The 92,278-nt window shown below is 46.1% G+C and carries 84 protein-coding genes and 1 pseudogene; 40 read left to right on the top strand and 45 right to left on the bottom strand.

Annotated elements, in window-relative coordinates; genetic code table 11:
- The first annotated feature begins 273 nt into the window (after window positions 1-273).
- The gene (locus QUA42_RS27820; protein WP_445301325.1) at window positions 274-537 is read left to right on the top strand and encodes a transposase; all 264 of its coding nucleotides are present in this window, start codon (window positions 274-276) and stop codon (window positions 535-537) included.
- Window positions 538-929: 392 nt separating this feature from the next.
- Here the strand turns inward: QUA42_RS27820 and QUA42_RS15795 are convergent, their stop codons facing one another.
- The 9 genes from QUA42_RS15795 to QUA42_RS15755 all read right to left on the bottom strand — a co-directional run bounded on the left by QUA42_RS15795 (window position 930) and on the right by QUA42_RS15755 (window position 8,401).
- Window positions 930-1,100 carry a hypothetical protein gene (locus QUA42_RS15795; protein WP_333138095.1) on the bottom strand — a complete coding sequence of 57 codons (171 nt, stop codon included), beginning with the start codon at window positions 1,098-1,100 and terminating at the stop codon, window positions 930-932.
- Window positions 1,101-1,127: 27 nt separating this feature from the next.
- A complete protein-coding gene (locus QUA42_RS15790) occupies window positions 1,128-1,538 on the bottom strand; it encodes a Uma2 family endonuclease (protein WP_333138094.1) in 411 nt (136 codons plus the stop codon).
- A 614-nt stretch (window positions 1,539-2,152) separates the two neighbouring features.
- Complete coding sequence (locus QUA42_RS15785; RefSeq protein WP_333138093.1) at window positions 2,153-2,314, bottom strand: hypothetical protein; 162 nt, start codon at window positions 2,312-2,314, stop codon at window positions 2,153-2,155.
- A 105-nt stretch (window positions 2,315-2,419) separates the two neighbouring features.
- Complete coding sequence (locus tag QUA42_RS15780; RefSeq protein ID WP_333138092.1) at window positions 2,420-2,854, bottom strand: hypothetical protein; 435 nt, start codon at window positions 2,852-2,854, stop codon at window positions 2,420-2,422.
- 130 nt (window positions 2,855-2,984) lie between these two features.
- Window positions 2,985-3,395, bottom strand: a complete 411-nt coding sequence (locus QUA42_RS15775; protein WP_333035692.1) for a hypothetical protein — start codon at window positions 3,393-3,395, stop codon at window positions 2,985-2,987.
- 384 nt (window positions 3,396-3,779) lie between these two features.
- Window positions 3,780-4,565 carry a PspA/IM30 family protein gene (locus QUA42_RS15770; RefSeq protein ID WP_006635936.1) on the bottom strand — a complete coding sequence of 262 codons (786 nt, stop codon included), beginning with the start codon at window positions 4,563-4,565 and terminating at the stop codon, window positions 3,780-3,782.
- A 199-nt stretch (window positions 4,566-4,764) separates the two neighbouring features.
- Window positions 4,765-5,961, bottom strand: coding sequence for an RNA-guided endonuclease TnpB family protein (locus QUA42_RS15765; protein ID WP_333138091.1), 1,197 nt, complete (start codon window positions 5,959-5,961; stop codon window positions 4,765-4,767).
- A 240-nt stretch (window positions 5,962-6,201) separates the two neighbouring features.
- Entirely contained in the window at window positions 6,202-6,906 is a 705-nt protein-coding gene (locus QUA42_RS15760; RefSeq protein WP_190663798.1) for a PspA/IM30 family protein, read from the bottom strand.
- 268 nt (window positions 6,907-7,174) lie between these two features.
- Window positions 7,175-8,401, bottom strand: a complete 1,227-nt coding sequence (locus tag QUA42_RS15755) for an SPOR domain-containing protein (protein WP_333138090.1) — start codon at window positions 8,399-8,401, stop codon at window positions 7,175-7,177.
- Window positions 8,402-8,886: 485 nt separating this feature from the next.
- On the opposite strand from QUA42_RS15755, the gene QUA42_RS15750 reads away from it, so the two are divergent.
- Entirely contained in the window at window positions 8,887-9,216 is a 330-nt protein-coding gene (locus tag QUA42_RS15750; protein ID WP_333138089.1) for a hypothetical protein, read from the top strand.
- Window positions 9,217-9,428: 212 nt separating this feature from the next.
- Here QUA42_RS15750 and menB read toward each other — a convergent pair whose 3' ends face one another.
- Both menB and QUA42_RS15740 read right to left on the bottom strand, forming a co-directional pair.
- A complete protein-coding gene (gene menB / locus QUA42_RS15745; protein ID WP_006635932.1) occupies window positions 9,429-10,262 on the bottom strand; it encodes a 1,4-dihydroxy-2-naphthoyl-CoA synthase in 834 nt (277 codons plus the stop codon).
- A 306-nt stretch (window positions 10,263-10,568) separates the two neighbouring features.
- Window positions 10,569-11,165, bottom strand: coding sequence for a TerB family tellurite resistance protein (locus tag QUA42_RS15740; protein ID WP_333138088.1), 597 nt, complete (start codon window positions 11,163-11,165; stop codon window positions 10,569-10,571).
- A 78-nt stretch (window positions 11,166-11,243) separates the two neighbouring features.
- Here QUA42_RS15740 and tadA point away from each other — a divergent pair, with 78 nt between their 5' ends.
- The 3 genes from tadA to QUA42_RS15725 all read left to right on the top strand — a co-directional run bounded on the left by tadA (window position 11,244) and on the right by QUA42_RS15725 (window position 13,307).
- Window positions 11,244-11,744 carry a tRNA adenosine(34) deaminase TadA gene (gene tadA, locus QUA42_RS15735; RefSeq protein ID WP_333138087.1) on the top strand — a complete coding sequence of 167 codons (501 nt, stop codon included), beginning with the start codon at window positions 11,244-11,246 and terminating at the stop codon, window positions 11,742-11,744.
- 283 nt (window positions 11,745-12,027) lie between these two features.
- Window positions 12,028-12,756 carry a lysophospholipid acyltransferase family protein gene (locus tag QUA42_RS15730; RefSeq protein ID WP_333138086.1) on the top strand — a complete coding sequence of 243 codons (729 nt, stop codon included), beginning with the start codon at window positions 12,028-12,030 and terminating at the stop codon, window positions 12,754-12,756.
- A gap of 182 nt (window positions 12,757-12,938) precedes the next feature.
- On the top strand, window positions 12,939-13,307 hold the full coding sequence (locus QUA42_RS15725; protein WP_333138085.1) for a hypothetical protein: 369 nt from the start codon (window positions 12,939-12,941) through the stop codon (window positions 13,305-13,307).
- A gap of 181 nt (window positions 13,308-13,488) precedes the next feature.
- Here the strand turns inward: QUA42_RS15725 and QUA42_RS15720 are convergent, their stop codons facing one another.
- Together QUA42_RS15720 and QUA42_RS15715 are read right to left on the bottom strand one after the other, a co-directional pair.
- Complete coding sequence (locus tag QUA42_RS15720) at window positions 13,489-14,253, bottom strand: ABC transporter ATP-binding protein (RefSeq protein WP_333138084.1); 765 nt, start codon at window positions 14,251-14,253, stop codon at window positions 13,489-13,491.
- 387 nt (window positions 14,254-14,640) lie between these two features.
- Entirely contained in the window at window positions 14,641-17,949 is a 3,309-nt protein-coding gene (locus tag QUA42_RS15715; protein ID WP_333138083.1) for a HEAT repeat domain-containing protein, read from the bottom strand.
- A 523-nt stretch (window positions 17,950-18,472) separates the two neighbouring features.
- Here QUA42_RS15715 and gor point away from each other — a divergent pair.
- From gor to QUA42_RS15660, 11 genes are all read left to right on the top strand, one after another.
- Window positions 18,473-19,816, top strand: coding sequence for a glutathione-disulfide reductase (gene gor / locus QUA42_RS15710; RefSeq protein ID WP_333138082.1), 1,344 nt, complete (start codon window positions 18,473-18,475; stop codon window positions 19,814-19,816).
- A gap of 184 nt (window positions 19,817-20,000) precedes the next feature.
- The gene (locus QUA42_RS15705; RefSeq protein WP_333138081.1) at window positions 20,001-20,537 is read left to right on the top strand and encodes an opioid growth factor receptor-related protein; all 537 of its coding nucleotides are present in this window, start codon (window positions 20,001-20,003) and stop codon (window positions 20,535-20,537) included.
- Between the two features lie 59 nt (window positions 20,538-20,596).
- On the top strand, window positions 20,597-21,559 hold the full coding sequence (locus tag QUA42_RS15700) for a MoxR family ATPase (RefSeq protein WP_333138080.1): 963 nt from the start codon (window positions 20,597-20,599) through the stop codon (window positions 21,557-21,559).
- Window positions 21,560-21,562: 3 nt separating this feature from the next.
- Window positions 21,563-22,915, top strand: a complete 1,353-nt coding sequence (locus QUA42_RS15695; protein ID WP_333138079.1) for a DUF58 domain-containing protein — start codon at window positions 21,563-21,565, stop codon at window positions 22,913-22,915.
- Window positions 22,912-24,966: a transglutaminase-like domain-containing protein gene (locus tag QUA42_RS15690; protein ID WP_333138078.1), complete on the top strand. Its 2,055-nt coding sequence runs from the start codon at window positions 22,912-22,914 to the stop codon at window positions 24,964-24,966. The genes QUA42_RS15695 and QUA42_RS15690 overlap by 4 nt, the downstream gene beginning before the upstream one ends.
- 740 nt (window positions 24,967-25,706) lie before the next feature.
- The gene (locus QUA42_RS15685; protein ID WP_333138099.1) at window positions 25,707-26,297 is read left to right on the top strand and encodes a sigma-70 family RNA polymerase sigma factor; all 591 of its coding nucleotides are present in this window, start codon (window positions 25,707-25,709) and stop codon (window positions 26,295-26,297) included.
- Window positions 26,294-26,740 carry a hypothetical protein gene (locus QUA42_RS15680; RefSeq protein WP_333138077.1) on the top strand — a complete coding sequence of 149 codons (447 nt, stop codon included), beginning with the start codon at window positions 26,294-26,296 and terminating at the stop codon, window positions 26,738-26,740. The genes QUA42_RS15685 and QUA42_RS15680 overlap by 4 nt, the downstream gene beginning before the upstream one ends.
- 19 nt (window positions 26,741-26,759) lie before the next feature.
- Window positions 26,760-27,245, top strand: a complete 486-nt coding sequence (locus tag QUA42_RS15675) for a Spy/CpxP family protein refolding chaperone (RefSeq protein ID WP_333138076.1) — start codon at window positions 26,760-26,762, stop codon at window positions 27,243-27,245.
- A gap of 505 nt (window positions 27,246-27,750) precedes the next feature.
- Window positions 27,751-29,409, top strand: coding sequence for an ABC transporter substrate-binding protein (locus QUA42_RS15670; RefSeq protein ID WP_333138075.1), 1,659 nt, complete (start codon window positions 27,751-27,753; stop codon window positions 29,407-29,409).
- A gap of 65 nt (window positions 29,410-29,474) precedes the next feature.
- Window positions 29,475-30,026 (top strand): AAA family ATPase, encoded by a 552-nt coding sequence (locus QUA42_RS15665; RefSeq protein WP_333138074.1) that lies wholly within the window; start codon window positions 29,475-29,477, stop codon window positions 30,024-30,026.
- 9 nt (window positions 30,027-30,035) lie between these two features.
- A complete protein-coding gene (locus QUA42_RS15660; RefSeq protein WP_333138073.1) occupies window positions 30,036-31,046 on the top strand; it encodes an ABC transporter permease in 1,011 nt (336 codons plus the stop codon).
- Window positions 31,047-31,057: 11 nt separating this feature from the next.
- Here the strand turns inward: QUA42_RS15660 and QUA42_RS15655 are convergent, their stop codons facing one another.
- On the bottom strand, window positions 31,058-31,468 hold the full coding sequence (locus tag QUA42_RS15655; protein ID WP_333138072.1) for a hypothetical protein: 411 nt from the start codon (window positions 31,466-31,468) through the stop codon (window positions 31,058-31,060).
- Window positions 31,469-31,989: 521 nt separating this feature from the next.
- On the opposite strand from QUA42_RS15655, the gene QUA42_RS15650 reads away from it, so the two are divergent.
- The 4 genes from QUA42_RS15650 (at window position 31,990) to QUA42_RS15635 (ending at window position 38,707) form a co-directional block, all read left to right on the top strand.
- On the top strand, window positions 31,990-33,858 hold the full coding sequence (locus QUA42_RS15650; protein WP_333138071.1) for an efflux RND transporter periplasmic adaptor subunit: 1,869 nt from the start codon (window positions 31,990-31,992) through the stop codon (window positions 33,856-33,858).
- 244 nt (window positions 33,859-34,102) lie between these two features.
- Window positions 34,103-35,320: an ABC transporter permease gene (locus tag QUA42_RS15645; protein ID WP_333138070.1), complete on the top strand. Its 1,218-nt coding sequence runs from the start codon at window positions 34,103-34,105 to the stop codon at window positions 35,318-35,320.
- Window positions 35,321-35,437: 117 nt separating this feature from the next.
- On the top strand, window positions 35,438-36,658 hold the full coding sequence (locus QUA42_RS15640; protein WP_333138069.1) for an ABC transporter permease: 1,221 nt from the start codon (window positions 35,438-35,440) through the stop codon (window positions 36,656-36,658).
- A gap of 321 nt (window positions 36,659-36,979) precedes the next feature.
- Window positions 36,980-38,707, top strand: a complete 1,728-nt coding sequence (locus QUA42_RS15635) for a phosphatase PAP2 family protein (RefSeq protein ID WP_333138068.1) — start codon at window positions 36,980-36,982, stop codon at window positions 38,705-38,707.
- Between the two features lie 106 nt (window positions 38,708-38,813).
- On the opposite strand, the gene QUA42_RS15630 is transcribed toward QUA42_RS15635, so the two are convergent.
- A complete protein-coding gene (locus tag QUA42_RS15630) occupies window positions 38,814-41,762 on the bottom strand; it encodes a glycerol-3-phosphate acyltransferase (protein ID WP_333138067.1) in 2,949 nt (982 codons plus the stop codon).
- A gap of 211 nt (window positions 41,763-41,973) precedes the next feature.
- Here QUA42_RS15630 and psb35 point away from each other — a divergent pair, with 211 nt between their 5' ends.
- Window positions 41,974-42,186, top strand: coding sequence for a photosystem II assembly protein Psb35 (gene psb35, locus QUA42_RS15625; RefSeq protein ID WP_333138098.1), 213 nt, complete (start codon window positions 41,974-41,976; stop codon window positions 42,184-42,186).
- A 402-nt stretch (window positions 42,187-42,588) separates the two neighbouring features.
- On the opposite strand, the gene QUA42_RS15620 is transcribed toward psb35, so the two are convergent.
- From QUA42_RS15620 to QUA42_RS27810, 3 genes are read right to left on the bottom strand one after another with little or no spacing between them, the layout of a single operon-like run.
- On the bottom strand, window positions 42,589-44,241 hold the full coding sequence (locus QUA42_RS15620; RefSeq protein WP_333138066.1) for a PP2C family protein-serine/threonine phosphatase: 1,653 nt from the start codon (window positions 44,239-44,241) through the stop codon (window positions 42,589-42,591).
- Window positions 44,225-44,482 (bottom strand): MHYT domain-containing protein, encoded by a 258-nt coding sequence (locus tag QUA42_RS27815; protein WP_445301323.1) that lies wholly within the window; start codon window positions 44,480-44,482, stop codon window positions 44,225-44,227. Before QUA42_RS27815 ends, QUA42_RS15620 begins: the two co-directional genes overlap by 17 nt.
- Complete coding sequence (locus QUA42_RS27810; RefSeq protein WP_445301324.1) at window positions 44,476-44,619, bottom strand: hypothetical protein; 144 nt, start codon at window positions 44,617-44,619, stop codon at window positions 44,476-44,478. The genes QUA42_RS27815 and QUA42_RS27810 overlap by 7 nt, the downstream gene beginning before the upstream one ends.
- Before the next feature lie 7 nt (window positions 44,620-44,626).
- Here QUA42_RS27810 and QUA42_RS15615 point away from each other — a divergent pair, with 7 nt between their 5' ends.
- A complete protein-coding gene (locus QUA42_RS15615; protein ID WP_333138065.1) occupies window positions 44,627-44,785 on the top strand; it encodes a hypothetical protein in 159 nt (52 codons plus the stop codon).
- Between the two features lie 238 nt (window positions 44,786-45,023).
- Here the strand turns inward: QUA42_RS15615 and QUA42_RS15610 are convergent, their stop codons facing one another.
- From QUA42_RS15610 to QUA42_RS15600, 3 genes are all read right to left on the bottom strand, one after another.
- Window positions 45,024-45,320: a PP2C family protein-serine/threonine phosphatase gene (locus QUA42_RS15610; protein ID WP_333138097.1), complete on the bottom strand. Its 297-nt coding sequence runs from the start codon at window positions 45,318-45,320 to the stop codon at window positions 45,024-45,026.
- A gap of 627 nt (window positions 45,321-45,947) precedes the next feature.
- Entirely contained in the window at window positions 45,948-46,520 is a 573-nt protein-coding gene (locus QUA42_RS15605) for a DUF6658 family protein (protein ID WP_333138064.1), read from the bottom strand.
- 233 nt (window positions 46,521-46,753) lie between these two features.
- Window positions 46,754-47,491: a DUF2993 domain-containing protein gene (locus tag QUA42_RS15600; RefSeq protein ID WP_333138063.1), complete on the bottom strand. Its 738-nt coding sequence runs from the start codon at window positions 47,489-47,491 to the stop codon at window positions 46,754-46,756.
- Between the two features lie 276 nt (window positions 47,492-47,767).
- Here QUA42_RS15600 and QUA42_RS15595 point away from each other — a divergent pair, with 276 nt between their 5' ends.
- From QUA42_RS15595 to QUA42_RS15575, 5 genes are all read left to right on the top strand, one after another.
- Window positions 47,768-49,180 (top strand): HD domain-containing phosphohydrolase, encoded by a 1,413-nt coding sequence (locus QUA42_RS15595; protein WP_333138062.1) that lies wholly within the window; start codon window positions 47,768-47,770, stop codon window positions 49,178-49,180.
- Between the two features lie 241 nt (window positions 49,181-49,421).
- The gene (locus QUA42_RS15590; protein WP_333138061.1) at window positions 49,422-50,015 is read left to right on the top strand and encodes a pentapeptide repeat-containing protein; all 594 of its coding nucleotides are present in this window, start codon (window positions 49,422-49,424) and stop codon (window positions 50,013-50,015) included.
- A gap of 127 nt (window positions 50,016-50,142) precedes the next feature.
- On the top strand, window positions 50,143-50,898 hold the full coding sequence (locus QUA42_RS15585; protein WP_333138060.1) for a DUF2993 domain-containing protein: 756 nt from the start codon (window positions 50,143-50,145) through the stop codon (window positions 50,896-50,898).
- 234 nt (window positions 50,899-51,132) lie between these two features.
- On the top strand, window positions 51,133-51,423 hold the full coding sequence (locus QUA42_RS15580; RefSeq protein WP_333138059.1) for a DUF1816 domain-containing protein: 291 nt from the start codon (window positions 51,133-51,135) through the stop codon (window positions 51,421-51,423).
- 369 nt (window positions 51,424-51,792) lie between these two features.
- Complete coding sequence (locus tag QUA42_RS15575; protein WP_333035734.1) at window positions 51,793-52,068, top strand: DUF1816 domain-containing protein; 276 nt, start codon at window positions 51,793-51,795, stop codon at window positions 52,066-52,068.
- A 168-nt stretch (window positions 52,069-52,236) separates the two neighbouring features.
- On the opposite strand, the gene QUA42_RS15570 is transcribed toward QUA42_RS15575, so the two are convergent.
- The 3 genes from QUA42_RS15570 to QUA42_RS15560 form a co-directional block, all read right to left on the bottom strand.
- Window positions 52,237-53,247, bottom strand: coding sequence for a J domain-containing protein (locus QUA42_RS15570; protein ID WP_333138058.1), 1,011 nt, complete (start codon window positions 53,245-53,247; stop codon window positions 52,237-52,239).
- An 86-nt stretch (window positions 53,248-53,333) separates the two neighbouring features.
- Window positions 53,334-53,561, bottom strand: coding sequence for a hypothetical protein (locus QUA42_RS15565; RefSeq protein ID WP_190663825.1), 228 nt, complete (start codon window positions 53,559-53,561; stop codon window positions 53,334-53,336).
- A 985-nt stretch (window positions 53,562-54,546) separates the two neighbouring features.
- A complete protein-coding gene (locus QUA42_RS15560; protein ID WP_333035737.1) occupies window positions 54,547-55,836 on the bottom strand; it encodes a glucose-1-phosphate adenylyltransferase in 1,290 nt (429 codons plus the stop codon).
- Window positions 55,837-56,601: 765 nt separating this feature from the next.
- Between QUA42_RS15560 and QUA42_RS15555 the strand changes: the two genes are divergently transcribed.
- Window positions 56,602-58,068, top strand: a complete 1,467-nt coding sequence (locus QUA42_RS15555) for a glycoside hydrolase family 13 protein (protein WP_333138057.1) — start codon at window positions 56,602-56,604, stop codon at window positions 58,066-58,068.
- A gap of 189 nt (window positions 58,069-58,257) precedes the next feature.
- Here the strand turns inward: QUA42_RS15555 and QUA42_RS15550 are convergent, their stop codons facing one another.
- Together QUA42_RS15550 and QUA42_RS15545 are read right to left on the bottom strand one after the other, a co-directional pair.
- Entirely contained in the window at window positions 58,258-58,671 is a 414-nt protein-coding gene (locus QUA42_RS15550; RefSeq protein ID WP_333138056.1) for a fasciclin domain-containing protein, read from the bottom strand.
- A gap of 163 nt (window positions 58,672-58,834) precedes the next feature.
- The gene (locus tag QUA42_RS15545) at window positions 58,835-59,260 is read right to left on the bottom strand and encodes a DUF2358 domain-containing protein (protein WP_333138096.1); all 426 of its coding nucleotides are present in this window, start codon (window positions 59,258-59,260) and stop codon (window positions 58,835-58,837) included.
- Between the two features lie 58 nt (window positions 59,261-59,318).
- Between QUA42_RS15545 and QUA42_RS15540 the strand changes: the two genes are divergently transcribed.
- On the top strand, window positions 59,319-59,897 hold the full coding sequence (locus QUA42_RS15540; protein WP_333138055.1) for a hypothetical protein: 579 nt from the start codon (window positions 59,319-59,321) through the stop codon (window positions 59,895-59,897).
- 34 nt (window positions 59,898-59,931) lie between these two features.
- Here the strand turns inward: QUA42_RS15540 and QUA42_RS15535 are convergent, their stop codons facing one another.
- Window positions 59,932-60,327: a VOC family protein gene (locus QUA42_RS15535; protein ID WP_333138054.1), complete on the bottom strand. Its 396-nt coding sequence runs from the start codon at window positions 60,325-60,327 to the stop codon at window positions 59,932-59,934.
- A 53-nt stretch (window positions 60,328-60,380) separates the two neighbouring features.
- On the bottom strand, window positions 60,381-61,568 hold the full coding sequence (locus tag QUA42_RS15530) for a histidinol-phosphate transaminase (RefSeq protein ID WP_333138053.1): 1,188 nt from the start codon (window positions 61,566-61,568) through the stop codon (window positions 60,381-60,383).
- 292 nt (window positions 61,569-61,860) lie between these two features.
- On the opposite strand from QUA42_RS15530, the gene QUA42_RS15525 reads away from it, so the two are divergent.
- Complete coding sequence (locus QUA42_RS15525) at window positions 61,861-62,145, top strand: WGxxGxxG family protein (RefSeq protein WP_333138052.1); 285 nt, start codon at window positions 61,861-61,863, stop codon at window positions 62,143-62,145.
- A 163-nt stretch (window positions 62,146-62,308) separates the two neighbouring features.
- Here QUA42_RS15525 and QUA42_RS15520 read toward each other — a convergent pair whose 3' ends face one another.
- The 8 genes and pseudogenes from QUA42_RS15520 to QUA42_RS15495 all read right to left on the bottom strand — a co-directional run bounded on the left by QUA42_RS15520 (window position 62,309) and on the right by QUA42_RS15495 (window position 68,215).
- The gene (locus QUA42_RS15520; RefSeq protein ID WP_333138051.1) at window positions 62,309-63,016 is read right to left on the bottom strand and encodes an ROK family protein; all 708 of its coding nucleotides are present in this window, start codon (window positions 63,014-63,016) and stop codon (window positions 62,309-62,311) included.
- Between the two features lie 283 nt (window positions 63,017-63,299).
- Window positions 63,300-63,374 (bottom strand): annotated as a pseudogene (locus QUA42_RS15515) (hypothetical protein); the annotation flags it as partial.
- Between the two features lie 252 nt (window positions 63,375-63,626).
- On the bottom strand, window positions 63,627-63,809 hold the full coding sequence (locus QUA42_RS15510) for a group II intron maturase-specific domain-containing protein (protein ID WP_333138050.1): 183 nt from the start codon (window positions 63,807-63,809) through the stop codon (window positions 63,627-63,629).
- A gap of 273 nt (window positions 63,810-64,082) precedes the next feature.
- On the bottom strand, window positions 64,083-64,277 hold the full coding sequence (locus QUA42_RS15505) for a hypothetical protein (protein ID WP_333138049.1): 195 nt from the start codon (window positions 64,275-64,277) through the stop codon (window positions 64,083-64,085).
- 119 nt (window positions 64,278-64,396) lie between these two features.
- The gene (locus QUA42_RS15500; protein ID WP_333138048.1) at window positions 64,397-65,035 is read right to left on the bottom strand and encodes a reverse transcriptase N-terminal domain-containing protein; all 639 of its coding nucleotides are present in this window, start codon (window positions 65,033-65,035) and stop codon (window positions 64,397-64,399) included.
- Window positions 65,036-66,230: 1,195 nt separating this feature from the next.
- Window positions 66,231-66,338: a hypothetical protein gene (locus QUA42_RS27805; RefSeq protein ID WP_445301322.1), complete on the bottom strand. Its 108-nt coding sequence runs from the start codon at window positions 66,336-66,338 to the stop codon at window positions 66,231-66,233.
- Between the two features lie 137 nt (window positions 66,339-66,475).
- A complete protein-coding gene (locus tag QUA42_RS27800; protein WP_445301321.1) occupies window positions 66,476-66,727 on the bottom strand; it encodes a transposase family protein in 252 nt (83 codons plus the stop codon).
- Between the two features lie 873 nt (window positions 66,728-67,600).
- Complete coding sequence (locus tag QUA42_RS15495; protein WP_015176201.1) at window positions 67,601-68,215, bottom strand: hypothetical protein; 615 nt, start codon at window positions 68,213-68,215, stop codon at window positions 67,601-67,603.
- Between the two features lie 900 nt (window positions 68,216-69,115).
- Between QUA42_RS15495 and QUA42_RS15490 the strand changes: the two genes are divergently transcribed.
- The 7 genes from QUA42_RS15490 (at window position 69,116) to QUA42_RS15460 (ending at window position 76,380) form a co-directional block, all read left to right on the top strand.
- Window positions 69,116-70,687 (top strand): protein kinase domain-containing protein, encoded by a 1,572-nt coding sequence (locus QUA42_RS15490; protein ID WP_333138047.1) that lies wholly within the window; start codon window positions 69,116-69,118, stop codon window positions 70,685-70,687.
- A 519-nt stretch (window positions 70,688-71,206) separates the two neighbouring features.
- Window positions 71,207-71,539, top strand: a complete 333-nt coding sequence (locus QUA42_RS15485; RefSeq protein ID WP_190660406.1) for a DUF6825 family protein — start codon at window positions 71,207-71,209, stop codon at window positions 71,537-71,539.
- A 112-nt stretch (window positions 71,540-71,651) separates the two neighbouring features.
- The gene (locus tag QUA42_RS15480; protein WP_333138046.1) at window positions 71,652-73,418 is read left to right on the top strand and encodes an AarF/ABC1/UbiB kinase family protein; all 1,767 of its coding nucleotides are present in this window, start codon (window positions 71,652-71,654) and stop codon (window positions 73,416-73,418) included.
- A gap of 241 nt (window positions 73,419-73,659) precedes the next feature.
- Window positions 73,660-73,815, top strand: a complete 156-nt coding sequence (locus tag QUA42_RS15475; protein WP_333138045.1) for a hypothetical protein — start codon at window positions 73,660-73,662, stop codon at window positions 73,813-73,815.
- Window positions 73,816-73,832: 17 nt separating this feature from the next.
- Complete coding sequence (locus tag QUA42_RS15470) at window positions 73,833-74,564, top strand: PP2C family serine/threonine-protein phosphatase (protein WP_333085120.1); 732 nt, start codon at window positions 73,833-73,835, stop codon at window positions 74,562-74,564.
- Between the two features lie 83 nt (window positions 74,565-74,647).
- Complete coding sequence (locus QUA42_RS15465) at window positions 74,648-75,850, top strand: anhydro-N-acetylmuramic acid kinase (protein ID WP_333138044.1); 1,203 nt, start codon at window positions 74,648-74,650, stop codon at window positions 75,848-75,850.
- An 80-nt stretch (window positions 75,851-75,930) separates the two neighbouring features.
- The gene (locus QUA42_RS15460; RefSeq protein WP_242722026.1) at window positions 75,931-76,380 is read left to right on the top strand and encodes a hypothetical protein; all 450 of its coding nucleotides are present in this window, start codon (window positions 75,931-75,933) and stop codon (window positions 76,378-76,380) included.
- Window positions 76,381-76,814: 434 nt separating this feature from the next.
- Here the strand turns inward: QUA42_RS15460 and QUA42_RS15455 are convergent, their stop codons facing one another.
- From QUA42_RS15455 to grpE, 8 genes are all read right to left on the bottom strand, one after another.
- Window positions 76,815-77,012 carry an NblA/ycf18 family protein gene (locus tag QUA42_RS15455; protein WP_006635253.1) on the bottom strand — a complete coding sequence of 66 codons (198 nt, stop codon included), beginning with the start codon at window positions 77,010-77,012 and terminating at the stop codon, window positions 76,815-76,817.
- A 664-nt stretch (window positions 77,013-77,676) separates the two neighbouring features.
- The gene (locus QUA42_RS15450; RefSeq protein ID WP_333138043.1) at window positions 77,677-78,405 is read right to left on the bottom strand and encodes a biopolymer transporter ExbD; all 729 of its coding nucleotides are present in this window, start codon (window positions 78,403-78,405) and stop codon (window positions 77,677-77,679) included.
- A gap of 15 nt (window positions 78,406-78,420) precedes the next feature.
- Window positions 78,421-79,206, bottom strand: coding sequence for a MotA/TolQ/ExbB proton channel family protein (locus QUA42_RS15445; protein WP_333138042.1), 786 nt, complete (start codon window positions 79,204-79,206; stop codon window positions 78,421-78,423).
- A gap of 241 nt (window positions 79,207-79,447) precedes the next feature.
- Window positions 79,448-80,698 carry a ribosome small subunit-dependent GTPase A gene (gene rsgA, locus QUA42_RS15440; RefSeq protein WP_333138041.1) on the bottom strand — a complete coding sequence of 417 codons (1,251 nt, stop codon included), beginning with the start codon at window positions 80,696-80,698 and terminating at the stop codon, window positions 79,448-79,450.
- Window positions 80,695-80,985, bottom strand: coding sequence for a sulfurtransferase TusA family protein (locus QUA42_RS15435; protein ID WP_333138040.1), 291 nt, complete (start codon window positions 80,983-80,985; stop codon window positions 80,695-80,697). Before QUA42_RS15435 ends, rsgA begins: the two co-directional genes overlap by 4 nt.
- 288 nt (window positions 80,986-81,273) lie before the next feature.
- Complete coding sequence (gene dnaJ, locus QUA42_RS15430; protein WP_333069164.1) at window positions 81,274-82,401, bottom strand: molecular chaperone DnaJ; 1,128 nt, start codon at window positions 82,399-82,401, stop codon at window positions 81,274-81,276.
- 132 nt (window positions 82,402-82,533) lie between these two features.
- Window positions 82,534-84,687 (bottom strand): molecular chaperone DnaK, encoded by a 2,154-nt coding sequence (gene dnaK / locus QUA42_RS15425; RefSeq protein WP_333138039.1) that lies wholly within the window; start codon window positions 84,685-84,687, stop codon window positions 82,534-82,536.
- Window positions 84,688-84,980: 293 nt separating this feature from the next.
- Window positions 84,981-85,775 carry a nucleotide exchange factor GrpE gene (gene grpE / locus QUA42_RS15420; protein WP_333138038.1) on the bottom strand — a complete coding sequence of 265 codons (795 nt, stop codon included), beginning with the start codon at window positions 85,773-85,775 and terminating at the stop codon, window positions 84,981-84,983.
- 1,292 nt (window positions 85,776-87,067) lie between these two features.
- On the opposite strand from grpE, the gene QUA42_RS15415 reads away from it, so the two are divergent.
- From QUA42_RS15415 to QUA42_RS15405, 3 genes are all read left to right on the top strand, one after another.
- Window positions 87,068-89,074 (top strand): GspE/PulE family protein, encoded by a 2,007-nt coding sequence (locus QUA42_RS15415; protein WP_333138037.1) that lies wholly within the window; start codon window positions 87,068-87,070, stop codon window positions 89,072-89,074.
- A gap of 89 nt (window positions 89,075-89,163) precedes the next feature.
- Window positions 89,164-90,261: a type IV pilus twitching motility protein PilT gene (locus tag QUA42_RS15410; protein ID WP_333138036.1), complete on the top strand. Its 1,098-nt coding sequence runs from the start codon at window positions 89,164-89,166 to the stop codon at window positions 90,259-90,261.
- Window positions 90,262-90,355: 94 nt separating this feature from the next.
- Window positions 90,356-91,483 carry a type II secretion system F family protein gene (locus tag QUA42_RS15405; protein ID WP_333138035.1) on the top strand — a complete coding sequence of 376 codons (1,128 nt, stop codon included), beginning with the start codon at window positions 90,356-90,358 and terminating at the stop codon, window positions 91,481-91,483.
- A gap of 605 nt (window positions 91,484-92,088) precedes the next feature.
- Here QUA42_RS15405 and QUA42_RS15400 read toward each other — a convergent pair.
- Window positions 92,089-92,278 (bottom strand): hypothetical protein (locus QUA42_RS15400; protein ID WP_333138034.1); only part of this gene is annotated, 190 nt, incomplete at its 5' end.

Here is a 92,278-nt window from a genome sequence, read left to right as displayed (position 1 = left end):
TTAATAAATCCTCAACATCTAAAAAACTGGTTTACTAAATGCTGCTACTGTCATCTATAAACTTGCAATCTGCTGTAAATTACGGATTGAAACCGTAAATGTTTATTGTTGAGTAATCGAAGCAACCTTAATTTAGAACACATTCACAGGTGGAAAGTCACGTTAAAAAAATCCGAATGTTTAAGAATTGCTTAGGATATGGAAAAAGAGTTTCGAGAAATATACGAAACCCATATGACCGTCAAAATCTGGCCGGAAGACTCTAAAATTTAGCTGAATTATGCGTCGCTCTTTTTCAAAGAATCAGCTTCGACAATTGTCAATCTTTTTGAAGGAATTGGCAACTACTTTCTTAATCACACCACAAGTGGAGTTATGGAAAGGATAAATAATCGAATTAAGTTGATTATGCGACAAGGATATGGCTTTTCTAATTTTGCTCCCTTCCGAGCGTGTATTACCTTGCTTTTAGAATTAGATAAAGATATCACCGTAAGTTCCCGAGAACCAAATGAAGGAGAACTAATTATGAAATAGAATGGAAAAATAAAAAATAAAGGTAACTTAGTTAAGGGAATTTAGATGTTTGACAGGTTATACCCCTTTCTGTACTCTTTGAGCGGGAAGGGAGTAGCTAGAATTGCAATTGATCTAACATTTTTGAGTAAAAGCTCTTTACTTGTTTCTAAGATCGAGTCATTCAAACTAGCAAAATTTTCTCAAAAACTGGTATTTAAAATATTTCTCTAAGCCAAGGAATCTATTTGCTTTTGTTGAGAAGTTACAGCTTTACTAAAACCTCTTGCCATTGCTGAGACCCATAAACTACTACAAACTACATTGAGTTTTAGTCGGATGTAACTGTAGCATATTTTGGGTTCCAGTTGAGATGCGTTTACCCTGTCATTATAAGCGTCACCCGATCGCCCTTAAAAATTAATCCGGCGATAGACTTCAGACATCGGAAGGTCTATATTTAAACTGTGCAGGACGATCGCCCGATCGAGCCGATCGCAAACTTGCCATTGCCAGCGATCGCTACTTGGGCGATCGCCATTATAATATTGCTTAATGTAGGGTTCAGCTTGACTAACCAGCAAATATTCACAAAAACTAGCTATAGATCGCTATTTTCTGAACTTTTCACCTCGATCGTAGCCTTCAGTAGAGGGGGAAAGAACCTCGACAATCCGTAAAGGATTAAGAATTTCATCCGTGCGATCGCCATTGAATTCTGGTTCACCATTGATGACCATCAAATCAGCATAGGTTCCGCACCCATGTTCGGGAATCCAAACCCGCAAATCGTTGTTATACAATCGAAAATCGGTGTCTCTCAACAAAAAACCCAAGTAAATTAACAAGTTACAGGCGATCGTGCTGTGGACTTCTGAACATCCTGGCATAAGGATAATCTCTCCGTTACAATATTCGTGACGTTCTTCAGCAGTTTCCTCGATCGCCCGGTATTCCTCTGGAGTAAAGCGAGTCTTTGTCGCATCGCGAAGATTTGGTGGGTTGGTTTGAGTAATAACCACGATCGCACCTCCTAAATAATTAGACTTTAAATAATTATGGCTGACAGCTAGAGAGTTTTCCTAACCCAGAGGCGTGGTCCTGGATTCCATTTAAATTCCCTAAAAAACTCTCCATGCCTTTTTCCGCTTCTGCTTCACAACCGCTAAATTCTCGCTTTCCTTTTATTTTTAACACTCAATTGCTTAGTAAGCGATGTATAATAATGCAAAGCAAAAAGCAGATTAATTCCAAAAAAAACCAAAGTTAATACAAATGTAAAAAAAGACGTAAACGACAGCCTGGAAGTCATCGTAAACATCGCCAAAATGATTGAGCAAAGCCCAAAACCGGAAGCAAAAGAACTTAAAAGCAGCAACCGCACCTTAGACATAGTTTAATTTAAAGATTATCAGTAAAATGCACTCTTGGCAGCTACAGAGGAGTGCCAAATGATACTTATTACTATATAGCGGAATTGCTCAGTTCCGCCAAGGGCAAAACGACTGCTTTCCTAAAAAGGTTTGAATTATAGAGAAAAATACAGCCAGCGCTCTTGTAAACTCCTGTTGCTCGACTTAATATCAATCAAAGTAATTCCCCCGCCTCCGCGAGGATTCCACCTTTCGCCATAGAGTCACCGCAGCCGCAATCCCGCTGACAGCAAAGTATTCGCTTCCAAAACCGCGCTTTGCCTGGGATTCCAAACATTGCCAAAATCCACAAACGGCGTCACCTGCAAAACTCCTTGCTTGTCGCGGGTGCGCTGGCATCGGATACCGCAACTCGGCTGAATCAAAAATCCCGCTATCGGTCAGCAAAGCATCCTGACGTTAGCCCTGCAATGTGTCTGAGCCCCCTATACCGAATGGTTCGATCGGCAAAAGCTCTGCCCCAGCCAATTTCACATCCGATCGCACCACCTGCAGCCTCTGATATCAATTCCAGTTGGGCTGGAATGGCTGTTGACTGTTGACTCAATTTTATGAGTCCGATGCACCACCAGCAGCCTCTCAGGAGCCAGCAACCACACGTACTGCAATTGACCCCCCCAGGTCAAAAATCGACTGTCAGGGCTGCTGCTGCTCACCGTAGCGCCAAATGCTGCCACTGCCAGACAGAACTGCCATCGCGCCGCCAAGACATCTCTCTCTCCCCTCTGAGTAAAATCCTGAAACAGCCTCAGCGCCGCAACCCGAGTTCTACCCCGATTATCTGCTGCAGGCGACAGTGGAAAATCCTTTCCCAGCAAAGATGTGTCGCTTTCTCGCCTGCGGGTACTGATACCGATCGCGATTTCTATTCTCGGATTTTGCACGATCGGCTCGCGGTAAGTCAACTGCCAACTACTTCAAATCAAGCGACTTTTATCGTACCCGCAATCTTAGCAATTCTGCAGGCTGTGCCGGCGCGGGAATAGCAGGCGGCAAAAGTTGTGCGGCTGAAACCAAGGGCCGTGGTGGCGCGGGTTACGGGAGGCGAGCCGGATTTGACAGCCGCGGGTTGGGAATCGGAAATTCGTGTCTGTTTTCTCCTCGATTCGGCAATTGAGGGAGAGTTTCTGGGGCCTCGCTTTGGGTCAATTGATCGAACTCCGGGATGCTATTTTCTTGCTCTTTACTGCCTCTATCTAATTCTGAACCCGAGTATAAATCACGAAGCCGATCGTGATCGTCTGCTGTTTCTTTATTTAGTTTTAATTGAGACAGTAAATTATCCTGCAAAATTGGCGCTTGCACCCCTGAGTCGGTAGCAACCATCGACTCGCTAACACTTAGAGCTGATAGCAGTGCGGGGCAAATAGCTGCAATTGAGAAACCAAGTGCTAATGCCTTGAAAAACTTGATTTTACAAAAGCCTCTAGAAAATTGCACGGGCATGACAGATTAGCCATATTTGATAGTTATTTACACTTACGCTCGGGCGCGGCCGGCGCAATTGCAAGGAATAAAATTACTATATCACTTTAGAAAAAGTTTATTTATTAAGTCAATATAAAGATAGTTGACACCAGTCCTATTTTGTGCATAAAACTAACAACACTCCGACCTCCCAAGCTAGCCGTCTTGCAAGGAATAAAATTACTCTATCACTTTTTAAACACTTAATTCCTTAAGTCAATATAAAGATGGTTGACAATAACCATGTTTTGTGTATTAAAAAATGACTAAAAAAACTCCGACCTCCCAAGCTAGCCCTGTAGGTCGGCGGAGCATTCTATCAAACCTGCGATCTGAGAAATAGGTAAATTTTGATACAGATTACTACATTTTATTGAGCTGCGATCGCAATTCTTCCAACTCAGCGTCAATCACCGGGCTCGACTCCGAGCTACTAGCTGCTGCCGTTTTACCCGCTGCCGGCAATTGACCTTGAGACACAGAACCCCCGGTAAGTTGAGCTTTCATCTGAGCCAACTCGTCGTCAACATCACCGCCGCTTTCGAGCAAGCGGAACTGTTCCTCTAAATTGCTGCCGCCGGCGGCCAATTCTGCCGAAGCTCCCGCGCGAGCTTCAATCTGCAAAACTTTTTCTTCCATGCGATCAAAAGCTGCCATGGAGCTGCCAGTATTCAATGTGCCAATGGTATTGTTGAGCTGTTCCTGAGCTTTAGCAGCGGATATCCTCGCCTTGAGCATATCCTTCTTAGTCTTAGCTTCGGAAATTTTGCTCTCCAAACCGATCAAGTTGCGCTTGAGACTTTCCACCTGAGCCGATTGCTGATCCAGACTGGCTTTCAGCGTAGCCGCCGTTTCAGCGTGAGACTTTTTGCGAACCAGCGCTTCCCGGGCCAAAGTCTCGTCTCCTTTTTGCAGGGCTAGCTGAGCGCGCTGCTGCCACTGGTTAGACTGAGATTCAGCTTGATTGTACTGAGTCTGGGTGCGTTTTTGAGTGGCGATCGCGCTGGCAACGGCCTGACGCAACTGCACCAAGTCTTCCTGCATATCCGTAACAGACTGTTCTAAAATCTTTTCCGGGTCTTCAGCTTTGTTGACCAGATCGTTAAGATTGGCTTTGACGACTCGGCTAATGCGGTCAAATAATCCCATAATGCTATTTTTCCTGGGTGAGGTGTACGAAGTAGGCGGAAAGCAGGCTTGATAGCCCTAGCCCGCAGTTGTGAAATTCACTCTTGTCAGATTTTTAGTGCGATTTAGTTTTTGGCAATTTTTGCAGACAGATAAATCCAGTTTAAAGCGATCGAGTAATGTGATGCAGGCAAGCTTATTCATGCACCTATCTAGTAAACTACCCGACACTCATGCTTTGCATAGAGTGCGGGCTTTCAGTAGCCCTCAAGACAACTTCGTGCAAAGAGCAGGACATTATCTCGGAACCTCCGGGCAGGTTTACGATCTGCCCCAAAGTAGCAATATTTCTTGCTCCATTCACATCGGCATCGCCAATCCATCCGCATCGCTCATTCAGGCACTCAAACCGCTTACCTTGGCGATTGCCAATCACCTTGCAACAGTGACAAGTTTTCGAGGTATAGCGCGGATCGACCAGTCTTACATCAACGCCAAATTTCACGCCTTTATAGGTTAGGAATTGGCGCAACTGGTAGAACGCCCAACTATTGCTGCGTCTCCGTTCTGTTTTAGACCGTGGCAGTTCATTGGTACGCTCTCTGATTCCGGTCAAGTCTTCCAGGGTAATAGCCTGATTTAATGTCTTGGCTTGCTGGATCAGTCGATAGCTGATGGTATGGTTCAGCCATGTCTGGAATCTCCGTTCTCGTCCACTCAACCGTTGCAAAATCTGTCTCGCCCTTCTACGAGCAGACCTTGTGCCTTTGGACGCTTTACGCTGTAACGAAGCCCGTACACGGCTATATCTGTCTCTGGCTTGTGTTACCTGTTTGCCACTGAATTTCTCTCCAGCAGATGTACAAGCAATGTCTGTGCGTCCCAAATCAACACCCAAGACATCATCAGTCTTTTGTTTCTCTGGTGGCTCAGACTCAAGCTGAATGTTCAGATAAAAGCTGCCATCGTTGCGCTTTACCAAAGTTGCCGTTTTGGGGTCTTGTCCTTGCAGCAAGTGTTTTTGGTAATTACCAATGTGCAGCTTAAACTTTTCTCTGCCCTTGAGCATGGTCAAGCTGACTAACCAATCCGATTCGCGGAAGGTGAAAGTTCTCGCGTCGTAAGTGGCAGAAGTGGAGGCAAACTTCTTAACGGGCTTAACCTTTTGCTTTGCCGTTTTGCGATTAGCGCAAACTCTACGAATTGCGTGAATCGTCATTTGAGCAGACAGCCCAGAATGCGATCGCGCTTCCTTGTAAATCAAGGACTGAACAGCAATCTGATTCGTCAGCTTTTCGGGTGTATGGGTGTTCACGTACTCACAGCATTTTGCAAAGGCAGTCAGTACGGCATTCAGCTTTTCAACCTGCTGCTGCGATACTTCCAATTTGCAAGAGACTGTAAGAACTTGGGACATTTTCAATAGGTGAAGTTTTGCTGTTGTTATTGTAGCGTATTGGCAGCTTTCGGGGTATCGAACCCCTCAATCTGCCCCGCATTCCTCCCGACACTCACCTTTGAGGTAGAGTGCGGGACTCCTGCTGTTCTAGTTGAGTTTAACTTCGATCCGGGAATTCCCCAACAGGCTTCGACCCATCTCTAGCTAGGCTGTTGAGAAGTTTTTGCTGGTCTCGACTCTTGTTATGTTGCCTGGGGTTCAGGATGCGGGCGGCTCGCTCGACGGCAATTTGGGTGTATTCTTGCCCGGAAGCATTTGTGCTTTCATCGCCGCCAACTCGGTATCCACATCGTCAGCACCTTCGAGAGAGAGAAACTTCTTTTCTAAATCATTAGTTCCGAGTTCTGCAATTGCTTCGGAGCGAGCTTCTAGCTGCATGACTTTCTCTTCCATCCGTTCAAAGGCGCTCAAAGCACTGCCGGTACTGAGATTGCCCATCATTTCTTGAAGCCTTTCCGACGATGCGGCCGATCGAGCTCGGGCAATGTACATATCTTTTTTAGATTTTGCCTCGGAAATTTTACTTTCGAGCGCCCGCATATTTTCTTTTAGTTTAGTCACAACAGCGTTCTGTTGTCCGAGACTGGCTTTCATCGCCGTTGCGGTTTCTTGATAAGATTTCTTGCGCGTCAGAGCTTCCCGCGCCAAATTTTCCTCGCCTTTTTGCAAAGCTAGCTGCGCCCGCTGATGCCATTCTGCTGCTGTAGACTCAGCTTGAGAGCACTGGCGTTCAGTGCGTTTTTGAGCTGCAATCGCTCCTGCCACAGCTTGTCTGAGCTGCACTAAATCTTCCTGCATATCCATTACAGCCTGTTCCAGAATTTTTTCGGGGTCTTCAGCAGCCCCGACCAAACTGTTAATATTGGCTCGAATCACTCGCCATAGGCGATCGAATAATCCCATTTTGCCAGTCTCCCGATTTTCAACTTTAGAATTAAGACAGAGAAATCAGAATTAAAAACTAAAAATGAAAACTCCTCAATCGTCTTTTTAATTTTTAATTTGGAAATTTTAATGCCCTCTAAGTTAGGTCATCATGATTATTTTTAAGATGGGTAGGGCGCGAGCATTACCCATCAAAACTGAGCAAATGTTGGGTGAAGCGAAACGGAGGGTTCGTACCTCGGCCCAACCTACTCCCCGATCATCAGTTTAATTGTCTTTGCCTAATTTATGGTTGATAGTATTGTGGCTTCACCCCTTTTTCTTGGAGTTCTTTCACCAAACGTTCTGCTGAGGCAGGATCGTTCAAAGCCCCCATTTGGATCTTGACACCCTTTGAGAAGTTCCGCACGTAGGCATCGGGAACTGCGGTTCTGGCTTGCTGCAGTGATTTTTCGTCGGTGTAATCGGTGACAACGTAATAGAAACCGTCTGCCGCCCGTGCAGGCCTTCCCAGCGGGGATGCGACGGCTGGGGATGCGGCGGCTGGGGATGCTGTCGCCGGGGATGTGGCAGCAGGCTGGGCTGGGGATGGTGTTGGAGGCAGTGTCGGCAGAGTCGGCACAGGCTGGGCAGCGCTAGGGCTGGGAGTGGGAAGCAAAGCCGTACTCAGATTGTTGAGTCCTTGTTCCCTGCCTCTGGGGGGGTTGCCGTCTTCTGTAGGAATCGGCACAACCCCGCTGGGACCCGGAGGCGCTGGAGGGGTTGGCGGGATTGATGCTTTTGGTGAGGGGAAAGGAATCGGGCTGACTGTAGGCTTAACATTGCTGAGAGTGCTCAAATCTAGCTCGACAAATTCCTTGGATACCAGATTTGGAGCTTTCGGCAGTTCCTTGGTGCTGGTATCTGAGATAGAAGTAGAGGCGGGACTGTCACTTGAAGAGGGTGCATTGCGATCGAGGAAACGGTTCAGGCCTGCCATCTTAACCAAATTTGACGGGTACATGACTGCGTAGCCCAAAGCTGTGCACGACAGCAAAAATAGCAGCATCGAACTCAGTCCCAAGGGAGTTAACAAACTTGCTGCTAAACTGCGTTCTACCGTAGGCTCAGCTTTTGACTCGTCCAAACTTTCGATCAGTTTTTCGCTTGATTCGAGATAATTGTTGGGTGCGAAAGCACTGCTAGATAATTTTGTGCCACCCCTGGTAGTTGCTAGCGGGGCATCGCCCTGAGTGCCGGCAAGGGATAGGGGCAGCGATAGCGGCTGCTGGGTTTCTTCCGCAGTCTCCGGCGCCAAATTTTGGGCTAGCTGTTGCTCGGTTGTGGCTGTTTGCTTGCCGGTACGAACTGAGGGCGACACCCACTGTTCGGCCCGCCGCCTGTGCCTTCTGTATGTTGTCAGTTCTGCTTCTAGGTTTACATCTAGACTCCCCAGGACTGCTTGCAAAGCAGGCTTGATTGGGGTTGAAGAGGATTGATGATTTGGGGATTCCACCGACGAACGCTTACTCATTAGCACAACTCCTACCGCCTCTGAATTAATTTGAATCTTTTGATTGTAGAGATAAACAAGAAGCTTGAAAACTTGCCTATTTTATGATTAGCTACTTTTGGCGTCAATGCAACAGGGGCTCGATCGCCTGCTGTCGATCGCCGACAGCTATTTTTCATTTTCATTTGAAAACTGAATTGTTCCTCTTTCCCAGAGGCTGCTTAGCGACACTCTCAGCAAATTTTTGTATTCTAAGCTACCGCTTATTTGTCACCTCTCATACTCGTTGGGCATTTGTACTTTGTCTTGATCCCTAACGGCTTTATAAACTTTTAACCTGTGTTTTTACCTATACAATGAGCAAGCACCAAGCTAATTGTTTCTATATATAACGAGATTATAAATAAATTATAAAATTTAATTATACTTCGGGGATCGCTACAACCCAGACAGCATAAAGGTTGGGAGGCTCTAAAACCTGCTAGCTCTACAAAGGAGAATTAGAGATGAAAATGATTTCCCTAAGAACTTTTATGCAAACCTCCTTAACTTCACCTTTAACTTCAGCTTGTGGTCACTGCCGTCACTATACCCCTGAAGGCAGACGCGGAGGTGTTTGCGCTTTACTAGGCGGCCCGGTTCAAAGTCACTGGAAAGCTTGTGCTTTAGCGGTTTCGCCTTTTAGGTCATCTTGGGAAAACATAGAAGAAATTGGAATGTGGCAAGAATCGACTCTGACGCGGCAGGATGCCACCGTCACTTTTTCCGATCGCCATGCCTGCCAGCTTACAGGCACAACGTTAACCGAAAAATCGGCAGCAGCAGTCTCGGTTTAGTTAGTCGGCTGCAGGATAGGTCATACCATTTTCGATTGGGGAATCACTGATCATTATCATGGTTTGGAGCTGACAAAGCAGTTTCATTCTTTTTGGGAACTGGTATCAATACTGACACTTTTGGACGATCGGGTGCATTTGGCTTTACTAACTCAGAAAAATCCGCAGCATCTTTAATATGAGCGCATAAAAAAACTGATTTTTCCATCCCGCTATGGCAGCCAAGGATATTGACTAAAATCAGGTTGCCGTTTTTCCAAAAAGGCTTGTTTGCCTTCGGCACCTTCTTGGGTCATATAGTACAGCAAAGTGGCATTTCCCGCCAGTTCTTGCAAACCGGCTTGACCGTCACAGTCGGCATTAAAAGCGGATTTCAAACAGCGAATCGCGATCGGACTTTTTTCGAGAATTTCCGCAGCCCACTGAATCCCTTCTAGTTCTAGTTGTTCGACGGGCACGACGCAGTTGACTAAACCCATTTCTAGGGCTTGCTGCGCGCTGTACTGGCGACACAAAAACCAAATTTCTCGGGCTTTTTTCTGGCCGACAACTCTGGCGAGATAGCTAGCTCCGAAACCACCGTCGAAACTGCCGACTTTGGGGCCGGTCTGTCCGAAAATAGCATTGTCAGCAGCGATCGTCAAGTCGCAAATTAAGTGGAGAACGTGACCCCCTCCAATTGCGTAGCCTGCAACTAAAGCAATTACTACTTTGGGCATAGAGCGAATCAACTTCTGCAAGTCGAGCACGTTCAAGCGGGGTATGCCACCTTCGTCTACATATCCCGCAGCACCCCGCACGCTTTGGTCGCCGCCGGCGCAAAAGGCGTATTTGCCGTCTGTATGAGGCCCCGCACCTGTGAAAAGGACAACGCCGATTTTTGTGTCTTCGCGGGCATCAGTAAAGGCATCGCACAGTTCCTGCACGGTTTTGGGACGGAAAGCGTTCCGTTTGTGAGGTCTATTGATGGTAATTTTGGCGGTGCCGCCGCTTTTGTGATAGAGAATGTCTTCGTAGGTTTTGGCGGTTTGCCATTCAATTTGCATAATCAATCAATTTGAGATTTGAGATTGAGCTGAGTCAATCAAGGCAGCGACAAGTCGCTTTTAGATTTTAGAGGCATTCGGTTCAATGGGATACAAGGGTCGATCGACTCTTGCAAAAAAAATAAAGCGGGAGTTAGGCCGAAACCAGGTTTTTTACGAACATACGCCGTGCAACGCTCTTGGTAGGGGTTAAACAACCCGGTTTTTGAGGGTAAGAGTGCCCAAGGCCCATCTCAAATGGACATAGCGTCAAATCCTTGAACTCCTCTCACTACTTTTACTGCCCCAAAATTTATATGCGCTGGATTATTTGCGGAGTAAAATACTCAGCAAGTGCTTTGCTGCTTTGCCAAATACCGGATCGCGGGACTCGAATTCGCTGGGATCGAGTAAAGCTTGAACTTCGGCAAAAGCTTGTGAGTCGAGGGTTCCTTCTTTAGTAAATAAAGTTTCTAGGACTGCAATGTGTCTGGAGTCGAGGCCGAGGCGATTTGCGATCGACTGTAAGTACATTTGCTCCCGCATATCGATGTGTCCGTCGGCCGCTGACATTTCGTAGCCGGAACCGATAAGCAACAGTTTTTCTGATTCTGAGAACAAAGCTGTCAGGGTTAGCAATTCCGTGGGGTTGAAGTAAACCTGCTGTTTGGATACTCCTTTGACAAGGCGCTGAATTAGTTCTACCCGATCGCGGTCGCCGCTGGCAAAGGCTTTGAGAGTCTTTTGCAGCCGTTCTTCTTCTTCAACTGCGATCGTCCTGTCAATAATCATCACTCCGCGCAGGATGGAAATCAGAGCAGTCACAAACACTACCAAAGGAGTGATATCTTGTTCGCGCAGCTTTTGCCGGCTAATGCGGCACAACAGCTCAACAATTTCAGTAGTTATCGTGGTGGTGTCCATAATTAAAAATGACTTTCTATTAAGCTGTAATGTAACTTTCTTTCTCGATCTTAAGTTTTTCTGTTACGTAGGTATGAGGTGAATTCTAAAACTGAGCCATTGTCTATTAGTGATACTACTTATTTTATTCACAAACGCTGGATGACTAGGGCTGTGGAACTGGCACAAGCAGCCGGTGATGCCGGTGAAGTACCCGTGGGTGCTGCAATTGTTGACGGTACTGGCAAATTGATTGCCGAAGCGCAAAATCGGCGAGAGCGAGACTGCGATCCGACTGCTCACGCTGAAATCTTGGCTTTGCGGGCGGCCGGCCAAGTTTTGCAAGACTGGCATCTTAACCAATGCACGCTCTACGTAACGCTGGAACCTTGCCCGATGTGCGCTGGTGCGATCGTCCAAGCTCGGATTGGCCTGCTGGTATACGGAGCAGATGACCCGAAAACTGGCACAATTCGGACTGCTGCTAATATTCCAGATAGCGCGCATTCGTGTCACCGCTTAGAGGTGCTCGGCGGTATTATGGAGTCTGTTTGCCGCGAGCAGTTGGTTTCTTGGTTTGAAGCGCGCCGGAAAATTTAACAGGTAAAATTTTTTACTTTCTTCGGGGCGAGGTTTAATCGAAATTGACCCTTTAGCTGAAATAATAGATCCGTAATTGCCTGATCGAGCTTTCCAGGCGGCCAACTACTTTGTATTAGTGCTGTCCGGTTGGCTGAGGTTTTACCTGTTAGAGATTATCTCTTGCGGGCGCGATCGCTCGATCGGTACAAGGCCAATAGCAAAACTGTCCCGACCCAAAAACTAAAGATTTGTCCAATCACTTACTTTAGACTTTAGATTTCGAGAAAGCAGCTTAATTGCTATGCCCCACACCGCCACGATCGCCGTTGAGTCCAGTAAATCATCTCTAGTGAAGCCAATGCCTGCCAAGGTAGCATCTAATACCTCTCGCGTTTCTCCTTGGTTAACCTCCTTGCTCTATCCGCTAGGTCACTATGTTGTCCTACCGTTTCATTTTGGCAAGATTGAGATAACCGGACAGGAGCACTTGCCGAAAGACGGGCCTGTCATTTTAGCCCCTACGCACAGATCCCGGTGGGATGCCCTGATGATGCCCTATTCAACGGGACAGAAGGTGACTGGACGCGATTTGCGGTTTATGGTAACTGCTGATGAGGTCAAAGGAGTGCAAGGTTGGTTCATCAGAAATTTGGGGGGGTTTGCTGTGGATCTCAAGCATCCGGCAATTGGCAGTCTCCGTTATGGGGTGGAACTACTTCTCGACAAGGAAATGTTGGTGATTTTTCCCGAAGGCGGCATTTTTCAGGATGGCGAAGTTCATCCGATTAAGCCGGGATTGGCGCGTTTGGCAATGCAAGCAGAGTTGAGCAAACCGGGTTTGGGGGTGAAAATTGTACCGATGAGTATCCGCTATCGCCCGCGCATTCCTCAATGGGGTGCTCAGGTAAAAATTGCGATCGGTTCTCCGATTTCGGTGGCAGATTATGCCAATGGTGGCGGTGGTAAAAAAGAAGCACGATTGTTGAGTGCCCAGCTCGAAATGGATCTTAAAAAGCTTGATGAATGTTGAGAGGAAGAAGGAAGAAGGAAGAAGGAAGAGGGAAGAGGGAAGAAGGAAGAAGGAAGAGGGAAGAGGGAAGAAGGAAGAGGGAAGAAGGAAGAAGAAATTATGATATAATGTTTAGTGGTGCTGTCGAGAGACGCAGCACTTATTTGGCTGCTTTGTTATGTCTGTATTAAGTGTGAGCATTAATGGATTGTGCTTTGAACTTTAAGCCTGGTCAAATTGTCAGTTTAGAATGTGGAGATGCGTGCCTGCATTCTGAGGTGATCCAAGTGGTTGAGGCACGTCAAGTTTGTTGGGTGCGCCCTTTAATGTTAGTTGTATCGGTGTCGGGGAAGGATTCAGCGACAGAATACACTTTATCCGATTTGCGAGATGGTGCTGATTTGCTTTGGCCGCTGAGCTTGTTTCGAGCGGCTTTAGATACTGAGGTAATTTCACTGTTGACTGAGTTGCACTCTCTGGATGCTGAAAAAAAGGATGGTGCGATCGCATCTCGGCAACTTAGAGATTTTGTCGATCGAGTTTGGGAAGCTTTTCCGAGTGCTTTTCATTAAGCAGATATCGGGTGTTTTGTCTATTAGTCCGCCAGGGGTTGAAAACCCCTGTCTAATAGCTAAAGTCCTCTTGCATAGGACTGATACCCTCTTAATTCTTCAGTCAGCGTAGGCGGACTTCGTTTGTCTAGAAGCGGTTTGAATCGCCCAATTTTCTTTTCGCTTTTCGCGGACTCTTAGACTAAAATACAGCGTGTGAAAGCTCTTCGGGGTTGAGATTATTGTGAATAACTTGACCGTCGCGGAACCAGACAACGCGACGAGTTTGGCGCGCCACTTCCGGTTCGTGCGTTACCATAACAACAGTCATGCCGCTTTCGTTGAATTCTGTAAAAATATCCATTACTTCTTGAGTAGTTTTTGTATCCAATGCACCTGTAGGTTCATCAGCCAGCAACAACACGGGACGGTTGACAATAGCCCTGGCGATGGCTACGCGCTGCTGCTGTCCTCCTGATAGTTGATTCGGTCTGTTTTGCAGCCGACTTTCCAGGCCTACTTTGGTTAAAGCCTCTACTCCCCGTTCGCGTCTTTCTGCTGCGGGAATGCCGGCATAAACCATCGGTAACATGACATTTTCTAATGCTGTCAATTGAGGCAACAGGTGAAATTGTTGGAAGACAAAACCTAATTTTAAATTGCGAATTCCGGCTAATTCTCCTTCCGGCATTTGGGCGACATCTACGCCGTCTAAGTAGTAACTGCCGGTCGTAGGTCGATCGAGACAGCCGATAATATTCATAGCTGTAGATTTGCCGGAACCCGATGCGCCCATAATCGAGCAATATTCTCCTTGTCTTACGGTCAAGCTGACGCCGTTTAAGGCGCGAACTTCCAGGTCGCCAATCCCGTAAACTTTTGTTACCTCTTCCAGACCGACAACAACGGGCTTTGAGAGGACTTGGGGGTCGAGGTCTTGGTATGTATCGGTTTGTAGTTCAGGCATTTTTTTTTCTGTGCGATCGACACAACTAACTACTAACTTAACACTTCTTATCGGTTTTGGCGGCTGGAAGGGCGATCGTTTGGACGCTAATTGACGAGATATAAAAAAACTAAATCTTTAAGGAGGTGTTTGTGAGTTCTTTGATGAGAGTCATCTGATGTTCTAGCACTAGATAGTTATCTATTTTGCTTTTTCCAGCGCGGGTCAAGCCTTGATTATTGTGGGCATAAATTAGGTCGAGGATATCCTCTTTTGCTGCCTCCGAGAGTGGAAAGTTTATAATGCTGTGGGAAGTGTGGCCGTCGCCAAAAATTCAACTATTTCTGCATAAGCTTTGGGTAGATTAGTGGCTACAGTTAGATTTTTTTTCTGCTTTTTGTGCTTCTCTCACAGCTTCTCTAATTGGGTCAACTTTTTCTGGGCAAACTGGCGGACTTGTTCATCTGGATCCTTGGCAAATCTATGGCGAAGTATTTCTAAAGTTTTTGGGCGATCGGAGTATTGCTTGACCATGATTTCAAGTGCTCTTCGTCTGGGATTATATTGGAAGTTGGACTTGCGTTCAAAAGGATGATTGATAGCAATATCGCCCAACCATTCAAATATACCTGGTTCATCTTTCCAGCCATGTGCTAATTCTTGGACTGCTGAAAATCGCACGTCTAAATTATCATCAGATTGAGCCCTTTGTTTGAGGATAGCTAAGGTTTCTGGGTCATCTTTCCAGCCATGTGCTAATTCTTGGACTGCTGCACCTCGCACATCGAAATTATCATCAAATTGAGCCCTTTGTTTGAGGATAGCGAATATTTCCGGGTCATCTTTCCACCCCCGTGCTAATTCTTGGACTGCTGCTTCTCGCACAAGAAAATTATCATCAAATTGAGCCATTTGCTTGAGGAGAGGTAAGGTCTCCGGGTCATCTTTCCACCCCCGTGCTAATTCTTGAACTGCTGTTAGTCGTACAAAAAAATTATCATCAGATTGAGCCCTTTGTTTGAGAATAGGTAAGGTGTCTGAGTCATCTTTCCACCCCCGTGCTAATTCTTGGACTGCTGCATATCGCACCACAAAATTATCATCAAATTGGGCTATTTCTGTGAGCCAAGGTAAGGTTTTTGAGTCATCTTTCCACCCCCGTGCTAATTCTTGGACTGCTGCTTTTCGTACATCCAGATTATCATCAGATTGAGCCAGTTGTTTGAGGATAGGTAAGGTTTCCGGGTCATCTTTCCACCCCCGTGCTAATTCTTGGGCTGCTGCATATCGCACAGCCCAATTATCATCAGATTGAGCCAGTTGTTTGACCCAAGGTAAGATTTCTGGATAATCTTTCCACCCCCGTGCTAATTCTTGGACTGCTGTGTGTCGCACATCCGAATCCTCATCAAATTCAGCCAGTTGTTTGAGCCAAGGTAAGGTTTTTGGGTCATCTTTCCAAGTAAAAGCGATCGCACTTACTGCTAGAACACGAATTTCAGCAACTAGCGTTTCCTCTTCTTCATAAGCCTCATAATAATAATTGAGGTCATACTTGGTTAACTCTTTTAAGCGTTCAAGCAATTGACTCTCAACCGCAGCAATCTCTTTTCTCTCCCTTACCTCATCCAAACACTTCGCCGCCAAAAACAGATTGCTGAAGTTTTGGACTGCCCCATCCTGTTCAATCAAAAACTCAATCAATTTCCCGGTAAATTTTCCCGCAATCAATCCCGCAATCAAGCACAAAACTTCCTGCCAAGATTCATCATCCCAGTGCTTGCCAAAAACCTCTGTTTTCAACTCATCTAAAGAAAGTTTTTGTGTCTTCTCAAATCTCTCCACCACCTCCGACGCACAGAAATATTCCAAAAAAGTTCGATGCACAAATCCGTAACTATCGGCACCCAAAAAGCATAAAATAAAGTTGCGAGTTCGCAGTTGATTAATTATCAACTTTGCCCGCTCTTTCGATCGATCAAAATCTTTATTCTTCAGATATGCTGTCAGGGTATTCTCCAAATCTTCCGCACTAATAATATTGCCAGCTAAGCCTTCAGGTGCTGCTTGCATTTTGTAAGCGACTCGCCGCAGCATTTCTTGCTTATCTTTAGCATCAATCGTTTTCGGATCGAGCCTGCTATCCTCTACTAAAGACCTTTCCACATCCCATTGATACAGCAATACCCGCGAAGCTTGATTGTAAAGTTCCGCCCTGTCTCTCGGCAATTCTTGACTGCGATTTAAAATCCCCATAATCGTCAACAATAACGGATTCCCCGCTAAATCTCGAATCGTTGATGAATACGCTAAGGCTCTTTCCATGCGATCGCGAATTCGCGCTTTTTCCCCAGCATCAGTAAAAGTTAATTCGTGCCAGCGGCGAACAAAATCCTGAATTTGTTCCGCATTCAAATCTTGGAGAATAAAGTGATGAAACTCTGCATCTTGCAACCGTTGAGGTTTGTAACCAATAATCCGAGACGTGACAATCACTCGCACGCGGGGATACTCATTGGTAAACCGATGAATCGCCGTAATTACATCTTCTCGCTTCCCACAATCGAAAATTTCATCTAACCCATCGAACATCACCACAGCGTCGCCTGCTTTAAGCTGTTCCTGCAATTGATGCTGATTCAAGTGACAAATTGAACCGGGACTTTGATGGAAAAATTCGAGGAAATTCTTGCAATGTCCTGATTCCCCGCTGCGAATGTAAGTCCGCAATTCTATTAGCAGCGGAATCGGCAGAGATGTCACGCTATTTAAGGGGGAACGCGCCCAGTTTAAAGCTAAATATTGTAAAAGAGTAGACTTGCCAGAACCCGGATCGCCTAAAATAACAATGTAGGGATACTTTTGCGTGTCATTGATAACATCTAACACCGATACGATCGGCTGAGAAAAATAACCGCGCCGATATTTCTCTAAATTTTCTAGTTCGATCGCGTCTAATTGATTGCTGTCTTGCAGCCGCCGTTGATGTTCTTTAGGAATTTCGTAAGCTTGGGGCAGAAATGATTCGTAAATCGATCGCACATCTTGGAAAATAAAGATTTGCCAAACTTTCAGTTTTTCCCGATAATCGTAGGTATTGGGATCGACGCTGCTTAAATTGAGATTGCTGTAACGCTCGCACAGAGCTTCTTGATATTGCCTCAAGTCAAAATCGGGGATAATCCCCGCCGTTTCTTGAGTATTTTTCTGAATGTTATCCAGATTTTGAGCCTCCAAAATATCTCGCAAGTCTTTTGAGTCAAAGAGAATTTCTTGAACTTCCACGAGATACTGGTCAGCGATGGTTTGCCACTTAAATTTTTGCGGCAAAGAAGTTAAATTTAGTTGACTCCAGGTTTGTTCGAGAATTGTTGCATCGAGAGATTCGCGATCGCTCTCAAAAGCCTTGCCCAAAATTTCCTTAACGGATTTGTTATTGATAAACTGTTTACCATCTTTAATATACAGCTTAATTTCCTCTGGGGGAAGTCGGCAAAATTTCAACTGCTGTTCCACCAAACCCAAAAACTTTTTGAGGGCTTTGCCCGCTGCGACTTGTCGGGGGTCTTTTTCGCCAAATAAGACGTTTTTCAGGGAATCTTTAAAAAAATCTTTAGCAAAATCCTTCGCGCCGTCTTTGACTAAATCTTCTAAGATGGGTTTGACGAGAATGCCCACTCCCTGCGCCACTCCCCAGATTACAAGCCACTCGCTCATAAAGCTAGCCCGAGAATTAATTTATCTTTATAATATAGCAATTATCAAGGATTGATAAAATTATCAAAAATTGTAGGGTAATCTCCCGTGATTGACCCGATAGGTTAGGGTAGTATCAGTTTTCTGTCGCTACGCTGCGATTAGCCCTGATCCCGCCTGATTGTTGCCCCCTACTCCCCTTAAAAATCCGGAATAGCATCAAAGTTTCGCTTTTTTACAGGGATTTAGGGCGAGCAAGACTTGCCTATAATGAGTGATCGACAATTAGCTCTTTTATTCTTGGCGGTGGCTCGAAAATAGTTAGATTTTTATATGTTTCTTGTCGATCGCTTGTGCTATAGTCTAATAATGGGAGTGTGAGCAATTTTAAAATATACGCCCAAATTCCTATTATTAAATAATACCGTGTCAAGCGCAAAAAGTAAAGTAGTTGACCCCAAAAAAAACACAAAATTTTTGAGATATCATTAAGAAAAGTAAAGGACAAAAATCGTAAAATTGAGATAGGACATTCGCGACAATTATGACATACGACTACGACTTGTTTGTGATAGGTGCGGGTTCCGGCGGATTGGCGAGTTCCAAGCGAGCAGCATCCTACGGCGCAAAAGTGGCGATCGCCGAAAATGACTTGGTAGGCGGAACCTGCGTAATTCGCGGCTGTGTCCCCAAAAAACTCATGGTGTACGCCTCAACATTTTCGCACCTTTATGAAGATGCGGTGGGCTACGGTTGGAGTCCCGTAGAAAGCAGCTTTGATTGGGAAAAACTCATCACCACCGTAGACGCAGAAGTGCGGCGGCTGAGCAAACTGCACATCAGCTTCCTCGAAAAAGCCGGAGTCGAATTAATCTCAGGATACGCCAAATTTATTGATCCCCACACCGTCGAAGTTGGTGACAAGAAATTTACCGCAGCCAAAATCTTAATAGCAGTGGGCGGAGAAGCGCAAAGAGTCCCAATTGTCGGCATCGAACACGCGATTACCTCTCGCGAAATATTCCTCCTAAAAGAGCAGCCAAAACGGTTAGCAATTTGGGGCGGGGGCTACATCGGGGTTGAATTTGCTTGCATTATGAACGGGTTGGGAAGCCAAGTAACTCAAATCATCCGCCGTGACTTAATTTTGAACGAATTTGACACAGAAATTCGCACCAACGTGCAAGAAGGAATGATTAAGCACGGCATAAACATTTTGACAGAAAGCTCGATCAACCACATTGAGAAAACCCCAGAAGGCTTAAAATTAACTCTGTCGGGAACATCCGAAGGAACGCTAATAGTAGACGCGCTGTTGTGCGCTACCGGGCGTCAGCCTAATTTAGAAAAATTGGGTTTAGAAAATGCGGGAGTAGAAACAGATAAAGGTGCGATCGCAGTTACCAAAGACAGCCGCACCAGTCAGCCGCACATTTTTGCAGTGGGAGATTGCACCAACCGCATCAATTTAACGCCAATTGCGATCGCCGAAGGACGCGCTTTTGCAGATACTGAATTTGGGAACAATCCGAGAGCAATCACTCACGAAAATGTCCCGTCAGCCGTATTTTCCCAGCCGGAAGCAGGTACAGTCGGCTTAAACGAAGTGCAGGCTAGAGCAAAGTTTCCCGATTCAATTAAGTGCTACACAGCCAAGTTTCGACCGATGTTTCACGCTTTGACAGGTGCAGACGAGAAAACTTTTGTCAAGTTAATCGTTGAGACTAATACTGACAGAGTTTTGGGCGTGCACATGGTTGGGAAAGACGCGGGCGAGATTATTCAAGGAATGGCGATCGCTGTTAATATGGGAGCTACGAAGAAAGACTTCGACGCGACTATTGGCATTCACCCATCGACTGCTGAAGAGTTTGTAACTCTGCGGTAAAGTGGGCGAAGCCGCTAGGGGTTTAAACCCCTGGCTAATAGCTAAAGTCGGTTAAAACGGACTCAAGAAAACTATTTTGAATAACAGGCAGGATGCCTGTTCCACACAAAAATTTAATTTTTTGGTTGTGGGGTGGGCGTCCCGCCCGCCCAAAAATACAATTTAGATACAAAACAGCTTATTAATGAGTAATTCAACCAAACAAAACAAAATTTTAGCATTCTACCTCGGTCAGCAGCGTGATTCACAAGGTCGGGCGATCGAGGATATATGGTCGTGGGATTACCAGAAGCTGGAATCCGTGCACAATTACATTCAATGGCTGTTTCCGCTGAGAGAAAAGAGCCGCTTTAATTCCAGTGCTCCTACTTTAAATGATGAGGTGATTCAAGCTTTTAGAACAAGTGAAGAGTTGAAAAATCGCTTACTCAAATCTCTAAAAGTCATGCTGGCATTTTACGGGTTGGAATGTCGCGAAGGGGAAAACGCAGAAATTGTAATTGCCAAATCGGCAGAATATTTGTCAAGAAAAAGAGAGTGGATTGAACCATTTAATCACAACTATCTGCGGCTGACTAGGATTCTCACAAGTTTGACAAATTTGGGATTGAAGAATTATGCTTTGGCTCTTTTCAGGTGTTTGGATGAGATATATAAGGAAAATAAAGAAAGTATTGGTTTAAAAACTTATACATATTGGAAAAATGCTGTTAATAGTTAAATCGCTCGCGACAAGTCAATCAGCGGGACAGTAACCGAACGCTACGAACACAATAAATAATGGATAAAGCAATTACAGAAAATCACTCTCAGTCGGGCCGAGAAATTTATCAAAGGATTTCCAACAACATTCAAAAAGTGGTGAAAGGGCAATCAGCAGCAATCAGGAAATTGCTGTCAGCCTTTGTGAGTGGCGGGCACGTCCTCCTAGAAGATTATCCCGGTACAGGTAAAACTACCCTAGCTAAAGCCCTAGCCTTATCTGTCGATGTCAGCTTTAAACGCATTCAATTTACACCTGACCTTTTGCCATCCGATATCTTGGGCATATCCATGCTCGACCCCAATCAACGCACGTTCCATTTCCACGAAGGCCCAATTTTTGCTAATATTATCTTAGCTGACGAAATCAATCGGTCATCACCGCGAACCCAATCCGCCCTCCTAGAAGCAATGGCAGAATTTCAAGTCAGCATTGACGGAAATTTGCACAAACTTAAAGACCCATTTTTTGTCATTGCTACTCAAAATCCAGTAGAATCTCGTGGCACTTATCCACTTCCTGAAGCCCAAATGGATCGCTTTGCAGTTCAATTTAGTCTAGGATACATCTCGCCAGAAGACGAAGTTAACCTGCTCGGAGACCAAATTCATCAACATCCTATTGATACACTTCAAACCTGCGTTAATTTAGAGGATTTAATTAGCTTAAAACAGCAGGTAAAGCAAGTTAGAATTAGTGAAGAATTGAAACGTTACCTCGTAGATATCGTGAATGCAACTCGCTCAGCAGAAGGCGTACAACTAGGGGCGAGTCCCAGAGCTTCCCTAGCTTTAATGAAAGTTGCTCAAGCATTAGCTTTCTTCGATGGCTATGAGTTTGTTACGCCAGAACATATTCAAGAACAAGCGGTATCAGTCATCGCTCATCGCCTAGTAATGGAACCTCAAGCGCGTTTTTCTGGTAGAATGGCCCCTGGTGTTGTTGAAGAAATTATTAAATCTATTCCTGTACCCGCGTAAAAAATGAAACGTGTTTTCTACGCTATTTTTCGCTTCGGTGCGCGTGTAAATCGATCGCGAAAAAAGCGATTGACCAACAATGGGTTAGCAGTGCTTAGCTGCACGCTTTTAGCGGGAATTTTAGGATTAGATACTAATCAGACTGTGACTTATCAAATCTTTACTTTCCTGTTGTCAATTATAGGAATAGCCATAATTTTTAGTAAATTTTTTCGCTTCCGCTTCAATGCAGTACGGTTCTTGCCAAAGTTTGCAACTGTTGGAGTCACTTTAAAATACCGTATTCTCATTCATAACAAAACTAGCCAGAGTCAAAATAACCTGAAATTGTGGGAAAATTTTGCCGACATATACCCAAGCTTTCAAGAATTTATAGAAACACCTGAACCCGGTGAAGAAAAGCGCACTTCATTGGATAAATACTTCGGCTATTATCGTTGGCTGTGGCTGATTTATAGAAAACAATGCGCCACAGCTAAATCCATAGAATTGCCTCCTCTTCCACCCAATAGCAAAACAGAAGTGGTAGGTGAAATTACGCCGTCCTGCAGAGGTGTTATCCGCCTCAGTGGTCTAACAGTTACTAGGTCTGATCCTTTTGGGATTTGGAATGCTTGTAAAACAATTTCCTTGCCCCAATCTATGTTAATTTTACCCAAACTATATCATTTACCAGCAATTCAGCTTCCTGGCTCAAGAAGATATCAATCAGGTGGCGTAACATTAGCTTCATCCGTAGGAGATTCAGAGGAATTTAGGTCTCTGCGGGATTATCGACCGGGAGATTCGCTACGCCAAATTCACTGGAAAAGTTGGGCAAAAGCAGGTAAGCCAATTGTCAAAGAAGAACAAGATGAATTTTTTGTGAGGCACGCCTTAATTTTGGATACATTTCAAAGTGTAAAATATAGTGAAATTTTAGAAGAGGCTATCTCAATTGCTGCTTCATTATCCTATGAAGTTCAGACTCAAGAATCCTTATTAGATTTGATGTTCGTCGTTCAAGAAGCTTATTGTTTTACCTTTGGCAGAGGGCTAAACTCTACTGAAAAAATGCTAGAAATTCTCGCCTCTGTCGGTGCCTGTCAGGATAAAGCTTTTGACTCGCTCACCTCAGTTTTGATGAAAAAAATCTCTCTGCTAAGCGGTTGTATTTGTATATTTTTGTGTTGGGATGAACCTAGAAAAAAATTAGTAAATTATCTGAGAAGTCGCGGTATCCATACATTAGTTTTAATTTTAACAGAGCGAGAAGCTCAATTAGAGAGCTTAAATTTAGAGTTGATTAAAGATGACTTAACAAGCTGCCATATTTTAAAGCTAGGTCAAATACAAGAGGAGTTAATGAAATTATGAAAATGCCACTGTTTCTTTTGGGTGTTAGTGTAATTTTTTGGGGCTGGCAGACGGGACTATTGTTTTTTGCTTTGCCAATTGCTCTGATTTTAGAGGCAGCGAACTGGTTGCCTTATCGGTGGGATTTTTCAGCTAGTGATTTTAGGCACCTTGCTAATTTCTGCCTGATTTTTTTGTGCTGTTTGCTGGTTTATCTCCTGGTCGCCAACCGTTCTCTTTACTTGATATATAATTTGTTGCAGTGGCTTCCTGCTGTATTTTTTCCACTGGTAGCTGCTCAGGTATATTCCGTCAAGGAAAGTCTGGATATACGCCTAATGTTTTTGTGGCTAAGCAAGGTCACAAAAAAAGCACCACTTAACCCCTTGATGGTGAATCTAAGTTATCCATATTTTATCTGTTGTCTGCTATCCGCTAGTGCGACGAACAGTAGAGAGATCTCTTTTTATGCTGGGATATTTGCCTTAACCGCTATTGCTTTGTGGTCTGTGAGACCGAAAAGATTTTCATCTATTCTCTGGCTGGGTCTGATGTTAATTGCTGGCAGTATAGGATTTATAGGACAGATGGGCCTGCACCAACTTCACCTAGCAGTAGAACAGCAAGCAATCTCATGGCTTAGTCAGGGGAATTCTCAAGAAACAGATTTTTTGAAAAAACAAACGAACATCGGGTCAGTGGGATTATTAAAACAGTCAAATGAAATTATTTTTAGAGTTGCTGCTGAAGCTAAACAGACTCCTCCCCGACTGCTAAGAGAAGCCACTTATAATCGCTACAACTCTTCACTTTGGCTCGCCTTAAATCCTAACTTTGTTCCCGTACAACCAAAGATTAATGGCACAAGTTGGGATTTAGGCGACCAACTACCCAATCCATCAACGATTACTATTTCGGCTACACTCCCAGGCAACCAAGGTTTATTAAAGCTGCCAGATGGAACTTTTAAAATTGACGCATTGCCTGTCAGTCAGATGGAAAAGAATAAATATGGCACAATAAAAGTGGTGGGAAAAGTTGATATGCTGGCTTATCGAAGCTACTTTAATAATAATTTTTCTGTAGATAGCCCACCTACAGAAGACGACCTGCAAATACCCAAATCAGAAATAGCTGCACTGAATAAAATCCTCAGTCAAGTGAATACTCAAGGAAAGTCGCCACCAGAAATATTAGATAAAATAGAGTGGTTTTTCCTAAAAAATTTCGTTTATTCACTGAAGCTGAGGGGCAAAGATAATGATGCTACGCCTCTATCAACATTTTTACTGGACACTCGCTCTGGACATTGTGAATATTTTGCTACCGCTGCGACACTTCTCCTAAGAAAACTCGGTATTCCAGCCCGTTATGCTGTTGGATATTCAGTTCACGAATTTAGTTCTTTGGAGAACCAATATATTGTAAGAAGTCGCCATGCTCATGCTTGGACTTTGGCTTATATCGCGGGAAAATGGCAAGCTTTTGATCCTACGCCTTCTGATTGGGAAAGCATGGAGGATGCTGCTGCTCCCCCAGGGGCATTTATCTCGGATTTATGGTCGCTATTGAGTTACAAAATTGTGCTGGGGGTGCGATATTTCTCAGGTAGCAATGGATTGAAGTATGGGGGACTCATCCTGCTGGCAGCATTAATATTTTTTCGGAGTCGTAATCCTAATTTCAAGAAAGCTGTACGCATTTTATCTAACAAACAAAGATGGCTAAAAGCTATTTATAACAAAGATTCGTTGACTCCGAAATCGGAATTTTATGTAATCGAACAGGCGTTAAATGAGTCTGGACTTATTCGCCCTCCTTCCGAGTCTTTAAAAAATTGGATCGAGAGGTTAAAAAAAGAAAAACCGGAATTATATTGTCTCGAAGACTTAGCAGTGCTGCTCGATATTCATTATTGCGATCGCTTCGATCCCAAAGGAATTCAAGACGCACAAAAAGCTGAATTTAAATTGGCAATTCAATCCTGGATCGAGCAATATCGCAGGCAGGCGATCGCCTCAAACTCTCAGGTTAATAAAAGCGGTAAGTCTACTCTAGCTTTTCTCAGGTAGATGATGTACAGATTTAGATTTTAAATTGGGGGATTGAATACTTTTTAATTGATTCGTAAATTCCCTAATTATTCAGTTATTCAATCTAAACTTGTACCTCCCTTAATTGAGAACCGCTATATATACCTTTTCTAAATCCCTTGTACAAGACCGTCGGTTATTAGACAAGTCACAATTGCTTTATGCCTACTTAAGAGAACTGCCTTATCAGGGTACTTATACAATTAATCTACCCTCCGACCAAGCCATTGGTCGAACAGCAAGAGTGGAAACTAGCTCATAATCGACTTTTGTGTACGCGGTAGCCTTAAAAAGGGGGACGAAAGAGAAGATTGTTGTCCCCCCGCAACGATTCGGGCAGCGCCGGGGCGATCGGGTTTTAATCGCTCGACAGAAGACTCGCACTACATTTGAGGTTAAGTTGATACCAATGGGCATTGTCATGTCCCTACCCGCTGAGCAAATTTTTACTGGTTTTAGTTGTGACTAGGCGCTTAGCCAAATTAACGCTTGTGGGGCGAGTCAGAGCGTCCATTTTCTCAACCAAGGCTCGGACTCTGGATTTGGGTTCCCAGGCTTTACACCTCGGAACCCTTTAATTACAGGAAAAATCAGGACACGGCAGTGCCGTTTCCCTACCTGCCGCCTCGTCAAAAAAAAATTTTAAATCCTTTGAACCTTTTTCGCGATCGCCCTGTCTAAACACTTCAGATAACGAACTGGTGGGGGAGACTTCACAGGTGTTAGGTGTGCCAGCCAATGTTTTAATCGATGACTGTTCCGACTCGGACTTAGTTGCTCAATGTTTAAAGGGCGATCGCACTTGCTTTCGCTACCTTTACCAACGCTACCAACACAAAGTCAGGTCAACCCTTTACCAACTCTGCGGCCCGTCACTTCTTGACGATTTAGCACAAGAAGTATTCCTGCGAGTGTGGAAAGGATTGCCCAAACTCAAGCACCAGGAAAACTTTTCTACTTGGCTTTATCGAATCACTTGGAATGTGGCTTCCGACCAAAGACAAGCATTTGCTAAACAGCATTCTTTTGACTCCCAACTCAAAAATCAAGAAACAATGGATCGGGTTATTCTCAAAGATAACACATCGGACTTGATGCAGTTGCACTATCAAGATTTAGTGCAGCGGGGACTGGAGCAATTGAGCTTTGAACACCGCAGCGTTTTGGTGCTGCACGACTTAGAAGACATCCCGCAAAAAGAAGTAGCCCAAATTTTGGGACTGCCAGCAGGAACCGTCAAATCTCGCGTGTTTTATGCCCGAAATGCTGTGCGGCAATTTTTGCAAAAAGAAGGTGTCAGCGAGCTATGAATAACCCAAGCAGCGACCAAGAGCTAGTTAATTTCTTGAAGCAACATCGCCCAAGTCTTCCTGAAGCTGCACCAGATTTAGAGCTAAAAATTTTAGCAGCAATAGAAAGTAATCAGGCGAGCCTTGTTAATGAAAACCACCGGGAAAAAACGCGAGTAACTGCGTCACCTAAGTCTAATGACAGGTTAAAAATATCATCTGTTTCTAAGTGGGCTGTGTCGTCTGCGATTGCTGCGGGTCTGCTAGTTCTTTGGTCTGGCTACCGTCCGTTTGAGACTGCACAATTGCCAGATAAGGAAACAGCTCAGTTAGAAGCATTTTTAGTTACTAACTGGGAGGGCGTACTGCATGATTCTCCCCAAGAAAATATGACCGATCGCTCACAAACAGACTGGTTGACTTTCAGCCCGGGTGCTGACAGTGAACCGCCCACAAATAAGTAATATCAAAGAGGCAATTTTCATGTCAATTCGTCGTATATCTGCCCTAGCGGTTTTAATGCTGACTCTCGGTAGCACAGCCGCAGCAATAGCAGTTCCTAATCCCCTAGAACCGGAAACAATTGCACAAAATCAGCGTCCCAATCGACCAGGTGGCAGGGAAGGTGGGATGTTCGAGAAACTTAATTTAAGCGCCGACCAAAAGCAGCAAATGCAGGCAGTGCGCGATCGGTACAAAGACCAAGTTTCCCAGCGGATGCAAGCAGTCCGCCAAGCCCGACAAGAATTGGAAACGATGATGTCCGGCACGGCAAATGCTAGCGAAATACGCGAAAAACACCGTCAAATAATCGGATTGAGACAGCAGTTGGAAGAGGTGCAATTTGAAAGTACACTTGCAATGCGAGAAGTGCTCACTGCCGAACAGCGCAGCCAATTAGCTCAACTAATGCAGCAGCGCCGACAAACTGCTAAAAACAGGATGCAAAACGGTCAAAAACCGCAGTAATTGACGAGTAGTTTTGAGTGAATCGCAGAGTGCGTAAGCACCCTGCGATTTATTAGTTCAAGCTCCCATATTGGAAGCATCTCAATGAAAGGAGCTAAGCTAGAATGTGGAGTTTTGAGGCAGGAGGCAGAAGGAAAGAGGAAGAAGAAAGGAGCCATAAGAAGTGTTTTTACAAATATGAGATGCTCCCCCCAGATTCATGGAGTAAATCTAAAATCTAAACTCTCACATCTCAAACCTAAAACCGAATGACCCCTCTAGCTGGGACGCCAACGTTAGCTTTCATGCTGGTTGCGTCGCCTAATGTAAAGGTGTGGGTTGAGATTTTCCCCTCCGGCATGATATCATCAGGCTGCTATATTTGGTTTGTTAGTTGAAATTAGCTTTTAATATAGAATTTACTAAATGAACTGCCGACAAGGCAGAAACTACAGAGGTGAGAGAAAGAGCCAATTAGAAATTTATTGATAGGAGTACAATTTTATATTAAACCGGAGCGATGGAAATGAGATTGTTAAAACCCTGGCGTTTAGTTTTATTAAGTCTAGTTTTTGGGATGGCTATAATTTTATCAAATTGCGGCACTCCTTCAAACACGGTTAGCAATAATTCTCCAACTGGACCAACTCCTGCTGCGGTTCCGGCTGGGGCTTTAGTTTACGGTGCGGGCGGGCCGCCGATCAATCTGGAACCGGGAAATATTACTGATGGCAATTCGGTGATTGTTATCGACCAAATTTACAATCGCTTGACTGATTTCAAACCGGGAACTGTGGAACTTGAGCCGAGTCTCGCTACTGAATGGTCAAGTTCTAAAGATGGTAAAACTTGGATTTTTAAGTTGCGTTCGGGGGTAAAGTTTCACGACGGCACGGATTTTGACGCGGAAGCTGTTAAGTTTAATGTGGAACGCTGGTGGGATGCCAAAAATCCTAACGGTTTTCGAGAAGCGGGCAAGAATTATCCGATTTGGAAAGATTTTTTTGGCGGATTTAAGGGAGAAAAAGATTCTTTAGTAAAAAATGTGGCAGTTGTTGATAAGTCTACAATTAAATTGGTTTTGAATCGACCTTTTGCTGCTTTTCCGTCGGCGATAGGTTCCGCTTATTTCGGGATGGCGAGTCCGACGGCGGTGAAAAAAGCGGGTGCTAAATACGGCACTCCGGGGTCGCTGGCGGTGGGTACTGGGCCTTTTATGTTTAAGGAATGGCGATCGGGCGATCGCATTGTTTTGGAGAAAAACCCGAATTATTGGAAAACTGGCACCCCAAAAGTCAATCAATTGGTAATTCGTTTTGTTGACGATCCGGCGGCGAGACTGGCTCAATTGCGAGCTGGACAACTTGATTTTACTGTGGATTTAACGCCGGATCAATTGAAAGAGGTTCAAGCAGATCCTAATTTAGAAGCTGTTGTGCGACCTTCTTTTAATGTCGGTTATTTAGGGTTAAATCCGAGTTACGAACCTTTATCAAAACCGGAAGTCAGGCGGGCGATCGCCCAAACAATTAACAAGCCAGCAATAGTCCAAGCTTTCTGGGGAGAACTGGGAAAACATGACTCGCAATTTATCCCGCCTTCGCTGAGTTGGGCGGCGTCTGATAAAGTTAAAGATTATGAATTTAACCCGCAGCAAGCTAAAGCAATGCTCGCGAAAGCTGGTTATCCGAACGGTTTTGATTTGGATTTGTGGTATATGCCCGTCAGCCGTCCCTATTTTCCCACACCGAAGCCGATTGCTGAGGCTTTTGCGGCTGATTTGAGCGCGATCGGGATTCGGGTAAAATTGTTGACAAAGGATTGGTCTGCTTATTTAGCCGATCGGGTAAAACCTCCCGGATTTCAAGCTTTTATGATGGGTTGGATTGGAGATTACGGCGATCCAGACAATTTTTATTATCCTCACTTCGGGCCTGGTTCCACGGGGGATTTGGGAAATTGGAAAAATCCGAAAGTTCTGGAACTTTTGGATCGGGGGAGGGCGAGTGGCGATAAAGCAGCTAGGGCGAAAATTTATGCGGAAGTTAGCCAGATTTTGCACGAGGAAGCTGTGCGTTTGCCGATCGTACATTCGCAGCCGCTTTTAGGAAAACGCAAGAATATTCAAGGTTGGATTCCGAGTCCTTTGGGGTCGGAGTCTTTTGAGGAAGTGGGCAAAAATTGAGAGTTTAGATCGAGACACCTCTCCTCGGTTCTCATACTTAACATGAATTTACCTTAACAAACACCATGGACAGCAATCGGCAACCTGCAAATCATCAGCCACAAATTATTTTGATTACCGGGAACATGGCGGCCGGAAAATCAAGTGTTGCCCAATCACTTGCCGAACGGTTGCCCAAAAGTGTCCACCTTCGCGGCGATATCTTTCGTCGCATGATTGTAAATGGACAGGCGGAAATGGCGTTAAATTTGTCAGCAGAGGCATATCAGCAGCTTCAACTGCGGTATCACCTAGCAGCAATGGCAGCGCGACACTATCTCCAGGCTGGTTTTACGGTGGTTTATCAAGACATCATCATTGGTTCGGCACTGGCTGAGGTACTTGCCACTTTCCACGATGTGCCGTTGTCCGCGATCGTTCTGTGTCCGAAGGCAGAAGTTTTAGCTGCACGGGATGCAGCAAGATCGAAGACCGGATATGCCAACGAAACAATGGTTGATGCCTTCGATCGCATTCTCCGTACCCAAACTCCTCGCCTTGGCTACTGGCTGGATTCAACCCATCTAACGGTAGAAGAAACGGTCGATCGGATTTTGGCAAATTTGCAAGGTGAATGAGATCAACTGATGTTTCAATATATTGTTAAACGTTTGCTGGGACTATTGCCAGTCCTTTTCGGAATCACTCTGCTAGTATTTATATTTTTGCATTTGATACCGGGAGACCCAGCTACAGTGCTTTTGGGAGAACGGGGAACTCCCGAACAGGTGGAAATTTTGAGAGCAAGGTTGGGTCTGAATCAGCCTTTGCCTTTGCAATATTTGGCGTTTTTATGGAGTTTGCTGCGCTTCGATTTGGGAAATAGCATTCTTAGCGGTATTCCGATAATTGATGAAATTAGAATTCGCTGGCCTGCTACTTTTGAACTGTCTGTGGTGGCGATGTTGGTGGCACTTGTTATCGGAATTCCGGCGGGGATTTTGGCTGCTGTTCGGAAAAATAGCTGGCTGGACAATCTCGCGATGAGTGGTTCGTTAATTGGCGTATCTTTGCCAGTGTATTGGTTGGGATTGATATTGATTTATTTGTTTGCTGTTTATCTGAAATGGCTGCCTCCTAGCGGGCGGATTAGTGTAGATTTGGGGTTTGGTTTTAAGTCGATTACGGGTGTTTATATTTTGGATTCTTTGCTGAGGTGGAATTTAGCGGCTTTGCGGGATGCGATCGCCCATTTAATCCTTCCAGCTTTGACTTTAGGAACTATTCCTCTGGCTATTATAGCTCGCATCACTCGTTCTGCGATGCTGGAAGTGCTTTCTCAAGATTACATCCGCACTGCGAGGGCTAAGGGATTGCCGGAATATTGGGTGATTTTGAAACACGCTTTGAAAAATGCGTTTTTACCGATCGTCACAACTATAGGTTTGCAGTTCGGCACTCTTTTAGGCGGCGCTATTCTGACGGAAACGATTTTCTCGTGGCCGGGAATTGGTTCTTGGATTTACACTGGTATTCTGACGCGGGATTACCCAATTGTCCAAGGAGGAGTAATTTTTGTGGCTGTGACTTTTGTACTGATTAATCTGGTAGTTGATATTTCCTATGCTTTTTTTGATCCCAGAATTCAATACCGTTAATTAAAAGGAAATCAGACACGAAATGCTTGTTTAACATCCGGCCGCAACAGGTAGTAAAGGCTAGCTACTGCAAAACCCAGAGTTAAAAAATTGACTGCTGTACCGCCGCTGCCCACCATTTTGGTAATTTGCGTGAGGGTGGCAAGGATATGGACAATTAACGTTCCCGCCCAAGCCCAATTTTTGAGTTGAAACAAGCCCCAAGTTAAGAGTAAGGAGAGGAGGCCTAAGATGAAACTAATCGCAGCAAAAATTCCAATAAAGCCGCCGATTACAGCGCCAACTTTTGCGCCGCCGAAAGCCGCACCGAGACCGCCAAAAATGCCTGCAAAAAGTAAGATGAACAAACCATCAAGGAGGCTGAATACGCCGCTAATTAGCTGCAAAATTGCCAAAACTGTAACGCTTTGAGGACGATTCATTGTTTTGATTTTCCATTTTTAACGGATTTGCAAAATATTTTAACCTGTTGTGGACACAGGGCGGATATGTATTCAGGACTTACGCACCGCTACCCGTGAAACCGGGTTTATGAGAATAAGTGTGTCCATACTGTGCCGTTGCGAGATTCGCACTGGCAGATCCCGCTGCGATGATCGCTAACAGGAGTCCGCAATGACCTAGTGACGGTCGATCGCCCGCTGCCCGATCGGCTTTTCTTGCTGGTGAGGAGCGCGCTTTTAGATCCCAAAAATCATATTTTTTGCTAAAATATATTTTTTTTTTGCAGCAACCGGAAGCGATTCTGTTTGATCCCACCTCTTTAGGCTGAAAAAACTTAACATTTTTTAATAACTTGCAAAGATTAGCTATAATTGTTTACAGGTGCTGGTTGGGGAACTTTTTATAAATCACCCGATCGGATGAGTCTGAAAGACGATGCCAAGCATCAGCAAAAATTTTACCTTTAAGGTAATCCTGAGATTAAATTAGGTGAGTCGGTATGATAGTTAGCCCTAAAAAGGAAACTGCTCAGGTCAAAGTGGAAGATTCTCAGACTCTAGACACCAAGGCCGCAGAGACCAAAATTGCAGATAATAAAACCGCCCAAAAGCAGTCTCCGAAGAAACCCGCGCGCAAACCGCAGCGGTGGGCGATTGGGTTGGTTGCAGCCGGGTTGCTAGCTGTACCGACCACTATATATGTAGCAAAAAGTCGATCGCAGCCCAAAGTAGATGCGATCGCCACTATGACAGTGCCGGTGGAAGCGCAAGACCTCACGGTGCGGATCACGTCCAGCGGCACCGTGCAGCCCGTACAGCGCGTGAATCTCAGTCCCAAAGGCTCCGGCAGGATCGCAGAATTATTTGTCGAACAGGGCGATAAAGTCGAAGCAGGACAAATCGTTGCTCGCATGGAAAGCCGCGATGTAGAAGCTCAACTAGCTCAAGCTAAAGCCCGCGAAGCCAGCGTGCGAGCCAAACTAGCCAAAATCGAAGCCGGGAATCGATCGGAAGACATCGCCAGCGCCCGAGCGCGCTTAGATCAAGCCGAGGCCAGTCTCGCGCAAGCCCAAGCCGGCAGCCGCGTTGAAGAAGTTGCAGGAGCCAGAGCCCGCTTGCAGCAAACTCAAGCTGGTTTGCAGCGACTGCGAGCCGGCAGCCGCGTTGAAGAAGTCAGCCAAGCGCGAGCTCGTTTAGCCCAAGCTCAAGCTCGTTTAGCAGACGCTCAAACCGGCAGTGTCAAACAAGAAATTGCCCAAGCACAAACGCAAATTGACTCGAGTAAAGCCCAAGCCGAACTAACTGCTCAACGGGTGGAACGCAATCGGCCGCTAGTGGAAGAAGGTGCTCTTGCTAAAGATAAACTGGATGAATTAATTAAAGAAAATCGTACAGCCCAAGCTAAATTAATAGAATCTCAAAGACGCCTGCAACAACTGCAAGAAAATCGGCTGTCGCAAATTCAGCAACTGCAAGCTGCTGTGCAAGTCGAGCAGCAAGCATTGAACCAATTGCAAAACGGCACGCGATCGGAAGAAATTACCCAAGCCGAAGCAGAAGTTGCCGAAGCTAAAAGCAAATTAGTGCAGCTAGAAAACGGCAACCGTCCAGAAGAAATCGCCAAAGCCGAAGCAGCAGTTGCTGAAGCAAAAAGCCAATTGGCCGCACAAGAAAACGGTTCTCGCCCGGAAGAAATAGCTCAAGCTCAAGCTGAATTAGCCGAAGCTCAAGCTCAAGTTCGCTTTCAAGAAGTGCAATTAGAGGATACGAAAGTTCGCGCTCCTTTTGCTGGAATTATTACCCAAAGATACGCCATTCAAGGAGCTTTTGTAACTCCCGCAACTTCGGCCTCGGAAGCTACTTCGGCAACTTCGACATCGATTGTCGCTTTAGCTAGAGATGTGGAGGTATTGGCGAAAGTCCCGGAGGCTGATATCAGTCAAATTAAACCGGGTCAAGAAGTTGAAATAGTCGCTGATGCTTATCCAGATAAAGTGTTTAAAGGCCGCGTTAAATTAATTGCGCCGGAAGCTGTTAAGGAACGGGATGTGACGCTATTTCAAGTGCGAGTTGCGATTGACACGGGCAAAGAGTCGCTGCAATCGGGGATGAATGTAGATTTGAGATTTGTCGGTCAAAAGCTGAGCAATGCTTTAGTTGTGCCTACGGTGGCAATTGTCACTAATAAAGGTCAAACGGGTGTGCTAGTTCCTGATGAGAAACAACAGCCGAAGTTTAAACCTGTTACCGTTGGCTCGACTATTGGCAACAAGATTCAGATTTTAGAGGGTGCAAAAGCGGGCGATCGCGTTTTTACCGAACTTCCTCAAGGTAAAAAGCTGGAGGATATTATCAAGAATCAGAAATAGGGCATAGGGCATGGGGGATTATTTATCTCGATCGCTCTAGGGTGTTTTCAAACCCCGATATCCCCCCTAAAAACCCTTAATAAGGGGGGGAGAAGAGTATTCAAAGTCCCCCTTATTAATGGGGCTTTAGGGGGGTCGAGACTCGACTATAAGCGAGATTTATTATGGGTTTAAATATTAAGTTGACACCAATAATCCCAATTCCCTAATCTAAAATCTAAAATCACAAATCTAAAATCGAATTATGGATATTGTTGAAAGCGTCAAAATGGCCGTCACAACTTTGATGGCAAACAAGCTTCGCAGCACCTTGACGATGTTAGGAATTATCATAGGCAATGCTTCTGTCATTTCGATGATCGGTATCGGGGAAGGAGCTCAAACATTTATCGAGGGACAAGTTAACTCTCTGGGTTCAAACTTGCTATTTATTATTCCCGGAAGTCCTGAAGCGCAAAGCCGCCCGGTGATTCCGCCACAGACTTTAGTAGTGGAAGATGCAGAGGCGATCGCATCTCAAGTTCCTTCTGTCCAAGAAGTCGCACCAACCCTAAATGACAGTCAACTCGTTACTTACCGCAATAAAAATGTCTCATCTTCCATTGTCGGAACTACCCCAGAATTTCTGACAGTCAGAAGCTTTGATGTTGGTCAAGGTCGATTTTTAAGCAAATTAGATTTAGAAAGACAAGAAAATGTTGTTGCTTTAGGATCGGAAGCAGCCGAACAATTGTTTGGCACTACACAGCCAGTTGGTCAATACATTCGCATCAAAAACTCGACTTTTCAAGTGATTGGTGTCATGCAAGCGAAAGGCTCAAGTTTTGGCGACAATCAAGATATGAATGTTTATTTGCCACTGACAACAATGGCAAATCGAATCGTGGGTCGCTCGTCTCCCTACGGGACAAAAGTAACATTTATTTCGGTTGCTATCAAGGATGAAACTATGATGCAAGCAGCCCAATTTCAAATAGAAAATTTGCTGAGATTGCGGCATAAAATTACTAAGGAAGATGATTTTACAGTCCGAAATCAGAAAGATTTGATGAATACTTTGGGTAGTATTACTGGTGCTTTGACGTTGATGTTGGCTTTCGTGGCGGCAATTTCGCTGTTTGTCGGCGGCATCGGGATTATGAATATCATGCTGGTTTCTGTTACGGAACGCACGAAGGAAATTGGATTGAGAAAGGCGATCGGAGCTTCTCAGCAAGATATCCTAATTCAGTTTATGATCGAGTCTGTGATTTTATCAGCGGCAGGCGGGGCGATCGGCACTGGATTTGGTATCGGCGGCGTGCTTTTAGTAGCTGCTTTTACTCCCCTGCAAGCTAGCGTTTCCCCAGTGGCGATCGCACTGGCAGTCGGTGTTTCCGGCAGTATCGGCTTATTTTTCGGCATCGTACCTGCAAAACAAGCTGCTAAATTAGACCCGATTGTGGCATTGAGAAGTGCTTAATTAGTTTGTTGACTGTTGACTGTTGACTGTTTGCTGTTCACGGTTGACTGTTGACTGTTGACTGTTATAAAAATAACTCATAACTCATAACTTATAACTAATAACTCATAACAAAGTATGAATTTTATTGAAAGCGTCAAAATGGCCGGTCAAACGCTACTAGCCAACAAAACTCGCAGCAGTTTAACAATGATTGGCATGATTGTCGGCAACGCCTCAGTAATTGCCATGATTGGAATTGGAGAAGGAGCTCAAAAATTTGTAGCAGGACAAGTTCAATCCCTGGGTACAAACGTATTAATCGTGAGGCCGGGAGTACCGAACGCTAGGCGAAGTACCATCTCAAGTGCGCCTCAAACTCTCGTACTGCCAGACGCAAAGGCGATCGCAACTCAAGTCCCATCCGTTCAAGGCGTGTCAGCAGAACTTAACAGTTCAGAGATTGTTCGCTACAGCAACAAAAATGTTTCGGCTCTAATTTTCGGCACGATTCCCGAATTTCTAGAAGTCAGAAGTTTTGAAATGGCAAAAGGGCGGTTTTTGACCGAACTTGATGTTAAGCAAAGTAACCAAGTTGTGGTTCTAGGTTCAGAATTAGCGGAGAAACTTTTTGGCAATACAAATCCCTTGGGCGAACAGGTGCGTATCCAAAATGTCAGCCTCAAAGTGATTGGAGTATTGGCGCCCAAAGGCACATCTTTTGGTACGAATTTTGATAATTCCGCCGCTGTGCCGATCGCCACAATGGCCAATCGCATAGTCGGGCGCAAATCTCCCTACGGTTTGGCTGTCACGTCGATATTTATTTCAATTAAAGATGAATCGCAAATGGACGCGGCGCAATTTCAGGTAGAAAACCTGCTGAGACTGCGGCACAAAATTACTACCGAAGATGACTTTACTGTCAGAAATCAGAAGGATTTAATGGCAAGAATGGGGGCAATTTCCGGCGCTTTGACTCTTATGTTAACTGCTGTTGCCAGCATTTCCCTATTAGTCGGCGGAATTGGGATTATGAACATTATGCTGGTTTCCGTCAGCGAACGCACTCAGGAAATTGGGCTCAGAAAGGCGATCGGCGCATCTCAACAAGATATCTTATTTCAATTTATTGTCGAAGCTGTGATTTTATCCGCTGCCGGAGGGATAGTCGGTACTTGCGTAGGTGTCGGTGGTATCTTGCTTGTAGGTAATTTCACGCCCTTGCAAGCTGGAATATCACCCGTGGCGATCGCCCTTGCTGTCAGCGTATCCGGTGCAGTAGGCCTCTTCTTCGGCGTCGTCCCCGCCCGCCAAGCGGCAAAACTAGACCCGATCGCAGCTTTGAGGAGTGCTTAATAAATATATACTTACTCCGTTACACAATCCGCGCCTTTTATGCTGGTAAAAAGTATCTTGCTCTAAATATAAAAAAAAACTGTTTTTTTGTGAAAAATTAGCAACCTTGCAGTATCTGAGTAAGTTTTAATGTCTGTATATTTACGTATATTCAAAGCGCAAAAATTCATAAAAAGCCCGTTAAATTTTAAATAAAGCTTGGTTGTGGCGTTTACGTCTCAACCAGAAAGTTTAATATTATTAAATAAGGGGTAAACATACCTAAGCATCTACAGATGGTACGAACCTTTGCGCTTTAATCAAAATATCCAATAAATAAACATGGCATCCCTCACCCCTAGTCCTAAATTTGACTATCTCGAAGGAACCATCCAACCAGACAGATTTAACGCCTTGGATGGCAACGACATAATTTATGCCAACAGCGGAGACGACTATCTCGAAGGCGATGTAGGTAAAGACAAAATCTGCGGCGACCAAGGCAACGATACGATTGTTGGTGGTGCAGACGACGACATTCTCTGGGGGGGCAAAGGCAGCGACCTAATTAGTGGCGATTCCGGCAAAGATCTCATCTATGCGGGCGCAGGTAGCGATACCGTGAGCGCCGGCACAGGCGATGATATCTTTGCCATTGCTAAAGGCAGCGGTGGCCCAACTGTAGCTACAGCCGACTACATCGCCGACTTCGGCAACGGCAATGACAAAATTCGATTGCTAGACGGCCTCAGCTTTGAAAATTTAAACATCCAGCCCGGCACCGGCACCAACAGCAACAGCACCGTAATTCAAGACAAACTCACGGGCGAGTATTTAGTAGTATTGGCGGGAGTCAACAGCAACACAATCAACCGCGACCAATTCACAAATCAGCTATCGGGAAACCCTGTCATTGAGTGGAATGGAGTCATGCTGAATGCAGTGCGAACAGCCAGTACCGCGCCTCCCCTCGCCTCCCGCAACATGGCAATGGTTCACGCAGCCATTTACGATGCTGTTAACTCGATCAGCAAAAAATACACCCCTTACCTCGTGGAAATAGACCCACCCGCAGGTACATCAGCAGAAGCAGCCACCGCCGCGGCCGCCCACCGCGTCTTAGTCACCCTCTACCCAGCGCAAGCAGCCACATTCAACGAAGCATACGCATCGTCTTTAGCTAAAATTACCGACGGTAAAGCCAAACAAGACGGGATTGCCCTCGGACAGCAAGTTGCCGACCAAATTATCAGTTCGCGGAGTACAGACGGCATCACGAAAGTAGTGCAGTACACCCCCAAAACCGACCTTGGCAGTTGGGTGCCGACTCCCCCCGCCCTTGCCGCCGCGCTGGCACCACAGTGGGCAGAAGTTACTCCCTTTGCCATGACTAGCGGTTCTCAGTTCCGCCCGGCCGGCCCGCCCGCCCTTGACAGCGCCCAGTACGCAGAGGAAGTTAACTACATCAAAGAAATCGGCAAAAGTGACAGCCTCACGCGCACCCCAGACCAAACAGTCATCGCCAAATTCTGGGCCAACGGCGCTGGGACGTTTACGCCTCCGGGCCACTGGAACCAAATCGCCGAAGAAACAGCGACTCTCACCGGCCAATCCTTAGAAGATAGCGCCCGCTTGTTCGCCCTGCTAAATTTTGCCCTCGCCGATGCAGCTATTAGCTGCTGGGATGCCAAGTATGAGTACAACTTGTGGCGGCCGGTGACAGCTATTCGCCAAGCAGACACAGACAACAATCCGAACACGACAGCCGACACCTTATGGACTCCGCTGATAACTACTCCGCCGTTCCCTGAGTACACGTCGGGCCACAGTACATTTAGCGGTGCAGCAGATGCAGTTATGACCTCTGTATTGGGTTCAGATTTTGGCTTTGCAGATAGGGGAGACAGGACTGTCAACACTTTGCGAACCTTTGAAAACTTCAGCGAAGCGGCCGACGAATCGGGCATGAGTCGCCTTTACGGAGGCATTCATTTCATGAGTGCTAACGTAAATGGTTTAAGTGTGGGTAGAAATGTGGGGAACTATGTTGTCGAGAATTTCTTAGTCTAAGAAACTAGGACTTGGAGATACAGCAGATTCCACGTTTATGAAGCTGTAGGGAGACGGCAGTGCCGTCTCCCTACGTACAAACAAGTTTTTACCTTATTCTTTCCGTTTATTCGAGCAGTTCTACAGTGCCGAGATACCCATCTACTCGGACTTTTTGACCGTCTCGCAAGCGTGTTGTAGCTTCAGAAATATTCATAACTGCGGGAATTTTGTACTCGCGAGCGATTATTGATCCGTGAGATAGTTGACCGCCAACTTCGGCGATAATTGCTGTTGCTCCTAATAGCAGCGGTGCCCAACCTGCATCGGTGTAAGGAACTACTGCGATCGCATTTTCTCCTAAATCCGTGCTGGCGGTGCGGCAAATCTTGACAAAGCCTTCGACACGACCAATACTTGCTGGAATTCCCTGGATGATATTAGTTTCCGATGTTGCCAGTTCGATCGCCCTTGTCTGAGAATTTGGCAGCAAATTGCCGTAGACAACAGGGGGAATCGGGCCATCGCGATCGGCTAGCAGGCGATCGCGCCTTTCCCTAATTGTCTCCTGAAAAGAAACACTCGCGCCGCTGCGAATCCACTGCTGAATTTCGCCAAATTCCAGATAAAAAATATCCCCGCTTTCCTCAAAGACCTGCATTGCCAATCCGCAAGCTTCAATCTCCAAAAAAGTCCAGCGCAGGTGAGCCAACAACCGCGCGTAAATTTCGCTAATTTCGTTTTTGACGATCGCTCTTGCCTGACATTTATCTAGTCGCCACTTCTGCCCAAAAGTCAAGCCTAATTTCCGCTTTTCGACTAAATTAGTTTCGCCTTTTTGAGCCATAGTTATTAGCAGTTTTTTGTAGATTTCCGGCTGTTCTCGCCAAGTAGGAACAGCAATATCCGTTCCCACCTCGCTCAAATATCCGTAAACATCAAGCCACTTTTCAAAGTCTGCTTGTAAAGCCGGAGTTTCCGCAAATGTCTGTGCTAAATTTGCGACTGAAACAGTTTCGTCATGCTGCGAAACAGCAGCTTGTCGCAATTTATGAGCCAACTGCTGCAAAGCTCGCACAGAAGCAATTTCAGGAGCGCTGTTATTGTCGAGCCATTCATCGGAAACGCGAAAAATCGCCTTGCGAATAGCAAGCCCGATCGGCCCTAATATATTGTAGTAAGTAATCGGTTTCAGCCACTCCTGAATTTGCTCCGCTCTCTCCAACAATTCCGTTAAATCCGTTGCCGAACTTCCCTCTTTTTTCTCCAGACTTTGGAGTGCGGGGAGGAAAATAGAAGTACGATCGCCCTTAAATTCTGCATTGAGCGCCCTCTCTCGCTGCACCAGACGCCACAAACCAGGCAAATTCGGCAAAATCTTCCCCAAAGGCGGCTTGCCCATCTTTTGCCCTCTGAGCAAAAATTCCAAACCCTGCTCCGGCAATCCCATCATCCGAAAAATTTCGCCCAACAAAGTCGCATTAAAATAGGCGTGAGAACCCAGCAAAGTTGCCGTTTCATTAAAGTTTAAGCCGATCGCGCGATCGCCCAAAACCACCTGAAAAATCTCTCCCCAAACCCCGCAAGTCAGGGGCCGGTTAATCGACCAAGTTAGCGGGCGAATTGCACCGGGAATCACTTCGGCTGCAATAGTGCGCGTCCAAAAAGGCTGTAAATTAGTAATCGGGCGGCTTTGCAAAATCCACACTTTTTCCCCGTCCCAACTCCACTCAATATCCTGCGGAATTCCGTGAAAAAATGCTTCAATTGCTTGCGCTTGTTTCGCCAATTCTGCTATAATCGATTGAGCAATAATTGAATTACTTTGAAGTTCATTTAATTGTTTTTCTAATAATTCAGGTTTACTAAAATCAATTTCTAAGTGAACCGGAGTACATTGTCCGCTGACAACCGCTTCGGCTCCTCCCGGTAAAGCTTCTATAATTACCTGGGAACCACCATCTAAAGGATTGCGACTGAACATCACTCCCGCAAATTCGCTGTCAATATAAGGCTGAATTAATACAGCAATTTGGGTGTCGGGCAATTGTCGCTGTCGGCGGTAAGCCACAGCTTCGGAAGTCCAATAAGACTGGCGACAGCGATTAATTGCATCGAGCAATTCTGATTTAGTTGAAACAGGCCCAATGGTTTGATATTGTCCAGCCGCGGAACTAAGATCCCCGTCTTCTCCTGCAGCCGAAGAGCGAACAATCATTCGATTTTGGATTTGGGATTTTAGATTTTGGATTAAAACATCAATACTTGACAAATGATCGGCATTTTTATTTTCCCCTCTTCCTTCTTTCTTCTTGCTTCCATCCGTTAAATCCCGTACATTGCTCGTTGCAGAACTTCCTGCTTCATTCGAGGGCAATATAAAACCAGTAGGTACGTTAAAACCTGCGCGTTTGAGTTGAGACAATTTAGCCGCTTTATCGCCGCAGATTGCAGCATCTAACGAGTCATCAAGAGAAAACAATTGATCAGATTTAGATAAAGCCATATCATCACCCTGACTGAAATTAATTGCTGCTAACAACAAAGCTAATCCTGCTGCTGCTAAAAATTCGGGCATTGATTGTCGCCACACCCAAACCCAGATTGGGGTACACAGACACCCGCAACGGGAAGCAAAGAGTCTCGCCCGATCGCCCTCACCCCACCACCGCTGTGCCAAACCCCACACCAGCAGCCCCCAAAAGCCCGATGATACAGCCATCGGCGGCGAAAATACCAAAAGACCCCAAACAGCGTTGGTCACGCCTCCACCTCGGGCGATCGCATATCTGCCCGCCACCAGCGGAATTAACAGGGCGATCGCGATCGCAGGTGCATCCGGGAAGCAAAATCGCCCCGCCAAAACCGGCAAAATACCCCTGGCAATTTCCGCCAACACCGCCGCAATTCCCGCTAATTTCCCCCCGTGAATGAAAGCAGCAGACACCCCCACATTCCCCGTGCCCAGCGCCCTCAAATCTCGGTGGCTAAACACTCGCACCGCCCATCCCGTTAGCGGTAAAGCACCCAGGCTGAAACTAGCAGCCAACAGCAATGCTATTGTCCCCAACGGCATAAAATCAGCTCTCCTATTTTCAAGCTCTAAACATTATGACGGCAATTATGTCAATTTTTCTGTCTTCCGATATATCAACCACACGTCCTTAGCACTTAAGATAATGTAAAAGTAGAGTAGATAAGGATTTAGCCTAATGATAGATATCAGCGTGACCACTCCCCTAGCAGTTGTTGTTGCACCCATCAAGCAAGTAATGATTGAGCTGCTGATGCAGCAGCCCGTGCCGGAATCAAGTGTCAGCTTGAGCACTCCAATATTAGTTCTTGTTGCTGGCTTTATTGCTGCAGCTACGATCGGCTCGATCGCCTGGTATAACTCCAAGCGTCCCCCCGGTTGGGAAGCTAAAGAACGCCCTGATTTTGTACCGAAAGTTGATAAAGACGATTTGATTGCTGAGGTTTCTGATTCAAAGAAAAAATAGAACAAAGCTGTTTGAGATCAAAAAAAGCTTTGATAGGAATAGAAATTACCCTTGCATATCTATCGGGTAGGGTGCGCCTCGGCGCGCCTTACGCTATGTAGAAAGGCTTTGAGTGAATAGTTTTAATTGACCGAAAGCACTAATGTCAATAAAGGGAGCGCTCATCCCACGATCGATCGCTTTCTTTACATTGATGCAATATATCATTAGATAGATTTAATCATAGAAATTGATAAGTTGACTACAGCTTTGGAGTTATCTTGAAATTAAACCTCTTTTGGGGGGCTGCGTTTGAGATATCTCACCACCTCTTCGTAAATTTGACTGCTAAGGCGATCGCGCCGCCAACCATTTTCCCGTTTCCTGTCATCAGTTTATTGTTTTGACGTATTTGCGATCGATCTAAACCAATGGGGCTGCTTGAGGTAGTGACTCTGTTGCTACGCCTAATTCCGTCCGCTTCAAAACCAGCAGCGTAATATCATCAAATACTTTTTGATTGCCGATATGTCGCCGCACATCGTCAATCACCGCTTGCTTGATTTCTTGTGCCGATAAATGCCAGTTTTTGCTCAGGACTTCACACATCGGCTCAACGCCATATTGTTTTTTGTTAATGTCTTTTGCTTCGGGAATACCATCGGTATATAGCACTATCCCCTCTCCTAGCTGTAGCTCAATTGAAATGTGGCTGATGAACTCAGCAATGTCATCGTCAAGGGCAATGGGAAAACCTAAATCCATCGTATCGATACGTTCAACCTGTCCACCGTTTCGCACAATAATGGTTTCTTCATGCTGACCGCTAATACTGACAAGTCCTTGGGAGTAATTTAAAATCCCTAGGGTGAGGCTTTTGTGAGATTTCATGCGCTGCACGTTTTTGTAAAGGGTGCGGTTGAGCGCATCTAAGAAGCGAACCGGATCAGTTTCGCCGATTTCCTTGAGGGTGCGAACAGCGGTTTGCGCCATCAGCATCAAGATACCGCTTTCAAGTCCATGTCCAGTGACATCCCCGATGCCCAGAGTGACTACGCCATCGGTGTTTAAGACATCATAGTAGTCGCCACCGACTTCATCGGCTGCCTCCATATATCCGGCAATATCGAGTCCGTCGATTTCCAATTCCTCAGCATTGGGCAGAATCATCTGCTGCATCTGACGCACAATATCCAATTCCGCACCCATGCGGAGATTGTCTTCCTTGAGTCTCTCGTTGAGGGTATCTAACTTTTGCGCGGATTCCGCCAGTTGCTTTATGGCTTGTTCGAGTCGATCGGATTGTACGAAGATCGATTGGTCAAAAACATCAAGCAACTGCGTCAAAGTCGCTACTTTGGATTTAAGCTGCGCTAGCTCCTGCTCAGTGTTTCTTGTGAATATTTGCCTAGAGGCTGTAGCAGATTCATCTTTTTGAGCGAAGACAGCTCCTCGATAGAAGGGCAGCAGTGCTGTCTTGACGTTCAGCGCCAGAGTGCTGAACATCTGAGCGGTGCTATGGGGAATCTGGACTTTCAAGAACATGATAATTGCAAACATATTGCCTGAAGGTAATAGACCACCAAACCCCAACACAGACTTGATTCCGAAGGGAATCACAAAGGAGTCCTGAGCGGGAATATAGGGGCTGCCAATCGCTTCAGGTACATAGAAGACGTTGTATTTCCTCTGCTCGATTTCTACCAAAAGATTCGGGTCAGGGTTGATAACTGTTTTTATATCTAAGCCGAGCTGTTTGATGAGTTGTGAGATCATCGGCATCTGAGCTACTACAGATTCGCTTGCCAGTGGAATAGCCTTGTGTCCAACGGATGTATTTCTTGAGTTCCATTCGGTTTGTTCTCCTACCGTTGCCAGTAGAGTCATGCACTTCATGGCAGGCAAAGGGGGATAGTGGTCCAACATACTACGGGCATACTCGGCAAGTTCGACTTCTAAGTCTTCATAAGGGTGAGTTTTGAACAAACGGACGAGGGCGCAGGATTTCTCACCAGTTGGCTTAGTACAGAAATTTTCGTAAAGATACCTAACAATTCTGTTACTCGCCTCTTCCATACTTTCCACCCCCAAGCCGAACTGGCGTAGAGCCCACCCGCATTCGGCCATGTCCCTTAAAGTGAATCTCGTCAAGTCGTACATCGGACTTCCTTATATATTTGGAAATAACGGCAACTAAGAAAGACAGTGCCACAATCCAGTAATTATGGTGCATTTCGGCAGGTACTCGCATCGTCGCCATGCCAATATAAAGCATACTTCCAATGCCAGAACCGATGAAAATACCGGGGATTAACAATGAGAATCTGTGTGCAAAACCTGGAGGCAAGCTATAGAAGGCGATACCACATGCAATGACTGCGAGACAATCACAATGGGTAAATCGTAGGCGATCGCTACTGCCAGGTGATCAGCCACCTTTCCTATCAAGTGCATTTCCCAGATGCCCGTTCCCATTGTCAAAGAACCACAAATTAACCAATATAAGCGAATATTTTTACCATTTAATCGAGATAATGACTCGATTAAATGGCAAGGTGGTATAGGAGGCAAGAAGGGCAATAATAATGATGAAAAAAATGACGAAAAAGCTCGTATTTAACTACCATTAATAGATTAGTCTCCTAAAAAATAGGACTGTGACTATCGCTTGGAGGTTCTCTTGAGATTCAGCCTCTTTTGGAGGGCGACTTTTGAGATATCTCACCACTTTTTCGTACGTAAATTTGATTGCTAAGGCGATCGCCCCGCCGACCATTTTCCTGTTTCATGTCATAATTTTATTTTTTCAAGGTATTGGCGATGGCTCTAAAGCAATGCGGTGACTGGAGGCTGTGACTTTACTTTTTTTCTAGACCTAATTCCCTCCGCTTCAAAACCAAAAATGTGATGTCATCAAACACTTTTTGATTGCCGATATGTCGCCGCACATCGTCAATCACCGCTTGCTTGATTTTTTGTGCCGATAAATGCCAGTTTTTGCTCAGGACTTCACACATCGGCTCAACGCCATATTGTTTTTTGTGAATGTCTTTTGCTTCGGGAATACCATCGGTATATAGTACGATACCATCTCCTAGCTGTAGCTCAATTGAAATGTGGCTGATGAACTCAGCAATCTCATCGTGGAGGGCGATAGGAAAAATTTTTCCCTCGCAAGCGACACCAATCTGTCGGGAGAGATCAGGGCAAAACTTCTGATATAGAAAGATTCAATACCACCCTGATGCCAATGAGTTCTCGCTATTGTAATAAAAACTCGGTCATTTTATAAAAAGCTTTCCAATCATGTGGGAGCTATCGGGTATTTTATCCATCATTACAATCCTTCTTTACGCCTAAAAGTGTTTGGGGGTTTTTGTTGAGCTGTAAAACAATTTTAAAATTTAAGTTTTACAACGGAACTTTCGTTGGCATCGTCAGCTAATTCACTGCGAACAAATGTCGAGTTTAGCACAGCTAGTCGCTGGAGTCGCTCACGAAATTAACAACCCAGTCAGTTTAATTTATGATAAAACAGTTCATGTTGCTTAATATGTTTAAGATTTATTCAACCTGATTAAAATTAACAAGAAATACAGTTGGGAATTCGCCGTCAAAATCCCAGAATATGTAAAATATATTGCTCTGCATCATATCAAAAAAGTGTAAATTTTGTAAAGCAGGTAGCAGCTCTACAAGCGTTTATCTGGTTTAAATAAATTATATTATTTATGTAGGGGCTAGTTTCATACAGCCCCTACATAAATTTTGGTTCTGCTAGCTTATTTTTGCAGCGGATTGAGTTTCGTAACGGAACTTTCCTTGGCATCTTCAGCGCTATCTTTGAGGAAACCAGAAGCATCCTTAAACGCTGCGCCTACTCTCTCTAAAATATTGGCATCGGGATCGCTGCGGTCGAATACGGGTTGAGCCTTAGCAGGCTGTCCGTCTGGGGCTTCTAACAGAGTTTTATCTCCGCCGAGTTCGAGGTCGAACTTGTCAGTTTCCATCGGTGCAGAACCAGGATAAAGCAGCTTTGAGGAATTAGTTTCACCGGTAGTCGCAGCCAGGAGACGATCGCCCACGAGCGACAAATCAGCCCGATTCTTTTCTGCTTGAGCAGGCGACTGATTTACTTTAGGATCGGTAGATGTTTTATAATTCGTGTATCCATCACCGCCACCCTTGTGAGGATTATTCATTCCTCCAGCTTGAACGGGAGGATTGTCAGGCCGAGCACCTCGAACATCGCCGGAATTACAAGCGGTGCTGGTAAACAGCAGCACACCTGCAATCAATACAGTCAAAAATTGACCGATACGCAGTCTTTTAAAAAAAGCAGTTACAGTGTTCACAGAATTTTTCCTATTTTTTACTACCACTTGTTAAGAGTAAAAGTAAACTCCCCATGCCTGCCTCTAACGGCGGTGATATTTTGGTGCGGGTTGCTATCCACTCTTTTATAACTTTAGAGGGATTTCATAGACTGGGGAGTTTTTTCCAAAGCAAAGCATAATGGTAGGGTGCCCAGTTCCAATAGTTGCTGGAATTGAAGAGCTTTTTTGTTTCTGACACACCCTAGAACCTGCTAATTAGGGAATTGTTCTACTTTCGCTTCAGCTTGCAAAGTCAGCAAACCAGCTTCCACATTTAGCTGCTGAACCCGCAGGGACATTCCCTCAATTTCAAAATTTCGCAAGTTTAAAACTTCACCAGCTTTGTCCGCCAAAGCTTCAGTTAACTCCGGCGAAAATTCCTGGTTTTCAGGATACTCGACATCCTGAAGAGAAATTGCCCAACCGTCCGCTGCGATCTGAGGTTTTGCTGTAAAATAAATTTTTTCAGTTGAGGCAGTTTCCCGCACCAATACCTCAGCATTTAAAGCTATTTTTCCGGCTAGCAATTGGCACTCAATAGTTTTAACGTCTATTGTCTGCTGTTGTCCCTCAACAGTAACTTTCAAGTTTTTCAGTTTTCTGCTGATGTATTCGGAATTAAAAGCGCGGTTGATATCGCTTTCTGTTAAAACTGCGCGCGCCCCACCGAAGGCAGGCCCGTTCAATTCAATTTTGCCAAACATAGCGGTGAGGGGATTGACAGCAATATCCTTGACGTGGATTTGCAATTCTTCCACGCGCAAATCTTGTTGCATTACCAATCCTTTGCCCTCAACAACAACGGCCTCTACTGAACCCTGGGCGAGCTGAATCGGATCTGTGTTAACTGTCACAGACAAAGTTTCGGATTCGTCTAATTTGCTAGTAATAGCAATCTCGGCCACTTTGTCGATCGCCTGTTCCCCTAAACTTCTATTTTGTTGAAGCACGCTCAGAATTCCTAATAATCTTGTTTAAAAAATAGTAGTTAATATTTAAGTCATTTACCGTCTTCCTCCCGGCAGGTTTATCGTCTGAAAAAAAACTCAGCCAAAGACAGAGGGTTTTCAGAAAATTACTAAAATTAATCAGGTACTCTTCGGCGCACTCTAAATTGACTCGGTTGCGAAGCGGTGAAAAATCAAAAACTCGGATTTTTGCCAAAAGTCTTTTCGAGAAGTTCGATCGCCCGCTACAATAAGTAAGAGCCGGCACCGCTTTTTGCAATGAATTCAGAATCAACTCTCGCTAGACTACAAGCTACACTTCCCGACGGAAAACTGCCTTCTAGCTACGGGGTATACTTCAAAAACACCCTAGTAGCCCTATGTCACGCCCTAGAAGACCACATTTTGCAAACCAGTGGCGGGGACAAGAGCGAACTCCAACCCTTAGTTTTGGTGACGTTTCAGCAGGGTAAATGGTATTTACAGGAAGCCGATCGCTACCTAGATATTGCTAATGCCTCTCGGCGCGTTGTCATAGGTGCAGTAGCCGACAGCGGTTTCGCTACCCACAAAACCGGGCAATTAGAAAATGTATCTTTAATAAATCTCGATGAGAGCGACCCTTTAATCCAAGAATGGAATTTAATCATCCTCGCCCCGACATACAAAGCAATGGTGCTTTGCCGCGAACTTTCAGACGAGGAATACTTGCCCGAGGGCAAGCCCGAAGTAGATACAGAACGAAAGTTCTACGGTTTGTGGTCGTTTGACCAGTCTTTGGTTTCCGCTGCTGCAGAAATTTTTATAGAACAGACGCGATATTACAACTCTCCCCTGGCCGACAGTTTGCTGGAAATGCACCACGAAATCCTGGCTACCAAAGGCCCGCCCTTGGCCGACATTAGTGGCGTGGTATCGCGGATAGTCACTTACCTGCAAAGTTCTCAGCAGCAAATGGTAGCAATTAACCGCCAAACCCGCGAGTTGTGGGAATTGGAAGGTCAAGCTTTGCGCGTCAGCCGCAATTTGAACGCTAACAAACTTCAAGCTTTTCTGCGGATGGCCCAGCGCGTGGACGAACGCGATACCGCAAACCCTACAGCCTCTTTGCAGGTGGCGGCTTTGTCGGAAACTTTGGGTCAACTGCTGGATTTGCCGGCTTTGCAGTTGCGGAGGCTGCGGCTGGCTGGATTGCTATTTCGAGTCGGCTTAGTTTCTGCCCCAAATGAGGTGTTCGATCGCACTCCCGATGCTTTCGACCCAGCAACTTTCTCATTTTGGCGCGATCGCAGTTTCATTGGTTCCCAACTGCTGCAAGCAATGCCGGAACTAGCACCTGTGGCGGAAATTGTCAAGCACCAACTCGAATATTGGGACGGCAGCGGCAGGCCAGAGGGTTTGCGAGGCGAAACAATACCCGTTGCTTCGCGGATTTTGGGGTTGGTCGCTGATTTTCAAGAATTGACTCAACCGCGTGGCGATCGTCCAGCTTTGAGTTTGAGCGAAGCTTTGGAAGAGTGCCGCGAACTGTCTGGCACTCGCTTCGATCCGGCTTTGGTGGAAACTCTCAGCAACGTCGTCAGGCTGGCAGAAATGGGTTTGATGGAGTTACCGAACCGCCCGAGCCAACTGCCTAACGTGTGGTTGGAGGATGTGGGCGATCGAACGACCGCGACCGCTCCGGCATTATAAAATAACTGGATGGGTAATGGGCGATCGGTAATTGGTAATGGGGAACTTGTACAGAGCTTGTGCTGAGCGCAGCCGAAGTGCCTAGCCGAATTATTGGGCATTTAAAACTCAGCACAAAATCTTTTCCAACACTACACAAAATCAGCCTGTGCTTGCTAAGCGCACCCTAACACTGGGAGTTGTAGCAGCAGCCGGTCTGTGCGCTAATGACTAATGACTAATGACTAATGACTAAAAACTAATGACTAATGACCTCGAAGCCATACGAAAAGGCAAAATTTTGATGTTGGCCGGCACTAATTTAGCCGGAAAAGACTTAGCCGGAGCCGATCTCGCCGGTGCTAACTTGTCTCAAGCCAATTTGAGTGGAGCTAATCTCGCCGGCGCTAACTTGCAGCGGGCCGTATTGCGAGCCAACCTCAGAGGTGCTGACTTGAGCGGCGCTGACTTGCGAGGCGCTGATTTTCGCAATGCCGATTTGCGGGGAGCTTCCTTCGCTAACGCTTTAGTCCGCGACGCAAGTTTTGGGGGTGCTTTTTTGACGGGGGCATCCATCGGCAATTTGGATTTGAGCGGTGTCGATTTTCGTGGCGCCGATTTGCGGGGCGCTGCTTTGGCTCGGGCAATTTTGCTTGGTGCCGATTTGAGCAATGCCAATTTGTCCGGCGCTGATTTGTCGGGAGCTGACTTGGAAGAAGCGATCCTGAATGGAGCCGTACTGCGCGGCGCTAACCTGACGGGGGCTAATTTGCTTTGTGCCATGATCGAACAAACCCTTTGGGATGGAGCGTTGCTCGATCGCGCCTGTCTCCAAGGCACCCCCCTGAGCCTTTAAATTTCAACAATGTTGTTTTGAAGACAGACAAAAAACAAGATCTGCTTATGAGGTGAATAAGCACAAGCAATTTTTACATTTCTTAATATGAGGTTATAATGGCGACTGTAGATGAGCAAACGAATAAATGGTAGCAGCTTTGTTTAGCGGTACATCCTTTCAAGGTCAAAGTGGCGATCGCCTTGTTAGTAAAGTAGCAGGAGCTGCGATCGCAGCCTTATTCAAGCGTTCTGAAAAGGCCGAGGCCAACATCCGAGTCGAACCAGTAGCCAAACTCTTGCAGGGAAGCATCGACGGTTTCGACTTCGTTGGCAAAGGTATGTTGATGTACAACGGCCTTCGCATAGAAGTGATGGAACTCTACCTGCAAGCACTCTCCATTGATTTTGGAGCGATTTTTGCAGGTCAAGTGAAATTGCGGCAGCCTACCCAGGCAAATATGCGAGTAGTCTTAAGTCGATCGGATTTAACCACCTCATTCAATACACCTTTTGTAGTTGAAAAACTCCAGAAGCTGAAGTACCAAGAGCAATCTCTGCACTTTCAAAAAACTGAAGTCAGCTTCGGAACTGACAAATCAATTCGGCTTCAGTCCGAAATTACCGTAGGCGATGCCAGCGAACCGGTCAAAATAGATATTACTGCTCAATTACAAGTAGAAGACAGACGCAAAATCCAATTTGTCAGCGTTACTTACGGCGGTGACGAGCAAGCAGTAGACTTGGGCCAAGCTATAATTGCCCACGTAAATAACTTGCTAGACTTAGACAAATTTGCCTTAGAAGGCACTCAACTGCGAGTAGACCGCTGCCGAGTTCAGAACGACGAGCTGGTTTTCTATGGTTGGGCTGGTATCGAACAGTTTCCCAAAGGCAAGCGCTAAACCTCAGCAGGCTGAGGTTTGCCCAGCCATCTAGTTTGGAAAAAGAGCATTTTCAGTTAGCAAACAACCCGCACCGGCGGGTTTTGCTTTAGGTTTTAGATGGGAAGAAAAATCTAAGATCTAAAATCTCGCATCTAAAGTCGATCGAGGCAAAATCAGCACTGAGGTTGATTCGATCAGACAAATTATTTTGATAGATTTAAATAATAAATTAAACCTCCCTCAAGAATAAAGATGCTCGGATTTTATTTATTTTGTATCTACGTCGCAGTCTTGTCCGTGTTTGCCGGGCCAAGGCATCGCCGGTCTGAGAAATGGTGGGTAGAAATTGTCACCGATTTGCCCCACTGTACCTACTATTTTGGCCCCTTCGACACCGACAAAGAAGCGTCCAGCAATACTCCAGGCTACATCGAAGACTTGGAAAGCGAGGGAGCTAAAAGGGTTAGTATCCGCATCAAACGCTGTCAGCCTTCGGAACTCACGATTTGCGATAGTGAATTTTCAGAGGGTATCGCGGCTTAAGAATTTTGATACTCCAGGGGGCAGGAACCGGGTTTTTTGACGAAAATACTCCGTCTATAGCGAGGGGTATGGGTTAAGCAACGCGGTTTCGGAGCGTCAAAAGTGTGTAAGTTCGGTTTGAATTTTTCATTAACTGAAGCCTCAACAATAATATTAAGCATCGTCTTGTCCTAGTCCTTACCGGGCGGACTTTGTATTTGTAGTGGTGGCTTCAAAGTCGGCATCTTCTCCACCAAAATGCAGAGTTTAGCCAGCATTAACTGCCAAAAATTATCGGGATCAAATCAGCACTGAGGACGAGCCGATCGCTCCCGTTGCCTTGATAAATTGAGAATAGTAAAAACTACTTAAGTATTCCCCGAGGTAAATATGTTTGAAATCTCTATGTTGGGTATGTTTTTCACGGCTTTTTGGGTGCTAGCTCAACCTGCTAGCAGCACTCGACGCGACGAATGGTGGGTAGAAGTGGATACAGATTCGCCAAAGGGTACCTATTACTTTGGGCCCTATGACAGCAGACAGGAAGCTTCTGACAGATCGACCGGCTACATCCGAGATCTGGAGAACAAAGGAGCTAAAAAAATTACCATCAACCTCAAACAAGGTAGTCAACCTACTCAGCTAAGAGCTAGCGAAGAGTCTTGAGAAGGTTGGAAAGTGCAAATTACGGGCGAAGAAAAGTTGATTTATTAACAGGGTATTTTTCAAATGAGAGCGCGCTTGCATACAGTAGGGACACAACAATGCTGTGTCCCAAGGAAATAGTGAAGAAAGAATCTTATTTGTATTTGCGCCCGAGAAATGCACGCTTTTTCAAAGCACCATCTGATTGAGATTACTGCGAGGATTAAAAGTACGGTTTGCTTGGATTTTCTCGTAGGACTCGCGTTCGACAGTCGTGAGTTCTTTCGGTGGCACGATCGCAATTTTTACTAACAAATCAGTCCGCTCGTCTTTCTTGGGTTTCGGCCATCCTTTGCCCCGCAACCGCAAAGACTGACCCGAACGAATCCCGGCTGGAAATTTCACAGTGATCATACCTTCAGGCGCCGGCACTTCAATGGAAGCTCCCAACACCGCTTCATCGGGAGTTATCGGCACTTCGCAGACCAAATTTTCTCCCTCAAACTGGAAGAAAGCGTGAGGCAAAACTTCTAATTTTAGGTACAAATCTCCCTGCTGCTTCGTGTAGGGGTCAACTTGACCTTTGCCTTTTATCCGAATTTTACTGCCGGTTTTCACTCCGGCTGGAATCGAAACTTCTCCCGTGGCGACTCGCTTGGAAGTTCCCCGAAATGCTTCCCCCAGAGTCAGGGAAATGGCGACTTCGGTGTCGAGAGAGCTTCCTGCGGTGCGGTTTTCGTACCCCGCGAAATCTTCAAATCCGCCAAAACCTGTGGGCCCGCCGCTGGTGCTGCGGTAGTTGCTGTAATTCCACTTGGCATTGCGGGCACTACCGGGACTACTACCTGCGCGACCTAGCAAGGCATTGATAAATTCGTCAAAACTGCCGTACTCGCTGAAGTCAACCCCGCCAAAGTCTACATTCGTACTGCCCCCCCCCGGCCATCCGCCTGGAGTTGTGGCAGCTTGCTTCCAGTATTGACCGTATTGGTCGTATTTTTTGCGTTTTTCAGGGTCTGAGAGCACTTCGTAAGCTTCGTTTACTTCTTTAAAACGAGCTTCGGCTTCTTTGTTGCCGGGGTTCATGTCCGGGTGATATTTGCGGGCTAGTTTGCGGAAAGTTTTTTTAATTTCGTCAGAACTGGCAGTTTTGTTGAGCCCCAAAATAGCGTAATAGTCTTTAAAATCTGTTGCAGCCATTAAGCAATCCCCTCTTTATTAGTTGTTATTTGTTAGTTGTTAGTTGTTAGAAAGAATAAATCCCAAATTAGCCGCAGGATGGCGCATTAGTATAATGCCAGGAGCCGAAGTGCCTGCGGCATCTCATTCAAATTATAGGTTATCAAAGGTTTGGACTCGATCGAGTTCGGTTGTTGCTTGGCGTTCGATCGCAATTTCCGCACTCCGCTGCTGTTTAAGATTTTATAGCATTCAGCTCTCTCGTGCTGAAGGGAGCCAGAGCAGCCGCCTCTAGAAATGCTTTTGGCATTCGACAGCAAAAACAATGCTTTCATCAATTAAGAACGTCCTTACCCTATATGCCGTTGCTATACCTGTGAGCTGTGAGACGGGGAAACTCCTGCGACGAAAACTTTGTGGGGAGTTATGAGGCTTAGGGCTGTCGGGAGGCAGCAGCCCGGTTGAGATGAGGCGGGGAAAGCTGCTGCTGTTGGGGGCGCGAGACCAGGAGGGTTGACTGGGGCGGACGATCGATCTTTTTTTTGTCTTTTTTTCCGGGGCGCGGTGCGATCGAACTTCTCGATCTGAGCTTTATCACCCAATCCGAATCTTAGCAGGTTTTCATCAGCCAGTTCGATCCAATCTGATGTCTAAATTGTGACTATATAATACCCTAAATTGCGCCGTTCTCCCACAAAATTTCTAGATATTTTTTATTAACCCCAGACCCGTCCTATAAAATTTTATTTTTACAACCTTTGAAGAGATTTAAATCCCAGTAATATAACATAATTTCTCCGCTGTCTGTTAGCTACATCACACACTTGTATAAAACATTAAGATAGGATAGTAGAGCGATAAGCTTTTAACGCTACTAGGGTGCTAACATTATGAATTATTTGCTAAGTTGGCCTTGTGGCTGCTGCGACGATTGGAAAGATAGTTCCGAGAGTTCTGTTTTACTCAGAAACGGGCAGCGCATTTGCCAGTCGTGCTACCAGCGCAAATACAAGAATCAGAAGCTATTCGCCAGACGCAGGCGAGCGGACATATCTGTATCACGGCAGACTGTAACAGAGACGGTCGCTTATTAATAATGCGCGAGCCTTTGAATAAAGCCAAGTATTTCAACAACCTCGCATCAGCGGTGGAAATTAATAATCAACAAAAAAAAGAATGAATTTTGTCATCAGTCATCAGTCATCGGTCATTGGTGATCTGTCACTAATTTCATTATTTATAATCAGTCACTTGAAAAGCAGGTAACAGATTTTAACTTAAAAAACTAATGACTGACGACTAATGACTAATGACTAATAACTAAATGATAGTTCCATCAGGAATCGTGGCATTTTTCAGGACTACGATAATGCCGCTGCGGATGTAAAAACCTTGGTTTTCGCGGTTTGCTTCTTCCACTCGGTCTTTATTAATTATTTGAACATTGCGGCCAATGCGGGCATTTTTATCCACAATCGCGCGGCGAATTGTAGTATCTGCACCGATACCCAGGGCGACGCCGCCGCTGTCCAAACTCGAATGCCGTTCGGCGTCGGGTTCGTAGAAGTCAGCACCCAGGACCAGGGTGTCTTGAATCGTACATCCAGCTTCAATGCGCGATCGAACTCCCAACACAGAATGGTCGATCCGGCACTCTTTGAGAATGCAGCCTTCCGCAATAATCGATTCAGTCACGTGAGTATTTAAAAGCTTAGTCGGCGGCAAGAAACGCGGGCGAGTATAAATCGGCGCCTTTTCATCGTAGAAACTGAAAGGCGGCTTAGGCTGTTTTGTCAGAGCCAAGTTAGCCTCGTAAAAAGCCTCAATGGTTCCGATATCTTCCCAGTAATCGTCAAACAAATAAGCTTGAACGTTGTGGTCTTTTGCAGAATTCGGAATTATCTCTTTACCAAAATCAGTTTGATTTGGAGATTCTTTCAGGAGTTTAATCAGAACTTCTCTTTTGAAGACGTAAATCCCCATCGAAGCAATGTAAGGACTTTCCTGAGCCTGCTGCGCTGTCAGTCCCAGTGTAGTAGTATCCACCTGCATTTGTTTGAGCGCATCGCCTTTTGGCTTTTCGCTGAAAGAAACAATGCGGCCGGTGTCATCGATTTTCATCAAACCAAAATCCGAGGCCCGCTTCTCGTCCATTGGCAAAACCGAGAGGGTGATATCCGCGTTGGTTTCGCGGTGTCTCTGCACAAACTTCTGGTAGTCCATGCGATAGAGGTGATCGCCCGAAAGAATCAAGTATTCATCAACGTCCCACTGTTCTAGCAGCGAGAGATATTGGCGAACTGCGTCGGCTGTCCCTTGAAACCAGTTGGGGTTTTCCTGAGTTTGCTGGGCGGCGAGCACCTCAACAAATCCCTCGGTGAAGCCGGAAAACTGGTAGGTGCGAGAGATGTGACGGTTGAGGGATGCCGAGTTGAATTGGGTGAGGACGTAGATTTTGACTATTTCCGAGTTTATGCAGTTGCTGACAGGAATATCGATGAGGCGATATTTGCCTGCGAGGGGAACTGCGGGTTTGGCTCGCAGTTTGGTTAGGGGGTAAAGGCGGGTGCCTACACCGCCACCGAGGATGATGGCTAAGACTTTTTTCAAGGAACTTTCTCCCTAGGGTCGATTAACTCTCCAAGTACAGTGTCGGATGGTGAGGGCTTCTTGACAAGGGGGGGGAGCAAGGAAGTTTTGAGTTTTGAGTTATCAGTTGAGTCGCTTACACAGAAACCGGGTTGTTTAATCCAAATACTTCTTCAAATCCTCAATAACAGTTAAAAAACCCGGTTTATAAGAGTTGGAGTGCGTCCGGGACTGGAGTTAGGAGTTAGGAGTTTTGAGTTAAAATACCCATCTATCCAGAATGGATATTTAAAAAAGTTTTGAGTTGTGACTTAAAATACCCTTCAATAAATAAAGGCAGTTTAAGGAAAGAATAAGGTTCGGGGTTTGGGCTATTAATAACAAGTCTTTTGGGTAAATTCCCCGTTTTCACAATTTATCGATCAAGGCTCATGGCGCTGTTGTTCTTTTTCAAGCCAGGTCGATCGCGTCACCACGGGCGCTGACGCTCTGTATGGCCCTTCTTCGCGCTCTGGTTCTGCTTGAGTTTGAGCAGGTTTTTTTTGCGGGCGTTTCTGTTATCTGAGTTTGTCCGACTCCACAGCACCCAGGAAGCGCCCCCCGTCGGGACGATAAATTTCTTCTAGGTAGAGTCAGTTTTCTATCTTAGATTGACCGCAAATTTGTGTAATATTTTACAATTTGTCGATCAACCAAAGGGGATAAAATGTCTATTCTCTACCAAAAGCTAGATCCGCAACAAACATCTGCTACTGTAGCCTAACCCCTAAAAGCTAAAAAAAGTGTATGGAAATTCAAACGCCGGACTGGGTTAAACACGCGGTATTCTACCAAATATTCCCCGATCGCTTCGCCAAAAGCAAACAGCCTCGCAAACGCCTACTGCAAAACTTCATGTGGGAAGAATGGCACGAAATCCCCACCCTCCAAGGCTACAAAGGTGGCGACTTGTGGGGCGTGATGGAACAGCTAGACTACTTGCAAGACTTAGGCATTAACGCAATTTACTTCACCCCAATATTTCAGTCGGCCAGCAATCACCGCTACCATACCCACGACTACTATCAAGTCGATCCGATGTTGGGCGGCAATCCAGCGTTTAAAGAGCTTCTAGACGCCGCCCACGATCGCAATATCAAAGTGGTCCTCGACGGGGTATTCAACCACGCCAGCCGCGGCTTTTTCTTCTTTCACGACATCCTCGAAAACGGCCCCCATTCTCCTTGGGTGGATTGGTTTAAAGTTGAAGGCTGGCCACTATCGGCCTACGACGGCAATTTTCCTGCTAATTATGCCGGTTGGGATGGGAATCGAGCACTTCCTGAATTCAATCACGATAATCCCGAAGTGCGAGAATACATCATGGAAATCGCCGAATATTGGATTAAATTCGGCATCGATGGCTGGCGGCTGGACGTTCCTTTTGAAATTAAAACCCCGGGATTTTGGCAGGAATTTCGAGAACGAGTTAAAGCTATTAATCCCGAAGCTTACATTGTTGGCGAAGTTTGGGAAGACGCGAGGGAATGGCTCGACGGCAGTCAATTTGATGGAGTAATGAATTATCTTTTTGCGGCGCCGACTATTGCTTTTACAGCGGGCGACAGAGTTGATTTAGCTCAAATTGAAGGTCGTTCTTACCATCCCTATCCCCCGCTTTTTGCTAAAGAGTACGGCGACAAAATTCAGCACGTTTTGGATCTGTACCCGTGGCCGATACAGCTAACTCAACTTAATTTGTTAGCCAGTCACGATACAGCTAGGTTGCTGTCAATTGCTGGGGGCGATAAAGCTAGCGTCGAACTCGCTACTTTGCTGCTGTTAACTTTTCCTGGAGCTCCCAGTATTTACTACGGCGATGAAGTTGGTTTACCCGGTGCTCTAGACCCCGATTCTCGCCGCGGTTTTCCCTTACAATCTCGCTGGGAACTTGATGTTTTAGATTATCATAAGCAGTTGATAGCTTTGCGGCACAAATACGCGGCCCTCCGCACTGGATCGTACCAAGTTCTGTTTGCTGAAGGAACGGTTTACGTTTTTGCCAGAATTTTGGGGGATGAGGAAATAGTTGTTGCGATCAATGTCGCGACCGAAGAAGCTAATATTAGCTTTGAGGCAGCTAATTTGAAATCTCCTCACGAGAAATTGCTGTTTGGGAAAGGCGAGTTTGTTTGGAAAGGTGAGGGGGAAAATCGGCTTTTAGAATTGATGCTGCCGGCGCGCTCAGGAGTGATTTTAGGTTCTGATAATTAGTTCCGCAATTACGCAAGTGTCACGATCAAATCGACTTGTAGGGTGCGTCCGACCCAGTTATGGACGGATGAGCTATGGTTTGGGCTCTGACGCACCTTACTAATTGTAACACTTGCGTAAGTTCTCTAGTTTAAAATGTCAGGTGCGCCCATAAGCACCCTACTAAATTTAGAGATGCCACAAGTTTTGTTATGCTGCAAGCAATGTTGGTATTAGCACCGCATCAATGATATGAATGACGCCATTGTCGGCAAGAATATCTGAAGTGAGAACTTTAGCATCATTCACTTTAATGCCGTCAGAAGTATCAATTCCCACTACAGAACCTTCCACTGTTTCAGCAGAACTTAACTCAAGCAAATTCTCACTTAGTACCTCGCCAAACAGAAGGTGATAAGTCAGAATTTTCTTGAGCTTGGGTATGTCTTCCAGCCAAGAGGTAATAGTGTTCGTAGGAATTTTGGCAAATGCCTCATCAGTTGGTGCTAAGACGGTATAAGGTCCCGGACTTTGCAATAAATCTAACAAACCAGCCGCTTCAATAACAGTCACGAGTGTTTTGAAAGAGCCGGCATTGGTGGCAGTCTGGACAATATCAGCCATGATGTTTTTCAGGAGTGCAAATAGCAGAAAATGAATCCGAGGCGACAATCATTTTAGCAATTTACAAATAGCAGAAAATGAATCGGAGGGATGATGATTATTTTAGCCATTATAAGTTAATTGCCTTGCTAGCCCTGATCTCGGCGCGATCGACCTTTTTGGCTTATACTTGGGCCGCCTCCTCCCCCTTGCGGAAAAACTGCTTTAAAATCTCTCCGGGCTCTCTGTCCCAGGTGTCGATATGTTCGTAAATTAACCCGTCTTTATCCAGTTTATAAGTAGAGTAGCCGTTAAAAAAAATCCGAGCTTTCCAGGGAACCCGCAGTGTCCCGCGAACAGTCCAATTTGCCACAATAATATCATGGGCTGTCTGACTTACGTCGTGCAGGTCGAAGTAAATCTCGTTAAAGAATAGCTGCCCGTGAAATCGCAGAGTCCAAAAGATAATGCGATAGTTGATTTTTCCTTTAAATTTGTTAACAGGGTCTTGAAAATAAACATCTTTTGTGTAGATGTCGTAGGAGATGTCTTTCTCAAACAGCGTCGGGAGATCCGCTTTCAGGGTGTCTACTGCTTGTTCTACCTGCATTTGATATTCGATCGCGCTCAAACTACCACCTTGTGACAGTATTAATTTATAACTTTAAATGAATAATCTCGATCGGGAGCGGGAGGAGAAAAAAATTGATACTTCATCCAGCTCTAATATTACCTCTAATTATATTGTCAGCGCCGGCAGAAAGGCCGGCGCGGACTTGCGACATCGAAACCTTGGCACCGATTTGACAGAACACCCCCACTCCTCTGACATTCTCGCAGAAATCAACAGCGGCAAGCTGTTGATGGTAGATAGCCGTCGCCGGAACGGCCTAATTTTGATTAAACGCTTCCACGCGGAGTTTGCCGGACCTGGGGCTGCCGTTGGGGGCGTTTTTGATGTTGACTCTCAGCAGGCGATTCCGGTGGGCGATTTTTGTTTGGTTTGCCCTCAATCTCCCGAAGAAATACAGAAAGCTTTGGGAATTCGGCGGCAGTGGGTGCGGTTAATGGAACAGTTAACCGCAAAGCCTACAGCTTTGGAACGCGCACAAATGGTTTTAACTCAGTTTGAACAATATTTGGATTCGGAAACGGTGGCACAAATTCCCGATGAAGCTTTGGCACTTTTAGTAGGCCTATTTCCCCAAACCATTCGGGCGGCACGGCAAGGAAATGATCAGTTATAAATTGGTGTAGATACCTTATGCTGCGATCGCGCTGCTACAAGCTCCACTCGGCATTCTGCAAAACGACTCGATAGCCATCTGGGTCTTCAAAGGTCACTCCATCTTTGTCCCAGTAAGGATTGTAGGAGTTTACAGGCTCAAATCCCATTGCTTTCATTCGCTCAACAGACTGCTGCCATTCTTGTTGGTTAGGAAGGTAAAAGACGATAAGATTGTCTTGAGTTGGAGCGCCACCTACAATATGTCCCCGTTGATGGATGAATTCAAAATGGTGGCTTTCTCCTGGCATCCCAACCATTACTCCGTCAAAACCTTCATGGTTTTCAAAACGATCGAGGATTTGCAGCCCTAAACCCTCTGTGTAGAAATGAACAACTCGATCGAGGCAATTTGTTGGACGAGCAACCCGTAAAACCTTTCCTTGAAGCATATATATCTTCTCCAAAGTTATTTTTGTGTCAAGCAGAAACTGGAGACCGAATATTATGAGTTGTCAAAAATTTCTCCTATTCGATCGACTGTTCGCTGATTTTCCTCCGGGCTACCCACCGTAATTCGCAAACCTCCCCCAGTATGGCGAATTAAAGTACCTCGCTCTTTTAGCTGCTGCATGATTTGTTTGTGTTCAGTTTCTGCTAAATTACGATTGTCAACTTTCACCCGCAGGTAAACAAAGTTAGCCGCACTCGACCAAACTTGCAATTTTTGATGCTGAGTTAGCGCTGCAATTAATTGCGATCTCTCTGCTATAATTTCGGGAATTACTGCCAGCAATAACTGCCGCTGCGCTAGGGCAAACTCGGCTGCGATTTGCGAGAAACTGGGGAGGTTGTAGGGGAGGCGGATTTTTTCTAAGGCGGCTGCGAGTTCGGGATGGGCGATCGCATATCCGACTCTCATTGAGGCTAATCGAAATGCTTTGGAAAATGTGCGTAAAATTATCCAATTCGGGTGATGGTGCAATTGGTCTGCTAAAGTATTTTGGCTGAACTCAAAATAGGCTTCGTCAATTACTGCTAATATCTCTTCGGGTAAATTTGACAACCATTCTATTTCATCTGGTGTCAAAGCATTGGCTGTCGGAGAATTGGGATGAACGACAAAGACGGCGCGCACGGGGGGATTTTGATTTTGGGCGATCGCCTTTTTAGCCGCCTCGATATCGATTTCAAAATTCTCCTCTTTTCGCTGAACACTCACAACGGGAATGCCGAGGGTTTGGGCAATTATTCCATACATCGAAAAGGTCGGATTCGCAACCAAAATAGAGCCGGTACCGCCTAAACAAGTAGCTATTAAGATGGATCTAATTAGTTCGTCGGAACCGTTGCCCACAGAAATATTGTCTGCTGTAATGGCGGTTTTGGGCAGTGTAACCCCCCCTAGCCCCCCCTTGTTAGGGGCGGGGACATTTAGGGATTCATTGACGTATTCGGCGAGATCCTCTTTGAGGGCTGCGTGGCCTCCGTCGGGATAGCGATTTGTCTCAATTAACTGCTGGTAAGTCCAAGCTAGCTTTTTCTTTAATTCCTCTGGCAAGTCGTAGGGACATTCGTTGGTATCAAGGCGATCGAGTACACTTTCCGAGTGCGCTGATTCTCCTGACGCGCCCCCCGGATGGGGAGTGTATGCGGTAAGTTCGGCTAAGTCTTTTCGGATAAAGGAAAGCATGGTATGATTTTAAACTTTTGATTTAGATTGTCAGCTTACAAGGCAAGGCAGAAGGCACAAGTCAAGAAAAATTACGAATGCAAAAATTTTTATTATTTACCTCGCTGCTGAAATTTTTGACTAATGCCGACTTACTTCTGCTGTATCAAAGGCATCTAAACTTAGGATATAGCCTTTTCTATATCGAAAGCAAGAGGAGAGAGGGGATTTAGTTTCTGTCGCTCGATTGATGCGTCTGCGGTGGCAAATTGATTATTCTGATAAAGTAACTGCTGATATTTGGAAACCGAGTATGAAAGTCAATCCGTCCGATATATCTAAAACTGCCGCCGCTACCCTCATAGCTTTGAGTTTGGCTGTTCTCCCTTCAGCTATGCCTGCTTCAGCTCAAACCGAGTCAGCTCCGACACAGAACAATAGTGATTCTAATGGAGTTGTTCTAGACAGAACTCCCCTTCAAGAAAGCAAGGAAGACAACAATCATTGGGGTGCTTTGGGTTTGTTGGGCATCCTCGGTTTGGCGAATCTGTTTCGCAAGGATGAACCCAAACGCTACCGCGATCCGATGGGCGAATAATGTTTTTTTAAAACAAATCTCCCACCAGCCAAAAACCCAATCAACTGTTCTCGATTTAGAAACCGGGTTTTTTAGGAAAAGACTGGATTATTGCCTTTAATCCGCGCAAAAAACACGGTTTCTTTGATTTGATATTTACGGGCCTTTTTGCCACACAGTTGATTCAATCGCGCCACAAAGCAATACCGCCCAATAAACCGCTGACGTTCGGTACTATTTTAACATGCGGCGGTAACTCAAAAACAATCTTTTTAGTATTGCCACCGCCGATGTAAATGCGATCGCAGTTAAAGAGATTTTGCAGATAAGTGAGCGCTTTTTCCAGACGGCGATTCCATCTTTTGGAACCGACTGTATCTAATGCCGATCGCCCTAATTGCTGTTCGTAACTTTCCCCTTTACGAAAAGGGTGATGTCCTAACTCTAGATTTGGCACCAAGATACCATCGACAAATAAGGCAGAACCGAAACCGGTGCCAAGAGTAATTACTAATTCTACCCCCGTCCCACCAATTGATCCCAATCCTTGAATATCGGCATCGTTAGCCACTCGCACAGGTTTTCCCAAGCGATCTTTGAGGGTAGTTTGTAAGTCAAAATCTATCCAAGACGGATCTAAATTCACTGCGGTTTTGATGACGCCTAGACGCACGACGCCTGGGAAGCCGACGGATACTCGGTCAAATTCCCCTTGTGCACTTGCTAAAGAGGCGATCACCTCTAGTACGGGTTCCGGTTTTGGCGGTTGAGGCGTTTCTAAACGGCTGCGTTCCGTTTGGGGCTCACCCTCATTGTCCAAAACCATAACTTTGATGCCACTTCCGCCAATGTCAACGGCTAAGGTGCGAGTCGATCTATCTTGTTCAGTCATTTGATTGTTAAGACTTGAAAGTTGGTCAGGTTTTAATTTTTGAATTTGCAAAAATTTTGAATCGCTTCCCACCTTTTCGCTAGGAAAGTTCCCACAGAATGATCATCTTCTAATTCGATTAATTGCACCCAGGGACGGTTAGCGGCAAAAATTATGCTAGCTGTTAGAGTCGATAGGGGCATTTCTCCACCTACCTCTACTTCAGAACCCGACGTGAAACTTTCGCCTCATCCGGATCCTTGATATCTTCACCCTTGTTATGGGTACAATTCAAAAACGGGTTTTAATCATGGTTCTTGTGGAAGGAACCGTCTTTTTCCGTTTTTGTGTCGTGACAGTGTTTATGTAGAAGTTGGAGGTTTTTAAATTTATCTTTGCCGCCTAGGGAGGTGGGTTAGATATGGTCAATTTCTACAATGTCTGTAGGTGTAAAGTACAAACCACAGTGGCTACATTTACCTTTTTATTTTTTAATGAGTATTCCTACTATTGTTGGTGTGTCAGGGTATTCTCCAAGTCGTTTACTTCAGTAAATCTACTCACTATTATAGGGTGTTTAATGGCCTTTTACGTTGACGTGCCTTACGATATTCGTTGTGGCATATTGGACTCACTCAAAACCTATTTCTGTGCTGACACACCAATTTCGTTCGCCTACTGTTCGCCAGTATTTGTCTTTGTTGATGTTACCTTTTTCTCGTCGTTTTGCCCATCCTCTTAGCTTGCGATCAGCAAGATTATCTAATTTTGGGAAGATTTTCTTACTTACTAATGCTGAGTAATAGTCTGACAATGCCCGGATGATTGCATTTTACCTCTTAATTAAGACAGATTGAGGGGATTGTTTATAGCAATCTATTACTTCAGCTCTTTTTACGAGATGAGCCGGGATTTTTGGTTGGGACGGGGTGATTATTGTCTTGAAACCTAGTGGGTTTCCATTGGTACTTTTGGCATCTCTATAGTTACCTACCGGATACTGTTGTATATGGAATCCTAAAAACTCAAACCCAACATTTCCATTGTATTTGTTGAGAAGGTGGGTTAATTTTTTGGGATTTGGTTTCTACTCTAAGCCAATATCACTCCACCAGTAGGCAATTATCTTCTGACAGGTGAGTATTACCTCAATGTCTTTGTACATTATCACAAAATCATCGTCGTATCGGGTTAAACTTAGGGAACATTGTTTCTCTTTTTTATTGATTCGTGAGTACCCTTTTGTTAGCGTTTCCGCATATTGCTTAATCCTTTCTTCCATTCCGTGTAGGGCAATGTTAGCCAGCAGCGGGGAAATAACCCTTCCGGGTGGCTTATTTTCCGTGATAAAAAAACATTACCTTGGTGTAACAGGCCACTTTTAAGCCACGACTTAATTTGTTATCGGAGGCGTGGATAAGTATTTATTTTGTCAAGTAACGCTTTGTGATTAATCGGGTCAACGCATTTGGCAATATCAGCATCTAGCACATATTTGGCTTTATATCTGATACTGTTAAAGATTGCTCCTATCGCATCGTGACATGACCTTCCTCGTCGAAAACCATATGAGTTGGGATCGAATGATGCCTCCCATTCTGGGTCAAGCGGTTCTTTGACAACTGATTGTAAGGCGCGGTCGTACATTGTGGGTATGCGTAATAGTCTTGACTCATTAGTTCCTAGTTTTGGAATCATTACCCTACGTGTAGATTGTGCTTTACCAGTTATTTTGAGTTCATTTACTAGCTTAATGCGTTGCTTCGGGGTTAGTAATTTAATACCATCCACTCCGGCTGTACGTTTACCAGCATAGTCTTGTGTAACCCCTCGTACCGCTAGAACCTTATTATACCATGAATTAATCAAGGTCTTTTGAAGCTTACCAACTGCTTTAGCATCACCATGTTCACTTGTTCGATAGATACGTTTTTGCGACTTGAATGTCAATCTTTCGGCTTGGCGCCCATTGATTTGATGCCATTCCAGCGTCGGGTTGTCTCGCGTTTTAGACTTATTCATTGCTACGATAGTTCCCATCTTTGAAGTTACCGGGCATCTGTCTGCGTATCTCTGTCATTACAATAGAGCATTAGCGTCTGATACACTCCCTATCTCATGTACTCTTCGTTAGCTACTTACTGGGTGATCCACCTGTTCTTTTCCAGCATACATGATAGTTACTTCGTTCCAAATACAAATTGGTAGAGTTTTTAGTGTGAGGCTATCCACTGGGTTTCTGGGCAGTGCTTATAGGAAGAAGTTAAAATCGCCTATGCCATATCCTTGCCTTTTGGCATGGTTTTAATCAGCCCTTAAACCACTTCAATATAACGATGGTTCACCCACATCTTTGCTTTCGCTACACATGAACTATTGCTCGACATTTACCAGGTTGGGCTGCCTTTGACCCCCGCTTTACTCTGTTAGTGGCTACCTAACAAAATAGGGGATATGCTTTTACCGCTGCACTTGCGGACTAGGACTAAGGACTTATGTATCCTGCACCTAGATGTGTATTTAGTTGTTATGGCAGAATGAGCCATACCAACTGTCCCTAAATATTTCTATTTATTTAGGTTAAACGAATCGCACTGAATCGGTATTATTGTATCATGCTTGCCGTGAAGAATTAACGTAGCCGCTGAGCGCATTAATTTTTGTTCATGGTATGGAGGTCTATCTGCCAAAAACTGATAATTTAGTGGCAGATGACGCTGTTCGCCGTACTGGTAAACGGGCCAATATTTCTGTTCTTCATTAGTTAGTATGCTCAACTAACAATCAAACTGCGAAGTAAGCATCTAACTCTGAAGTCTTCAAAGTTTCTCAACCCGCAAGCAGAACGTTTAATCAACTTGATCTTATGTTGATGCCTTCGACAACTTCACTCTTAGTCTTATTATCGAAGTAAGGGATAATTTCATTGAGTCAACGACTAATAGCCTTCTAACTATCGGGAACATATTTTTTAGCTCCTGACAGCCATCTTCCCAGTTTCAAAAAACCGAATAACTAATTATTACTTTGGTTGGGAATTATTCTATTTTTTTTTCTGTCTGCCTCCTTTTGAGAGTAGGAAATACATCTTTAACTGGCACGAATTTAGCTTTTTGCTCTTCCTTTATATCGGATTAGTTCTTCACTAAAACATATTTACTTTTTTTCAATTTTTGTAAAACTTTCTCCTTGCCTGCTTTCTCTTCTGACGATTCTGCTTTTTTAATTAAATCTTCTACCTATCTCTTCTCTCGCTTCTTTTGGGCATCCAATTCCTTATTATTTGTGCCATTACATGAAATCTGTCGGCGACCACCTGAACATTTGGTATCCAGTCTCTCACTACATTTCTGTAACCTTTCCACAAATGTCTACTTACTTCTTGTATTTGCTCTAATACTTATGATCCCCTCTGAGCAGCCCTTCCCTAATTTCTTCTTATTTCCTTCCTACCAATATTTCGATTAGCTTATACTTCTCTCAATCTATTAATACTGCACAGTACAGTAATGATATTGTACTGAGACTTATTTCAGTTATCCCTAATCTCTTCAACTCGCTAGGCTTGGCTTTCAAGTATTCTTTCGATGCGGATTTTAACATCCTTTGTATTTCTTCTGTTGTCACCACCCCTTTTTTCGCTACGCTGTGGATATCGTTCTCTAACACTTCTTGGATTATTGCTCTTGCTAGCCGTTTCGTATAAGTTCTTCTTTTTCGGACAAACTCCAACTCTTTACTAAAGGGCTTTCCACATTTTTCACATTTAAACAGTCGTCTGTTGATTTATAAAAATACGAAGTTCTATTTCCCAGGTAATTTTTTGACTAGCTATAGAGAATGTTGATGTAATTTATGATTTTTTTTTACCATGCGTAAAGTTAATTTACTGACAATTTCTGGCACCTCTAAAATGATTATAATTCCTTCCTAGGGGCGATATAAAATTACTTGTATTTCTAGGTTTTTAACAGCTTTGTTAACACTTTTATCTTCTTTTTCGTTTTGATGGCTGTTCAATCCACCTAACCCCTCTAGGTTGGGCTTATAGTTAATAATAAATGAGCTTTCTCTGTTAAACCAGGTAAAGAGTCTAAGCTAATCCGCATTTAAATTGCATGGTAAAAGAAATTTTAACATTGGTGGGGAGTAGAGGTTGGGCAGGAAAGCCCGCTCTCAACATACAATTTAAATGCACAACAGCTTACCAACTATTTTGCTAGCTTCATTTGTCTTTCTTTCCTGCCTTAGCTATTCATTGAGCATATTAACTAATGAAGAGCCAAAACTATTTATGCTTGTAACTGATTGTCAGACTTTTGATTTTCCCAAGCTAAAGATGTATGGCTTTTTTTATAAAAACTCGGAATTAATACCAAATTAATCAGGATTAGTGAAGCCCAATATTTTGGCAACTGATTTAGGATTACTATATTCTAACGGGGGTAGCTAACCAGAATTTCGTATAACAACGCGCTTAGGACTTCACAAACATTAATATTTTTCTCTTTTCTCTTTCTCTGCGCCAAGAGCGCCCTCTACAGTTCGTTGAAAAAATCTACTTTATTTCAAGCAATAGGATGGCTATAGGCGATCGCACCCACCCTACAAATCAAAACTCTCTTCACCAATACTTCCCAGTTCCCCGCTACCCAGAAACTCTTCCTCCTCTACTTCTTCACTTCCCGACTCGAAACTTTCCACCACAAACGGCAAACCAGCCGCCATCAAACCCCGTTGAATCAGTTCCGGCGTTTCCTCAAACAAAACAAATAGCGGATGAACAGCCTCAGCTTCATCGCTGTAAATATGTCTGTAGCGGTGCGGCATCACCCATTCGTAACCTTTATCCAGCCAAACCTGAGACTGTCGCCAGCGGCCGAGCAACTCAGAAAACTCTTCGCCCGGACGATGAATGAAAATCAAAATTTCCACTCCAATCTTAACTTTCCATTCAGGATCGCACATCAAAATCGCCAAATCGCAGGGCAAACAAACTGCCTGTCCGGGCGATATGCTAGTGCCGCTGCTTCCGGCATACGAAACCCCGTCCCGCAAGCGCGCAATTGGCAAAGGAATTGTGATTAAACTCTCATGGGCGCGGCGAATACTCGGAATCATTTCCATGTAAACCCGATATTTTTTCAGCAGGGCGATCGCGGCCGAAGATTCGCTGTACTCTGCTAGTAAAGTTTCGTAATGTGATTGTTTAACAGACATTTTCAAACCAAAGAATAAGTAATTACTAATTGCTGCTAATTGCTAATCTATCGCTTCTCGTTACTAGGAAGACCCCATTTGTGACAACTTAAGCTCAAGTTCTCCCAAGGGGGGAACTTGAGCTTGCCTCCAGGCTTTGCTGTGTAACGCGAACAGCGATTGAAGCATTTATGGCTCTGGGCTACCAATGTCGGGAGAATGCTTACAGCCTTTTTATTTAAAAGGTTTGAGCCATTTGCAGTCTCAAGATTAAGCCCGATACGATGCCTTTTTCTCATTTTATGCCGCTCGCCTGAACTTCATCTGAGCCAAAAAGGTAATTTGGTCTGTAAGGTGTGACTCTGGGAGCAACAGGGGAAAAGGACGTATTATAAATCCCGATCATATTCGTCATCGGAATGTACCAGTTCGCCTCAACTGAAGTTATCGCAGCCAGATTGCAAAAATTGCTTTCTCCCCTAGTCTATTCAAGAATCGAGCGTCTCTTCAGACCTGAGAGTCTCAATTCCCCAAGCTCAAGAGCGCGATGCGGCAATCTTCAATCCCATAAAATTGATTATAAGTCAACATAAAACCTAAATTTTTACAAAAATCGACTAATTTTAAAGACTTGTTAAAGCAATGAGGGGTTGTACCCCCCATAAGTTAGAGTCAGATCAGATATTATAGATGCACCCTGATGGCTTTCCCGTTCCACAAGAGCGGGATTTTTATTATTGGAAAGCCGGAGCGTTAATTTTCACAATACCTACTACAGATAAAATGACGTGGGGATGCCAAGATTAAAGATATAGCAGAGCTAAAGCTCAAACTAGGGCGCCGATCAATCAAACCTCACCCCTAACTCTGCGAAATAACCCAAAGGCGGTAGCATAGTTTGGGAAACGGCATCAACTGAAGATGAACTTAGCGCCAGCAACAGTCCTGCAACAGGGCAAATACAAAATTAACGCGACTTTAGGGATAGGAGGGTTCGGCATCACTTACCGAGCTATCCACACCCATTTAAACCAAACCGTCGTACTCAAAACCCTCAACGAAAGTCTGCGCCAACACCCAGAATCTGCCCAATTTCAGCAGCAGTTTATTGCCGAAGCCCAACGCCGATCGCGGTGTCAGCATCCCAACATAGTCAGGGTAATTGACTTTTTTGAAGAAGCCGGACAGTCTTTTATTGCAATGGACTACATTCCGGGTCAAACTCTTGCTCAAATAGTCGAAACCGATCAGCCGCTGCCAGAGCCCCAGGCCCTGCACTATATTCGGCAAATAGCCTCAGCCGTAAGTACAGTTCACCACAGCGGATTGCTGCACGGAGATATCAAGCCAGAAAATATTATCCGGCGAGGCGATTCTCACGTAGTAATGTTAATAGATTTCGGAATTCCCCGCGGCTTTACCGCCGGCACCAAACAAACCCACACTAACTTGCTCTCCCCCGGGTACGCGCCGATCGAACAATACCTCTATGACGGTAAATGTACACCGGCCACTGACATCTACGCGATCGCAGCCACCCTCTACTACTTACTCTCCGGGGTGGCGCCCGTAGCAGCACCCCTGCGCGATCGCATTCCCTTGACTGAGTTACGGCAATTTCAGCCCAACCTCAGCCCAGGAATCGAGCGAGCCATCCTTCAGGGACTCGAAATCGACCCCCAAAACCGCCCTCAGACAGTCGAAAATTGGCTCACCATGCTGCAAGAAACAGAGCGAGTATCAGTAAAAAGAAAAGGCAAGCAAAGTCTAAGATTGCCCGCACCTCCCCCGCCGCAGTTGACTTTTCTGGCGTTTGTCGTAACGGCTGCAATTGCAGGCTGGATGGGTTTTGACCTAGCATGGCACTACAACAGCACCAGTCTCAGCAATGGTCCCAAAATTGAATCCTTCCCATCTCTGGAAGATTTGCTCAAATCCCGCGATTTGTCAGGACCGATGTTCGGGCAGCCGTCTGTCGAAAGCAGCCCTCTCTATCCGATCGAACTCAACAAGCGCCCCAAACCCCCCTTAGACAGCACCAACATTCCCGAACAGATCGACGAACCCTCAGAAACTAGCGCCGTACCTTCTGAGTCTCCAAGCCAGGAAATTCCCGCCCCAGAACCCGAACCGGAACCTGAGCCATCGCCGACGCCCGAACCCGCACAGGAGCCTTCTGAGTCCCCCATTCCAGAGCCTCAAACCGAAATCGAGCCAGCTCCCCAACCAGAAGCCGCACCAGTACCAGAAGTTGCGCCCCTGCCTGCAGAACCGCCCGCCGCGCTCGCCCCGCCTGCCCCTGAGAGTGCTAGCGCTGAAACCTTGCCGCCGTCGGAATCCGCGCCGCCAGTAATAGCCTCGCCCATCGAGCGATCGCCTGAGCCTGCGATACCGAGCGGCAGTGGCAACAATTCAGATAGTTCGATCGCACCTGATTCCCCACCCCCTGTGGCAGATCCCACGATACCTTTTCCCGAACCTGCGACAAATTAGTAGGGTTTTTGTTGGTTCAAAGTGCGGACAAATACTTGGTTTTATGAGTTAGCAAATATCCGTTTAGTAGTTGAGATAATAAGGCCCTACCTAGCCAACGACTATCTTCCAAAAACTTCGGTCGAATCTGAACCTCCCAACAGTCGCCGTCTGAGTTTATCGAATATTTCCTATTCCCTCTGCAATCCAAATGCCCGCAAAAAAATGCAGGACTGTTTTCTATTTTGATTTAAATTATGTTAGAATATGTGCGCGGCGCTGAGGTGGTGTGATGTCGCGTATTAATACTGCCAAGCTGCAAACATTTTGGTACAAAGCAACCCCAACCTCAAATTTGAGCCAGTGTAAGCGAGGCTTTTGTGCTAAGCCGTGGCGCGTTAGAGTGTTCTAACTCTCAACAATCCTATCCCCGACAAAGGGGTGGGAGTGTCAATTCCCCCAAACTTCCTTCCTTTGGGAGCAAGCATCATTGGGGACAAGCAAGTTATAATTTGTTGCGGAAGCGCACAGAGATTTTTTATGAGTAAACCCCCAGTTCATGCTTTTTTTGTAGGCAGAGCACTTGCCGAAGCACTGTACGAGCAATTAGAAAGCGCAGCAACCAACGCTTTCTCTGAACTCGGCAAATTTGACGCAGAACAAAGAGAACGCCTGCGGCAGTTCACCGATCGAGTTGTGGAACGGGCAAATCGAGCTTCGGATGAGGCGATGCAGACCCGAACTGGCACTGCAAGCACCACCACCATTCAAGACATCCATCCGGCAGATTTGCAGGCGACGATTGACGAGCTGCGCGCCGAAGTGGCTCTGGTGCGATCGGAATTGCAGCGCTACCGCAGCAGTTTGCCCTAGCGCTCAATTTCGATCACAACTATTATTTACTACGTGAGCGCATTGCTTTGCGCTCCTGCGCTCCTACTTTCAATCAAAGCAACAACATAAAATAAGCAATTTGGGAACCCAAGTGTCTGCTCTCCTTGATGACTCTGTTAATCGCCAGCGCTCCCCCAAGCACACTGGCGAAGCCGATGAGCCAAAAACTGCTAGTAAATCCTACAAAAGTAAAGCTTATCGCTGGAACCGCGAAAAATATTCCCGGAAGCGGCGCTTCTTCGACATTTGGGCCTTTGTCTTGCTCTGGCTGGCTTCCCTCTGGCTCGACAGCAAAAATTGGAGCTATTGGGGAGGCGTGACTGAAGAAAAGAAAGTTGCCAGACGCCGCTTTCAAGCTATCTGGGTTCGAGAAACACTCTTGGATTTGGGGCCAACTTTCATTAAAGTTGGGCAGTTATTTTCCACCCGCGCCGACTTGTTCCCAGCAGAGTTTGTCGAGGAACTTTCTAAGCTGCAAGATAAAGTCCCTGCTTTCAGCTACGAGCAGTTAGAGGTAATTGTTGAGCAAGATTTGGGCAAGACAGTTCAAGAACTATACCGCAGCTTTGACCCAGTACCCCTGGCTGCTGCAAGTCTGGGTCAGGTACACAAAGCTCAACTCCATTCGGGCCCGGAAGTAGTGGTCAAGGTACAGCGACCGGGACTGCGGAAGCTGTTCGAGATCGATTTGCAAATTCTTAAGGGAATTGCCCGCTACTTTCAAAACCATCCTAAGTGGGGCCGCGGCCGAGATTGGATGGGGATTTATGAGGAATGCTGTCGCATTCTGTGGCTGGAAATTGACTATCTCCATGAAGGCCGCAATGCTGATACTTTTCGCCGCAATTTTAGCAACTGTGACTGGGTGCGGGTGCCGAGGGTTTATTGGCGGTATGCGGCTCCGCGAGTGCTGACTTTGGAATATCTGCCCGGGATTAAAATCAGCCACTACGAAGCTTTGGAAGCGGCAGGTATCGATCGTAAATTAATCGCTCAGTTGGGCGCAAAAGCTTATTTGCGCCAGTTGCTCAACGACGGCTTTTTCCACGCTGACCCACACCCCGGCAACATTGCTGTTAGTGCTGACGGTTGTCTGATTTTCTACGATTTTGGCATGATGGGGCAAATCCAGTCGAACGTCCGCGAAGGACTGATGGAGACGCTCTACGGCATTGCTTCCAAGGATGGACAGCGGATTATGGATTCTCTGATCAATTTGGGAGCTTTGGTGCCTACGGGTGATATGAGTCCGGTGCGCCGCAGCATCCAGTATATGCTGGACAACTTCATGGACAAGCCTTTTGAAAATCAGTCTGTGAGCGCGATTACGGACGACCTTTACGATATTGCCTACAACCAACCTTTTCGCTTCCCAGCTACTTTTACTTTTGTAATGCGAGCTTTTTCCACCATCGAAGGGGTGGGCCGAGGTTTAGATCCCGAGTTCAACTTTATGGAGGTGGCACAACCTTTTGCCATGCAGCTTATGACTAATGGAAATGGCCATGATACAAGTAGCAGCATTTTTAACGAAATCGGCCGTCAGGCGGCTCAGGTGAGTTCGAGTGCTTTGGGTTTGCCCCGCCGGATTGAGGAGACTATTGATAAACTCGAACAGGGAGATTTGCGGATTCGCGTCCGTTCAGCAGAAACAGAGCGCTTGCTTCGCCGCATGAGTAGCGCTCAAATGGGCACGAATTATGCTTTGCTGATGAGTGCTTTTACTTTGTCGGCGACAATTTTGTTTGTCAGCAATCAAGTCTGGCCGGCAGTCGCTGTGGCCGTGCTGGCGGCGGGTGCAGGGTTTGCTATGCTGCGTTTGTTCAAGCGGATCGATCGTTTAGACAGGATGTCATAATTGTGCAATTTGGGATTTGAAATTTCAGGTTTGAGATTTCTCGCCAGCCAAAATTTGACATCGAATGTTAAGTTTTGGCTGGCTGACCACAGATTGCTGAAATTTACAACATTTACGCCCTTTGAGGCTAAAAACCCAGTTGGTGCCTAGATTTGTGGCCAGCGAAACCTCTAATTTTGGGTAGAAATCGAGTTTTTTTTGCAGGTGCTGCTTAATTTACTGGATTTACCAAAATTTTAAGATGGGATTACCATCATACGATCTACAATATGAGGTCAAGGAAGTGCAATTTTTCCAAAACTCGCGATCGCGGGCAGCAGAATTTCAAGTTTGTTCGGGATTTAAGTTTTGGAATAAAAAATCGCACCCCATTAAATCAAGCTTTCAAGTTCGATGAGTCCAATCACCCAATCTATGAAACGCTCTTTCGCAGGTAAGACAGACACAGGGCTAGTTCGTTCCGTAAATCAGGATTCGTACTACATAGACTCTGACGGGCGATTTTTCATAGTGGCCGATGGAATGGGAGGACACGCCGGAGGTCAAGAAGCCAGCCGGATTGCGACTCAGGCGATTCAATCTTATTTGCTCGAACATTGGGAAGGGCCAGAGGATTCTCCGCTGTTGTTGGAAAAGGCTTTTTTAATTGCCAATCAAGCAATTTTGACGGATCAGCTCGACCACCCGGAACGTGCTGATATGGGTACTACGGCTGTGGTTCTAATGTTTAGGGATGAGGGCCGACCCTGGTGCGCTAATATCGGGGACTCTCGTTTGTACCGACTGCACGGCTCTCGCTTGGAACAGATTACTGAAGACCAGACTTGGGTGGCTCAGGCTGTCAAAAGAAAGGCTCTAACTCCAGACCAGGCTCGCACTCATCCTTGGCGTCACGTTTTGTCCCAGTGTTTGGGTCGCGATGATTTGCGGGAAATTGATATTTTGCCGGTGGACGTGCAGCCTGGGGATCGCTTGCTGCTCTGCAGCGATGGCTTGACTGAAGAACTTTCTGATCCTTTGATTGCTTCGCCTCTGAAGTCGATTCGCGCCTGCGAGGGCGCTGCAAATGCTTTAATTCAAGCAGCTAAGGAGAAAGGGGGACGCGATAATATTACTGTGGTGATTGTGACGATCGACCTCAAATAATATTCGATCGCCCGATCCCACCCTACCCTCTAACATCGAAAAATTGAACAATCTAAAATCTAAAATCTAAAATCTAAAATTGAATGACCCGTGTTATCGGTTTGATCAGCGGCACGTCGGTGGATGGCATTGATGCTGCTTTGGTGGATGTGGTCGGTTCCCAAACAGACTTGAAAGTGCAATTGGTGGGTGGCAAGACTTTCCCTTATCCTGCTAATTTGCGATCGCAAATTCTCTCGGTTTGCAGTGGTTCAGCTTTGTCAATGGCTGAACTAGCCCAATTAGATGATGCGATTGCCCAAGAATTTGCTACGGCGGCATTGACAATTCAAGCAGAATATGATAGAGCCGAATTAATAGGCTCTCACGGTCAAACCGTCTACCACCGACCTGCTGGGAAAGCCCCCAAAGACAGCGCCGGTGCGTTAATGGGCTACAGTTTGCAACTCGGGCGGGGCGCGCTAATTGCGGAATTGACAGGAATTACTACTGTGAGTAACTTTCGATCGGCAGACATTGCTGCTGGGGGTCAAGGAGCACCCTTAGTGTCAATAGTTGATGCCTGCCTGCTGGCGGAACCCAACATCAGCCTCTGTATCCAAAATCTGGGGGGAATTGGCAATGTTACCTATCTGCCGGCAAGAGGAAAAGGGGAAAACAATGACGAGTCTGAGATTTTCAGTCTTGGGGAGGGCATATCGGGCTGGGATACAGGCCCGGCGAATTCCCTGTTAGATTTGGCAGTACAGCACTTCTCAGGCGGCACTAAGACGATCGACGAAGGTGGAGCTTGGGCGGCATCGGGTACTCCCTCTCAAGCTTTAGTCGAGCATTGGCTCGAATCAGAGTTCTTCCGCCAAGCACCGCCGAAATCAACGGGGCGAGAGCTATTTGGTGTAGACTATTTTGACAGGTGTTTGGTCGAGGCCCAAGGTTACAACCTCAGTCCTGCTGACGTGCTGGCGACTCTGACAGAACTGACTGTTGCCTCGATCGTTCACAGTTACCAAACATTTTTACCGGCTATGCCCGATCGAGTTTTACTATGCGGGGGTGGCAGCCACAATCTCTACTTAAAACGCCGATTGCAATCTCAATTGCATCCAGTGCAAGTGTTGACTACTTCTGAGGCAGGCTTGAATGTAGATTTTAAAGAGGCGATCGCTTTCGCGGTTTTAGCCGCATGGCGGGTTCGGGGCATCCCCGGCAATCTGCCTCAAGTTACTGGTGCCCGGACACCGGTACTTTTAGGAGAAATTAACTCTTGTTGGCACAGTTTGGCGTGATAGCATAGAGTCTGAGGGACAACGGCTGTGCGTTGTTGCACCAGCATTGTAGCCAGCAGGAAAAGCATAGGAACAGCACTGTGGCTCACACGTTTTTAATGGAATCTGGCCAATGGACGCTCGAAGGAAGCTGGATTGAGCGCAATGGCGTGCCAATTACGGTTAAAGGCAAAACTTTAGTGAGCTGGAACCGAACAGATTGGTTCAGTATGGTGACAAAGCTCGTATTTCCTGGAGGCGATCGCGAAGAGATTATTTTGCAGTACCGAGGACACCTCAACAGCGATGAACGGCAGTATACTTTTGTACTCCAACACAGCGAACTCGCCCGCGTCGAGGGCGAAGGTTGGATTGCTCCCCAGTCGATCGTCCAGCGTTATTGGGTATTGGGAGACGAACGCCAGCGCCGGACGGGTTTTGATACCCTTCACCGGGTTGATGACAACCGCTACTACCAATCTAGCGGCATCATGTCTGGTCATTACTTGACGAGTACAATGGAAGCAACTCTCGAACGTCAGGGGGAATAACTCTTTCTCGAGTCCAGATTTGCGAGTTCTAGGGTTTGATGTGAAAATTGAAGGTTTTGCTAGTCGGAGGTCGCGCTCAGATGTCCGACTAGCGCCATTGTTGTCAAACCTCATCCGCTGCAAATAAACACAAATATATTTAATTTGTTAAAAATTTTAAGTGGTTAAAAAATTAACACTTACTATTAATAGTTATCCAATTTTCGAGCCGAGGCGCGATAAATTATCTTTGCGCTCTCCGGTGGTGTCGATCGACAAACTGCTTAGCTCGATTTCGCAATTCGAGTGAAATCCACAAAGAAATTGTCAAATTTTCCTCAAGTCTCTATACAAGTCTTCTAGCTTCTGCCTTCGAGTGACGCCCCATCACCCCCAACTCCTTTCCGCTTGAGGGAAGAGAGTAAGAGACGGAGGTCGCCGACTGCGACTCTTGGTTACTCAACGCCTGGGTTAGGTTCTAAACCCCAGTGGTGTTTCAGAAAATGGCGGTACATGGTTTCTCGTAGCATCATTTGCTCGTAAAGCTTGACCAAAAACTCCTGAGCTTGTTCGCGGCTCATGTCACTTACCTGTGTTTTGAAGGAACACAGGCTAAATTGCTGTTCCAAAGACAATTCTGCAGGTTGGCTCATGACTTTGACTCCTCTGTAAGTAAAGGTGACTTAAAAGTGAACACCTGGATTAACCAGATTTGTAAGTTGTTTCAGCGATCTACGGTTGGTTTCGGGATGCCCGATGGCCCATATCGCTTTAGTATATATTACAAAAGGTAACAATCATTTGACAAAATTACCCTCTGTCCTAAGAAATAACTTACTTAGGGATAGAGATGGGGAGATGTCTGCAAAAGTTCCTTCCGCAGGCATATACAAGTGTATCTACTTGTCAAGAGAAAAAAGGCTCAGTACGAACCAAAAGAATTGAAGCCGTTTATACCAAATCCGGCGGAGATTCTCTGCGCGAGGGGGAGAGCGGAAGAGCGGGAGAGGGGGAGATGAGGAGAGGGGGAGAGCGGGAGATGAGGAAATGAGGGAGGAGATGAGGAGAGGGGGAGAGGCCCAGAGCTGAAGATGGGGAGAGGGGGAGAGGCCCAGAGCTGAAGATGGGGAGAGGGGGAGAGGCCCAGAGCTGAAGATGGGGAGATGAGGAGATCAGGAGAGGGGGAGAGGCCCAGATTGGAAGATGAGGAGAGGCCCAGAGCGGAAGATGGGGAGAGGGGCAGATGGGGAGAGTCGGAGAATTTGTCTGTTCTCCCTTCTCCCTTCTCCCTTCTTCCTTCTTCCTTCTTCCTTCTGACTAATTCGATGGCCCGCCATCCTGGGGTGGAGTGACCGCTCCGGGTCTGAAATTGGGAGCCGCGGGTGCAGGCGAAACAGGAGGAATGCCCTGATTTGCCCCAAAGTTGCTAGGCTGCTGTGGAGTCGGGAGAGGAGATTGAAACTGATTGGGATTGAACTGCTGCTGCCCGGGAGCCGGGAGAGGGGATTGAAACTGATTGGGGTTGAACTGTTGCTGCCCCGGAGGCACAGGAGACTGCAGAGGTTGACCGGAATTGCCGATCGGAGGTGCCGCAGGAATGCCCGAATTGGGAAGCGAGGTATTGGGCAATGGGGAGGGAGCCGAACTAGGAAGAGTTGCCAGGGCAACTCTATCGCCCCCTACCTCTCTCAATTTGTCTAAAACCTCGACAACTTTGGCATATCTAGCATTTTGAGGAGCGTACAGCACCATCAACCCCGTAGGATTTTGGCTTTGGAAACTCTTTAAAACTCGATCAAGCTGTTGGTAATTAACAGGCAATTGATCAATATAAGTTTGACCGAAATCGTCAATGCTGACAATCAGCATCTCTCGCATCTGCGTTTGTCCTGTCTTCGCTTTAGGCAAATCGACATTAATGGCTTGCTGGCGAGTCAGTTGCAGAGCCGCCAGCAGAAAAAACGTCAGAATACAAAAGATCACGTCAATTAAAGGCACCAGTTCTATCCGAGCCTCTTCAGCAGGAGTATCTAGATTAATCTTCATCCGTTCTCCTTGGTTCTAATTATTAGAAGGTGAATCTTCTGCCGGATCGGAACCTTTCAATTTCGGCTCCCGATTCCGTTCTCCCGATTCTTGAGAATTGAGAGAACGCCTGTTCAAACCATCTGCACCAAAAGAAGAATTGCTGTATTCTGCACCGGGCAATCGACCCTTAGCATTAGCTGCAGGCCAGTATTGCCTGTACAGCAATTCCAGTTCGTTTCCAGCTTTGCGAAATATTTTTGCCTGGTTGAACAAAAAAGCTTGAAATATCCGATAAAACGCCAAGGTAAAAATTGCTACTACCATCCCAGATGCAGTAGTGATCAGCGCCTCGCCAATCCCCAAAGTTACGCCAGTTGTTGCCGCTGTGCCGATGTCGCCCAGACGGATGGAACTGAGCGAGTTAATCAAGCCCAGAACTGTTCCCAGCAAGCCCAGCAAAGGGGCTAGAGCGATCGTAGCTTCTAAGATTTTGTCACCGCGACGCATCGAAGCCAACTCTTCATCGGCTGCAGCTTCCAGTGCGAGTCGAAATAAATCTGGTTCGGGATTGTAGAGCCGCAGGGGTGCAGAAAGAAATCGCCCGATCGGCTGTCGGTTAGCTTGTCTGGCAATCTCGTTAGCCGCCCCCCAATCGCTGCGAGCCGCTTCCAGAATGCGGTTAACTATCTGCTTTTCTTTGCTCAGGAGGCTCGCCCAAAACCACAAGCGCTCGATAATTGTACTCAAAGATAAAATCGATAACAGCAACAGGGGCCACATGGCGGGGCCGCCTTTTTGAAACAGTTCTTGAATATTCACAATATTTTTGCTCCTGCAGTACCCGCTAACTTTTGCTTCTGTTCTACTTTTTTTAACAAATCTAAGGCCATTTAATTTTAGCTATTAATGTACTCAGGACTTACGCACTCGCGACTAAATAACGCCGGTTTTGCGAGGGGGGCATCGGGGTGCAACGAAGTATTTTCGTCGAGGAAACCCGGTTTCTGGGTAAGTCTTGGTACTGTTTTCTAGTGCCTACTGGCGATGGGCGGCGACTTCCTCACAATTCCTCTAAGTCTTGACACATATCTTGGAGTGACTGGTGTTGAAGGCGGCGGGAAGAGCGGCGATATTTTTTAGTTTGCAGCTTCGGTTCGTAATGCTGCGTACCATCCGACTTGGTTTGCTGCTTCAAACTCGATTCGGCGCTGCTGGAGTTGTGCAGAGCTTGTTGGCGGACGATCGCCTCTTCGAGAAACTGCAAGTAATACTCATAGCGCTCCCAACCTCCCCGCACCACACAGTTAGGCTCGTCTCGGTGCGAACAGTCGCTAAACTGGCAGCTACCCAAAGCCAGCCTCTGGCGCGCTTCTGGGAAATATGCAGCTAACTCGGACGGAGCGCATTCGAGAGCCGGCTGATTAAAGCCCGGAGTATCGGCCAAAAGTCCGCCGCCGGGGAGTTCAAATAGTTCGACGTGGCGAGTCGTATGGCGCCCGCGGCCGAGTTTGCCGGAAACAGCGTTCACTCGTAGGTTCAGCGCCGGGATCAGTTGGTTGATCAAGCTGGACTTGCCAACCCCAGAAGGGCCACAAATTACCGTTATTTTTCCTTGCAGGTGGTCTAGAAGCAAGTTCGGCAACGGGTTATGTACGGGGTTTAACGGATGTAACGGCTTGACAGAATTTTGAACTTGGGGTTTGTCCTCATAACTCATCAGAGATGGCTCTATTTCTTCCACTAAGTCATGGAAACAGGGTTCCGATTCAGAAACTTCATTTTGATCATTAGCGGGGGCTTCCTGAACTCCTGCACCGCTGCGGACGCTAATAAACATTGGTTCGTAGCCCCAGCCTGAAAGTCGATCGCGCCACTGTTCCAACTCTTGGGGCGTGACCAAATCGCATTTGTTCAGGCACAAACTCACCTCTAAACCTGTAGATTCGGCCTTGACTAAAAACCGAGTTAATGATGCGGGATCTAAGTCGGGTTCGGCGAGGGCAAAAACGAGGAGAATGCGATCGGCATTAGCTACAGGCGGGCGGTTGAGTTCTGTTTGGCGCGGGAAGACTTCAGAAATTGCACCCCGGCGGTCAGTCCAGTCCGGTTCGTCTACCACCACGCGATCGCCCACCATCACCTGTTGGCCAATTTTTTTCAGTCGAGTGCGACGAGTGCACAGGAGAATCGGAGAATCAGCGAGGGGAGCCTTTTTCCCGTCAATGGAGACTTCGGGATCTAACCTCACTTGGTAGAAGTTAGCCTGAACAGCAATTACAGTACCCACGATCAAGGGCGAATTCAGGCTCATCCTGCTTCCTTGTCTTCTGGGCGCTGCACTTTCATTGAAAAAAAGCCCGACTCCGGCTCATCCGCGACAAATTGCGTTTCCAGAATCTGGTAGCCTTCCATTTTGAGACTATCGGGCACTTGTTCGATCGGCTCTCCAGCGTCCAGCCACACCTCCAACACTGCTCCCGGTGCCATTTGCTCCAAGCGCAGTTTAGTGCGGACAAAATTCAGAGGACACGGGGTACCCCGCAGATCGATTTTGGCATCTGGGGATTTAGGACTTTCAATTTTCGATGTTGAATTCATAATGTTTTTGGCAATCTCAAATCCTGAAAGCCTTAGTTTTTTAAACAAGTTGCCTGGAAAAGGGAGAATCTCAAATTTTGTGTCCAATTGGACACAGATTATTATTTCGGGAAAAAGTGAGCGCAATTGCGCTCACTTTTTTGAGCGCTGCTGAAACCGAATGCCCAGGAAGCGTCCCACCTGAGATTTTTGTGAGCAATTGCACACAATTTTTTGACAGAGACTAAAACAAATGGCCGGGGAATTCTCAAATAGGAAAATTTGACACCCATGGGTGTCAAAAATTGCTTATTTCTGAAACAAATTGCCCAGAAATCCTTCCAAGCCGCCTTTACCAGTACGATCGCCCTTCAGCTTAGCAAGCTGCATCAGCAACTCCCGTTCCTCAGCCGTCACCTTAGTCGGAATGTCAATAGACACCGTAATCAAATGATCGCCACGACTAACCGGATTTCCTAAGCGAGGCACCCCTTTTTTCTCCAAAGTCAGAACAGTATTCGCCTGAGTTCCGCTAGGAATCAACAATTCCGTCGGCCCGTCTACGGTTTCCACTTCCAACCGGCACCCCAAAATTGCTTGCAAATAACTAATCTTAACTTCCGAGCTAACGTTAGTACCCTCGCGCTTAAATAGCGGGTCTTCATTTACGGCCAAAAACACGTAAAGATCCCCGGGCGGTCCGCCCAGTTTGCCGGCATCCCCTTCATTGGAAACGCGCAAGCGAGTACCGTTGTCAACCCCAGCCGGAATTGTGATTTTCAGCTTTTTCATCACTTCTTTCTGACCTCGGCCACCACAAGTTTCGCACTTATCCTCAATCACTTGCCCGGTGCCGTTGCAAGTGGGGCAAACTGAAACTTGAGTAAAGCTGCCGAAAGGAGTGCGGGTAGCGCGTCGGACTTGACCACTGCCGGTACAAGTCGAGCAAGTTTGGGGTCTGGTTCCCGGTTTGGCGCCAGTCCCGGTGCAAGTTTCGCAGGTTTCTAAATGCTTGATGCGGAGTTCTTTTTCGCCACCAAACACTGCTTCCCGAAAATCCAGTCGCAAATCCAGGCGCAAATCGTCTCCGCGCACCGGCCCGCTGCGCCTGCGACCTTGCTGTTGTTGGCCGACACCTCCCTGAAAACCTTGAAAGAAGCTTTCAAAAATATCGGCAAAGCTGTCACCGAAGTCTTGGAACCCAGGCGCGCCTGCCCCGCTGACCCCTGCTTCGCCGAAACGGTCGAAACGGGCGCGGGTTTCTGGTTCTGAGAGTACCTCGTAGGCGCGGTTAATTTCTTTAAACCGCTCCTCAGCACCGGATTCTTTGTTGACATCTGGATGGTACTTTCGAGCTAGGCGGCGGTAAGCACGCTTAATTTCTTCTTTGTCTGCGCTGCGAGAAACGCCTAATATTTCATAGTAATCACCGGCCATAGAGCTGCTTGCCTGGAGGTAAATAACAAAAAGTGTACGAAAAAGAAACGGGCGACCTTTCCTGAAATTACAGATTAAAAGTTAAAAATTCTCATTGTTAATTGTTAACTTTTAATTTTTAGCTTTTCAGTTTTAAAGGAAAGGATTCATATCATCAACTTCTGGTTCGGGAACCTTCTGTTTTTGTTTTGACTGTGGATTTGACTGTGGACTTGACTGTGGATTTGACTGTCGTTTTGACTGTCGTTCCGGCTTGGATTCCGCCTTTGATGCCGCCTTTGATTCCGGCTTTGGTTCCGGCTTTGGTTCCGGCTTTGGTTCCGGCTTTGGTTCCGGCGGAGCTTGGGGCGCCACCAGCAGCTCTTCTTCCAGCAAAATACTGTCGTCGTCCGCTTTAACCTCTTCTGGTTCTGATGATTCTACTTCTGACATCATCTCGCTTTCACCAACAGATCCTGACGGGGCTACCCCGCTGCGGGCTTGGTCGTAGACTGCTGTCCCCAGCGAGTATAGCAGTTGCTTGAAAGATTCGATTGCGGGCGTGAGTTCCTCGACTGTGATGTCGGGGTTAGTCATCGTTGCTCGCAAGGCTGCTGCGGCTGTTTCCGCTTCTGCCTTGAGCTCGTCGCTCAGCAGTTGGGCGTTGGTTTTTAAAGTTACACCACAATTATAGACGAGGGAGTCAGCTTGATTTTTGAGTTCGACGAGTAGAGCGCGCTTGATGTCCTCGTCGGCGTAAAGTTCGGCTTCTTGTCGCATCCGCTCGACTTCGGTTTCGCTCAATCCCCCTGTATTGGAAATTTGGATGCTTTGTTCTTTTCCGGTTCCCTTGTCTTCAGCAGCCACTTTGAGAATCCCGTTGGCATCGATTTCAAAGGTAACTTCGATTTGAGGTACGCCACGGGGAGCTGGGGGAATGCCTTTGAGCAGGAACTTGCCAAGACTTTTATTGTCTTTAACCAATGCCCGCTCGCCTTGGAGTACGTGAATTTCTACCGAGGTTTGCCCGTCGGCAGCCGTGCTGTACATTTGCGATCGACTGGTGGGAATAGTTGTATTGCGCTCGATTACTTTGGTGAATACCCCGCCCAAGGTTTCGAGTCCCAGGGAGAGCGGCGTCACATCGAGCAGCAGCAAGTCTTTGACTTCACCACCCAACACTCCGGCTTGAATTGCCGCGCCTACCGCTACAGCTTCGTCGGGATTGACGGATTTATCGGGAGAAACGCCCCCAAAATACTTGCTAATTGCCTTTTGAACTGCCGGAATCCGGGTTGAGCCTCCCACTAAAATAATCCTGTCTATGTCTTTGGGGGTCAAACTTGCGTCTTTGAGGGCTTGAGTCACCGGATCGATCGTCGCTTGCACCAAATGAGCCACCAGTTTTTCAAACTGAGCTTTGGAGAGTTCCATTTCCAAATGCTTCGGCCCTTTCTCGTCAGAGGAGATGAAGGGCAAATTGATTGAGGTGGATTCCCGGTTTGATAGTTCTATTTTTGCTTTTTCCGCAGCTTCTCGGAGCCGCTGCAAGGCCATTTTGTCTTGTGAAAGGTCACTGCCTTCTTGAGTGCGGAAAGCTTCTACCAGCCACTGGACTATGCAGTCGTCAAAGTCATCTCCTCCGAGATGGTTGTTACCAGAGGTAGCGTTGACTTCAAAAATTCCGTCTCCCAGTTGCAGGATCGAAACGTCGAAAGTACCGCCACCCAGGTCAAAGACCAAGATTTTCTGTTCTATATTTTGCTTGTCGAGCCCGTAGGAAAGGGCTGCCGCCGTCGGTTCGTTGACGATCCGCAGGACTTCTAGGCCCGCGATCGTACCAGCGTCTTTAGTAGCTTGCCGTTGGGCGTCTGTGAAGTAGGCTGGCACTGTAATCACGGCTTGTGTAACCGTTTGTCCCAAATAAGCTTCAGCATCTTGCTTGAGCTTTTGGAGTACCATTGCCGAGATTTCTTGGGGAGTGTGAACCTTGTTCCGAATTTGGACGTTAACGGTATCGTCTTTGCCTTTTATGCAGGTATAGGGAGTTCGGGCTCGTTCTTCTTCTGTGTCGTCCCACCGCCGTCCGATAAATCGTTTGATACTGTAGACAGTATTTACAGCATTAGTTACAGCTTGCCGCTTGGCCAATTGACCTACTAAGCGATCGCCCGCCTTGCCGAATCCTACTATACTCGGAGTTGTGCGGCCGCCCTCGGAATTGGCGATCACGACGGGTTTACCGCCCTCTAACACAGCTACGCAACTGTTAGTTGTGCCTAAGTCAATTCCAATAATTTTTCCCATAGCGCCTCATAAAACTTTGTGGGATGTTTGGAAACCTCCAACTACAAGTTGGGGGAGGAAAAACGACTCAGCTTGTTTAAACAAGCATTACCAGACTAGATTTGCAGGAAATAAACTTAATGTCCTAAGGCAATATCAAAGATTGGTAAAAACATTTTTCAGAATTTTTGGATAAAGCGCTGACCTGCTTTTAGTCATCTTTAATTAAGAAGTTGGTGAGTCTGCCACCTTGGAACCCCCGAATTCTATTCGGGGGTCAGCGACTTTGAGGAATGCAGTAGCTTGTATCCCGATTAACCTTCCGAACTATCGGGATTTTCATCTGAGGCTACCACAGATAGCCCAGCCGCTGCAACTTTCACTTTGGCGTGCCGCAAGACGCGATCACCCAGAATGTAGCCGCGTTCTAGTTCTTGGATAATTGTTCCTTCCTCGTGTTCGTCAGTTGGCTCGCTCAGCAGAGCTTCGTGGAGGTTGGGGTCAAACTGTTCACCTTCGGGGCGCATCGGAGAAACCCCGATTTGCTTGAGGCCGTCTACCATTTGCTTGTAAACGCTTTGGTAGCTTTTGTGAATGTTCATTTCGCCATCGGTTTGCGGCTTGATGTGCGATCGAGCGCGCTCGAAATTGTCAATTACCGGCAACAGGGGTTTGATCGTGAGACACCTTGCCTGTAAATCTAGCTCTTCTTTTTCCTTTTGGGTACGCCTGCGGAAGTTCTCAAAATCTGCTGCTAGGCGGAGATTTTGATTTTTCAGTTCTTCTAGTTGAGCGGATGCGGCTTGCAACTGAGTTTTTAAAGCCTCTTTTTCATCGTTTGCCTGGGCCAGTTCCTTCTTCCAAGGCTCCGCCGCGTCTGCAGTCGGACTGTTGGTTGAACTGCCGGTGACGGTAGGCCCCGATGCGTTTGCTGGGGTGCGATCGCCCTGAGCACTTTGATAAGCTCGAGCAAGTTCGAGCTCCCAATCCGCCGATTCGTTCGAGTTTCCTGGTGCCGCCGGATTTTCGCTTGCCATTGGCGAACCCTCTGGGGTGGTTTCCCCTGTTGAGTTAGGATCTTGATCTTGCTGTTTTTCCTCGTCAATCATAAAAGCTGCGCGACAGAACCCTATCAATTCTAGCAGATACAGTTAACCCGGTAAATCTAGAGGACTCGAATTTACTGTGTATGGCACAATGTGAAAAGAGGCAGTCTCGCCCGATCTGGAGACAGTGCTCAAAGCTTTCCATAAAATATTCAAAGGCCCGTTTAGATATTTACGTATAATATGGCAGCAATGGGGCAAACCCAACGTTTGTTGGTTCCTGATTTTTAATTAACGCGCTCGCATTTACAACAATTTTTATAAGTATATTTTCCGGTTAAGTCTACTACAAGATTTCCCATTTAGGAGGCTTGATGTTTCAAGGTTTACTTAAAAGGAGAGAAACTTAAAATTATCATCGGTCAGGGTGTTTTAGTCGCAAGCTGACACTGGCATTTTTTACCATTTGCTGAGTTTCCCAAGTCAGGAGAAAAAGGAATTTGTAGTGATTGAGTCAGTAGTTAGGTGTGTGCTTGTGTAACTCCGATAATAGGTTGTTAATCTTGATGCGAATTGGGTCTGTGGTTTTTCTGATTCGATACCGCCGAAGTCGCTTGAACTCTCGAATTTTGGCCAGTCAAATGATAGACATTACCTGGTGTGGCGGAGGTGCTCATCTGTAAATACGATTGATATCTAATTTGCCTCTTCCCACGATTTTTGAACCCTCAACCTTACGTCACAAAGGTTTGGACACCAGGGTATAATCAAAGTAATATTTACTGACCCAAAACTAGAGTTGCTCAAAATTTGCCCTGGGGGCTCATGCAGCCGACGATCAGGCACTGACCGATCGCAGATAATTAATCAAAATATATTTCAAAAGGGCGATCGAGGCTTTCGTAAAAGCTATCATCACAGAACATAGCTCATCTTTAATTTAGTACAGTTAACCGCGCCACCACGGGCGCTGTAATTTGAGCAAACAATTTGGGAAAATAGAATTAGCCTGGGAGGGGGACACACCCCGCCCCGCTTTTGTCTCCCGGTACGGGGAACCCCCAAGTGATGTGCCCTGACGCTATAACGAGAGTATCCCGCAAGTTAATCAGGTAAGTAAGCAACTTAGCACTCAAGGAACAAGATTTGATTGCAAGCACCGGCAAATCCCTCCAGCATCTCGTCAATTTGTGGACGAAGCTTAGAGGGGACTGCAAGCTTACACTTGAGAGATAGGGCTTGAGCAAGAAAATGATAGCTGATCCATAAGCAAAGAATACGGGGGTTAAAACCCCGCGTTGCTTTTCCTCTCAGCACTCTGTGTGACTGAGTTTCCCACCTATTGAGTGTTTTTTATGACTAGCACATCCCCGCTTCGCTCCACATCCATAGTTTCTGTGAGCCAATTTCCTCCGGCTCTCACAAAAATGATTCTGTCGGGTTACGTCAACGGCGAGCAAGTGAAGCAAGCTCAAATTGAAAGCCAGAAGTCGGGCAAGCGTTTGACGGAGGTATTAGAAGCACTTACCGGGCAGCCGTTACCCCCAGAATTGCTGCGACTTTACAAGAAGCAGCAGATGTTTGAACGGAAGATAGTCTACGGGGTTGAAGCATTTGACCCCGAGATGAGCGAAATGTCTAACGAGCAACTCGGAGTTATGCTCGATGCGTTGAAGATTTCGATCGACATTTGTCACCAAGGTCGGTTTTTACCCGTAGCGAAGACTGAAACTGAGCCTGCAGCGGTTTTAGTGGCAATGGTAGATCCCGACAACCTCAACGCCATAGAAGATTTGCGGCGGATTTTACAGCCTCACGGCTTGGCTTTGCAGCGACGGGTGATTACGCCAGACGACTATCAGGACATAACTTCTGCCTATCAAGACGAACAAGTTAAGAGGGAAGCTAAAAAAGCTGAAATCGAAAAGCAGAGAAAGATGGATTTAGGGGAGGGAGATTTTGGCGAGCTCTCGCTAGAAGAGGAGAGTAGCGACCAAGAAGACCTCGCTAACACATTGGACGATGCTGAGGCGGCTCCCGTAATTAAGGCGGTCAATATCATTTTGGCTAAAGCTTTGTCGGAAAAGGTGTCTGATATCCACGTAGAACCTCAAGAAGAGTTCATGCGGATTCGGATGCGGAAAGACGGGGTGCTGCAAGAGTATTTCCGGTTTCCCAAGCAGGTAGTGGCATCGATTACCGCTCGTTTCAAGATTATTGCCAACCTGGATATTGCCGAACGCCGACAAGCTCAAGACGGCCGCATCCGCCGGGTGTTTGAGGGACGCACGGTGGATTTCCGGGTGAACAGCTTGCCTTCGCGGTACGGCGAAAAAATCGTGCTGCGGATTTTGGACAGTTCCAGCACTCAGTTGGGTTTGGGTTTGTTAATCTCCGACGAAGAAACTCTGGCTTTAGTGCGAGAGAGTGCTAGCCGTCCGTTCGGACTGATTTTGGTGACGGGGCCGACGGGTTCGGGCAAGTCAACTACTCTGTACTCTATTCTGGCGGAACGGAACGATCCGGGGGTCAATATCAGTACGGCGGAAGACCCGATCGAATATGCTTTGCCAGGAATTACCCAATGTCAAGTAATTCGGGAAAAAGACTTGACTTTTTCCAACATTCTGCGGGCATTTTTGCGGCAAGACCCTGACGTGATGCTGGTGGGGGAAACGCGGGACAGGGAAACTGCCAAAACTGCTCTGGAAGCTGCTTTGACGGGACACTTGGTGCTGACGACGCTGCACACGAACGACGCGGCCGGGGCGGTCGCGCGTTTGGCCGAAATGGGCGTAGAACCGTTCATGGTTTCGGCCGCTCTGTTGGGCGTGTTGGCTCAGCGTCTGATGCGGCGCGTTTGCGACAAATGCTGCATTCCTTACCAGCCTACTGCCGCAGAACTCGGCAAGTACGGTCTATCCGCTTCTCAAGAAATTGATCTAACTGTTTACAAAGCCAACACCGTACCGGTGGAGGAAAGGAAGGAACTGGCAGAACGCGAGCAACTTTGTCGGAAGTGCGGCGGCCTAGGCTACAAAGGACGGGTAGGGGTTTATGAGTTCCTGAAAAATACTGAGCGGCTTCAAACTCTGATCACTCAAGGAGCTCCCACAGAGCAAATTAAGGAAGCAGCAGTAGAAGAAGGGATGAAAACGCTGTTGGCTTACAGCTTGCAATTGGTGCGGGAAGGCGCGACTACCTTTGAAGAAGTCGAGCGTGTGACGTTTACAGACTCTGGCCTGGAGGCTGAAATGAAAGCCAAACGCAAGCAGGGACTTACCTGCAAAACTTGTCAGGCGGAATTGAAGCCGGAGATGCTGGATTGTCCGTACTGCTTGACGCCACGCTTTTTGGATTGATTCAGCAGTTAACAGTTGACTATTAACTGTTGACTCTTAACTGAGCTAGATTGGTCAATAACTATCAATTCGATCGAGGAGAGGTATCTATGGGTCTGATGATTGAAGACGTACTGGAGTCCCTGGTAGAGCAAGGGGGTTCGGACATACACATCCAAGCGGGCGCGCCTATATTCTTCCGAGTCAGCGGTAAACTAACTCCTCAGACGCAATACGGCGACATTCTGTCTGCTGAGGAAGTGCAGATCCTAATTTTCCAAATGCTCAACAATATGCAGCGCAAGCAGTTGGAAATGGAGTGGGAACTTGACTGCGCTTACGGGGTTCGGGGATTGGCTCGGTTTCGCGTCAATGTCTACCGGGAACGGGGTGCTTGGGCGGCTTGTATGCGGGCTCTGGCTTCTAAGATTCCTAACGCAGATGCTTTAGGCGTGCCACAGATTTTGCGGGACCTGACGGAAAGACCCAGGGGTATGCTGTTGGTGACGGGACAAACGGGTTCCGGGAAAACTACTACGATGGCGGCTTTGTTGGATCTGATCAACCGGACGCGGGCGGAACACATTCTAACAGTTGAAGACCCGATCGAATATGTGTTCCCTAATATCAAGAGTTTGTTTCACCAGCGTCAAAAGGGCGAAGATACTAAGAGCTTTGCGAATGCGCTCAGAGCAGCTTTGCGCGAAGATCCTGATGTGATTCTTGTGGGGGAAATGCGGGACTTAGAAACGATCGGTCTGGCAATTTCGGCTGCCGAAACGGGTCACATGGTGATGGGAACGCTGCACACTAATTCGGCGGGTGCAACGATCGATCGGATTTTGGACGTGTTTCCGCCAATTCAACAACCCCAGGTTCGCGCCCAGGTGTCTAACTCTTTGGTGGGAATTTGCAGCCAAAACTTGGTTGTGAAAGTTGGGGGCGGCCGCTGCTGCGCTATGGAAATCATGGTAAATACTCCAGCTATGGCTAACTTGATCCGGGAGGGCAAAACTCCAATGATTTACTCCCAAATCCAAATGGGGGCGAAATTGGGCATGAGGACGATGGAAATGGCCCTCGCTGAACTTTACAAGAGCGGTAAAGTCACTTGGGAAGCGGCAATGGGCAAGGCTTCTAAGGCTGACGAACTCGAACGCTTGATCGGCCCGGCACCTGTTGGTGGCACCCCGGTAAAAGCTCATTAATTCCGTCAGCAGTCATTAGTCTGGAGTCCGTAGAAAGAACTGATGACTGATGACTGATGAGTCATAACTTTTAATAAATTTTCAGAGGTGAGCTGTGGCTACCAACGTTATCCGCGAAAAACCGAAAGGTGGCTTTGATTTCAGTAAGATTCAGGAGCAAATTGAGTATAACCTTACCAGTCTTACTGTTAAGGATATGGCTATTTTTGCTCGTCAGTTTGCGGCTATGTTTAATGCAGGGGTGGCGATCGTGAGATGCCTGTCCGTGCTGCACGAGCAGTGTTCTAATGCTAAGTTGAAGCGAGCGCTCAGGAGCATGAATGCTGACGTGCAGGAGGGGATAAACTTGGCAGAGGCGATGGCTAAATTTCCTGATGTTTTTGACCAACTGTTTATCAGTATGGTGGCGGCGGGAGAAGTCGGGGGGGTGCTAGATGAAACCCTAGACCGTCTGGCGCTGATGATGGAAAAAAATCACAAGACGGAGGCTGAAATTAATTCGGCAATGTCTTATCCGAAGACTGTGTTCTTTATTGCGATCGTGATTTTTTTCGCAATGACCATATTCTTGCTACCAACTTTCGCTAAGATTTTTAAGGATATTGGTGCAGATTTGCCAACTTTTACGCTGATTATGTTGGGAATTAGTGCATTTTGTACCGCTTGGCCTCCGATCCAACAGATAACAGTTATTGGGGTGATTATAGCGCTCAAAATTGCTTTCGATTTGTACTACAAAACTCCCATGGGTCACTTACAAATTGATAGAATTGCGATGAAGTTGCCGATTTTTGGAGATTTGATCGAAAAATCTGCTGTGGCTCGGTTTTGCGTGATATTTGGGTCGCTGACGCGATCGGGCGTGCCGATTCTCAATTCTTTGGAAATTGTGCGAGATGTGGCGGGGAATCAGGCGATATCTAATGCGATCGAATATGCGAGACAGGAAATTCAAAGCGGCGGCATGATCAGTATTGCTTTGCAAGAACAAGCTGTTTTTCCGTCTTTGGCTATCCAAATGATGGCAATTGGCGAGGAGACAGGGGAACTTGACAAGATGCTGATGAAAGTTGGCGCTTTCTACGAAACGGAAGTCGAAGAAGCAGTAAAAGGACTTACCAGTATGCTAGAACCTCTGATGATTGTTGTCGTCGGTGGTATCGTAGGTTCGATTTTGCTGTCGATGTATCTGCCGATGTTCGCAGTGTTCCAGAAGCTGTAAAAAAGAGCTAATTAGTTATTAGTTATTAGTTATTAGTTAGTAGCAATTAACGCCTAACCAATGACTATTTCAATCGTCCCCAGGCTCTGCCTGGGCAGACTTTTGGAGGAGGTACATCCTCGATTAAAAGGAGAAAACAATTTGGAGGCTCTGCCTCCAAATCTTCATTACCAGGGTCTTCCCATTGGTGACAACTTACGAAAATATCACGAAAGTCAAGTAGGATAGGCAGACAGATTTAACTGCTGCCTAATCCTGGCTTTCGGCTCCAGGGTAAACGCATCTTAATTTGAACCCAAAATATGCTACAGTTAAATCCGAATAAATTTCAAGGTAGTTATTATAGTTTAGGGGTGCTATCACGGGCAAAAGGTTTTACTCAAACTTTAGACACCAACCAAAACAAATAGATTCCTTGCCTCTGGTAAATATATATATTAAATGCCAGTTTTTTAGAAGATTTGACCAATTTGAACGACCCCACAATAGAAAGAATAAAAAAAGTTACTCAGAGATGTTACAGGGGAATCGCATCTTAATTAACGTAGAATGGTGAGGGAAATTTTTAAAACATTTGACAGCATCATTCAAGCGCAGATCCTAAACTAAGGAATGAAAATTGAGTGTGATGCTGATAGCCAGCTAAGCACGCTCGGTGGGGTTCCACCTAGTTGATTTATCTCCATCAGGTGTTCTTGCCTAGGGCGTGTTTTCAAACTATAGCAACCGCCAAGGCGGTTAGGATGCAAGGCGTAGGACATCTTCGATCGCATCACGTAAACAGTCAAACCGCTT

The sequence above is a fragment of the Microcoleus sp. Pol11C2 genome (assembly GCF_036701505.1).
Taxonomy (GTDB): Bacteria; Cyanobacteriota; Cyanobacteriia; order Cyanobacteriales; family Microcoleaceae; genus Microcoleus.
The sequence above is the reverse complement of the archived record's forward strand: the minus strand, read 5'-3'. Positions and strand labels throughout refer to the sequence as shown.

What these genes read in the sequence shown, in the direction of transcription:
- QUA42_RS15675 (WP_333138076.1), top strand. Translation starts at nt 26,760, where the DNA reads ATGTCAATTCGTCGTATATCTGCCCTAGCGGTTTTAATGCTGACTCTC.
- QUA42_RS15485 (WP_190660406.1), top strand. Translation starts at nt 71,207, where the DNA reads ATGAGTAAACCCCCAGTTCATGCTTTTTTTGTAGGCAGAGCACTTGCC.
- QUA42_RS15450 (WP_333138043.1), bottom strand. Translation starts at nt 78,405, where the DNA reads ATGAAGATTAATCTAGATACTCCTGCTGAAGAGGCTCGGATAGAACTG.
- QUA42_RS15695 (WP_333138079.1), top strand. Translation starts at nt 21,563, where the DNA reads ATGAAACGTGTTTTCTACGCTATTTTTCGCTTCGGTGCGCGTGTAAAT.
- QUA42_RS15715 (WP_333138083.1), bottom strand. Translation starts at nt 17,949, where the DNA reads ATGAGCGAGTGGCTTGTAATCTGGGGAGTGGCGCAGGGAGTGGGCATT.
- QUA42_RS15740 (WP_333138088.1), bottom strand. Translation starts at nt 11,165, where the DNA reads ATGGACACCACCACGATAACTACTGAAATTGTTGAGCTGTTGTGCCGC.
- QUA42_RS15720 (WP_333138084.1), bottom strand. Translation starts at nt 14,253, where the DNA reads ATGCCTGAACTACAAACCGATACATACCAAGACCTCGACCCCCAAGTC.
- QUA42_RS15475 (WP_333138045.1), top strand. Translation starts at nt 73,660, where the DNA reads ATGGGATTACCATCATACGATCTACAATATGAGGTCAAGGAAGTGCAA.
- menB (WP_006635932.1), bottom strand. Translation starts at nt 10,262, where the DNA reads ATGCAAATTGAATGGCAAACCGCCAAAACCTACGAAGACATTCTCTAT.
- QUA42_RS15775 (WP_333035692.1), bottom strand. Translation starts at nt 3,395, where the DNA reads ATGCCCGTGCAATTTTCTAGAGGCTTTTGTAAAATCAAGTTTTTCAAG.
- QUA42_RS15570 (WP_333138058.1), bottom strand. Translation starts at nt 53,247, where the DNA reads ATGGCTGCAACAGATTTTAAAGACTATTACGCTATTTTGGGGCTCAAC.
- QUA42_RS15755 (WP_333138090.1), bottom strand. Translation starts at nt 8,401, where the DNA reads ATGAGTAAGCGTTCGTCGGTGGAATCCCCAAATCATCAATCCTCTTCA.
- QUA42_RS15545 (WP_333138096.1), bottom strand. Translation starts at nt 59,260, where the DNA reads ATGCAGGTAGAACAAGCAGTAGACACCCTGAAAGCGGATCTCCCGACG.
- QUA42_RS15415 (WP_333138037.1), top strand. Translation starts at nt 87,068, where the DNA reads ATGACTAGCACATCCCCGCTTCGCTCCACATCCATAGTTTCTGTGAGC.
- QUA42_RS15455 (WP_006635253.1), bottom strand. Translation starts at nt 77,012, where the DNA reads ATGAGCCAACCTGCAGAATTGTCTTTGGAACAGCAATTTAGCCTGTGT.
- QUA42_RS15660 (WP_333138073.1), top strand. Translation starts at nt 30,036, where the DNA reads ATGTTTCAATATATTGTTAAACGTTTGCTGGGACTATTGCCAGTCCTT.
- grpE (WP_333138038.1), bottom strand. Translation starts at nt 85,775, where the DNA reads ATGATTGACGAGGAAAAACAGCAAGATCAAGATCCTAACTCAACAGGG.
- QUA42_RS15595 (WP_333138062.1), top strand. Translation starts at nt 47,768, where the DNA reads ATGAATTCAGAATCAACTCTCGCTAGACTACAAGCTACACTTCCCGAC.
- QUA42_RS15645 (WP_333138070.1), top strand. Translation starts at nt 34,103, where the DNA reads ATGGATATTGTTGAAAGCGTCAAAATGGCCGTCACAACTTTGATGGCA.
- QUA42_RS15550 (WP_333138056.1), bottom strand. Translation starts at nt 58,671, where the DNA reads ATGGCTGATATTGTCCAGACTGCCACCAATGCCGGCTCTTTCAAAACA.
- QUA42_RS15670 (WP_333138075.1), top strand. Translation starts at nt 27,751, where the DNA reads ATGAGATTGTTAAAACCCTGGCGTTTAGTTTTATTAAGTCTAGTTTTT.
- QUA42_RS15635 (WP_333138068.1), top strand. Translation starts at nt 36,980, where the DNA reads ATGGCATCCCTCACCCCTAGTCCTAAATTTGACTATCTCGAAGGAACC.
- QUA42_RS15590 (WP_333138061.1), top strand. Translation starts at nt 49,422, where the DNA reads ATGACTAATGACCTCGAAGCCATACGAAAAGGCAAAATTTTGATGTTG.
- QUA42_RS15615 (WP_333138065.1), top strand. Translation starts at nt 44,627, where the DNA reads ATGCCCGTTCCCATTGTCAAAGAACCACAAATTAACCAATATAAGCGA.
- QUA42_RS15760 (WP_190663798.1), bottom strand. Translation starts at nt 6,906, where the DNA reads ATGGGATTATTCGATCGCCTATGGCGAGTGATTCGAGCCAATATTAAC.
- QUA42_RS15650 (WP_333138071.1), top strand. Translation starts at nt 31,990, where the DNA reads ATGATAGTTAGCCCTAAAAAGGAAACTGCTCAGGTCAAAGTGGAAGAT.
- QUA42_RS15490 (WP_333138047.1), top strand. Translation starts at nt 69,116, where the DNA reads ATGAACTTAGCGCCAGCAACAGTCCTGCAACAGGGCAAATACAAAATT.
- QUA42_RS15665 (WP_333138074.1), top strand. Translation starts at nt 29,475, where the DNA reads ATGGACAGCAATCGGCAACCTGCAAATCATCAGCCACAAATTATTTTG.
- QUA42_RS15465 (WP_333138044.1), top strand. Translation starts at nt 74,648, where the DNA reads ATGACCCGTGTTATCGGTTTGATCAGCGGCACGTCGGTGGATGGCATT.
- QUA42_RS15540 (WP_333138055.1), top strand. Translation starts at nt 59,319, where the DNA reads ATGAATAATCTCGATCGGGAGCGGGAGGAGAAAAAAATTGATACTTCA.
- QUA42_RS15725 (WP_333138085.1), top strand. Translation starts at nt 12,939, where the DNA reads ATGGATTGTGCTTTGAACTTTAAGCCTGGTCAAATTGTCAGTTTAGAA.
- QUA42_RS15690 (WP_333138078.1), top strand. Translation starts at nt 22,912, where the DNA reads ATGAAAATGCCACTGTTTCTTTTGGGTGTTAGTGTAATTTTTTGGGGC.
- dnaK (WP_333138039.1), bottom strand. Translation starts at nt 84,687, where the DNA reads ATGGGAAAAATTATTGGAATTGACTTAGGCACAACTAACAGTTGCGTA.
- QUA42_RS15580 (WP_333138059.1), top strand. Translation starts at nt 51,133, where the DNA reads ATGCTCGGATTTTATTTATTTTGTATCTACGTCGCAGTCTTGTCCGTG.
- QUA42_RS15700 (WP_333138080.1), top strand. Translation starts at nt 20,597, where the DNA reads ATGGATAAAGCAATTACAGAAAATCACTCTCAGTCGGGCCGAGAAATT.
- QUA42_RS15630 (WP_333138067.1), bottom strand. Translation starts at nt 41,762, where the DNA reads ATGCCGTTGGGGACAATAGCATTGCTGTTGGCTGCTAGTTTCAGCCTG.
- QUA42_RS15530 (WP_333138053.1), bottom strand. Translation starts at nt 61,568, where the DNA reads ATGCTTTCCTTTATCCGAAAAGACTTAGCCGAACTTACCGCATACACT.
- QUA42_RS15520 (WP_333138051.1), bottom strand. Translation starts at nt 63,016, where the DNA reads ATGACTGAACAAGATAGATCGACTCGCACCTTAGCCGTTGACATTGGC.
- QUA42_RS15495 (WP_015176201.1), bottom strand. Translation starts at nt 68,215, where the DNA reads ATGTCTGTTAAACAATCACATTACGAAACTTTACTAGCAGAGTACAGC.
- QUA42_RS15640 (WP_333138069.1), top strand. Translation starts at nt 35,438, where the DNA reads ATGAATTTTATTGAAAGCGTCAAAATGGCCGGTCAAACGCTACTAGCC.
- psb35 (WP_333138098.1), top strand. Translation starts at nt 41,974, where the DNA reads ATGCAGCAGCCCGTGCCGGAATCAAGTGTCAGCTTGAGCACTCCAATA.
- QUA42_RS15620 (WP_333138066.1), bottom strand. Translation starts at nt 44,241, where the DNA reads ATGGAAGAGGCGAGTAACAGAATTGTTAGGTATCTTTACGAAAATTTC.
- QUA42_RS15410 (WP_333138036.1), top strand. Translation starts at nt 89,164, where the DNA reads ATGGGTCTGATGATTGAAGACGTACTGGAGTCCCTGGTAGAGCAAGGG.
- QUA42_RS15505 (WP_333138049.1), bottom strand. Translation starts at nt 64,277, where the DNA reads ATGGAAGAAAGGATTAAGCAATATGCGGAAACGCTAACAAAAGGGTAC.
- QUA42_RS15585 (WP_333138060.1), top strand. Translation starts at nt 50,143, where the DNA reads ATGGTAGCAGCTTTGTTTAGCGGTACATCCTTTCAAGGTCAAAGTGGC.
- QUA42_RS15730 (WP_333138086.1), top strand. Translation starts at nt 12,028, where the DNA reads ATGCCCCACACCGCCACGATCGCCGTTGAGTCCAGTAAATCATCTCTA.
- QUA42_RS15565 (WP_190663825.1), bottom strand. Translation starts at nt 53,561, where the DNA reads ATGAAAGCATTGTTTTTGCTGTCGAATGCCAAAAGCATTTCTAGAGGC.
- QUA42_RS15470 (WP_333085120.1), top strand. Translation starts at nt 73,833, where the DNA reads ATGAAACGCTCTTTCGCAGGTAAGACAGACACAGGGCTAGTTCGTTCC.
- QUA42_RS15525 (WP_333138052.1), top strand. Translation starts at nt 61,861, where the DNA reads ATGAAAGTCAATCCGTCCGATATATCTAAAACTGCCGCCGCTACCCTC.
- QUA42_RS15750 (WP_333138089.1), top strand. Translation starts at nt 8,887, where the DNA reads ATGAAAATGATTTCCCTAAGAACTTTTATGCAAACCTCCTTAACTTCA.
- QUA42_RS15435 (WP_333138040.1), bottom strand. Translation starts at nt 80,985, where the DNA reads ATGAATTCAACATCGAAAATTGAAAGTCCTAAATCCCCAGATGCCAAA.
- QUA42_RS15575 (WP_333035734.1), top strand. Translation starts at nt 51,793, where the DNA reads ATGTTTGAAATCTCTATGTTGGGTATGTTTTTCACGGCTTTTTGGGTG.
- QUA42_RS15770 (WP_006635936.1), bottom strand. Translation starts at nt 4,565, where the DNA reads ATGGGATTATTTGACCGCATTAGCCGAGTCGTCAAAGCCAATCTTAAC.
- dnaJ (WP_333069164.1), bottom strand. Translation starts at nt 82,401, where the DNA reads ATGGCCGGTGATTACTATGAAATATTAGGCGTTTCTCGCAGCGCAGAC.
- QUA42_RS27810 (WP_445301324.1), bottom strand. Translation starts at nt 44,619, where the DNA reads ATGCACTTGATAGGAAAGGTGGCTGATCACCTGGCAGTAGCGATCGCC.
- QUA42_RS15500 (WP_333138048.1), bottom strand. Translation starts at nt 65,035, where the DNA reads ATGGGAACTATCGTAGCAATGAATAAGTCTAAAACGCGAGACAACCCG.
- QUA42_RS15705 (WP_333138081.1), top strand. Translation starts at nt 20,001, where the DNA reads ATGAGTAATTCAACCAAACAAAACAAAATTTTAGCATTCTACCTCGGT.
- QUA42_RS15555 (WP_333138057.1), top strand. Translation starts at nt 56,602, where the DNA reads ATGGAAATTCAAACGCCGGACTGGGTTAAACACGCGGTATTCTACCAA.
- QUA42_RS15765 (WP_333138091.1), bottom strand. Translation starts at nt 5,961, where the DNA reads ATGTCCCAAGTTCTTACAGTCTCTTGCAAATTGGAAGTATCGCAGCAG.
- rsgA (WP_333138041.1), bottom strand. Translation starts at nt 80,698, where the DNA reads ATGAGCCTGAATTCGCCCTTGATCGTGGGTACTGTAATTGCTGTTCAG.
- QUA42_RS15535 (WP_333138054.1), bottom strand. Translation starts at nt 60,327, where the DNA reads ATGCTTCAAGGAAAGGTTTTACGGGTTGCTCGTCCAACAAATTGCCTC.
- gor (WP_333138082.1), top strand. Translation starts at nt 18,473, where the DNA reads ATGACATACGACTACGACTTGTTTGTGATAGGTGCGGGTTCCGGCGGA.
- QUA42_RS15655 (WP_333138072.1), bottom strand. Translation starts at nt 31,468, where the DNA reads ATGAATCGTCCTCAAAGCGTTACAGTTTTGGCAATTTTGCAGCTAATT.
- QUA42_RS15680 (WP_333138077.1), top strand. Translation starts at nt 26,294, where the DNA reads ATGAATAACCCAAGCAGCGACCAAGAGCTAGTTAATTTCTTGAAGCAA.